The organism is Streptomyces sp. NPDC020489, assembly GCF_044386545.1.
Taxonomy (GTDB): Bacteria; Actinomycetota; Actinomycetes; order Streptomycetales; family Streptomycetaceae; genus Streptomyces.
In genome coordinates this window covers 1-111,055 of the sequence record NZ_JBIRUZ010000020.1, presented here as the reverse complement: position 1 = coordinate 111,055, position 111,055 = coordinate 1, and the positions used below count along the sequence as shown (strand labels likewise).

Annotated in this window: 115 protein-coding genes, 1 tRNA gene and 1 pseudogene (1 of these 117 cut by a window edge); 72 read left to right on the top strand and 45 right to left on the bottom strand. The window is 71.5% G+C overall.

Features of this window, described 5'->3' with window-relative positions:
* A tRNA-Thr gene (locus tag ACH41F_RS38030) sits at positions 1–47 on the top strand (it extends 30 nt beyond the left edge of the window).
* 93 nt (positions 48–140) lie between these two features.
* On the opposite strand, the gene ACH41F_RS38025 is transcribed toward ACH41F_RS38030, so the two are convergent.
* Both ACH41F_RS38025 and ACH41F_RS38020 read right to left on the bottom strand, forming a co-directional pair.
* Entirely contained in the window at positions 141–1,454 is a 1,314-nt protein-coding gene (locus ACH41F_RS38025) for a tyrosine-type recombinase/integrase (RefSeq protein WP_398839575.1), read from the bottom strand.
* Complete coding sequence (locus ACH41F_RS38020) at positions 1,451–2,083, bottom strand: hypothetical protein (protein ID WP_398839574.1); 633 nt, start codon at positions 2,081–2,083, stop codon at positions 1,451–1,453. The genes ACH41F_RS38025 and ACH41F_RS38020 overlap by 4 nt, the downstream gene beginning before the upstream one ends.
* 152 nt (positions 2,084–2,235) lie before the next feature.
* On the opposite strand from ACH41F_RS38020, the gene ACH41F_RS38015 reads away from it, so the two are divergent.
* The 13 genes from ACH41F_RS38015 (at position 2,236) to ACH41F_RS37955 (ending at position 9,677) form a co-directional block, all read left to right on the top strand.
* Positions 2,236–2,472, top strand: coding sequence for a helix-turn-helix domain-containing protein (locus ACH41F_RS38015; protein WP_398839573.1), 237 nt, complete (start codon positions 2,236–2,238; stop codon positions 2,470–2,472).
* Between the two features lie 50 nt (positions 2,473–2,522).
* Positions 2,523–3,128, top strand: coding sequence for a hypothetical protein (locus tag ACH41F_RS38010; protein ID WP_398839572.1), 606 nt, complete (start codon positions 2,523–2,525; stop codon positions 3,126–3,128).
* Positions 3,128–3,361 carry a hypothetical protein gene (locus ACH41F_RS38005; protein ID WP_398839571.1) on the top strand — a complete coding sequence of 78 codons (234 nt, stop codon included), beginning with the start codon at positions 3,128–3,130 and terminating at the stop codon, positions 3,359–3,361. The genes ACH41F_RS38010 and ACH41F_RS38005 overlap by 1 nt, the downstream gene beginning before the upstream one ends.
* Positions 3,358–4,899, top strand: coding sequence for a DnaB-like helicase N-terminal domain-containing protein (locus ACH41F_RS38000; protein ID WP_398839570.1), 1,542 nt, complete (start codon positions 3,358–3,360; stop codon positions 4,897–4,899). The genes ACH41F_RS38005 and ACH41F_RS38000 overlap by 4 nt, the downstream gene beginning before the upstream one ends.
* Before the next feature lie 298 nt (positions 4,900–5,197).
* Entirely contained in the window at positions 5,198–5,611 is a 414-nt protein-coding gene (locus ACH41F_RS37995; RefSeq protein ID WP_398839569.1) for a hypothetical protein, read from the top strand.
* Positions 5,612–5,742: 131 nt separating this feature from the next.
* Positions 5,743–6,114 (top strand): hypothetical protein, encoded by a 372-nt coding sequence (locus ACH41F_RS37990; protein WP_398839568.1) that lies wholly within the window; start codon positions 5,743–5,745, stop codon positions 6,112–6,114.
* Positions 6,101–6,577, top strand: coding sequence for a helix-turn-helix domain-containing protein (locus ACH41F_RS37985; protein WP_398839567.1), 477 nt, complete (start codon positions 6,101–6,103; stop codon positions 6,575–6,577). The genes ACH41F_RS37990 and ACH41F_RS37985 overlap by 14 nt, the downstream gene beginning before the upstream one ends.
* Before the next feature lie 36 nt (positions 6,578–6,613).
* Positions 6,614–6,901 carry a hypothetical protein gene (locus ACH41F_RS37980; protein ID WP_398839566.1) on the top strand — a complete coding sequence of 96 codons (288 nt, stop codon included), beginning with the start codon at positions 6,614–6,616 and terminating at the stop codon, positions 6,899–6,901.
* Positions 6,891–7,658, top strand: coding sequence for a hypothetical protein (locus tag ACH41F_RS37975; RefSeq protein WP_398839565.1), 768 nt, complete (start codon positions 6,891–6,893; stop codon positions 7,656–7,658). Before ACH41F_RS37980 ends, ACH41F_RS37975 begins: the two co-directional genes overlap by 11 nt.
* 150 nt (positions 7,659–7,808) lie before the next feature.
* Positions 7,809–8,018 (top strand): hypothetical protein, encoded by a 210-nt coding sequence (locus ACH41F_RS37970; RefSeq protein WP_398839564.1) that lies wholly within the window; start codon positions 7,809–7,811, stop codon positions 8,016–8,018.
* 4 nt (positions 8,019–8,022) lie between these two features.
* Positions 8,023–8,559, top strand: coding sequence for a DUF6879 family protein (locus tag ACH41F_RS37965; RefSeq protein WP_398839563.1), 537 nt, complete (start codon positions 8,023–8,025; stop codon positions 8,557–8,559).
* Positions 8,556–9,431 (top strand): helix-turn-helix domain-containing protein, encoded by an 876-nt coding sequence (locus tag ACH41F_RS37960; RefSeq protein ID WP_398839562.1) that lies wholly within the window; start codon positions 8,556–8,558, stop codon positions 9,429–9,431. The genes ACH41F_RS37965 and ACH41F_RS37960 overlap by 4 nt, the downstream gene beginning before the upstream one ends.
* A 48-nt stretch (positions 9,432–9,479) precedes the next feature.
* Positions 9,480–9,677 carry a hypothetical protein gene (locus ACH41F_RS37955; protein ID WP_398839561.1) on the top strand — a complete coding sequence of 66 codons (198 nt, stop codon included), beginning with the start codon at positions 9,480–9,482 and terminating at the stop codon, positions 9,675–9,677.
* A gap of 423 nt (positions 9,678–10,100) precedes the next feature.
* Here the strand turns inward: ACH41F_RS37955 and ACH41F_RS37950 are convergent, their stop codons facing one another.
* The 7 genes from ACH41F_RS37950 to ACH41F_RS37920 are packed head-to-tail and all read right to left on the bottom strand — an operon-like array spanning position 10,101 to position 12,311.
* A complete protein-coding gene (locus ACH41F_RS37950) occupies positions 10,101–10,454 on the bottom strand; it encodes a hypothetical protein (protein WP_398839560.1) in 354 nt (117 codons plus the stop codon).
* Positions 10,454–10,966, bottom strand: a complete 513-nt coding sequence (locus ACH41F_RS37945) for a hypothetical protein (RefSeq protein ID WP_398839559.1) — start codon at positions 10,964–10,966, stop codon at positions 10,454–10,456. Before ACH41F_RS37945 ends, ACH41F_RS37950 begins: the two co-directional genes overlap by 1 nt.
* A gap of 11 nt (positions 10,967–10,977) precedes the next feature.
* Positions 10,978–11,124, bottom strand: coding sequence for a hypothetical protein (locus ACH41F_RS37940; RefSeq protein WP_398839558.1), 147 nt, complete (start codon positions 11,122–11,124; stop codon positions 10,978–10,980).
* A 2-nt stretch (positions 11,125–11,126) separates the two neighbouring features.
* Positions 11,127–11,471, bottom strand: a complete 345-nt coding sequence (locus ACH41F_RS37935) for a helix-turn-helix domain-containing protein (RefSeq protein WP_398839594.1) — start codon at positions 11,469–11,471, stop codon at positions 11,127–11,129.
* Positions 11,472–11,476: 5 nt separating this feature from the next.
* Entirely contained in the window at positions 11,477–11,671 is a 195-nt protein-coding gene (locus tag ACH41F_RS37930; protein WP_398839557.1) for a hypothetical protein, read from the bottom strand.
* Complete coding sequence (locus ACH41F_RS37925; RefSeq protein WP_398839556.1) at positions 11,671–12,036, bottom strand: DUF6907 domain-containing protein; 366 nt, start codon at positions 12,034–12,036, stop codon at positions 11,671–11,673. The genes ACH41F_RS37930 and ACH41F_RS37925 overlap by 1 nt, the downstream gene beginning before the upstream one ends.
* The gene (locus ACH41F_RS37920; RefSeq protein WP_398839555.1) at positions 12,033–12,311 is read right to left on the bottom strand and encodes a hypothetical protein; all 279 of its coding nucleotides are present in this window, start codon (positions 12,309–12,311) and stop codon (positions 12,033–12,035) included. Before ACH41F_RS37920 ends, ACH41F_RS37925 begins: the two co-directional genes overlap by 4 nt.
* 401 nt (positions 12,312–12,712) lie before the next feature.
* Here ACH41F_RS37920 and ACH41F_RS37915 point away from each other — a divergent pair, with 401 nt between their 5' ends.
* From ACH41F_RS37915 to ACH41F_RS37905, 3 genes are all read left to right on the top strand, one after another.
* Positions 12,713–13,156, top strand: coding sequence for a hypothetical protein (locus ACH41F_RS37915; protein WP_398839554.1), 444 nt, complete (start codon positions 12,713–12,715; stop codon positions 13,154–13,156).
* 107 nt (positions 13,157–13,263) lie between these two features.
* Positions 13,264–13,560, top strand: a complete 297-nt coding sequence (locus tag ACH41F_RS37910; RefSeq protein WP_391241740.1) for a hypothetical protein — start codon at positions 13,264–13,266, stop codon at positions 13,558–13,560.
* Between the two features lie 50 nt (positions 13,561–13,610).
* Positions 13,611–14,603, top strand: coding sequence for a YihY/virulence factor BrkB family protein (locus ACH41F_RS37905; RefSeq protein ID WP_398839553.1), 993 nt, complete (start codon positions 13,611–13,613; stop codon positions 14,601–14,603).
* 44 nt (positions 14,604–14,647) lie between these two features.
* On the opposite strand, the gene ACH41F_RS37900 is transcribed toward ACH41F_RS37905, so the two are convergent.
* Positions 14,648–15,103 (bottom strand): STAS domain-containing protein, encoded by a 456-nt coding sequence (locus ACH41F_RS37900; protein WP_391241738.1) that lies wholly within the window; start codon positions 15,101–15,103, stop codon positions 14,648–14,650.
* A gap of 525 nt (positions 15,104–15,628) precedes the next feature.
* Between ACH41F_RS37900 and ACH41F_RS37895 the strand changes: the two genes are divergently transcribed.
* On the top strand, positions 15,629–16,525 hold the full coding sequence (locus ACH41F_RS37895) for a glycosyltransferase (RefSeq protein WP_391241735.1): 897 nt from the start codon (positions 15,629–15,631) through the stop codon (positions 16,523–16,525).
* A gap of 676 nt (positions 16,526–17,201) precedes the next feature.
* A complete protein-coding gene (locus ACH41F_RS37890) occupies positions 17,202–20,345 on the top strand; it encodes a BTAD domain-containing putative transcriptional regulator (RefSeq protein ID WP_398839593.1) in 3,144 nt (1,047 codons plus the stop codon).
* Between the two features lie 51 nt (positions 20,346–20,396).
* On the opposite strand, the gene ACH41F_RS37885 is transcribed toward ACH41F_RS37890, so the two are convergent.
* The 3 genes from ACH41F_RS37885 to ACH41F_RS37875 form a co-directional block, all read right to left on the bottom strand.
* A complete protein-coding gene (locus ACH41F_RS37885; protein WP_391241732.1) occupies positions 20,397–22,085 on the bottom strand; it encodes a bifunctional 3'-5' exonuclease/DNA polymerase in 1,689 nt (562 codons plus the stop codon).
* 78 nt (positions 22,086–22,163) lie between these two features.
* A complete protein-coding gene (locus ACH41F_RS37880; RefSeq protein WP_398839552.1) occupies positions 22,164–22,883 on the bottom strand; it encodes a Clp protease N-terminal domain-containing protein in 720 nt (239 codons plus the stop codon).
* A gap of 85 nt (positions 22,884–22,968) precedes the next feature.
* Entirely contained in the window at positions 22,969–23,595 is a 627-nt protein-coding gene (locus tag ACH41F_RS37875) for a LysE family translocator (RefSeq protein ID WP_398839551.1), read from the bottom strand.
* A 65-nt stretch (positions 23,596–23,660) separates the two neighbouring features.
* Between ACH41F_RS37875 and ACH41F_RS37870 the strand changes: the two genes are divergently transcribed.
* Positions 23,661–24,770, top strand: coding sequence for a DUF2786 domain-containing protein (locus ACH41F_RS37870; RefSeq protein ID WP_398839550.1), 1,110 nt, complete (start codon positions 23,661–23,663; stop codon positions 24,768–24,770).
* Between the two features lie 60 nt (positions 24,771–24,830).
* Here the strand turns inward: ACH41F_RS37870 and ACH41F_RS37865 are convergent, their stop codons facing one another.
* From ACH41F_RS37865 to rpmB, 4 genes are all read right to left on the bottom strand, one after another.
* Positions 24,831–25,406: a DUF4232 domain-containing protein gene (locus tag ACH41F_RS37865; protein ID WP_391241720.1), complete on the bottom strand. Its 576-nt coding sequence runs from the start codon at positions 25,404–25,406 to the stop codon at positions 24,831–24,833.
* Between the two features lie 118 nt (positions 25,407–25,524).
* Positions 25,525–26,058, bottom strand: coding sequence for a hypothetical protein (locus tag ACH41F_RS37860; protein WP_398839549.1), 534 nt, complete (start codon positions 26,056–26,058; stop codon positions 25,525–25,527).
* Between the two features lie 44 nt (positions 26,059–26,102).
* Positions 26,103–26,408 carry a 30S ribosomal protein S14 gene (gene rpsN, locus ACH41F_RS37855; RefSeq protein ID WP_391241714.1) on the bottom strand — a complete coding sequence of 102 codons (306 nt, stop codon included), beginning with the start codon at positions 26,406–26,408 and terminating at the stop codon, positions 26,103–26,105.
* Between the two features lie 30 nt (positions 26,409–26,438).
* Positions 26,439–26,675 carry a 50S ribosomal protein L28 gene (gene rpmB, locus ACH41F_RS37850; protein ID WP_398839548.1) on the bottom strand — a complete coding sequence of 79 codons (237 nt, stop codon included), beginning with the start codon at positions 26,673–26,675 and terminating at the stop codon, positions 26,439–26,441.
* A 62-nt stretch (positions 26,676–26,737) separates the two neighbouring features.
* Here rpmB and rpmG point away from each other — a divergent pair, with 62 nt between their 5' ends.
* The 5 genes from rpmG to ACH41F_RS37825 all read left to right on the top strand — a co-directional run bounded on the left by rpmG (position 26,738) and on the right by ACH41F_RS37825 (position 29,161).
* Positions 26,738–26,902 carry a 50S ribosomal protein L33 gene (gene rpmG, locus ACH41F_RS37845; RefSeq protein ID WP_019753828.1) on the top strand — a complete coding sequence of 55 codons (165 nt, stop codon included), beginning with the start codon at positions 26,738–26,740 and terminating at the stop codon, positions 26,900–26,902.
* Between the two features lie 5 nt (positions 26,903–26,907).
* Positions 26,908–27,156 carry a type B 50S ribosomal protein L31 gene (locus ACH41F_RS37840; protein WP_391241709.1) on the top strand — a complete coding sequence of 83 codons (249 nt, stop codon included), beginning with the start codon at positions 26,908–26,910 and terminating at the stop codon, positions 27,154–27,156.
* Between the two features lie 11 nt (positions 27,157–27,167).
* Entirely contained in the window at positions 27,168–28,349 is a 1,182-nt protein-coding gene (locus tag ACH41F_RS37835; protein ID WP_398839592.1) for a CobW family GTP-binding protein, read from the top strand.
* A gap of 5 nt (positions 28,350–28,354) precedes the next feature.
* Positions 28,355–28,588, top strand: a complete 234-nt coding sequence (gene rpsR, locus ACH41F_RS37830) for a 30S ribosomal protein S18 (RefSeq protein ID WP_391241706.1) — start codon at positions 28,355–28,357, stop codon at positions 28,586–28,588.
* Between the two features lie 312 nt (positions 28,589–28,900).
* Entirely contained in the window at positions 28,901–29,161 is a 261-nt protein-coding gene (locus ACH41F_RS37825; protein ID WP_391241703.1) for a DUF397 domain-containing protein, read from the top strand.
* 99 nt (positions 29,162–29,260) lie between these two features.
* Here the strand turns inward: ACH41F_RS37825 and ACH41F_RS37820 are convergent, their stop codons facing one another.
* Positions 29,261–29,758, bottom strand: coding sequence for an ATP-binding protein (locus ACH41F_RS37820; RefSeq protein WP_391241700.1), 498 nt, complete (start codon positions 29,756–29,758; stop codon positions 29,261–29,263).
* Positions 29,759–30,091: 333 nt separating this feature from the next.
* Between ACH41F_RS37820 and ACH41F_RS37815 the strand changes: the two genes are divergently transcribed.
* From ACH41F_RS37815 to ACH41F_RS37790, 6 genes are all read left to right on the top strand, one after another.
* The gene (locus ACH41F_RS37815) at positions 30,092–30,916 is read left to right on the top strand and encodes a Scr1 family TA system antitoxin-like transcriptional regulator (protein WP_391241872.1); all 825 of its coding nucleotides are present in this window, start codon (positions 30,092–30,094) and stop codon (positions 30,914–30,916) included.
* A gap of 177 nt (positions 30,917–31,093) precedes the next feature.
* Positions 31,094–32,554 carry an aldehyde dehydrogenase family protein gene (locus ACH41F_RS37810; RefSeq protein ID WP_391241697.1) on the top strand — a complete coding sequence of 487 codons (1,461 nt, stop codon included), beginning with the start codon at positions 31,094–31,096 and terminating at the stop codon, positions 32,552–32,554.
* Positions 32,555–32,726: 172 nt separating this feature from the next.
* The gene (locus tag ACH41F_RS37805) at positions 32,727–33,275 is read left to right on the top strand and encodes a DinB family protein (RefSeq protein ID WP_391241694.1); all 549 of its coding nucleotides are present in this window, start codon (positions 32,727–32,729) and stop codon (positions 33,273–33,275) included.
* A 25-nt stretch (positions 33,276–33,300) separates the two neighbouring features.
* The gene (locus ACH41F_RS37800) at positions 33,301–33,942 is read left to right on the top strand and encodes a helix-turn-helix transcriptional regulator (protein WP_391241691.1); all 642 of its coding nucleotides are present in this window, start codon (positions 33,301–33,303) and stop codon (positions 33,940–33,942) included.
* Positions 33,943–34,048: 106 nt separating this feature from the next.
* Positions 34,049–35,026, top strand: a complete 978-nt coding sequence (locus tag ACH41F_RS37795; RefSeq protein ID WP_391241688.1) for an ATP-binding cassette domain-containing protein — start codon at positions 34,049–34,051, stop codon at positions 35,024–35,026.
* Positions 35,023–35,784, top strand: coding sequence for an ABC transporter permease (locus tag ACH41F_RS37790; protein ID WP_398839547.1), 762 nt, complete (start codon positions 35,023–35,025; stop codon positions 35,782–35,784). Before ACH41F_RS37795 ends, ACH41F_RS37790 begins: the two co-directional genes overlap by 4 nt.
* Before the next feature lie 49 nt (positions 35,785–35,833).
* Here the strand turns inward: ACH41F_RS37790 and ACH41F_RS37785 are convergent, their stop codons facing one another.
* On the bottom strand, positions 35,834–37,234 hold the full coding sequence (locus ACH41F_RS37785) for a glutamate decarboxylase (RefSeq protein WP_391241682.1): 1,401 nt from the start codon (positions 37,232–37,234) through the stop codon (positions 35,834–35,836).
* Positions 37,235–37,467: 233 nt separating this feature from the next.
* On the opposite strand from ACH41F_RS37785, the gene ACH41F_RS37780 reads away from it, so the two are divergent.
* Both ACH41F_RS37780 and ACH41F_RS37775 read left to right on the top strand, forming a co-directional pair.
* Positions 37,468–38,229, top strand: a complete 762-nt coding sequence (locus ACH41F_RS37780) for a MerR family transcriptional regulator (RefSeq protein WP_398839546.1) — start codon at positions 37,468–37,470, stop codon at positions 38,227–38,229.
* Between the two features lie 220 nt (positions 38,230–38,449).
* Complete coding sequence (locus ACH41F_RS37775; protein ID WP_391241674.1) at positions 38,450–39,424, top strand: VTT domain-containing protein; 975 nt, start codon at positions 38,450–38,452, stop codon at positions 39,422–39,424.
* A 31-nt stretch (positions 39,425–39,455) separates the two neighbouring features.
* On the opposite strand, the gene ACH41F_RS37770 is transcribed toward ACH41F_RS37775, so the two are convergent.
* Both ACH41F_RS37770 and ACH41F_RS37765 read right to left on the bottom strand, forming a co-directional pair.
* Positions 39,456–41,120 (bottom strand): threonine/serine exporter family protein, encoded by a 1,665-nt coding sequence (locus ACH41F_RS37770; protein ID WP_391241672.1) that lies wholly within the window; start codon positions 41,118–41,120, stop codon positions 39,456–39,458.
* Positions 41,121–41,230: 110 nt separating this feature from the next.
* On the bottom strand, positions 41,231–41,722 hold the full coding sequence (locus ACH41F_RS37765; protein WP_030942583.1) for an inorganic diphosphatase: 492 nt from the start codon (positions 41,720–41,722) through the stop codon (positions 41,231–41,233).
* A 211-nt stretch (positions 41,723–41,933) separates the two neighbouring features.
* Here ACH41F_RS37765 and dacB point away from each other — a divergent pair, with 211 nt between their 5' ends.
* The 6 genes from dacB to folE all read left to right on the top strand — a co-directional run bounded on the left by dacB (position 41,934) and on the right by folE (position 49,453).
* Positions 41,934–43,379 carry a D-alanyl-D-alanine carboxypeptidase/D-alanyl-D-alanine-endopeptidase gene (gene dacB / locus ACH41F_RS37760; RefSeq protein ID WP_391241670.1) on the top strand — a complete coding sequence of 482 codons (1,446 nt, stop codon included), beginning with the start codon at positions 41,934–41,936 and terminating at the stop codon, positions 43,377–43,379.
* A gap of 133 nt (positions 43,380–43,512) precedes the next feature.
* Positions 43,513–44,637 carry a zinc-dependent metalloprotease gene (locus tag ACH41F_RS37755; RefSeq protein ID WP_391241668.1) on the top strand — a complete coding sequence of 375 codons (1,125 nt, stop codon included), beginning with the start codon at positions 43,513–43,515 and terminating at the stop codon, positions 44,635–44,637.
* Positions 44,638–44,849: 212 nt separating this feature from the next.
* A complete protein-coding gene (tilS, locus tag ACH41F_RS37750; protein WP_391241666.1) occupies positions 44,850–45,875 on the top strand; it encodes a tRNA lysidine(34) synthetase TilS in 1,026 nt (341 codons plus the stop codon).
* 70 nt (positions 45,876–45,945) lie between these two features.
* On the top strand, positions 45,946–46,506 hold the full coding sequence (hpt, locus tag ACH41F_RS37745; protein WP_391241869.1) for a hypoxanthine phosphoribosyltransferase: 561 nt from the start codon (positions 45,946–45,948) through the stop codon (positions 46,504–46,506).
* Positions 46,507–46,689: 183 nt separating this feature from the next.
* Complete coding sequence (ftsH, locus tag ACH41F_RS37740) at positions 46,690–48,729, top strand: ATP-dependent zinc metalloprotease FtsH (RefSeq protein ID WP_391241663.1); 2,040 nt, start codon at positions 46,690–46,692, stop codon at positions 48,727–48,729.
* A 118-nt stretch (positions 48,730–48,847) separates the two neighbouring features.
* Complete coding sequence (folE, locus tag ACH41F_RS37735; protein ID WP_398839545.1) at positions 48,848–49,453, top strand: GTP cyclohydrolase I FolE; 606 nt, start codon at positions 48,848–48,850, stop codon at positions 49,451–49,453.
* Between the two features lie 28 nt (positions 49,454–49,481).
* Here the strand turns inward: folE and ACH41F_RS37730 are convergent, their stop codons facing one another.
* The 6 genes and pseudogenes from ACH41F_RS37730 to ACH41F_RS37705 form a co-directional block, all read right to left on the bottom strand.
* Positions 49,482–49,967 (bottom strand): DUF3180 family protein, encoded by a 486-nt coding sequence (locus tag ACH41F_RS37730; protein ID WP_391241657.1) that lies wholly within the window; start codon positions 49,965–49,967, stop codon positions 49,482–49,484.
* A 115-nt stretch (positions 49,968–50,082) separates the two neighbouring features.
* Positions 50,083–50,694: a 2-amino-4-hydroxy-6-hydroxymethyldihydropteridine diphosphokinase gene (gene folK / locus ACH41F_RS37725; protein ID WP_391241655.1), complete on the bottom strand. Its 612-nt coding sequence runs from the start codon at positions 50,692–50,694 to the stop codon at positions 50,083–50,085.
* A complete protein-coding gene (gene folB, locus ACH41F_RS37720) occupies positions 50,691–51,050 on the bottom strand; it encodes a dihydroneopterin aldolase (protein WP_391241652.1) in 360 nt (119 codons plus the stop codon). The genes folK and folB overlap by 4 nt, the downstream gene beginning before the upstream one ends.
* Before the next feature lie 287 nt (positions 51,051–51,337).
* Positions 51,338–51,841 (bottom strand): nuclear transport factor 2 family protein, encoded by a 504-nt coding sequence (locus ACH41F_RS37715; RefSeq protein ID WP_391241649.1) that lies wholly within the window; start codon positions 51,839–51,841, stop codon positions 51,338–51,340.
* Between the two features lie 143 nt (positions 51,842–51,984).
* Positions 51,985–52,884: pseudogene (gene folP, locus ACH41F_RS37710) on the bottom strand (dihydropteroate synthase); the annotation flags it as partial.
* 153 nt (positions 52,885–53,037) lie between these two features.
* Positions 53,038–54,849: a phosphatidylglycerol lysyltransferase domain-containing protein gene (locus ACH41F_RS37705; RefSeq protein WP_398839544.1), complete on the bottom strand. Its 1,812-nt coding sequence runs from the start codon at positions 54,847–54,849 to the stop codon at positions 53,038–53,040.
* 233 nt (positions 54,850–55,082) lie between these two features.
* On the opposite strand from ACH41F_RS37705, the gene ACH41F_RS37700 reads away from it, so the two are divergent.
* Together ACH41F_RS37700 and ACH41F_RS37695 are read left to right on the top strand one after the other, a co-directional pair.
* Positions 55,083–56,210, top strand: a complete 1,128-nt coding sequence (locus tag ACH41F_RS37700; protein WP_391241643.1) for an alpha/beta hydrolase-fold protein — start codon at positions 55,083–55,085, stop codon at positions 56,208–56,210.
* 219 nt (positions 56,211–56,429) lie between these two features.
* Complete coding sequence (locus tag ACH41F_RS37695) at positions 56,430–57,911, top strand: hypothetical protein (protein WP_398839543.1); 1,482 nt, start codon at positions 56,430–56,432, stop codon at positions 57,909–57,911.
* A 478-nt stretch (positions 57,912–58,389) separates the two neighbouring features.
* Here ACH41F_RS37695 and ACH41F_RS37690 read toward each other — a convergent pair whose 3' ends face one another.
* Together ACH41F_RS37690 and ACH41F_RS37685 are read right to left on the bottom strand one after the other, a co-directional pair.
* Complete coding sequence (locus ACH41F_RS37690; protein ID WP_398839542.1) at positions 58,390–59,724, bottom strand: PH domain-containing protein; 1,335 nt, start codon at positions 59,722–59,724, stop codon at positions 58,390–58,392.
* Positions 59,721–60,257, bottom strand: coding sequence for a PH domain-containing protein (locus ACH41F_RS37685; RefSeq protein WP_391241633.1), 537 nt, complete (start codon positions 60,255–60,257; stop codon positions 59,721–59,723). The genes ACH41F_RS37690 and ACH41F_RS37685 overlap by 4 nt, the downstream gene beginning before the upstream one ends.
* On the opposite strand from ACH41F_RS37685, the gene ACH41F_RS37680 reads away from it, so the two are divergent.
* On the top strand, positions 60,256–61,407 hold the full coding sequence (locus tag ACH41F_RS37680; protein WP_391241630.1) for an NADH-quinone oxidoreductase subunit D: 1,152 nt from the start codon (positions 60,256–60,258) through the stop codon (positions 61,405–61,407). The genes ACH41F_RS37685 and ACH41F_RS37680 overlap by 2 nt on opposite strands.
* On the opposite strand, the gene ACH41F_RS37675 is transcribed toward ACH41F_RS37680, so the two are convergent.
* Positions 61,372–62,478 (bottom strand): SAM-dependent methyltransferase, encoded by a 1,107-nt coding sequence (locus ACH41F_RS37675; protein ID WP_398839541.1) that lies wholly within the window; start codon positions 62,476–62,478, stop codon positions 61,372–61,374. The two genes, ACH41F_RS37680 and ACH41F_RS37675, sit on opposite strands and share 36 nt — an antisense overlap.
* 118 nt (positions 62,479–62,596) lie before the next feature.
* Here ACH41F_RS37675 and ACH41F_RS37670 point away from each other — a divergent pair, with 118 nt between their 5' ends.
* The 3 genes from ACH41F_RS37670 (at position 62,597) to ACH41F_RS37660 (ending at position 65,308) form a co-directional block, all read left to right on the top strand.
* On the top strand, positions 62,597–63,802 hold the full coding sequence (locus tag ACH41F_RS37670) for a histidine kinase (RefSeq protein WP_391241624.1): 1,206 nt from the start codon (positions 62,597–62,599) through the stop codon (positions 63,800–63,802).
* Between the two features lie 127 nt (positions 63,803–63,929).
* Positions 63,930–64,601, top strand: a complete 672-nt coding sequence (locus tag ACH41F_RS37665; RefSeq protein WP_391241622.1) for a response regulator — start codon at positions 63,930–63,932, stop codon at positions 64,599–64,601.
* Between the two features lie 74 nt (positions 64,602–64,675).
* On the top strand, positions 64,676–65,308 hold the full coding sequence (locus ACH41F_RS37660) for an AAA family ATPase (protein WP_398839540.1): 633 nt from the start codon (positions 64,676–64,678) through the stop codon (positions 65,306–65,308).
* 9 nt (positions 65,309–65,317) lie between these two features.
* On the opposite strand, the gene ACH41F_RS37655 is transcribed toward ACH41F_RS37660, so the two are convergent.
* Together ACH41F_RS37655 and ACH41F_RS37650 are read right to left on the bottom strand one after the other, a co-directional pair.
* Entirely contained in the window at positions 65,318–66,421 is a 1,104-nt protein-coding gene (locus ACH41F_RS37655) for a DUF5937 family protein (protein WP_391241616.1), read from the bottom strand.
* A gap of 274 nt (positions 66,422–66,695) precedes the next feature.
* Positions 66,696–67,934, bottom strand: coding sequence for a threonine aldolase family protein (locus tag ACH41F_RS37650; protein ID WP_398839539.1), 1,239 nt, complete (start codon positions 67,932–67,934; stop codon positions 66,696–66,698).
* Positions 67,935–68,106: 172 nt separating this feature from the next.
* Here ACH41F_RS37650 and ACH41F_RS37645 point away from each other — a divergent pair, with 172 nt between their 5' ends.
* The 10 genes from ACH41F_RS37645 (at position 68,107) to ACH41F_RS37600 (ending at position 76,868) form a co-directional block, all read left to right on the top strand.
* Positions 68,107–69,066, top strand: a complete 960-nt coding sequence (locus ACH41F_RS37645) for a DUF2520 domain-containing protein (protein ID WP_391241610.1) — start codon at positions 68,107–68,109, stop codon at positions 69,064–69,066.
* A complete protein-coding gene (gene panC, locus ACH41F_RS37640) occupies positions 69,063–70,055 on the top strand; it encodes a pantoate--beta-alanine ligase (protein ID WP_391241607.1) in 993 nt (330 codons plus the stop codon). The genes ACH41F_RS37645 and panC overlap by 4 nt, the downstream gene beginning before the upstream one ends.
* Positions 70,052–71,767: an L-aspartate oxidase gene (locus ACH41F_RS37635; RefSeq protein ID WP_391241604.1), complete on the top strand. Its 1,716-nt coding sequence runs from the start codon at positions 70,052–70,054 to the stop codon at positions 71,765–71,767. The genes panC and ACH41F_RS37635 overlap by 4 nt, the downstream gene beginning before the upstream one ends.
* A 5-nt stretch (positions 71,768–71,772) precedes the next feature.
* Positions 71,773–72,759 (top strand): carboxylating nicotinate-nucleotide diphosphorylase, encoded by a 987-nt coding sequence (gene nadC / locus ACH41F_RS37630; RefSeq protein ID WP_391241601.1) that lies wholly within the window; start codon positions 71,773–71,775, stop codon positions 72,757–72,759.
* 5 nt (positions 72,760–72,764) lie between these two features.
* Entirely contained in the window at positions 72,765–73,562 is a 798-nt protein-coding gene (locus ACH41F_RS37625) for a type III pantothenate kinase (protein WP_109497635.1), read from the top strand.
* A gap of 142 nt (positions 73,563–73,704) precedes the next feature.
* Entirely contained in the window at positions 73,705–74,367 is a 663-nt protein-coding gene (locus ACH41F_RS37620) for a hypothetical protein (protein WP_391241867.1), read from the top strand.
* A 624-nt stretch (positions 74,368–74,991) separates the two neighbouring features.
* Positions 74,992–75,171: a hypothetical protein gene (locus tag ACH41F_RS37615; protein WP_391241598.1), complete on the top strand. Its 180-nt coding sequence runs from the start codon at positions 74,992–74,994 to the stop codon at positions 75,169–75,171.
* Between the two features lie 149 nt (positions 75,172–75,320).
* Positions 75,321–75,749 carry a BlaI/MecI/CopY family transcriptional regulator gene (locus ACH41F_RS37610; protein ID WP_391241595.1) on the top strand — a complete coding sequence of 143 codons (429 nt, stop codon included), beginning with the start codon at positions 75,321–75,323 and terminating at the stop codon, positions 75,747–75,749.
* Positions 75,750–75,758: 9 nt separating this feature from the next.
* A complete protein-coding gene (locus ACH41F_RS37605; protein WP_391241592.1) occupies positions 75,759–76,307 on the top strand; it encodes an amino-acid N-acetyltransferase in 549 nt (182 codons plus the stop codon).
* 225 nt (positions 76,308–76,532) lie between these two features.
* Positions 76,533–76,868, top strand: a complete 336-nt coding sequence (locus ACH41F_RS37600; protein ID WP_391241589.1) for a histone-like nucleoid-structuring protein Lsr2 — start codon at positions 76,533–76,535, stop codon at positions 76,866–76,868.
* Positions 76,869–76,877: 9 nt separating this feature from the next.
* Here ACH41F_RS37600 and ACH41F_RS37595 read toward each other — a convergent pair whose 3' ends face one another.
* Positions 76,878–77,567 carry an SCO3374 family protein gene (locus tag ACH41F_RS37595; protein ID WP_391241586.1) on the bottom strand — a complete coding sequence of 230 codons (690 nt, stop codon included), beginning with the start codon at positions 77,565–77,567 and terminating at the stop codon, positions 76,878–76,880.
* A gap of 430 nt (positions 77,568–77,997) precedes the next feature.
* On the opposite strand from ACH41F_RS37595, the gene ACH41F_RS37590 reads away from it, so the two are divergent.
* Positions 77,998–80,523, top strand: coding sequence for an ATP-dependent Clp protease ATP-binding subunit (locus ACH41F_RS37590; RefSeq protein ID WP_398839538.1), 2,526 nt, complete (start codon positions 77,998–78,000; stop codon positions 80,521–80,523).
* 86 nt (positions 80,524–80,609) lie between these two features.
* Here the strand turns inward: ACH41F_RS37590 and ACH41F_RS37585 are convergent, their stop codons facing one another.
* A complete protein-coding gene (locus ACH41F_RS37585) occupies positions 80,610–81,206 on the bottom strand; it encodes an HAD family acid phosphatase (RefSeq protein ID WP_398839537.1) in 597 nt (198 codons plus the stop codon).
* A 449-nt stretch (positions 81,207–81,655) separates the two neighbouring features.
* Between ACH41F_RS37585 and ACH41F_RS37580 the strand changes: the two genes are divergently transcribed.
* Positions 81,656–82,210: a M23 family metallopeptidase gene (locus ACH41F_RS37580; RefSeq protein ID WP_398839536.1), complete on the top strand. Its 555-nt coding sequence runs from the start codon at positions 81,656–81,658 to the stop codon at positions 82,208–82,210.
* Here the strand turns inward: ACH41F_RS37580 and ACH41F_RS37575 are convergent.
* Entirely contained in the window at positions 82,207–82,806 is a 600-nt protein-coding gene (locus ACH41F_RS37575; RefSeq protein ID WP_391241574.1) for a TetR family transcriptional regulator, read from the bottom strand. The two genes, ACH41F_RS37580 and ACH41F_RS37575, sit on opposite strands and share 4 nt — an antisense overlap.
* Positions 82,807–82,925: 119 nt before the next feature.
* On the opposite strand from ACH41F_RS37575, the gene ACH41F_RS37570 reads away from it, so the two are divergent.
* The 3 genes from ACH41F_RS37570 to ACH41F_RS37560 all read left to right on the top strand — a co-directional run bounded on the left by ACH41F_RS37570 (position 82,926) and on the right by ACH41F_RS37560 (position 85,687).
* Complete coding sequence (locus ACH41F_RS37570; RefSeq protein WP_398839535.1) at positions 82,926–84,512, top strand: MDR family MFS transporter; 1,587 nt, start codon at positions 82,926–82,928, stop codon at positions 84,510–84,512.
* Positions 84,513–84,761: 249 nt separating this feature from the next.
* On the top strand, positions 84,762–85,181 hold the full coding sequence (locus ACH41F_RS37565; RefSeq protein ID WP_398839534.1) for a helix-turn-helix transcriptional regulator: 420 nt from the start codon (positions 84,762–84,764) through the stop codon (positions 85,179–85,181).
* A gap of 74 nt (positions 85,182–85,255) precedes the next feature.
* Positions 85,256–85,687, top strand: a complete 432-nt coding sequence (locus ACH41F_RS37560) for a VOC family protein (protein WP_391241564.1) — start codon at positions 85,256–85,258, stop codon at positions 85,685–85,687.
* Between the two features lie 40 nt (positions 85,688–85,727).
* On the opposite strand, the gene cseC is transcribed toward ACH41F_RS37560, so the two are convergent.
* The 5 genes from cseC to ACH41F_RS37535 form a co-directional block, all read right to left on the bottom strand.
* Entirely contained in the window at positions 85,728–87,071 is a 1,344-nt protein-coding gene (cseC, locus tag ACH41F_RS37555) for a two-component system sensor histidine kinase CseC (RefSeq protein WP_391241561.1), read from the bottom strand.
* 11 nt (positions 87,072–87,082) lie between these two features.
* Positions 87,083–87,787, bottom strand: coding sequence for a two-component system response regulator CseB (cseB, locus tag ACH41F_RS37550; protein ID WP_391241558.1), 705 nt, complete (start codon positions 87,785–87,787; stop codon positions 87,083–87,085).
* A gap of 211 nt (positions 87,788–87,998) precedes the next feature.
* Positions 87,999–88,706, bottom strand: a complete 708-nt coding sequence (locus ACH41F_RS37545; protein WP_391241555.1) for a hypothetical protein — start codon at positions 88,704–88,706, stop codon at positions 87,999–88,001.
* Complete coding sequence (locus tag ACH41F_RS37540; protein WP_391241552.1) at positions 88,691–89,233, bottom strand: SigE family RNA polymerase sigma factor; 543 nt, start codon at positions 89,231–89,233, stop codon at positions 88,691–88,693. Before ACH41F_RS37540 ends, ACH41F_RS37545 begins: the two co-directional genes overlap by 16 nt.
* A gap of 235 nt (positions 89,234–89,468) precedes the next feature.
* On the bottom strand, positions 89,469–90,416 hold the full coding sequence (locus ACH41F_RS37535; RefSeq protein ID WP_391241549.1) for an A/G-specific adenine glycosylase: 948 nt from the start codon (positions 90,414–90,416) through the stop codon (positions 89,469–89,471).
* Between the two features lie 343 nt (positions 90,417–90,759).
* Here ACH41F_RS37535 and ACH41F_RS37530 point away from each other — a divergent pair, with 343 nt between their 5' ends.
* Positions 90,760–91,623 carry a hypothetical protein gene (locus ACH41F_RS37530; protein WP_398839533.1) on the top strand — a complete coding sequence of 288 codons (864 nt, stop codon included), beginning with the start codon at positions 90,760–90,762 and terminating at the stop codon, positions 91,621–91,623.
* Positions 91,624–91,930: 307 nt separating this feature from the next.
* Here ACH41F_RS37530 and disA read toward each other — a convergent pair whose 3' ends face one another.
* Together disA and radA are read right to left on the bottom strand one after the other, a co-directional pair.
* Positions 91,931–93,055, bottom strand: a complete 1,125-nt coding sequence (gene disA / locus ACH41F_RS37525) for a DNA integrity scanning diadenylate cyclase DisA (protein WP_391241544.1) — start codon at positions 93,053–93,055, stop codon at positions 91,931–91,933.
* A gap of 81 nt (positions 93,056–93,136) precedes the next feature.
* Positions 93,137–94,546: a DNA repair protein RadA gene (gene radA / locus ACH41F_RS37520; protein WP_391241541.1), complete on the bottom strand. Its 1,410-nt coding sequence runs from the start codon at positions 94,544–94,546 to the stop codon at positions 93,137–93,139.
* 195 nt (positions 94,547–94,741) lie between these two features.
* On the opposite strand from radA, the gene ACH41F_RS37515 reads away from it, so the two are divergent.
* Complete coding sequence (locus tag ACH41F_RS37515; protein ID WP_391241538.1) at positions 94,742–96,427, top strand: hypothetical protein; 1,686 nt, start codon at positions 94,742–94,744, stop codon at positions 96,425–96,427.
* Between the two features lie 12 nt (positions 96,428–96,439).
* Here ACH41F_RS37515 and ACH41F_RS37510 read toward each other — a convergent pair whose 3' ends face one another.
* On the bottom strand, positions 96,440–97,330 hold the full coding sequence (locus tag ACH41F_RS37510) for a hypothetical protein (RefSeq protein ID WP_391241535.1): 891 nt from the start codon (positions 97,328–97,330) through the stop codon (positions 96,440–96,442).
* Positions 97,331–97,401: 71 nt separating this feature from the next.
* Between ACH41F_RS37510 and ACH41F_RS37505 the strand changes: the two genes are divergently transcribed.
* The 4 genes from ACH41F_RS37505 (at position 97,402) to ilvD (ending at position 102,168) form a co-directional block, all read left to right on the top strand.
* Complete coding sequence (locus ACH41F_RS37505; protein ID WP_391241532.1) at positions 97,402–98,334, top strand: Ppx/GppA family phosphatase; 933 nt, start codon at positions 97,402–97,404, stop codon at positions 98,332–98,334.
* A gap of 440 nt (positions 98,335–98,774) precedes the next feature.
* Complete coding sequence (locus ACH41F_RS37500; protein ID WP_391241529.1) at positions 98,775–99,599, top strand: TIM barrel protein; 825 nt, start codon at positions 98,775–98,777, stop codon at positions 99,597–99,599.
* Positions 99,596–100,204: a TetR family transcriptional regulator gene (locus ACH41F_RS37495; protein WP_391241526.1), complete on the top strand. Its 609-nt coding sequence runs from the start codon at positions 99,596–99,598 to the stop codon at positions 100,202–100,204. The genes ACH41F_RS37500 and ACH41F_RS37495 overlap by 4 nt, the downstream gene beginning before the upstream one ends.
* A gap of 110 nt (positions 100,205–100,314) precedes the next feature.
* Positions 100,315–102,168 (top strand): dihydroxy-acid dehydratase, encoded by a 1,854-nt coding sequence (gene ilvD / locus ACH41F_RS37490; RefSeq protein ID WP_391241523.1) that lies wholly within the window; start codon positions 100,315–100,317, stop codon positions 102,166–102,168.
* Positions 102,169–102,218: 50 nt separating this feature from the next.
* Here ilvD and ACH41F_RS37485 read toward each other — a convergent pair whose 3' ends face one another.
* Positions 102,219–104,315: a PQQ-binding-like beta-propeller repeat protein gene (locus ACH41F_RS37485; RefSeq protein WP_391241520.1), complete on the bottom strand. Its 2,097-nt coding sequence runs from the start codon at positions 104,313–104,315 to the stop codon at positions 102,219–102,221.
* Positions 104,316–104,496: 181 nt separating this feature from the next.
* Between ACH41F_RS37485 and ACH41F_RS37480 the strand changes: the two genes are divergently transcribed.
* The 6 genes from ACH41F_RS37480 to proC all read left to right on the top strand — a co-directional run bounded on the left by ACH41F_RS37480 (position 104,497) and on the right by proC (position 109,433).
* A complete protein-coding gene (locus ACH41F_RS37480; protein ID WP_391241518.1) occupies positions 104,497–104,817 on the top strand; it encodes an SH3 domain-containing protein in 321 nt (106 codons plus the stop codon).
* A 482-nt stretch (positions 104,818–105,299) separates the two neighbouring features.
* Positions 105,300–105,803 carry an EamA/RhaT family transporter gene (locus ACH41F_RS37475; RefSeq protein WP_391241515.1) on the top strand — a complete coding sequence of 168 codons (504 nt, stop codon included), beginning with the start codon at positions 105,300–105,302 and terminating at the stop codon, positions 105,801–105,803.
* A gap of 61 nt (positions 105,804–105,864) precedes the next feature.
* Positions 105,865–106,626 carry a class I SAM-dependent methyltransferase gene (locus ACH41F_RS37470; protein WP_398839532.1) on the top strand — a complete coding sequence of 254 codons (762 nt, stop codon included), beginning with the start codon at positions 105,865–105,867 and terminating at the stop codon, positions 106,624–106,626.
* A gap of 277 nt (positions 106,627–106,903) precedes the next feature.
* On the top strand, positions 106,904–107,719 hold the full coding sequence (locus tag ACH41F_RS37465) for an ATP-binding cassette domain-containing protein (RefSeq protein WP_391241510.1): 816 nt from the start codon (positions 106,904–106,906) through the stop codon (positions 107,717–107,719).
* Positions 107,716–108,516 carry an ABC transporter permease gene (locus tag ACH41F_RS37460; RefSeq protein ID WP_398839531.1) on the top strand — a complete coding sequence of 267 codons (801 nt, stop codon included), beginning with the start codon at positions 107,716–107,718 and terminating at the stop codon, positions 108,514–108,516. Before ACH41F_RS37465 ends, ACH41F_RS37460 begins: the two co-directional genes overlap by 4 nt.
* Before the next feature lie 107 nt (positions 108,517–108,623).
* Positions 108,624–109,433 carry a pyrroline-5-carboxylate reductase gene (gene proC / locus ACH41F_RS37455; RefSeq protein WP_391241506.1) on the top strand — a complete coding sequence of 270 codons (810 nt, stop codon included), beginning with the start codon at positions 108,624–108,626 and terminating at the stop codon, positions 109,431–109,433.
* 45 nt (positions 109,434–109,478) lie between these two features.
* Here proC and trpS read toward each other — a convergent pair whose 3' ends face one another.
* On the bottom strand, positions 109,479–110,498 hold the full coding sequence (gene trpS, locus ACH41F_RS37450) for a tryptophan--tRNA ligase (protein WP_398839530.1): 1,020 nt from the start codon (positions 110,496–110,498) through the stop codon (positions 109,479–109,481).
* Positions 110,499–111,055 lie beyond the last annotated feature (557 nt).

The following is a 111,055-nucleotide window of genomic DNA, read 5'->3' as shown; positions in this document are numbered from 1 at the left end:
CACTCGTAATGCGTAGGTCTCGGGTTCGAATCCCGAAGGCGGCTCCATGCTTGACCAGCGGTTTCCTTCCGGGAGCCGCTGTTCTGCATTTGGCCTAGTTGCAGCGCTAGTTGCCATTGCCACAAACGGCGGTACAACGCTCAGCCCCACAGCGCGTCCCCCATCCGCTTCGCCGCATCGTTCGCGAGGACCGAAGCGACGTGCGTGTAGCGCGTCATCATCCGCATCGAGCTATGACCGAGGATCTCCATCACGACGCGAGGACTCACCCCTGCCTCAATCAGGAGAGTGCCGGCCGTGTGCCGGTTGTCGTGCACCCGGGCATCGCGCAGGCCCGCCGCGGTGAGGATGTCCTTGAACTCCTCCCAGTCCATCCGCGGGTCGATCGGCTTGCCGTTCGGCTGGCAGAAGACGAGGTCGTTCTCCTCCCACAGCTCCCCGGCCGCCAGGCGCTCGCGCAGCTGCTCCGCGCGGTGCGCCTTCAGCAGCGGCACCAGCGGGGGCGGGATCGGGGCCAGCCTCTTGTTCTTGCCCTTCGGCTCCCGGAACACCAGGCCGCCGCCCGTACGCTTCGGGCATGCCTTGGCGTGGTCGGTGCAGTCCTTCGGGCACGGCTTAGGGCACCCGCGCTTGTACTTCTGGTGGATGGTGCAGTTCCTCCGGCACGCCTTGCGATGGTGCTTCTCCCCGCAGGCGTGCGCGTCCTCGCACCCGTGCTGCCACGTCAGCCGCTGGAGCTGCCACCAGACCTTCGCAACACCGTTGTCCAGGTCGACGTACTTCCAGCGCAGACCGATCGCCTCGCCCTGCCTCAGCCCGAGCGCCAATGCCACCGACCAGCGGGCGCCGTTGCGGCGCTCTGCGGCCTCGGCGAGCAGGGCGCGTGCCTCCGCCTGGTTGAACGGCTCGATTTCCTCCTCGGCAGCCTGCGGCGGCTCGACGAGGGTGGCGACGTTCCGCGTCACGATGTCCCGCTGCATCGCCACCTTCAGCGCGCGGGCGATGATCCGGTGGGTCTTCAGCACGGTGCCGGACGCGAGGCCTCGCTTGATCATGCTGAGGTACAGGGCGTCCAGGTGCTCGGCGGCGAGCTTGTCGACGCGGTGCTTCCCGATCCCCGGGAACAGGTACAGGCGGCACTTCGAGCGGTAGTCGTCCAGGGTCCGCGGGCTCATCGTCCCGTCGGCCACCTTCCGCGCGCAGGCCGTGTCCATCCATGTCGTCAGCCACTGCTGGACGGTGGGCGGGCGGCCGGCCTTCTTCGTCTTGCCTGCGTCGCGCTCGCGCTCCAGCTGGCGCACCTTGGCGCGCACGACGTTCTCGTCGGCCCCCATACGGTGGCGCCGATCCGGGGCGCCGTTCGGCTTCGTGCCGACGGTCACCCAGCCGTGCCACTTCCCGTCAGACTCGGAGAAGTAGACCGAGCTGTCGCCGTTCGCCCGCCGGCCACTCATCCCGCGCGCCCCGGCCGAGCGGGAGGCAGAATCTCCCGCTTCCTGGCTTCGTAGATCCAGCGATGGACGGTGCGCACAGGCACGCCAGACGTCTCGGAGATCGAGGGCGCAGGCGAACGGCCAGCCGCATTGAACCAGCGGTAGGCGTCGGCCACGGTTTGTAGGAACTCGTCTGTAAGGCGCCCCTCGGGCGGGCGGACGATCGGGAACTTGCCGGTCGGATCGCCGTCTGTGCCGTCGCCCACCATCGAGTCGGACTCGAACTTGATCGTCGTGTGGGGCACGTAATGGGGAGGGCTGTTCCGCGTCTCGAAGTACTCGTGCAGTGCGTCCAAGGTTGGGGCCGCCAGCGTGCTTTGAGAGGTGAAGATGTCATGCACGTCCGCAGCGATGTCGCTGCCCGTCAGGATCTGCTCCACCGTGGCCAGCGGGATTCGCCGCCACGTACGGCCAGTCAAGGGTTCGTCGGCGCCAGGCTCCATCACGACAGCGAGCATGTCCAGGCGCCCGCCCGGAGCCTCAGGGACCGCGAATTGGATGTACACCACGGGCCCCCCGTCCTCGTCTTTGAGTCGAGTCCACCCCTTCGGGCGGATGTCGATCTCCCACGTTCCGATGCGCAGCGCCATGTCCCGAGCATGGCAGGGCGCCACGCAATGAGCAAGTGACGCCACGCGCGTGAGTAAGTGTCTCCATGTACTTGCGCGACCGTCGCCGACCCTCTACCTTCGTGAGTAAGCGGCGCCGCGTTCGCGGAGTCACCTACTCACTGGAGATCGTCTTGACCCCGATCCTGTACCGGGCCGACGAGGTAGCGCAGATGCTTGGCGTCGGTCTCACGACGGCCAAGGCCAAGATCGCGTCGGGTGAGCTGCGCAGCATCAAGATCGGCCGTTCCCGCCGGGTGCCGGCCGACGCGCTGGAGCAGTTCGTGCAGCGACTCGACGCCGAGCAGAACGGCAACGACGCCGCGGGGGCAACCGCGGCGCCGTCCGAGAACCCCGTGTCCATCGCCTGAACAAAGCACAACGGCCGGGGGGCAACCCGGCCGCTGATTGGAGTCTCACCATGAAGCGTAGCGCGACCATCCCGACGCCCGCCATCCCGCCCACGAACGGTCACCTCCCGTTTGCCGTCCAGGCCGCCGAGCAGACCCGCGAGCGTGCCGACCAGCTCGCCGAGACGGCCCGCGAGCACACCACCAGCCACAGCGCGCGAGCCGTCGCCCAGCTCGACGCCAACCAGGCCGCGATGAACGCCGCCGGCCTCGGCAGCACCACCCTCGACGAGTTCTTCAACGTGGTCCGCAAGCAGGTCGCCGAGTCCACCGACCCGGACGGCACCCTCGGCGCCATCGCCCAGCTCATCATCAGCCACTGCGCCAAGACGGACGCATGCCCGATCTACCGCGACTGCGACCAGACCGGCCCGCACTACGACCACAGCGGGTTCGGCCTGCTGAAGGTCGCAGACGAGACCGGGCAGGGGACGCTCATCGACGCCGGGATGGTCGCTCTGTCCGGGCGCAAGTCGCACGCGACGGTCTGCCTGGGGAACGCCGAGTTCGACAACGCGGCTTCGGTCCGTCAGAAGACGGCGGAGCTGCGGGTGTTCCTCAATCACGTTGACCAGCTGGCTGACCGCGTGTTCACCGACCACCAGGCCCACAGCTGATGACCGGATGCCCGGCGCAGGACAGCCCCGCCGCCACCGCGGCGGGGCCTTCCCGCATTGACGACCGCGCCGTCTGGGACCAGTTCCGCGACGTCGTCCGCGAGCTCCTTGCACAGCAGCCCAGTCCGAATACCGTGCGCGCCGCCGCGCGCCGGATCACGCACCACGTGCTCGCACAGGCCGAGGCAGAGATCACGGCCCGTGACGAGTCCCCGGAGGACGAGCACCGTTGACCACGCCTGAGGCGCCTCAGTGGGGCGCCAGAGAAGAGGCCCGCCTCGACCTGGAGAAGGCCGTGGTGGGTACGGCCCTGCTCAACTCGGGCCAGTTCTCCGCGCTCGCCGAGGTCGTTACGCCCGACATGCTGCGACACGCGCCAGCGCGCGCAGTGTGGGACCTCCTTGCGCAGCGCATCTCCGCCGACCTTCCGGTCGACTACGGCGCTCTCCACCAGGCGATGCCCAAGGACTTGCTGAAGAAGATCGGCGGCCCCGCCGTCTTCAGCCTCCTGGGGAGCTGCAACGTCGGAGATGCGCTCTGGCACGCGGAAGAGCTTCGAAGGATCACCATCCGGGACCGGATCGCGGCGAAACTCCGCGGAGCGCTCACCCGCATCGAGCACGACGACGACCTTGAGGCCGCGATCGAGGTTGCCCTCACCGCAGTCACGGACCTGGACACCTTCGCGGCCGGGGCGAAGACGTCGGGCTCGGACTGGGATGACGTCGACCTGTCGCCTGTACTGAGCGGCTCGTACAAGCCCAGCCTGCCCACGGTCGGCTCCAGGGACGACGGCATCGGCCTCTTCTACCCGGGCCGCGTCAACGGCATCCAGGGCGAATCCGAGGCCGGCAAGTCATGGGTGGCCCTGATCTCTTGCCTCGTCGAGATCAACCGCGGCAACCACGTCTTCTACCTCGACTTCGAGGACTCCGAAGAGGGCGTGATCGGCCGTCTCTTGCTGATCGGCGGCACTCCCGACGTGATCGCCGAGCGATTCCACTACGTCCGGCCCGGGGGTGCCCCGTCGCCGATGCTGCTCAAGGCGTTCGTGAAACGCGTCCGCGAGTTCGAGGCGACCCTCGCCGTCGTCGACGGCGTCACCGAGGCCATGACGATGATGGGCTTGGAGCTCAAGGAGAACACCGACATCGCCAAGTTCGGCCGGATGCTGCTGCGCCCCCTGGCCGACACCGGGGCCGCCGTCGTTCCCCTCGACCACGTGGTGAAGAACAACGAGAGCCGCGGCCGGTACAGCCTCGGTGGCGTCCACAAGCTCAACGCCGTCGACGGTGTCCAGTACATGCTCGAAGCCGTCCGTCCCTTCGGCATCAACACCGAGGGCCGCTCACGGCTCCGCGTCGCCAAGGACCGGCCGGCGCAGGTTCGTAAGCACGCGCTGCCGGGCGGGAAGAACCCGATGCACTGGTTCGCGGACCTGGTGATCCGTTCCGAGGGTGACGAGTTCGCCGAAGCGCACCTGTACCCGCCAATTCAGCGATCCGATGAGTCGGACGAGGCGACCGCCGAGCGGGACCAGCTCGCGAAGGAGAACGCAGAGATCGAGGAGCGGGCCCAAGAAGTGCTCCGCGTTCTGGCCAAGGCAGAGGCACCGCTGAGCAAGACCAGCATCGAGGAGCGGGTGTTGGGGCGAGGCAGCGTCACGCGGAAGGCGGTCGAGCGGCTCGTCTCCGATGGCCGGATCATCCGTACGACCGGTCCGCGGCGCGCGACCCTGCACACGATTCCCCCTCAGCAGGGGGCGAAGTGATGCGCGACTCCGTCCCACTCCGTCCCGTGGCGCCCCGCCAGGTCAGGCAGGTGCGGGGCAAAAGAGCAGGTCACTGGACTAGCGACTCCGTCCCGGCGACTCCGTCCCGCAAGCAGCAACCTGACAGGCCGTCACGGGACGGAGTCGCGAACGACCCTACCTGCGGAAACCAGCAACGAACCGACTCCGTCCCACTCCGTCCCGACTCCGTCCGGGACGCGGTCAGACGACTCCGTCCCCCGTCCCGTCTCTTAGGGACGGGGACGTTGTCGACGCCACACCCACCCCGGAGGACCACATGCAGACCACCCACACCGACTTTGAGCGCGCCCTCGCCGCTGAACCCCGACTCCGCGCCATCACCAACATCGTCACCGCCCTCACGACCCTCGTACGCCCCGACGACACCATGTGCGGCAGCTGCGTATGGGAAGACATCGTCAAACCCCTTGCCATCCCCCTCATCGGCTGGGAACGCGGCTACCCGCTCAAGGCCGCCCACGACCCCGGAACCCTCGGCTGGCAGCTCATCAGCGGCTCTGACTGGGCCCGCCAGTTCGAGGAGGTCGAGAAGACCCGCACGCCCGCCTCAACAGCCACCGAGGAATGGCTCCGCACCTGCGAGGCCTGGGACGCCTTCTGTGGCGAACTCATCCGCCGACTGAACGACGCCGACCCCGCCAACGGACACGGCGTCTGCAAGGCCCGCTGAACGTCGCACCACGGCGGCACACGTCTCGCGCGCGCACGCGAGGACCACCCCCACCGCCGCGCGCGTACCCGGTTACAGCGCCCCTTCGCATAGCGCGCCCGCGCGTCACGTCACGAGAAAGACCCCCGTACATGTCCACACAAACCCCCGCGCAACACCCCACCTATCCCGGCCGGGACGACCTGAACAAGGCCAGCGCCCGAGCCCGCCGCGCGTTCGCCGCTGTCTTCAAGGAGGGACGCCGGCACGATCCCAAGCTGCTGCCCGACCTCGCCCAGCTCGTCGCCGAGGCCGCCGAGACGCTCAACCGGATCGCCTCGGACGCCGAGGCCCTGGAGCAGGCCAGCGCACGCCACCAGCGGGCGCTGAAGGCACAGCAGGACAAGACGCGGGCCCTGCTGCGGAAGGCTCAACGTTCGGGCTCTACGCGGGGCGTGGCGACGCTGGAGCGCATCGACGCGTACCTGACCGAGCAGCGGGTCCCAGGCCGTGACGACGGCTGACGAGCTGCTCGCCGAGGACGGCGCGGTCGTCGTACCGCGCTCCCTCGCGTCGACCACGTTCGCCGCCCTGGTGCTCTACCTCACCGACCGCGTACGAGCCGACGGCGGCGCCCTGAGCCCCGACGCCCGCGCCCTACTTCACGCCCTCAACCACGCTGCCCAGCAGCCCAGTAGCGCATCCGACACCCCAACTCCCGCACCAGCCACCGTGGTCACGTCACGGGTACTCGGCGTGGCAGAGGCCGCGGACGTCCTCGGCTGCAACCGGTCGTACGTCCGCCGTCTCTGCCTCGCCGGCCGAATCCCCGCGACACGGAACCGGGGCGGCTGGGTCATCGAGGCCGCCGCCCTCGACGACTACCGGCACGGGAGACGCCATGGCGAAGGGGAAGGCGCGGGTGAAGTCCGAGAGGGCCGCGACCGCGCAGCAGAGCAGCAAGAGCGGGGCGAAGTCGGGGCGTGACCGGCGCCCGGCCGGGCAGCGCCCGGGGTGGCCGGCATGACCGAGCGCACCGCGAACCTGTACACCGCGATCGAGGCGGACCGACAGGCCAGAGAGAAGGCCCGCGAAGAAGCCGCGGCGCCCGAGCGCGAGCGGCAGGAGAAGCAGGCCGCCGCCGACGCCAAGCTGATGGGCACGCCCGCCTGGGACACCATCGGCATGTACCGCCGCCACCGTGCCACCCAGCACGCCACCCGGCCCGTCCAGGGCGACGACACGACCGCACAGACGGTCGTGGCCCTCGCGCAGGGCCAGGCGCAGGGAGGTGGCGACGATGCCGCATGACCTCGCCACCGCACAGGCCGAGCTGGTTGAGGCCAAGGCCGCGCTGGAGACGCTCACCGAACGTGTCGCAAACGGCGACGAGGACGTCACGCCCGCGCAGCTCCAGGCGCAGAAGGAACTCATCTCCTTCGCTGAGCTGCGGGTAGAGGCCGCACAGCGCACCGCCGCCCGTATGCGCGAGGACGAGCGTGTCTCCCTCGCCAACGCGGCGAAGACCGCAGCCACAGGGCTGATCAACGGCACCGGCATGGACGACATCGCCGACGCCCTCGGCACCGCCGTCACCGCACTCAGTGCCCTCGCCGGCCTGGTCGAAGCCCGTAACGCCGAGCTGGACGAGGTGGCCGTGTCGCTGGCCGACCTCGACGACGACCTGAAGGTGAGCCAGGCCGCCGACGTCTGGGCATCGAGGCGCTACGGCATCTGGGGTGACCGCACCAGGGTGAACGTCGACGGCGTCGGGAAAGCCGACCGACTCGACCTCGGCGACCTGACCGTGGCCGTGGTCCTGGCCGCCCTCACCGGCACAGCGAACGGGCGGGAAGCCATCACCCGGCATCGGCAACGAGTCGCCGGCCTGCCGAACCTGGCGGTGCGCAAGCTGGTGGACGACATCCCGGAATTCGCCGCAGAGCTGCGGGTGTCCTCGCAGCAGTTCGCAGCAGCTGACGCACGCGGTAAGGCCGACATCAGCGAGCAGGGCCGCCGCCCGCTGCCCGAGGCGGCCGGGGTGGAGCCGGAGCGCCGAGACGGGTAGCTCAAGGTACGGGGCGAACGCGAGAGGGGCGGACCGATGGCCGCCCCTCTCTGCTGATCGGCGACGCAAGCAAATCCGAGCAATCTTGCCCCGCTGTCGGCGCATTCCTCGCATCCTGGGAACCCACCGACGGCAAGAAGGAGACAGACCATGGCCCTTCAGCTCCGCATGCTCGGCACCACCAGCGACGACGGGAAATGCCCCACGCTGTACGAGGACGTCGCAACCGGGGACATCGTCGTGCAGGGCTACACCGTGACCGACCCCGAGGATGTCGCCCAGTTGCAGAACGTCCTCGACGGCGAGTCGTTCGTGCGGGTGCCGCGTGAGCTGCTCACCCGCTTCGCCCCCACGGAGTAGGCGCGTGCCGGAGTTCATCGACGACGACACGTTCGGCTCGTACTTCGAGGAGTTTGCCCACACCGCGTGGAGGCTGGAGTCCCGCCGCGGCTACGGCTCCGACCGGACCAGCGAGAAGTATCAGCGCTGGCTGACGACCGGCCAGGCGACCGACGAAGGCGAACGACCCTGGTGCGTCAACGTCCGCGCCCAGACAGGCGAGGGCAAGCGCTTCGAGCGCGTCCGCGTGGCCGACGATCCACCGACCGAGGAGCAGCGCTACCTGCTCGCCGCGGCCGCCACGAACAACGCGGCCGGGGAGGACATCCGGTACCTGTGGCGAGCGGACGCCGACAAGCTCGCGCTACCCGCGCTGGACTTCTGGCTGTTCGACTCCCACCACGCCCTGGTCCTGCACTTCGACGACGCGGACGACTACCTCGGCGCCGAGCTGGTCGACGAGGCCGCGCGCATCGTGGAGTTCTGCCAGATCCGGGATGCTGCCTGGCACCACGCAGTCAGGCGCGACGAGTTCGCCGGACGGGTAGCTTCGTTGACGTGAGCGACTTCCAGACCGCCCGGAGGGTCCTCGGTGCGCGGCTGCGCGAGCTGCGTACCGAGGCCGGCCTGTCCGGCAAGGAGCTTGCTGCCCTGGTGGACTGGCAGGCGTCCAAGGTGAGCAAGCTGGAGAACGGCAAGCAGACCGCGAGCGAGGCGGACATCCATGCGTGGACGCAGGCTGTAGGCCGGCCGGACGTCGCGGCCGAGCTGCGGGGGACACTGCGGGCTCTTGAGACTGCGTACCGCACGTGGCGGCGGCAGCTGGCGGGTGGGCACCGCAGCGTGCAGGAAGGGCACTTACTTCAGGAGGAGGACGCGACCGAGATCCTCATCTTCGAGTCCGGCGTCATCCCTGGCATCTTCCAAACCCCGGAGTACGCCCGTGGCGTGCTCACGGACGTGTCCAACCGGGTCGGCTCGCCGCGGGACGTCGAGGCCGGTGTGCAGGCTCGCATGCGCCGCCAGGCGATCCTGTACCAGCCGGGCCGCCACATTCACGCCTTGGTGTGGGAGGCGGCGCTGTACGTCAACCGGTGCGAGACGCAGGCCATGGCAGCGCAGATCGAGAGGCTGTCGGCGCTGGTCGGTTCCAGCACGGTGACGCTGGGGCTGATTCCGTTCACGGCTCGTCTGCCGTTCTCCCCGAAGCACGGTTTCTGGATCATGGATCAGAGCGTGGTCGTGGCCGACACCTGGAACGCTGAGCTGTGGCTCGACTCGGATGAGGACGTGGCGTACTACGCCAAGGTGTGGACGCTGATCAGTGAGTCTGCCGTGTACGGGCACCTTGCGCACCGGCTGCTCATGCGGGCCCGTGCTTCCTGCGACCTCGCGAGCAATTACCCGCATTCCGGAATGATGTTGCAGCAATAGCGAGCAACCGGCAGGTATTGCTGCAATTTGCTCACCTACCGTTCCGGCATGTCCGAGACTACGCAGGCCGCGAGCCCGGCAAACTCCCCCACTGCCTACGGCTGGTGCGCCTGGCACCAGAACCACGCCCGAGGCGTCCGGCTCATCCGGGCGATCGAGCAGGGCTCCGGCACAGGCGGCAACCTCTTCGCGTGCCTCCCCTGCCGCCAGGCCTACGACCTCACGCCGTACGCCGACCAGCCGTGACCTGGAACCCCGAGCCGCCCCCCACCCGCGGCCTGAGCAAAGCCCAGTACGACGGTTGGGCCTGCTGCTGGTGCGGGGAGAGCCTCCTCGACGTGAAGGGGACGGTGTCGGCCGGCATCGCGCGCGGCAGCGTCGGCGCTGTCGTCCTCGACGTCGAAGTGTGGGCGTGCGGGCCGCGGTGCCCGCAGCGTCCGCGTAAGCCCCGGCTCAGTCGCCAGCCCCCCAAGGCCTAAAGGCGGCTGAGCCGGTCTGTCCGGCGCGTCCCTGTGTCCGCGCCGGACGAAGCAGCGGCCCCCGAGAGCACCGTCTCGGGGGCCGTTCTCATGGGGCATTCACTACGCCTGTAGTGACGCCGCGATGGGCAAGGAGCGGCCTCGGGGAATCTCTCCCCAGAGACCCCGAGGCCGCCGTCTCAGAGGTCCGCTACGGCTCGCGCGCGGGCCAGATCGGGTCGACTACGGTGCGCCGATTCTCCTTGGTGTAGATGACACGGAACCCCTCCCCCGGCCCCTCTTGGACGCGGTCGATTTCGCCGCTATGAGCTGCGGGTTCATCCTCCACGGGAGGGGGTGGGGGAGTGGCGGACGAATCGGACATCCGCCGCGCCGAGCGCCACAGCGCGACCACCCCGACGACGACCACCAGGAGCACCCCGACGGCCTCGTCGACGGCGAACGCCACGGCCACCAGGACCCCTCCGAGGACGACCAGGACGCACGCCCCGGCCACCCTCGACGGCTCCTCCGGCTCCTCGACCGGCGTAGGCTTCCGGCCCATCACACGGACCGGTACACGCTGTCGCCGAGCCAGTTCGCGGCCTGCGCGAGGGGCACCGCGGCGAACCCCGCCACCCCGGCCGAGGTGCCGAGGCAGATGCCGCACCAGGCGCCCCGCTTGAGGACGCCGCTCGTCTCGCCGCCGGCCTTCTTCACGGACGCCAGGAAAACGGCGGTGAGGATCAGGACCAGGCACGCCCCGGGGGTGGACAGGGGGACGAACGTCTTCGCCGCGGAGAGCTGGCCGGGCTGCTCGCCGACGCCCCAGACGAGGGCCGCGTCGCCGAGCCAGTTGGACAGCCCGAGGACGGCCGAGGAAGCGGTGCCGATGAGTCCGGCGATGCCGAGGGTGGTCAGGGCGCCGTAGCACCAGGACAACAGGAAGGGCAGCAGCTTGGACGCGTGCCTGAGGGGATCCTTCAGCAGCTGCTTGCGGCCGGGCCACCACTTGGTGGCGTCCCAGCCGAGGATGCAGAGTCCGACGGTCACGCCGCCGAGCGTTACGTAGTTCACGAGGTGGTCCTTCAGCGGAGGACGGCCGCGCCGAGCGCGGCGATGGTGAGGATGAGAGCGACGGTCCCGGTGATGCGCGGGACGTCGTGGAGCGCGATGGCGCACAGCCCGTAGAGGGCGACCAGCGCGGAGCCTGCAAAGAACGCGGCGAGCAGCACGACTAGGCCTGCTGCTTCGCGCGAGCGTCGATACGGGCCTGCCATCGAGCGCGCACGGCTCGCGCAGCCTGGTGGATCGCGAACTGCGCGACGTCTTCCGGCTGCGCCTTGTATGCGGCGGCGAGCAGGCTGAGGTTCTGCCGTAGCTGCGTGCTCTCCGGGAGCAGCAGGCCAGCCGCAATGGGTGCCGCAGGCTCAGGTTCCGGGGCGGGTGCCGGCGGAGGCTCCTCGCGCAGGTCTCTGCGTACGGTGTCGTCGGAAACGCCCAGCTCATCGGCAATCTCGGTCGGAGTCATGCCGCGGCTCGTGAGGTGCGCGACGACAATGCGCCGAGTCGCACGGGACATCGCAGTCATCGCCGACCACCGAACCTTCGGCGGTCCTGCTGCTCCCACCGTTCTGCCTCGGCGGCCGCCTTGGCGATGCTGCGCTGGTGCCCCTCGCGGCGCTTGCGCGAGGCGCGGTCGGAGGCGGACTCACGGCCGCTGTACGTGGTGTCGGCGAGGCCGCGGTCGTTGCTGCCGCTGAGCCAGGACAGGAAGCCCATCAGCGCTCACCGCCGAGGATGGTGGCGAGCTGGTCGGCGAGGTAGCGCAGTCGGTCAGCGGCGGTGTCGAGCGAGGCCGCGAAGTCGTACAGACCGGCGGGAGTGAAGCCGCCGCGCGGCTCGTAGGAGAGAACGACGGACACCCCGATGTCGCGCGGGCTGCGCTCGGCGAAGACGTCCTGGAACAGGTAGGCGTACCCGAGCAGCTGGCCGTCGTGGGTGAGGCGGTGCTGCACCCCGGCGTGCTCGAGGTCCACACGGTGGACGGGGACGTAGTCGGCGTGGCCAGCGCACCAGTCGGGTTCGGGGATCGTGACGTCCCCGTGGTCGAGGGTGGACAGAGTGACGGTGCGGGGTTCGGTCATCGTCCGGCCTCCGCCCGCGCAGCGCTGTGGTGCTGGTAGCCCGTGGGCGGGTGCTCGGTGAGCCGCTCGCGCAGGTACGCGGTCGTCCAGGCGATGCCGAGCGGGTGTTCCTCAAGGGCGCTGCGCAGCGCGATCGCGGCGTGCATGGCACGGTCGTTGAGGATCCGGTCGTGCGTCTCGGTGTCACCGACGGTGGCGGGGTGCGGGATGTCGAGGGCTTCGAGGACGGCCGCGAGCAGCTCGCGGACGGTGTCGTCGGGGATAAGGTCGCGCATGGGTCTGGACTCCTTGATCAGGAAGGGTCTGGATCAAGGCGCCGTTCGGTGGTGACACACCGGGCGGCGCCGCTCTGTCTGCGCGGAGCAGACGAGCGGGAATCGGGGGCCCACGGCTAGTTGCAGTCCTAGTTGCGGTTCGCCCACGGTCGGGGGCGGTCACAGAGGCTCGATAAGCACTCTGACCAGCAACTATGACCGAGGATGACCTACGCCGACCATTCGTCAGGGAAACTCGTAATGCGTAGGTCTCGGGTTCGAATCCCGAAGGCGGCTCTGTAGAAGCCTCAGGACTCACTCGCCGTGACCTGGGGCTTTTGCTTTTCTCGGCCCGGGCGTCGACCGACACAGCCTCCCCCGTTCGTGCCACCCGATCCAAGGGGTGCGCGCGAGGGGAGCGCATGTGCGGAGAGAGCCGGCAAGCGCTCCGCCGTGTCACTGGTTGGTACGGCCGTAGTGCGGGGCTCAGGCAGGCCGAGGCGGCACGTCACGCGGGTGACCGGCAGGCCGACGCGCTGCTCGAGTCCGTCCGACTCACGATCCAGTCCGAGCAGGTGCAGCGCTCGCTCGCCCAACGGCGCCAGATCTACGTGGAGTTCCTCGGGGCCGCGGAAGCGCGAGCCCTGACCGAGCGCACGGGGAAGGGCGGTTCCGACGACGAGGCCCTTCTCCAGCGGACGCTGAGCGCGGTGGTCCTGGAAGGTCCCCCGGGGGTCGCCGCCGCGGCCCGGCATCTCGTCGACTGCTTGCGCCGCCATGAACTGCCGGACGATGTCGACCGGGCGAAGTCGGCCTTCGTGGCGGTGGTCCAGGAAAAGAGGTCCGGACCCGGCGAACCAGCCTGACGTGGGCCTCTGTCCGCAACCCCCGGCGAGGGCTACGCTGTCCGTACAGGCCCCAGCCCCCGGCAGCGATGCGTTGTTCCGCTCCGCTCCGGTCCGGGAGGCCCGCGGTGTTCGTCCTGTTTCTCGTCCTGGTCGTGGTCTTGTTCGGTCTCGGCTTCCTGAACCCCCTCTGGTGGGTGGCCGCAGCCGTGTTGGTCTTCGGCGTCACCCGGCACGCCCGCGATGGCGGCGCAGGCCGGAGCCGTGGGGGCGGTTCGGCTCTCGGGGGCTACCGGGACTACGAGGACTACCGGGAGTACCGGGACCACCGGGCTCGTCAGGACCGCTGGGAACGCCGCTACAGCCGCCAGAACCGGGGTCGCTGGGGGCGGGAGGACGGTCGGGGCCATGAACACCGGGGGTGACCGATGAGCCCCTTCGGTCGGCACCGGCAGCGTAGGAGTGGGTGCCGCTCATGGAATGGCTGCGAAGACTGCCGGTGATCGGAAAGCTGCTGCGCACGCACGCTGGGCGGGCGTTCCTGCGGCTGGACGCGGTCCACTGGGCCCGGCTCGCCGCGGCCATCACCTTCACCAGCTTCGTCGCGCTCTTCCCGCTGATCACCGTGGGCGTGGCGATCAGCGCCAAGCTGCTGAGCGACGACCAACTCGGGGACCTCAAGGACGAGATCGCCGACCAGGCGCCCGGCCTCTCCGATCTGCTGGACCTGGACAGTCTCGTCGCGCACGCCGGATCGGTCGGACTGATCGCGGGCGCCCTGCTGCTCGTGATCGGCGTCAACTGGGTCAGCGCCCTGCGCGGGTCTCTGCGCGCGGTGTGGGAGAAGGAGCAGGACCCGGGCAATCCGTTCCTGCTCAAGCTCAAGGACTCCATGGTGCTGGTCGGCCTCGGCGCGGTCGGGCTGGTCGCGATCGGCAGTTCGGTGTTCGCCAACATCGCCGTCGGCCGGGCCGCCGACCAGACCGGCATCGAGGGCGGGGTGGGGCGGGCCCTGCTGTTCCTCGTCGGCCTGGCCATCGCCGTGGTCGTCGACTTCATCCTGCTGGTCTACGTGCTCACCCGGCTGCCGCAGGTGCATCCCGGTCGGCGCGCGGTCCTGGTCGCCGCGCTGATCGGTGCGGTGGGCTTCGAACTGCTCAAGTGGTTGCTCACCGGCTATCTCCAGGGCGTTGCGGGCAGGAGCATGTACGGCGCCTTCGCCGTGCCGGTCGCCGTCGTGCTGTGGATCAACCTCATGGCCAGGCTGCTGCTGTACTGCACCGCCTGGACAGCGACCCAGACGGGAACGGACGCTCGGTCCGGCGAGACCGCCGGGGATGACGGCCCGCAGCGCGAGCTCGGCCCCGCAACCGCGACCGCAACCGGAACCGCCGCCGCCCCACAGCGGGCGCCGGCCGACACCGACGCACCAGCGGCGGCACCGCGCCCTCGGAAGCACGGCCCCTGATCCGAACGCGGTTCCTCATGCACGGCCACCCCGGACAGGCGCCCCTACGGCCCCGTCCCCGCCTGGGCAGGACCGCCCCTGTCCCTCGCCCGAGACGACCGGCGGAAACGGGACCGGTCACTGCGGAGCGGCGGCCCGGTCCCGGCGGGGACGTCCCGAGCGGAGGCGGCAGATGCCTGAGCGGGCACGCCGAGGAGCAGGGCCCCCGAACCGGTGAGGTCGAGTATCAAACCCAGGGTCGGTGGCGGGTGGTGCAGTCGCAGGGCGCCGCCGGCCACGGCGGCCCGCTGGGACGCGTCCAGGAACGCGTTGAGGCCGCTGCAGTCGCAGAAGGTGACGGGGGTGAGGTCGACGTCGATGGTGCGGATACCGTCGCCCAGGCACCGTGCCAGTGCCGTGCGCACCAGCGGCGCCGATTCCAGGTCGATCTCACCGGCCAGGGTGATGAGGGCCCGGTGCCTTCGGTCATGGCGGTGGACGGTGAGCTGTGGGAGGGGCATGACGCCTCGGTTCGGGAGACCGTCCGGCAGCGCACGCGGTGAGGCGGGGATTCCCGGCCCCCGTCACGCGCTCCCGGCAGGGACGTACGTGCGGTGGAGGCGGAACGACGGCCGGTCCGAGGGCCTGCGCGACAGGACCGAGGATCCGCACGGTTCCCTCCAGGGCTGCACCGGGTGACGGACCGAAGGCCCGTTCCTCACAGCCATCTGTGTCGAGTGACGACAGGCCGCCGGGATCTGGGGCGTCCGTACAGCAGCATAGTCCTCGACCCGGTCGGACGGGCGGCCGTACGTCGGCCATTCCCGGTGCCCCGGCGCTGCTTCCGCCGACCGCGGCCACTTCGGGCGTACGGCACGCCGGACCCCCGTGACCTTCCCTGGCCCGTCGCCTGGTGGGAGCCGCCCGCGCGGGGCTGACGGTGCCGGCAGGCGAACCGGCGTCGGTGCCGGGGCGTACGTGAGAAGTCCTTACCGTGAACGGCTAGCATCGCGGCGGTACTTCGCGAGCCGGGATGAGGTGAGGGCATGGGGGAGGCGCCGCGCGTCGCCGTCGCCGTGGTGACCATGGGGAACCGGCCTGAGGAGGTCGACGCCCTGCTGGAGTCCGTGGCCAAGCAGGACCTGCCGCCCACCCGGATCGTGATCGTCGGCAACGGCTGCCGGCTCCCGGAGTTCGCCCAGCGGCTGTCGCTGCCGGGCGAGGTCACCGTCGTGGAGCTGGCGGAGAACCTCGGCTGCCCCGGCGGGCGCAACGTCGGGATCGCGCGGCTGCGGGAGTTCGGCGACGTCGACGTCGTCGTCGAGCTGGACGACGACGGGCTGCTGGTCGACGCCGACGTACTGCGCCGCGTACAGGAGTTGTTCGCGGCCGACGAGCGGCTCGGCATCGTCGGGTTCCGGATCGCCGACGAGCACGGGGAGACCCAGCGGCGGCACGTCCCCCGCGTCGGCGCCTCCGATCCGCTGCGCGGCGGGTACGTCACCGGCTTCCTCGGCGGCGGGCACGGCTTCCGCATGACGATGCTCGACGAGATCGGGGACTGGCCGGCCCGGTTCTTCTTCGCGCACGAGGAGACGGACCTGGCCTGGCGGGCCGCCGACGCGGGCTGGAAGATCCTCTACGCGCCGGAGCTGCTGCTCCAGCACCCGAAGACCTCACCGGCCCGGCACGCCGTCTACTACCGCGTCAACGCCCGCAACCGCGTCTGGCTGGCCCGGCGTCGGCTGCCGCTCCCGCTCGTCCCGGTCCACCTCGGCGTCTGGGTGCTGCTCACGCTCGTACGGAACCGCTCGGTGCCGGGGCTGCGCGCCTGGTTCGGCGGGTTCGCGGAAGGTGTGCGGAAGTCGGCGGGCGAGCGACGGCCCATGCGCTGGCGTACGGTGTGGCGGCTCACCCGCCTGGGACGACCACCGGTCATCTGACCAGGCAGCTCTTGTGAACACGCCGGTCGGACGACCGCCGGCCATCTGACCAGCCAGCACCTGTGAACACGCGGGTCGCCCGGCCGGGCCCGTCCCGTGAAGACGCCGGTCGCCTGCCCAGGCCGGTCTCGTGAACACGCCGGTCGCCCGCCCAGGCCGGTCTCGTGAACACGCCGGTCGCCCGCCCAGGCCGGTCCCGTGAACACGCCGGTCGCCCGCCCAGGGATGCACGACGAGAGCCCCGGTCGTTCACCTCCGCCGACCGGGGCTCTCTCGCGTCCCCGGATCCGGCCGCGGCGGCAACACTCCCCCGAGTATCGCGTCGTACGCGCGCACCGACGGGCCAGATCCGATGGACTGATCACATCAGGTGCCACCAACAGATCGCTAACATGGGGAACATGTGGCCACCGGTCATGCCGGCGGTCCTCACCGGCATCGTCACCCGACTGGCGTGAAAACGCCGGTCAGGGGCATCGGACGGCCGCTGTGACAGCGGGTTCCGGCCGGACCGCCGGTCGGCGCAGGCGGCGGGAAACCACCGGGCGCGGAGCGGGATCCAGCCAGAGGCGGCGGGCTTGAGGTCCCGCCGGAAGCGGTGGGCCTCGGCCCGCCGGAGGCGACGGTGTGCACGTGCGCCTTTCGGGTTCGGCGCGTGGGAAGGCAGTGGTTCGGCGTGGAGCGGTACGAGCTGCGGTTCGGACTGCTGGGGCCGCCCGTCCTCTACGACGCCGGCACACCCCAGGTGGTGGGCAGCCCCAAGGCGCGCACCCTGCTGGCGGCACTGCTGCTGGAGTCCGGCCGTACCGTCTCGGTCGACTCGCTCAAGGACGCGCTGTGGGGCGGGGAGCCGCCCGCCTCCGCACAGGCCTCGCTGCACAACCACGTCACCCGGCTGCGGCGGCTCCTCGACGACCCCGAGCGGCTGCGGGCCGTACCGCCCGGTTATGTGCTGCGTGTCGAGCGGGGTGAGCTGGACGTCCATGTCTTCGACGCCCGTGCCGCCGAGGCACGCGCCGCGCACGCGGCCGGGGACTGGGCCGGGACGGTGCGCGCGTGCGGCGACGCCCTCGCGCTGTGGCGCGGCTCGCCGCTGTCCGGGCTCCCCGCCGAACTCGGTGGATACGCCTTCGCGCAACGGCTGCGGGAGGCGCGGCTGCTGCTTCTGGAACTTCGCTACGACGCCGAGCTCGCCGTCGGCGACCGGCTCGACGGTCTCGTCCTGGAGCTGACGTCCCTGACCGCCGAGCATCCGCTGCGCGAGGCCTTCCACCGTCAGCTGATGCTCGCCCTGCACCGCACGGGACGGCAGGCGGAGGCACTGGCCGTCCACCGCGATCTGCGCACCCGGCTCGTCGAGGAACTCGGGGTGGAGCCGGGCGCCGGGGTAAGAGAGGCCCACGTCGAGGTCCTGCGCGAAGCCGCGGGGGCACCCACCGGACCCACGGGGGCGCACACCGGTACGGCCGGGACATCCACCGGACCCGCCGGGGCGCTCCCCGGCCCCGCGGGGGCACCCGCACCCGCGCCAGCCCCCGCAGACGCCACGGACACGCCCGCCGGTGACCTCACGGATACGCGAACCCAAGCCGAGGCCGAGCCCGCGCCCGCCGCCTACCCCGAAGGCGCCGCCGCCGAGACCCGAGCCGAATCCACCCCGCTGCCCCGCCCCGCCCAACTCCCGCCGCCCCCGCCCCACTTCACCGGCCGCGCGGCCGTCCTCGACGACGTACGCCGGACCCTGACGGGCGACACGCCCGCCGTCGCCGTCATCAGCGGCATGGCCGGGGTCGGCAAGAGCGCCCTCGCCCTCCACGTGGCCCATGGGCTGCGGGACCGCTTCCCCGACGGCCAGTTGTACGTCAACCTGCACGGCGCCACCCCGGGCATGACGCCCCTCACCCCGTCCCAGGCGCTCGCCGCGCTCCTGCGCGACCTGGGCGCCGACCCGCGGTCCATCCCCGAACACCCGGACGCGGCAACGGCGTTGCTGCGCTCCCTGCTCGCGCCTACCCGCACCCTGATGGTGCTGGACGACGCCGGGACCGCCGCGCAGGTACGGCCGTTGCTGCCGGCCGGGCCCGGCTGCGCGGTGATCGTCACCAGCCGCTCCCCGCTGACCACCCTCGACGGGGCCCGCCGTTTCGCGCTCGCCCCGCTCTCGGCGGAGGACAGCGCGGCGCTGCTGCGGGCGGTGTCCGGTCGCGAGGCCGGCGAGGCGGCGGACGCGAACCGCATCGACGCCACCCACCCGCTGGTCGAACTCACCGGCCGTCTGCCGCTCGCCCTGCGTATCGTCGCCGCCCGGCTGGCCGCGCGCCGCGCCCTCACCCCTGACGTGCTGGCCGACCAACTGGCCGCCACGGAGGGCAGGTTGCGGCATCTGGAGTACGACGACCTGTCCGTGCGCCGCTCCCTGGCCGTCGCCCATGACGCGCTCGCCGCCTCCGGCCGCCGCACCGACCGGGACGCCGCCCTCGCGCTGCGCAGGCTGGGCGCCCTCGACCTGCCCACGTACGGCGCCCCCCTGATCGCCCGGCTCCTGGGCACCGAGACAAGCCGTGCCGAGGCCGCGCTCGACCGCCTCGTCGACGTGGCGCTCCTGGACGAGACGGCGTACGGCCGCTACACCCCGCACGACCTGGTGCGCGACTTCGCCCGCGAACTGGTCACACCCGCCGGGGCGCCCGACATCGCCCGCACCGCCGTGCGCTGGTACGCCGGTGTCGCCGAACGCGCCCTCACCGCGATCGTGGAGCCCGGTCTCGACCAGGACGAGCGCCGCCGCCCGACCGCCGCGCAGCCGCCCGAGCACGCGGCGCACGTGCTGTCCGTACCGGCGTTCGCCTCCGCCGAGGAGGCCTTCGCCTGGGGGACCTCGGAGCTGGAGAACGTCATCGCCCTGGTCGAGCGGTACGCGGACGCCCCCGACGACCGTACGGCCGCCCATGTCTCCACCCTGCTGCGGCTGTTCTTCCCCTACCTCCAACGCGGCGGCCGGGTCTCGGAGATGGAGGTGCTCGGGCGAGCCGCGCTCCGGCTGGCACGGCGGTTCGAGGACGAGGCCGCCGAGGCGTACGCCCTGCTCGACCTCGCCGGCCTGCACTTCCTCACCGGCCGCCCCGGCGAGGCCCTCGACCTCATCGACGACTCCCTGGTGCTCTGGCGGCGGCTCGGCATGGTCTCCCGGGTCCGGCGCGCCCTCGGCAACCGGGGTCTGCTGCTGGAGAGCCTCGGCCGGTACGAGGAGTCCGCGCAGGCGCTGCGGCAGAGCCTGGAGCTGTCACGGCAGCTGGACGACCCCTGGGGCGAGGCCGTCACCTACGGCCACCTGGGCAATCTGTACGAGCACACCGACCCGCGGGCCGCCATCGAACAGCACCGGCGCTCGCTCGCCCTCGGCGTCGAGATCGGCAACGTCATCGTGCAGCACTCCGCGCACTGCAACATCGGCTACGCCCATCTCACCCTCGGTGAACCGGAGGCCGCCCTGCCGCACTTCGAGGAGAGCCGGCGCATCCTCGGCGGCCACGGTGACTGGCACGGCGAGTCGCAGTCCCGGCTCGGGCTGGTGCGGGCGCTGCGGCTGCTCGGGCGTACGGAACGGGCCGAGAGCGAGTGCGCCGAGCTGCTGAGCCGCGCGGACGCCCGCGCCGACGGCTACGCGGGCGGTCTCGCCCGTCATGAGTACGGACTGCTGCTCCAGCAGCTGGGGCGGATCGAGGAGGCCCGCGCCCAGTGGCGAACCGCCCTGGCGGCGCTGCGCGACACCGACCGCGAGGAGATCGTGGCGGAACTGCGGAGCCTGCTCGACGACTGAGTATCCGGACGGCCACCGCCGAGCACCTCTACGCCACCGGCCCGACCCCGCTCACTTGGCGTCCGCATAGCACTCCACCACCGACGACGTGAACGGGAACCGCACCGGTGTCTCCCCGAACGTCAGCCGCGCGGCCAGCTGTGCCGCCTCCCGGATCGCCGCGACGACCCGCTCCGCCTCCTCCTGGGGGCAGTGCACGATCACCTCGTCGTGCTGGAAGAAGACCAGCTCGGCGGCCATGTCCGCACAGCTCTGGCGCAGCGCGGCGAGCAGCAGCAGGGTCCAGTCGGCGGCGCTGCCCTGGACGACGAAGTTGCGGGCGAAGCGGCCCCGGGCGCGGGCGTCGCGGGAGGCGTAGCCCGGTACCCAGCCGTCCTCGGCGGGTGTCCCGGGCGTGTCCTCCTGGGGGATGCCGGCCTCCTCGGCGGCGTCGCCCGCACCCGCCGGTGGCGGGCAGGTCCGCCCGAGCCAGGTCCGTACGAGCCGCCCCTCCTCGCCCGCGCGGGCGGCCTCGTCGACGTACGCCACCGCCTTGGGGAAGCGGCGTCTGAGCGCGGCGAGGTTCTTGAGGCCGTCTCCGGAGGTCTGCCCGTACACGGCGCCCAGGACGGCGAGCTTGGCCTGGTCGCGGTCGCCGGAGAAGGCGCGGTCGGAGACGGACTGGTACAGGTCGCTCTCCCGGCCGGCCACCTCCATCAGCCCGGGGTCGCGGGAGATCGCGGCGAGCACGCGCGGCTCCATCTGGTCGGCGTCGGCGACCACGAGCCGCCAGCCGGGGTCCGCGACGACGGCCCGCCGGATCACCTTCGGGATCTGCAACGCGCCCCCGCCGTTGGTGACCCAGCGTCCGGTGACGGTCCCGTGGCACAGGAACTCGGGCCGGAACCGGCCCTCTCGCACCCAGTCCTGGAGCCAGGACCAGCCATGGGCGACCCAGATCCGGTACAGCTTCTTGTACTCGATCAGGGGCTTCACGGCCGGGTGGTCCACGTTCTGGAGCTCCCAGCGGCGGGTCGAGCTCACCTTGACGCCGGCCTGCGCGAACGCCTTGACGACATCGGCGGGCAGGTCGGGCCGGACCCGGCGCCCGAACGCGGCGGACACCTCGTCGGCGAGTTCGGCGAGGCGGCGGGGCTCACCGCCGCCGGCGTAGCGCTCGCCGAGCAGGTCGTGTAGCACCTGGCGGTGGACGTCGGCGCTCCACGGCAGCCCCGCGCGGTTCATCTCGGCGGCCACCAGCATCCCGGCCGACTCGGCGGTGATCAGCAGCCGCATCCGGTCCGGGTGCGCGGTGGCGTCCTGGCGGCGCTGCTGGTCGGCGTAGACCTCCAGGAGGTCGGTCAGCGGCAGCCGGACGGCCTGCGGCTCGAAGAGGGAGGACTGCGAGCCCGGTCGGGCCGAGCGCTGCGGCGGATCCGGTGGTACGGGGCCGCCGCGCAGCCGGGCCAGGGCGGCGGCGGCCGACCGGGGCTCGCCGTACCGCCCCGCGTGGCCGAGCAGCAGGGTCTCGGCGTCCTCGACGTCGTAGCACCGCTCCACTCGGACCCCCGCGGCCAGCAGGCGGGGATAGACCTCGGCCGTGGACCGCCACACCCAGCGCGTCACCTCCGGCCGTCCCCGTACGGCCGCCGCGAGATCCCCCTCGCGCCGCACCGGCCCGGCGGGCAGCCCGTCCGGGCCGAGGGCGGCGATCTCCACACCACCGTCCTCGGCCGGGGCGAGAGCCCAGCGGTCGGTCATGGTGGCGAGTGTCGCAGGAGGGTCTGACAACGGCCTCCGGTCACGGCGTCACGGGGGCCGGTGGGGCCCTCCGCCCGGCTACTGCTCGTGGAGGGCCCGCAAGGCCTCGGTGATGTGCGCCTCCGTCGCGTCCTTGGTGATCCCGAGGTCCGACAGCACGCCCGTGCCGTGCTCGAACTCCAGGAGGGCCAGCAGGATGTGCTCGGTGCCGACGTAGTTGTGGCCGATGCGCAGGGCCTCGCGGAAGGTGAGTTCGAGGACCTTCTTGGCGTCGGAGCCGTAGGGCACGAGCTCGGGGGCCTCCTCGACGGCCGGCGGCAGCGCGGCGGTGGCCGCCTGGCGCACGGTGTCCAAAAGGACGCCCTGTGCGGTGATCGCCTGGGCGGCCAGGCCCTGCGGTTCGGCGAGCAGGCCGAGGAGGAGGTGCTCGGGGCGGCCCTCGGCGTTGCGGGCGGCGACGGCCTCGTTGTGGGCGGCCATCACCGTGTTGCGGGCCCGCGGGGTGAAGCGGCTGAAGTCCTGGGCGGCACCGGAGTCGGCGCCCTCCTTGGGCACGAACCGCTTCTGCGCGGCCTGCCGGGTGACGCCCATGCTCTTGCCGATGTCGGTCCAGGAGGCTCCCGAGCGCCGGGCCTGGTCCACGAAGTGGCCGATCAGGTGGTCGGCCACGTCACCGAGGTGGTCGGCGGCGATCACCGCGTCCTGGAGCTGGTCGAGCGGCTCGTGGTGGACCTTCTTGATGGCCGCGATGAGGTCGTCGAGGCGTACGGATGACGTGATGCTGGGGTTCGTCGACATGTGTCAACCTTAGGTTGACAGGGTCGCCATGTCAACCGATGGTTGACAGTGAAGAGCGTCCACGCGCGCGTGCTCGCCCCGCCCACTACTTCGGCGAGGAGGCCACCAGCCGCACCGCCAGCCCCGTGAACACCGTCCCGCTGAAGACGTTCAGTCCGCGCGCCACCCGCCGGCTGCGGCGCAGCAGGGCCGACAGCTTCCCGGAGACCAGCCCGATCGAGCCGTCCACCAGGAACCCCATGACCGTGATCGACAGCCCGAGGACCAGGAACTGCTCCCAGACGTGCCCCCTGTCCGGCGCCACGAACTGCGGCAGGAAGGCCACGTTGAAGAGGATCACCTTGGGGTTGAGGAGGTTGGTGACGGCGCCCTGCCAGAACGCCCGCCGCATGCCCGGCCCGGCCGCCGTCCCCTCGCCCATCGCCGAGCGGTCCCGGAACGCCTTCACCGCGAGGTAGAGCAGATAGGCCGCCCCCGCCCAGCGCAGCACGTGGTACAGCGTCGGCAGGGCCAGGAACAGCGCCGACAGTCCGAGCGCCGCGGCGACCGTGTGCACGAACATCGCGCAGGCCACCCCGAACGCCGCCATCACCCCGGCCGCGGGTCCGCCCCGGCCGCCCATCGCCACGATGAACATCATGTCGGGGCCGGGAGTCACACAGAGCGCGAGAGCGGCCACGAGGAAGGCCGCGTAGAGAGACATGTCCACCATGCGGCCATGCTCGAACGGACCCGGGGGAGCGGCGAGGGATTTCCGGGGAGTGAGACGATCGCCCCGTGACCAGCAGCAGTACCCCCAGCACCGTCGACCGCGCCTTCGAGGCTGCCCTCTACGCGGACTCCGACGCCGCCCTCGACACGGCGGCCTCCCTGCTCGCCGCCGACCCGACGGCGGACGCCGAACTGGACCGGAGGGGCCGGGAGTTCGTCGCACAGGCCTGGCGCCGCGGCTGGCAGCCCGCCGACCTCGTACGGATCGTCCGGCGCGAACTGGACGACGTACACCTGCGCCTGGCCGAGGCGCTGATCCGCGCGCAGGCGGCCGACGACCGCGCGCGTGGCCCTCGTTGGCGGGCGCAACTGGCGGAGCTGACCGCCGAGCCTGTGCAGATGGACCGATTCTCCCGGGCCACCGCGGTCCTGGAGCTGTACCGCCTGCTGCTCCGCCTCCCCGCGCTGGAGCCGCTGGAGGAGCCGGCCGGCCGGAAGGCGGCTCCCGAGTCGCGCATGCTCACCCGTATCCGCGCGCTGCTCGCCAAGGCGGAGGCGACCGGATACCCCCAGGAGGCGGAGGCGCTCAGCGCCAAGGCGCAGGAGCTGATGGCCCGGCACAGCGTCGACGAGGCGCTGCTGGACGCGCAGGCGCCCACCCATGACACGCCCGGAGCCTGCCGGATCGGTGTCGAGCCGCCGTACGAGCAGGCCAAGGCGGTGCTGCTGGACGCGGTGGCGACCGCGAACCACTGCCGCGCGGTGTGGAACGAGCCCTTCGCCTTCTCCACGGTCGTCGGCTTCGAGACGGACCTGGAGGTCGTGGAGCTGCTCTACACCTCGCTCCTCGTCCAGGCCACCACCGCGATGACCAAGGCGGAGGCGGCGCAGCGGGCCGGCGGCCGCAGGCGGACCAAGACCTTCCGGCAGTCCTTCCTCGCCGCCTACGCCCACCGCGTCGGCACCCGGCTGCGCGCCGCCGCCGAGACCCAGGTCGGCGCCGACCTGCTCCCGGTCCTCGCCACCCGCGAGGTCGCCGTCACCGACCGCCTCGACCGCATGTTCCCGCGGACCACCACGACCCGCCTGCGCGGCGTCAGCGACGAGGCGGGCTGGGTCGAGGGCGCCGAGGCGGCGGACCGGGCCCAGGTGAAGTCCCGCAGGCCGCTGGACTAGGGCAGGCGGGTCGGCCCGCGTCGCCGGAGCCGTCGCCCCGCGAGCCCTTCAGCGTCGCCGTCAGTCGCCGGTCCGCTGGAAGCCGGTCACCGAGGCGTCCGGCGTCCGCCCGTCGCCCTTCAGCGCCACCTCGCCGTAGGACCACGTGAAGTCGTACGTCTTGGTCGACCCGGGCAGCGAGAACGTCACGGAGTCCACGGCGAGGCTCTTGGCGCCGCCGTCCTCGCCGCGGAGGTAGGTGAGGGTGAAGGACGTCTCGGCGCCCTTGGCGAGGGTCGTCTTCTCCGAGGCGGCAGCCGAGTCGGCGGGCACGTCGGCGGAGGTGCCGCCCGCGTGGAGGGCGACGCCCGGCAGACCGTCCAGCGTGCAGGGCGCGCCGCTCTTGTTGGTGAGGGTGACCGGCACGTTGCCGGAGTCCCCGGCGGCCGGGGCGGGGTTGGCGGGCCCGACCCGCACCCCCATCTCGCCGATCACGCAGGCGGAACCGGCGTTCTTGCCTCCGGAGCCGGAGCCGGAGCCGGAACCGGAACCGGAGCCGGCACCGCTGTCCGTACCGCCGCCGTCTCCGCCGTCCGAGCAGGCGGTCAGCAGGAGGGCGGCGGCGAGGGCGCCGGCGGCGAGAGGGAGTGCGCGCATGTGGGGTCCTTGAGTGCTCGGGGTGCTGCGTGAACGCGTGCATGGATCATCACGCACGAGGCCCGACCTCGGTCGCCCGCCCCACCCCGCCCGCCGCGTGCCGGGCGCCCGTCAGGGGCTACGACCCCAGGCTCGCCGTCGGCAGGCCGGAGGGCAACGCGCCGCCCTCCGCCTTGGTGTACGTCTCCGCGCCGAGACCGCCCTCCCACGTCACCTTCAGGCGGGTCTTGCTGACGGAGTCGACCATGCCGGTGCGGCGGTCCTTGCTGCCGTCCGTGCACGTGAGGTGGATCATCCGCATGCCGTCCTCCTCGCCCGCGGTCCCGCTGCACACGGTGCCGCCGGTCGCGAAGAGGCCCGCCTCGGTGCCGTTGACCATCAGCACCACGGCCTTGCCCTTGGTGGTGGCCAGCCAGCTGCCCGCGAGCTCGGCGGAGGCGCCGGACGCGGAGGCGGACCCCGAGCCGCCGGTCCCGCCGCCCGTGTCCGCGGTCGCCGTCGTCGAGGCGCCGCCGCTCGGGGACGCGGAGTCCTCGGAGTCGCCGCCCCCGCCGCACGCGGTCAGCGTGAGCGCGCCAGCCAGGGACACGGCCGCCGCCGCGAGCCGCATCCGCCGGCGTGACGTGGTGCGCGAGAAGATCGCCGAAGTCACTGGGGGCTCCTAGCTGTAGCGGTCGACGCAAGGACCGCAGCAAGCTACCAGGACGACTTGCGGACCCCCGGCAGGTATCCGGCGTGCGCCTGTTCGCGCAGGCCGATCCGGGACAGGCCGAAGGCGCGGAAGTAGCCGCGCGGCCGCCCGTCCACCTGGTCACGGTTGCGCACGCGCGTGGCGCTCGCGTCCCGCGGCTGCCGGCTCAGCTCCCGCTGGGCGGCGGCCCGTTCGGCGTCGGTGGACGACGGCCGCCGGATGATCTCCTTCAGCTCGGCGCGCCGCTCGGCGTACCGGGCGACGACCTCCTGCCGCTTGTCGTTCTTCGCGATCTTGCTCTTCTTCGCCATACCGGTTCCTCCTCCGTTTCCTCGGGCCCGTCAGACCCGCACCCCGCGCGCCCGGATGCGGGCGACGGCGGCCTCGACGCCGATCGTGTCGACGGTCTTGATCCCCTTCGTGCTCAGCCGCAGCCGGACGTGGCGGCCCTCGCTGGGCAGCCAGTAGCGCTTGGACTGGATGTTGGGGTCGAAGCGGCGCGAGGTGCGCCGGTGGGAGTGCGAGATGCGGTTGCCGAAGCCGGGCCGGGCGCCGGTCAGCATGCAGTGGGCGGACACGGGTGATGCACCTCTCTCGAAGCAGTTGTGTAAATGGAATTCATTTTCAGTAAGATAGCAGCATGGCACGCAACGAACTCCGCCCGGTCATCAAGCTGCGGTCCACCGCGGGGACCGGCTTCACCTATGTGACCCGCAAGAACCGCCGCAACGACCCGGACCGTATGACCCTGCGCAAGTACGACCCGGTCGTCGGCCGCCACGTCGACTTCCGAGAGGAGCGCTGACCGCCATGCGCAAGGCGATCCACCCCGCCTACGGCCCCGTGGTCTTCCGCGACCGCGCCGCCAATTACGCCTTCCTCACCCGCTCGACCATGACGAGCGAGAAGACGATCGAGTGGGAGGACGGCAACACCTACCCGGTCGTCGACGTGGAGATCTCCGACGTCAGCCACCCCTTCTACACCGGCACGGCCCGTGTCCTGGACACCGCCGGACGCGTGGAGCGCTTCGAGCGCCGGTACGGGAAGAAGGGCTGATGTCAGGGCCGATGCTCTCCGTCGTGATCGTCGGCGGGCTGCACGTCGACGCCCGCAAGGCGACCGTCGCACAGCTGCTCGCCGAGGTGCCCGCCAGCGTCGCCCTCCACCACGACCTGGCGACGGCCGCGGTGGGCACGGTCGTACGGACCGTGCGGGACGCCTCCGGCCTGCTCTCCGCGGGGGAGGCGCCCCTGGTCAACGACTGCGCGTGCTGCGCGCTGCGCGAGGACCTGGTGCCGGAGCTGCTCCGGCTGGCCGACGACGGGCACACCCGGCTCGCGGTCGTCGAGCTGTGGGACTCGGTCGAGCCCAAGGCCATGGCGGAGGTCGTCACGGCCGGCGGGCTCACCGTCACCGGCGTGATCACCGCCGTCGACCCGGCGCTGGTCCTGCCCTGTCTGGGCAACGGCGACGACCTCGCCGAGCGCGGCCTCGCCGCGGCCGCCACCGACCAGCGCACGGTCGCCGACACCTTCGCCCGCCAGCTGGAGTACGCCCCGGTCCTCGCCGTCGTCGACTCGGAGGCGGCCGACGACGAGGACCGCGAGCTGCTCGCCCAGCTCCACCCGACGGCCCGGCAGGTCCCGGTCGGCCACACGGACCCGGTGGACGAGCCGTTCGACGCGCGCCCGGCCGCACCGGCGTCCGCGCGGTCGCCGCTGGCCGAGGCCGCCCTCGCCGGGTTCGACGTGGAGGCCGCGGCCGCCGCCCAGCACCCCGCCTGCGCCCTGCTGCCCACCGAGGCGGACGCCCACGGCGTCTCCACCCTGGTCTGGCACCGGTGCCGTCCCTTCCACCCGGAGCGGCTGTACGAGGCGCTGGAGGACATCACCTGCGCCGCCGCCCGCAGCCGGGGCAGGTTCTGGCTGGCCGACCGGCCGGACGTGCTGTTGCACTGGGACGCCGCCGGCGGGGCGCTGTGCGTGGAGAGCGCGGGCCCCTGGCTCGCCTCCCTGCCGGACGCGGCCTGGGAGATGGTCCCGCCGGTGCGCCGCGCCGCCGCAGCGATGGACTGGCACCCCGAGCACGGCGACTGCTGCCAGCACCTGGTGTTCACCTCGCCCGCCCTCGACCGCGACGGCCTCGAACGGCTGCTGGAGTCCTGCCTGTTGACGGACGCCGAGTACGCCGCGGGCCGCGACGCGTGGAAGCAGTTGCCGCCCGCCTTCGACACCCTCCTGGAGGTCTGACCCCGATGCCCCGCAAGCCCGAGCGCAAGCCCGCGAAGAACCGGCCCAACCCGCTGGACCAGGCCAAGATCACGTACATCGACTACAAGGACACCGAGCTGCTGCGGAGGTTCATCTCCGACCGCGGCAAGATCCGCAGTCGTCGGGTCACCCGGGTCACCGCCCAGCAGCAGCGGCAGCTGGCCCGCGCGATCAAGAACGCCCGGGAGATGGCGCTGCTGCCGTACAGCACTCGCTGAACCCCCTCCGCCAGGCCCCGGCGCGCAGCCCCCCGCGCGCCGGGGCCGAACTTTGCCTCCGTACAAGGGGGCGCGGGGTGGAACACAACCGGCGTCATACGCGTCTGTTCCTTTGCACGAGGGAGTCCGGCCCGGATGCCAGAGCGCCGGGGAAGGGATCCGACGCCCCGTACGTCACATCTGTAACCACAGGGGCACCGCGCGTGCACGTGCATCTGCTCATGCATCTGCACGTGAACAGAGCTATGATCCGGACCAGTTGACCATTGCATCAATGGCCCCCAAGGCCACCGCAGCACCGGGGAGCGACCTGTGGACCACGACGTGTACAACGGCATCGACGTGTACAACGGGATGGCGGCCGCGGACCTGGACGGGGTGGCCTGGCAGAAGAGCCGGCACAGCAACTCCCAGGGATCCTGCGTGGAGTTCGCGCGGCTGCCCGACGGGGGCGTCGCGATGCGCAACTCCCGCTTCCCGGACGGCCCGGCGCTCGTCTACACGCGCGCCGAGATCGAGGCGATGCTGCTCGGCGTCAAGGACGGCGAGTTCGACCACCTGGTCGTCGGCTGACGTCCGGGATCCCCTCCGATGGCGCCGGACTCGCGGCGTTCGTCCTCGCTTGCCCGATGACGCGCGTAGAACCGGGGCGCCGAAAAACGCCCCGGCGCCCTACTCGCCGGACGGCAGACGGAACAGCGCCCAGACGACCTTGCCGTTGAGCGAGCCCGCGAGCGGGTGCCAGCCCCAGCCGTCGGCGAAGGAGTCGACGAGGAACAGGCCGCGCCCGGACTCCGCCGAGCAGTCGTCCGAGTCGCGCGCGACGGGACTGTCGTGGCTGGGATCGCGCACCGCGCACACCAGCCGCTCGGTCCAGCGCATCAGATGCAGCCGCACTGGCGGGATCTGGTCGGGGGCGTGTCCGTTGCCCGTCGACAGACCGTGCCGCAGCGCGTTGGTGACCAGTTCGGAGACCACCAGGCAGACGTCGTCGAAACGGTCGCCTATGGTCCACTGGTCGAGCGTTCTGCGGGTGAACTGCCGTGCCTCGCGCACCGCTTCGTAGCGGGCGGGCAGAGCGCAGGAGGCGGCGTTGGACACGGCCGCGGGATCCAGCGGCGGAAGGCCCTGCCGTAACGGCTCGAGCATGGTCGATCCATTCGTCCCCATGCGAGGCACTCCCGGAGGTTCGCGGTCGTTGCGATGCAGCGGTTGCGCGGGACCATGGTTTCGGATGAGGAGTGCAGATGCAAGGTGCAGATGCACGTGCACGTGACCGAATTGGACGTTCCCGTACCGCTTGTTGGGCATTTTTTCCGCCAACTTCCTTACCTCTCTTGCCTTCTCCTCTCCTTGTGATGTGTGGAATCTTTGGCTTCTTTCCATCTCTGTAATCGGGCGAGTACAGCTCGAAGTGTTTTAGTGGCAGACTTCGGCTCCTGAAGACGGCTGGGGAGGCTGGCGAACGTGAGCGCGGGAGAGCCCGGATCGGTGGTGCGGCGCATGCTGCTCGGCTCGCAACTCAGGCGACTGCGTGAGGCGCGCGGAATCACCCGCGAGGCCGCGGGCTACTCGATCCGCGCCTCGGAGTCGAAGATCAGCCGGATGGAGCTGGGCCGGGTGAGCTTCAAGACCAGAGACGTCGAGGACCTCCTGACCCTGTACGGCATCACGGACGAGCAGGAGCGCGCCTCGCTGCTCGCCCTCGCCCGCGAGGCCAACGTCGCGGGCTGGTGGCACAGTTACTCCGACGTCCTGCCGAGCTGGTTCCCGACCTACGTCGGCCTGGAGGGCGCGGCCACCCTGATCCGGGTGTACGAGGTGCAGTTCGTGCACGGCCTGCTCCAGACCGAGGCGTACGCCCGCGCGGTGGTGCGGCGCGGCATGAAGGGCGCGAGCGAGGCCGACGTCGAGAAGCGGGTCGCGCTGCGGCTCGAACGGCAGAGGTACCTCGCCGACGCCGACGGTCCCGAGTTCCACATCGTCCTCGACGAGGCCGCGCTGCGCCGGCCCTACGGGGACCGCGAGGTGATGCGCGGCCAGCTCCAGCACCTGATCGAGGTCTCCGAGCGCCCCAACGTACGGCTTCAGGTCATGCCGTTCAGCTTCGGCGGGCACTCCGGCGAGTCCGGCGCCTTCACCATCCTGAGCTTCCCGGAGTCCGACCTGTCCGACGTGGTCTACCTGGAGCAGCTCACCAGTGCGCTGTATCTGGACAAGCAGGAGGACGTCGCCCAGTACGAGAAGGCGCTCAAGGAGCTCCAGCAGGACAGCCCGGGGCCGAGCGAGAGCCGGGACCTGCTGAGGGGCCTGCTCCAGCTCTCCTGAAGGGCTGCTCCAGCTCTCCTGAGGGGCCCGCTCCGGCTCCCCTGGGGCCTCGCGACGTCTCGCAGGGTTTTCCCCAGAACCTTGCTCTGCGTCCCCAACTCGCGTGCGGCACAAGTACGATGACGCGTGATCAGACCGTGACGTTGATCGTGCGTCTGCTAGCGATTTGGGGATCACATGTCGTCGTACTTCACTGACCTGGCCCAGCAGTACATCGACGGTGAGTGGCGCCCGGGTACCGGTTCCTGGGACATCATCGACTTCAACCCGTACGACGGGGAGAAGCTGGCGTCGATCACCATAGCCACGGTCGACGAGGTCGACGAGGCGTACCGGGCGGCCGCGCGGGCGCAGAAGGAGTGGGCCGAGACCAACCCCTACGCCCGCCGCGCGGTGTTCGAGAAGGCCCTGCGTCTGATCGACGAGCGCCAGCAGGAGATCACCGAGGTGATCATCGCCGAGCTCGGCGGCACGCTGGTCAAGGCCGGATTCGAACTGCACCTCGCCAAGGAGTTCCTGCGCGAGGCGATCCACCTCGCGCTGCGCCCCGAGGGCCGGATCATCCCCTCGCCGGTCGACGGCAAGGAGAACCGCGTCTACCGGGTGCCGGTGGGCGTGGTGGGCGTCATCAGCCCCTTCAACTTCCCCTTCCTACTGTCGATCAAGTCGGTGGCCCCGGCGCTGGCGCTCGGCAACGGCGTCGTGCTGAAGCCGCACCAGAACACCCCGATCACCGGCGGCACGCTGGTCGCGAAGCTCTTCGAGGACGCGGGCCTGCCCAAGGGCCTGCTCAACGTCGTCGTCACCGACATCGCGGAGATCGGTGACGCCTTCATCGAGCACCCGATCCCGAAGGTCATCTCCTTCACCGGCTCCGACAAGGTCGGCCGCCACGTCGCCACGGTCACCGCCTCGCACTTCAAGCGCTCCGTCCTCGAACTCGGCGGCAACAGCGCGATCGTGGTCCTCGACGACGCCGACATCGACTACGCCGTCGACGCCGCGGTCTTCAGCCGCTACGTCCACCAGGGCCAGGTCTGCATGGCCGCCAACCGGATCGTCGTGGACCGTTCGATCGCGGACGAGTTCACCGAGAAGTTCGTGGCCAAGGTGAGGTCCCTGAAGGTGGGCGACCCCAGCGACCCGCAGACGGTCATCGGCCCGGTCATCAACTCCTCGCAGGCGGACGCCCTTTCGGCCGTCGTCGAGCAGGCGGTCGCCGAGGGCGCCACGGCCCTGGTGCGCGGCGAGGCGAACGAGAACCTCGTCTCGCCGTCCGTGCTCACGGACCTCCCGGCCGACTCCGCCCTCCTGCGCCAGGAGGTCTTCGGCCCGGTCGCCTTCCTGATCCCGGTCGACGGCGAGGAGGAGGCGGTCCGTGTCGTCAACGACACCCCGTACGGCCTCAGCGGTGCCGTCCACACCGCGAACATCGAGCGCGGCGTCAACTTCGCCAAGCGCATCGACACCGGCATGTTCCACGTCAACGACGGCACCGTCCACGACGAGCCGATCGTCCCCTTCGGCGGCGAGAAGAGCTCCGGCGTCGGCCGCCTCAACGGCGACACCATGCTGGACTCCTTCACCACCCTGAAGTGGATCTCCGTCCAGCACGGCCGCAGCGGCTTCCCGTTCTGACCCGCCCGCCCACGAGGCCGGCGCCCGCCCCCAGGGGCCGCGGCGCCGGCCTCGCCGCTTCTCCGCACGCCTTCGGGTCCTCGGCCCGTTGCGGACAGAAGCTGACCGCAAGCCCCTCTACCTTCGTAGATGTCAGGCAAAGCCAGCTGATCCCGACGAAAGGCGGCCGGTCATGGTCACTCACGTGCGACCCGAGGCACACGGCGACGAGCGCGGCGCTCTGCTCTCCTTCCTGGAGGAGCAGCGCGGCGGCATCCGGCGGTCCCTGCTGGGGCTGACCGACGAACAGGCCGCCACCAGGCCCAGCGCGAGCGAGCTGTCCCTGTCGGGCCTGCTCAAGCACGTCGCCGAGACCGAGCAGGGCTGGATCGCGCGGGCCAGGGGCGAGGCCCCCGCGGTGAAGCGCGACGAGTCGAACTGGCACGAGTGCTTCACGCTGGTCGAGGGCGAGACCGTGGCGCAGCAGCTCGCGTACTGGGAGGAGGTCGCCGCCGAGACGGAGGCGTTCATCCGCGCGGTGCCGAGCCTCGACGACACCTTCCCGCTGCCGAACGACCCCTGGTTCCCGCCGGACGAGCGGGTCTCGATGCGCTGGCTGGTCCTCCACCTGATCCGCGAGACGGCCCGGCACGCAGGGCACGCCGACATCGTCCGTGAGTCCCTGGACGGGGCGACCGCCTTCGCGCTGGTCGCGCAGGAGCAGGGCGGCGACTGGGGGTGAGGCCGCGAGGCCTACCCTGGACGGCATGTCAGCGATCCGTCTCCTCGTGCTGGGCGCGGTGCGCCAGCACGGGCGGGCCCACGGCTACCAGGTGCGCAACGACCTGGAGTACTGGGGCGCGCACGAGTGGTCCAACGCCAAGCCCGGTTCGATCTACCACGCCCTGAAGCAGATGGCGAAGCAAGGGCTGCTGCTGGCGCACGAGATCGCGCCGTCCACCGCGGGCGGGCCGCCGCGCACGGAGTACGAGATCACCGAGGCCGGCACCGAGGAGTTCCTGCGGCTGCTGCGTGAGGCGCTGACCTCGTACGACCAGAAGACGGACATGAAGTCCGCGGCCATCGGCTTCATCGTCGACCTGCCGCGGGCCGAGGCGGTCGCCCTGCTCAAGGAGCGGATCCGGCGGATCCAGGAGTGGCGCTCGGCGGTCCTGGAGCACTACGTCCCCGAGCAGGGCCCGGAGCAGCTCGGCCACATCGGCGAGATCATGAACCTCTGGATCCACACGGCCGACGCGGAGGCCGAGTGGACCGAGGGGACGATCGCCCGGATCGAGGGCGGCGCCTACACCTTCGCGGGCGAGGGCGAGCCGTTCGTCGGCGTGCTCACCGACGACCAGGAGAACCCGTACGCGACGGGGGAGCGGCATCCGGAGGACGCCCGCTGACCCAGGGCCCCGGCTCACCGGGAACGGCACTATTCAAGTTTGACCAATTGAGGCTCGGGTATTAGCCTTCAGGTGGTAGTCAAGTTTGACTAGCAAGGGAGGGCAAGTGGCCGACGCGGCGATCATCGTCGAAAGGGCACGCAAGAGGTACGGCGGTACGGGAGGGAAGAACGCCCTGGACGGTCTCGACCTCCTGGTGGGGCGTGGGACGGTGCACGCGGTCCTGGGACCGAACGGCGCGGGCAAGACGACCCTGGTGCGCATCCTGGCCACCCTGCTGCGGCCGGACGCGGGCCGCATCGAGGTGGCGGGGTGCGACGTCGTACGGCAGGCCCGCGAGGTGCGCTTCCGCATCGGCCTGCTGGGCCAGCACGCGGCACTCGACGAGGAACTCGACGGCCGGCAGAACCTGGAGATGTTCGGTCGGCTCCACCACCTGGGCGCGCGCCGGGCACGCGCGCGTGCCGACGAACTCCTCGCGCGCTTCGACCTCACGGACACCGGCCGCAAGCAGGTCCGCTCCTACAGCGGAGGCATGCGCCGCCGCCTGGACCTCGCGGCCTCGCTGATCACCGAGCCGCAAGTGCTCTTCCTGGACGAACCGACCACGGGACTCGACCCGCGCGGCCGCGCCGAGGTGTGGTCCGCGGTCCGCTCCCTCGTCGGCGGCGGCACGACGGTGCTGCTCACCACGCAGTACCTGGAGGAGGCCGACCAGCTCGCCGACCGCATCTCGATCGTCGATGGCGGCCGGGTGATCGCCGACGGCACGGCGGACGAGCTGAAGGCCCTGACGGGCGGCGACCGGATCGACGTCGTCCTGCGGGACGCGGGCCAACTGGGCGCGGCGGTCGCCCTGTTGCCGCTCGGCGGGACGGGCGTCACGGTCGACACCGACCGGCGGCTGCTCAGCGCGCCGGTCACCGACCGGATGGCGGCGCTCTCCGGGGTCGTACGGGCCCTCGAAGAAGCCGGTGTCGAGGCGGAGGACGTGGCGCTGCGCCGGCCGACGCTGGACGAGGTGTTCCTGCACCTCACGGACGGGGACACGGGCGGGCACCGAGGCCTGAGGGAGGCCGTGTGAGTACGTACGCGCTGACCGATTCCTGGACCATGACCCGGCGCGAACTCGCCCACTGGGCGCGGCAGCCGGTGCGGATCGTGGTCGGTCTGGTCTTCCCCGTGATGTTGCTGGTGATGTTCGCCTATCTGGTCGGCGGCGGCCGGGGCGTGCGCGGTGACTACGTCGACTACCTGGTCCCCGGCATGCTCGCGCTCACCATGGCCTTCGGTCTGGAGGGCACGATGGTCGCGGTCACCCAGGACCTCGACAAGGGCGTGATCGACCGGTTCCGCTCGATGCCGATGGCCAGCGGGGCGGTGCTGGTGGGGCGTTCGGTGGCCGACATGCTCCAGTCGGCGCTGGGCCTCGCGGTGATGCTCGGCGCGGCCTCGGCGCTCGGCTGGCGCGCGCAGGGCGGGGTGGCGGGCTTCCTCGGTGCCGTCGGTCTGCTGCTGCTGTTCCGCTTCGCCATGCTCTGGATCGGCATCCACCTGGCGATGGTCGCCGGGAGGACCGAGATGGTGCAGGCCGTGCAGATCCTGGTCTGGCCGGTGGGCTTCCTCTCCAACGCCTTCGCGACGCCGGACTCCATGCCGGGCTGGCTGGGCGCGGTCGTGGAGTGGAACCCGATGTCCCAGACGGCCACGGCCGTACGGGACCTGTTCGCAAGTCCCGGCGGCGAACCCGGACACGTGTGGGCCGCGGTGGCGTGGCCGGTGGCGCTGGTGGCGGTCTTCTTCCCCCTGGCCGTGCGGAGGTTCGGGGCGTTGAGCAAGTAGGGGGATGGGGGCGGGGGGCTCGCGTCGGCCGACGGTTCACGGTGCTCGCTCAGTGATGGAAGCCCGTCGCCGCCCCCTTGTCCCGCGTCAGCGGATGCGGCTGGCGGCGCAGTTCCGGCAGGAGACGGCGCAGGTCCTCCAGGAACAGCTCGGCGAGGTCGGCCGTGAAGCCGTTGCGGCACACCACCCGCAGCACGGACAGGTCCTCGCGGTTCGGCGGGAAGGTGTACGCCGGCACCAGCCAGCCGCTCTCCCGCAGTCGCCGGGACACGTCGAAGACGTCGTACGCCTCGACGTCCGGACCGGTCGTGAAGGCGAAGACCGGCAGCTGGTCGCCGCGGGTCAGCAGCCGGAAGTCGCCGAGCGCCTCCACCTGTCCGGCGAGCCGCGTGGCCACGTCCCGGGTGGACTGCTGCACCGCCCGATAGCCCTCCCGGCCCAGCCGCAGGAAGGTGTAGTACTGCGCGACGACCTGGGCCCCGGGCCGGGAGAAGTTGAGGGCGAAGGTGGGCATGTCGCCGCCGAGGTAGTTCACCCGGAAGACGAGGTCCTCGGGCAGCGCCTCCTTGTCGCGCCACAGGGCCCAGCCGACGCCCGGGTAGACGAGCCCGTACTTGTGCCCGGAGGTGTTGATGGAGGCGACCCTCGGCAGCCGGAAGTCCCAGGACACGTCCTCGTCGAGGAAGGGGGCGACCATGCCCCCGGACGCGCCGTCGACGTGCACGGGGACGTCGAGGCCGGTGCGCTCGTGGAGGTCGTCGAGCGCGGCGCAGAGGTCGGCGATGGGCTCGTAGGAGCCGTCGAAGGTGGAGCCGAGGATGCCGACGACCCCGATGGTGTTCTCGTCGCACAGCGCGGCGGCGGCCTGCGGGTCGAGATGGAAGCGGTCACCCTCCATCGGGACCAGCCGGGGCTCCACCTCCCAGAAGTTGCAGAACTTGTCCCAGCACACCTGGACGTTGACGCCCATCACGAGGTTCGGCCGGGCCCCGGGCTTCGGGTCCCGCCTGCTCCACCGCCGTTTGAGGGCCATCCCGGCGAGCATGCAGGCCTCACTCGACCCGGTCGTCGAACAGCCCACGGCGGCCGACGGGTCGGGCGCGTGCCACAGGTCCGCGAGCATCGCCACACAGCGCCGCTCCAACTCGGCGGTGCGCGGGTACTCGTCCTTGTCGATCATGTTCTTGTCCCGGCACTCGCCCATCAGGACCCCGGCCTGCGGCTCCATCCAGGTGGTGACGAAGGTGGCGAGGTTGAGCCGGGAGTTGCCGTCCAGCATCAGTTCGTCGTGGACGACCTGGTAGGCCGTGGCGGGCGGCAGGGGCGCGTCCGGAAGCCGGTGCTTGGGCGGGGCCTCGGACATGCCGGCGACCGGGTCGGCCTCCCCGTAGAAGGGATTGACGGACAGCGGACGCTCGTCGGGCCTCTCGGGGCCTTGATGGAGCGGCATCGATCGACTCCTTGGGGGTGGGATTCGGCGGACCGGGCTGCCGTGGGGAGAGGCTGGGGCGGTGGGCGCCCGCTGTGCGGTGTCCTGGACCACGGGGTCACGATAAGCGGACAAAACGGGCGGGACATCCGGAGGGAGCGGCCACCCCCTGGCCCCGGGGACGGAAACCGGCTTGCACCTCACGTGGCGTGAGGGAGCAGCGTGGAGGGCGTACCGAGAAGGGAGCGGACGAAGTGAGCTACACCGTGGGACAGGTCGCCGGTTTCGCCGGAGTGACGGTGCGCACGCTGCACCACTACGACGACATCGGACTGCTCGTACCCGGCGAGCGCAGCCACGCGGGCCACCGGCGTTACAACGACGCCGACCTCGACCGGCTCCAGCAGATCCTGTTCTACCGCGAGCTCGGCTTCCCGCTCGAGGAGGTCGCCGCCCTGCTCGACGACCCGGAGACGGACCCGCGCGCGCACCTGCGCCGCCAGCACGAGTTGCTGACCGCCCGGATCGAGAAGCTGCGGAAGATGGCGGCGGCCGTGGAGCAGGCCATGGAGGCACGGAAGATGGGCATCAACCTCACCCCCGAGGAGCGGTTCGAGGTCTTCGGCGACAAGGACCCCGAGCAGTACGCCGAGGAGGCGGAGCAGCGCTGGGGCGGCACGGAGGCGTACGCCGAGTCGCAGCGCCGCGCGGCGCGCTACACCAAGGACGACTGGAAACGCATGCAGGCCGAGGTGGCCGCCTGGAGCGAGCGCTACGGCGCGCTGATGGCGGCCGGCGAACCGCCGACCTCCGAGGCGGCCATGGACATGGCCGAGGAGCACCGGCAGCACATCTGCGGCTGGTTCTACGAGTGCCCGTACGACATGCACCGGTGCCTCGGTGAGATGTACGTGTCCGACGAGCGCTTCAAGGCGTTCTACGACTCCATGCGCCCCGGTCTGGCCCAGCACCTGCGGGCCGCGATCGACGCGAACGCGGCCCGGCACACCTCCTGAGATCCCGGCCCGGGAGCAGCCCCGGGGGAGGGCCCGCTCCCGGGCCGGGTCACGGCCGTCCGGTAGGCGCACACCCGATCACCGACCGCCTCACAGCTTTGCCCCCGCGAGGGCACAGGGCATCCTGGGAGACCGCATGGAACCTGGGCCATGACGGCTGCGTTGATACGTTGGGGCAGCCCGTCCCAGCCCGTCCCCCACAACCAGGAGCCACAGACCCGTGACCACGCTCGCGCTCGCCCCCGAGTGGCTCAGTCCGAACTATCTGATCGAGACGTTCAGCCTGCCCGGCATCCTGCTGATCGTCTTCGCGGAATCGGGTCTGTTCGCGTTCCTGCCCGGCGACTCCCTGCTGTTCACGGCGGGTCTCTTCGTGGCGCAGGGCGAGTTCATCAGCCAGCCCCTGTGGCTGGTCTGCTTCCTGATCGTGCTGGCGGCCGTCCTCGGTGACCAGGTCGGCTACATGATCGGCAAGTTCCTCGGCCCCAGGCTCTTCAACCGGCCCAACTCCAGGCTGTTCAAGCAGGAGAACCTGGACAAGGCCCATGAGTTCATGGAGAAGTTCGGCCCCAAGGCGATCGTCCTGGCCCGCTTCGTGCCGATCGTGCGCACCTTCGCCCCCATCGTGGCGGGCGCCGGCCGTATGAAGTACCGCACGTTCCTCACGTACAACGTCATCGGTGGCGTCGCCTGGGGCACCGGCGTCACCCTGGCGGGGTACTGGCTCGGTCAGATCGACGTCATCCACCAGAACGTCGAGGCGATCCTCGTCCTCATCGTCCTCGTCTCGGTCGTCCCGATCATCATCGAGTACCTCCGCGAGCGCTCCAAGAAGAAGAAGGCGCAAGCCGAGACCCCGGCCGCCCCCCAGGCCTACCAGCCCCCGCCCATGGACGACGCGACGACCCAGCTCCGCCGCATCCCCTCGAACGACCAGCCGCCGTACCAGCAGCAGTACGGCAACCAGAACAACCAGGGCCAGGGACACGGCCAGGGACACGGCCAGGGGCACGGGCAGGGGCAGGGGCAGGGCGAGGATCAGCAGCAGTACGGCTACGACCAGTACTACGCCCCCCAGCCCCAGCCGCAGCAGCAACAGCCGTACGCCCAGCAGTACCCGCAGGGCTACGCCGAGCAGTACCCCCAGGGCTACGGCCGGCAGAACCAGCAGTACCCGCCTGACCAGGGCTACTGACAGCCGCTCGGCTTGCGGGCGCCCGGCGTCCTCAGAAGCCCCGCGTCCGCTTCGCCGCCCGGCGCCCGGCGGCGGAGCCACCCGGGATCCTCAGGAACAGCCGGGAGATCTCCGACCCCAGGTTCACCCCGATCGCGATGGCCATGGCCAGGGACGCCGCCGTGGCCAACGACACCAGCCCCTTGTCCACGTCGTTCTGCGCGATGGACAACAGCCCGAAGTACGTGGCCGAACCCGGCAGCAGGGGCCCGATCGCGGCGGTCGTGTACGGCAGCGCGGAGGCGAACCGGTACCGGGACAGCAGCTGCCCGAACAGCCCCACCAGCCCGGCCGCCACCGCGGTGGAGGCGACCGGTGAGATGTCGCCGACGTAGTACATCGCGCCGTACACCGACCACGCGACGCCGCCGTTCAGGGTGACCGCCAGCACCGTCGACCGCTCCTGCTGCAACAGCACCGCGAAGGTCAGCGACAGCAGCATCGACGCGCCGATCTGCCACAGCGGCCGCTCCTCGATGGTCAGCACGACGTCGGGGTTCAGCTCGGCGCCGAGGCTCACGCCGAAGTACAGGACGATCAGCACGCCCGTGACGATGCCGACGAAGAAGTACATGACCTCCAGCAGCCGTGCCGAGGCGGTGATGTAGAAGCCGGTCAGGCCGTCCTGCACACCCGCCACCAGCGCCCGTCCGGGCAGCAGCGCGAACAGCCCACCGGTGATGACCGCCGAGGCCTTCACGTCGACCCCGGCCACCGTCAGCGCGACGCCTATCGCGGCCGGCGGCATCGCGGCGACCGTGAACTGGTAGAACTCCGGCAGCCCGCGGCCCGCGCACAGCCAGGCCAGCCGGTCGCCGAGCATCGCGCCCAGCGCGGCCGCGACGAACACGATCAGATCACCGCCGACCAGCACCGAGGCCGCGCCGGCGAGCAGCCCGCTCGCCCCGGTCAGCACCCAGCCGGGATACGGATGCCGGTTGCGGCGGATCTCGGCGAGCCGCCGGTAGGCCTCCTCCAGCGAGATCGCCGTCTCCGGGTCGCTGAGGTCGTCCACCAGCTGGAACACGGCCGCGAGCCGCGTGTAGTCGGTGCCGCGCCGCCGTACCGTGCGGGAGGCCGTCACCGGGTCGTCCACCAGCGACGGCTGGTAGGAGATCGACAGCAGCGTGAAGGTGACGTTCGGCTCGCAGCGGTCCAGGCCGTAGGAGCGGCACACGGCGAACATCGCCGCCTCCACGTCCTCGGCGCCCTCGCCGCCCGCGAGCAGCAGCTCACCGATACGCAGCGTCAGGTCGAGCACGCGCGGGACGGCGGGCCCCTCGCCCTCCGCCTTGTGCGACAGCTCCGGCGCGGGCCGCTCGGTCACCGGCATCCGCAGCATCGTGCGCATCCGGTCCTGCCAGGGCACGTCCTTGGTCAGGCTGAGCACGGGTACGCCGGTCGCCGGGGTGAACGCGGGCGCCTGCTTGGCGCTGTAGGTGCGCGGCGGACTGAACGCGGACCCCTCGGTCTCCGCCGAGGCCACCGGCGGGACGTCCAGCCCGTCCGGGAGGGCGAACTCGCTCGTCGTCTCCGGTTCCGCGCCCGCTCTGGGCACGGCGAGCCCCTGCGGGATCGCGAACTCGGACGTGATCTCGGGGTCGTAGACACTCCTCGCCTCGTCCGATTGCGGTTTGCGGTCCTCCGCTTCCGTCACGCACAGCTCCCGTTGACGCACCTCCGGTTCGCACCAGTATGCGCACAGACGCACCACGGGCCGCACGCGTGTGCGTGCGGCCCGTGGTCCCTCAGCAGTCGGCAGCTACCTCAGTGGCCGCCGGACTCCTTGAAGCGCTTGTACGAACGCTCGATCTCGATCTCGGCGTCCACGCGCCCGACCCAGTTCGCGCCCTCGACCGACTTGCCGGGCTCCAGGTCCTTGTAGACCTCGAAGAAGTGCTGGATCTCCAGGCGGTCGAACTCCGAGACGTGGTGAATGTCACGGAGGTGCTCCACCCGCGGGTCCGTCGCCGGGACGCACAGCAGCTTGTCGTCGCCGCCCGCCTCGTCCGTCATCCGGAACATGCCGATCGCGCGGCACTTGATGAGACAGCCCGGGAACGTCGGCTCGTCAAGAATGACCAGCGCGTCCAGCGGGTCGCCGTCCTCGCCGAGGGTGTTCTCGACGAATCCGTAGTCGGTCGGGTAGGCGGTCGAGGTGAAGAGTCGACGGTCCAGGCGGATCCGACCGGTCTCGTGGTCCACCTCGTACTTGTTCCGCGAACCCTTCGGGATCTCGATCGTGACGTCGAACTCCACCGGTGGCTCCTCCATGATCAGCACATAGTTCTGGTGGTTAAGTGTCCCTCACGCCGGTGTGTGATCGCGAAAGGGGCTGGTGGTCGTGCCTGAACTGAGGCCTTGGCGGGCCGCGAGACCGCATGTGGCGCGGGTCGCGAACGCCGTACGCCCCCGTCTCGCACGGGTCGCGACGGCCGCGAAGCCACGGGTCGGGCAACTCGGCCGAGCCATGTCAGCGCAGGTCACGAGGCCGAGGACCTGGCAGTACACGGCCGGAGCCGCCACCGCCGGACTGGCACTGACCGCCGTCGCGGTGACCGTCGCCGGGCCCTGGGACTCCTCGGGTCAGCGTACGGCCGAGCGGGACCGGGCCGCCGCGCTCGGACTCACGGGTGGCGCAGATCACGGTCGCGGTTCCGGGACGGCACAGGCGGGGCCCGAGCCCGCGCCGAGCGCCGCCTCCGTCCTCGCCGGCCTCGGCGGCGTCGGCAGCACCGTGAAGTCGGCACCGAACGGACCGGCCTTCGCCGACGTCCTCGGCCCGCTCCTGAAGGACGCCGCGCTCGGCGGCAGCCGCTCGGGCGCGGTCGTCGACGTCGCCACCGGCAAGAGCCTCTACGGCTCCCACGCCGACCGCGCCCTCACCCCCGCCTCGACGACGAAGATCGCCACCGCGGTCGCCGCCCTGCACGCGATGGGCGCCGACCACCGCCTCACCACCCGCACGGCCCTGGAACCCGGCACCAAGGAGCTCGTCCTCGTCGGCGGCGGCGACCCCACGCTCACCGCCCGCAAGGACGCCGACGGCCTGGCGAGCCTGCGCGACCTCGCCGCCCGGACCGCCACCGCCCTGAAGAAGGACGGCGTACGGCAGGTCACGCTCTCGTACGACACGACCCTGTACGCCGGCTCCGCGCTGCACCCGATCGGCAAGGACGCCAACCTCGCCCCGGTGAGCGCCCTCATGGCCGACGAGGGCCGCACCGACGACTCCACCAGCGGCACCGCCGTCCGCGTGGACGACCCGGCCCTGGACGCGACCCGCAAGTTCGCCGGGTTCCTCGAGGACAAGGGTGTCAAAACCACCTCCCCCGGACCCTCCAAGGCGACCGACCGGGCCGAGACGCTGGCCGAGGTCTCCTCGCCGCCCCTGTCCGCTCTGGTCGAGCGCATGCTGACCAACAGCGACAACGACCTCGCGGAGGCCCTCGCCCGCCAGACGGCCGTCGCGACGAAGGTGCGCGCCGACTTCGCGGGCGGCGGCCAGGCGATCCGCGCGCAGCTGGAGAAGCTCCGACTCCCGGTCGACGGCGTCACGTTCAAGGACGGCAGCGGCCTGAACCGCGAGGACCGGCTGACCGCGCACCTCCTGACGGCCCTGCTGGTGAAGGCCGGTGACCCGGCCCACCCCGAACTGCGTCCCGTCCTCACCGGCCTGCCCGTCGCGGGCTTCACCGGCACCCTGGCCACCCGCTACGCCGACGGCGCGGCCGGCGTCGTACGGGCGAAGACGGGCACGCTGACCGGCGTGAACGCCCTGGCGGGCACGGTCGTCGACCAGGAGGGCCGGCTGCTGGCGTTCGCGTTCCTCGCGTCGGACACCACGAGCAAGGAAGCGGCCCAGTCGGCGCTCGACCGCACGGCCACCGCTCTGGCGGCATGCGGCTGCGGTTGACCGGCGGGGGCGCGTGACCGGGGCGCCGACACCGCCGCGAGCGCGGGGGTCCCGGGGGACCCCACGGCCGGTGGCGGCCGCAACCGCCCGCCGCGGCCTGCCCCAAGCGGGGACGCTCACGTACGGTTGACGCATGACGAGCATCGGTGGTGCCGAGATGGTCGACTGGAATCTCGCGGTGGCGACCGCGACCCGGCTCGTGCGGCCGGGGCCGGAGGTGAGCCGCGACGAGGCCCGGGCTGTCGTCGCCGAGCTGCGCCGGCACGCCAAGGCCTCGGAGGAACACGTCCGCGGATTCACCCGAATGGGTACCGAGGAGACCCACGACACCCCGCTCCTCGTCGTGGACCGCGCGGGCTGGATCAAGGCGAACGTCGCCGGCTTCCGGGAGCTGCTGAAGCCGCTGCTGGAGAAGATGCAGGAACGTCGCGGCGGCTCGCCGGGCGGCGCGGTCCTCGGCGCCGTAGGCGGCAAGGTGACCGGCGTCGAACTCGGCATGCTGCTGTCCTTCCTGTCCTCCCGCGTCCTCGGCCAGTACGAGACCTTCGCCCCGGCCACCCGGGAGCTGCCCGCCGGCGCCAACGGCGGCGGCCGACTGCTGCTGGTCGCGCCGAACATCGTGCACGTGGAGCGCGAACTCGACGTCCAGCCCCACGACTTCCGCCTGTGGGTGACCCTGCACGAGGAGACCCACCGCACGCAGTTCACCGCCGTGCCCTGGCTGCGCGACCACCTCGAGGGCGAGATCCAGTCGTTCCTGGGAGAGACCGAGGTCGACCCCATGACCGTCCTGGAACGCATCCGGGAGGCGGCCCAGTCCCTCGCCGGCGGACGTCCCGAGGGCGAGGAGGACGACGGCGGCCGCTCGTTCGTGGAGATCGTGCAGACGCCCGCCCAGCGGGAGATCCTCGGCCGGCTCACCGCCGTGATGTCCCTCCTGGAGGGCCATGCCGACTTCGTGATGGACGGCGTGGGCCCGGAGGTCGTGCCGACCGTCCAGGAGATCCGCGAGAAGTTCCAGCAGCGCCGCGCCAAGGGCGCCTCCCGGCTCGACATGGCCCTGCGCAAGCTGCTGGGCCTGGACGCCAAGCTCCGGCAGTACCGCGACGGCGAGCGCTTCGTGCGGGCCGTCGTCAACGAGGTCGGCATGGACGGCTTCAACCGCGTGTGGACCTCCCCCAACACCCTCCCGACCAAGTCGGAGATCGCCAAACCGGCGGACTGGATCACCCGCGTGCACCGCAAGGCGGAGTCGTGAACCCGGGAGCCGGGGCGTGAACCCCGCACGAAGGTCGTGAAGGAAATCCGGTCGACGGCAGGCGAACGCCCCTTCAATCACCCGTCCGAGGGACCGTGAGCCCTGGGTAGGCGTGCAATGCTCGGGGAACGGCCCGGTTCTGTCACCATCTACACACTCTGAGTGACCGAACCTCGGGCTCACCCCCGAAAACTTCATGAAGGGAACCGGACATGGGTCCCCATCCTGCGGTCGCGGCGATACGCCTGGCGGTCCGCCGCGTCCTCCACGACATCCTCAACGACCACAGCCGTACCCCCGGCGACACCCCGCACGAGCGCCCGCCGTCCCCGCTCGTGCTCGTGGCGTGCTCCGGCGGCGCCGACTCCATGGCACTCGCCTCCGCCCTCGCCTTCGAGGCCCCCAAGCTCGGCATCCGCGCCGGCGGCGTCACCGTCGACCACGGCCTCCAGCCCGGCTCCGACCTGCGCGCCGACGAGGTCGCCCTGCGCCTGCGCGAACTGGGCCTCGACCCGGTCGAGTCCGTCGCCGTCACCGTCGGCCGCGAGGGCGGGCCCGAAGCCGCCGCCCGCGACGCCCGCTACGCCGCCCTGGACGCCGCCGCCGCCCGCCACGGCGCCGCCGCCGTCCTCCTCGGCCACACCCGCGACGACCAGGCCGAAACCGTCCTGCTCGGCCTCGCCCGCGGCTCCGGCATCCGCTCCCTGTCCGGGATGGCCGCGGTCTCGGGGGCCGACGGCCGTTACCGACGTCCCTTCCTCCAGCTCGACCGGCAGACCGCCCGCAAGGCCTGCATGGTCCAGTCGCTCCCGGTGTGGGACGACCCGCACAACGCCGACCCGGCGTACACGCGCTCCCGGCTGCGCCACGAAGGCCTGCCCGCCCTGGAGAAGGCCCTCGGCAAGGGCGTCGTCGAGGCACTCGCCCGTACGGCCCAGCTCTCCCGCGACGACGCCGACGCCCTCGACGCCTGGGCCGGCCAGGCCGAGGCCGCCGTACGGGACGCCACCGGCCTGCTGGAGTGCGCCAAGCTCTACGCCCTGCCGCCCGCCGTACGCCGCCGTGTCCTGCGTCGCGCCGCCATCGAGGCAGGCGCCCCCGCCGGTTCGCTCTTCGCCCGGCACATCGAGGAGATCGACCGGCTGATCACCGGCTGGCGCGGCCAGGGGGCCATCAATCTCCCGGGCAAGGTCGTCGCCCAGCGTCAGGGTGGCAGACTGGTGATTCGGCAAGGCTGAATCCTTACGCCCCGCTCGGGGCGGAACGCCTCCTCGCGGGGGCGGACAGCCGGTGGGACGACCGAAAGTGATGCGGGTGGACGCGAAAGACATGGGTGCCGACCTCAAAGAGGTACTCATCACCAAGGAAGAGATCGACGCGAAGCTCGTGGAGCTCGCCGCGAAGATCGACGCGGAGTACGCGGGCAAGGACCTGCTCATCGTCGGTGTCCTCAAGGGCGCGGTGATGGTCATGGCCGACCTCGCGCGGGCGCTGTCCACCCCCGTCACCATGGACTGGATGGCCGTGTCGTCGTACGGCGCGGGCACCCAGTCCTCCGGTGTCGTCCGGATCCTCAAGGATCTCGACACCGACATCAAGGGCAAGCACGTCCTGATCGTCGAGGACATCATCGACTCCGGGCTGACCCTGTCGTGGCTGCTGTCGAACCTCGGCTCGCGCGAGCCGGAGACCCTCAAGGTGTGCACCCTGCTGCGCAAGCCGGACGCCGCCAAGGTCGCCATCGACGTCGAGTGGGTCGGCTTCGACATCCCCAACGAGTTCGTCGTGGGCTACGGCCTCGACTTCGCCGAGAAGTACCGCAACCTCCCGTTCGTCGGTACGCTCGCGCCCCACGTCTACGGCGGCTGACCCGAAGGGCCCAGCCTCCTCGGAAGATCGGGAACCCCGGCGGGCCCCACGCCGTTGGAGCATGCAGACGGGTTCGTCAGCCGTCCCGTGCGGCTTCGGGCGACAAAGCTGGGGTACCGTCAGAAGAACTGTCTTATCAAACTCACTATGGCAGGAGGGACGGGGCGACACCGCTCCGTGTGGATGGACGTGAAGCGATACTTCCGTGGGCCGGTCATGTGGATCGTGCTGGCCGTCCTTGCCGTGGTCGTGTTGATGCAGGTCGTCGGCTCGTCCGGCGGCTACAAGACGGTGGACACCGGCCAGGTCGTCCAGGCGATCAATGAGAACAAGGTCGAACAGGCCAAGCTGACCACCGGCGACGAGCAGACCATCAAGGTCCAGCTCAAGGACGGCGAAAAGGTCGAGGGCAGCTCCAAGATCCAGGCGAGCTACATCGGCGACCAGGGCGTCGACATCGCCAACACCCTGCAGGGCAAGTACCAGCAGAAGCAGATCCCCGACGGCTACACCGTCTCGCCGACGAAGCAGAACGCCTTCGTCGGGATCCTGCTCTCCCTGCTCCCCTTCGTCCTCATCGTGGTTGTCTTCCTGTTCCTGATGAACCAGATGCAGGGCGGCGGCTCCCGAGTCATGAACTTCGGGAAGTCCAAGGCCAAGCTCATCACCAAGGACACCCCCAAGACGACGTTCGCCGACGTCGCGGGGTCCGACGAGGCCGTCGAGGAGCTCCACGAGATCAAGGAGTTCCTCCAGGAGCCGGCGAAGTTCCAGGCCGTCGGTGCCAAGATTCCCAAGGGCGTACTGCTGTACGGCCCTCCCGGTACCGGCAAGACCCTGCTCGCGCGTGCCGTCGCGGGCGAGGCCGGGGTGCCGTTCTACTCGATCTCCGGTTCCGACTTCGTCGAGATGTTCGTCGGTGTCGGTGCCTCCCGAGTCCGTGACCTGTTCGAGCAGGCCAAGGCGAACGCCCCGGCGATCGTCTTCGTCGACGAGATCGACGCGGTCGGCCGCCATCGCGGCGCCGGCCTCGGCGGTGGTCACGACGAGCGCGAGCAGACCCTGAACCAGCTGCTCGTCGAGATGGACGGCTTCGACGTGAAGGGCGGCGTCATCCTGATCGCCGCCACGAACCGGCCCGACATCCTCGACCCGGCACTGCTGCGCCCCGGCCGCTTCGACCGCCAGATCGCGGTCGACCGCCCGGACATGCAGGGCCGTCTGGAGATCCTCAAGGTTCACCAGAAGGGCAAGCCGGTCGCGCCGGACGTCGACCTCTCGGCGGTCGCCCGCCGGACGCCGGGCTTCACCGGCGCGGACCTGAGCAACGTCCTCAACGAGGCCGCGCTGCTCACCGCCCGCTCCAACAAGAAGCTCATCGACAACCACATGCTCGACGAGGCCATCGACCGCGTCGTGGCGGGCCCGCAGAAGCGGACCCGGATCATGTCGGACAAGGAGAAGAAGATCACCGCGTACCACGAGGGCGGACACGCCCTGGTCGCGGCGGCCTCCCCCAACTCCGACCCCGTCCACAAGATCACCATCCTGTCCCGCGGCCGTGCCCTGGGCTACACGATGGTGCTCCCGGACGAGGACAAGTACTCGACCACGCGTAACGAGATGCTCGACCAGCTCGCCTACATGCTGGGCGGCCGGGCGGCCGAGGAACTGGTCTTCCACGACCCGACCACGGGCGCCGCGAACGACATCGAGAAGGCCACGGCGACGGCCCGCGCGATGGTCACGCAGTACGGCATGACCGAGCGACTCGGCGCCATCAAGTTCGGCGGCGACAACACCGAGCCGTTCCTCGGACGTGAGATGGCTCACCAGCGCGACTACTCGGAAGAGGTCGCCGCGCTGGTGGACGAGGAAGTCAAGAAGCTCATCGAGAACGCGCACAACGAGGCCTGGGAGATCCTGGTCGAGAACCGCGACGTCCTCGACAACCTCGTCCTTCAGCTGCTGGAGAAGGAGACGCTGGGCAAGGAGGAGATCGCCGAGATCTTCGCCCCCATCGTCCGGCGCCCCCCGCGCCCGGCCTGGACCGGCTCCTCCCGCCGTACGCCGTCCACCCGTCCGCCGGTGCTCTCCCCCAAGGAGCTCGCACTGACGAACGGCGCCAACGGCGCGACGCCGGCGATCACGACGGCGAAGTCCACGGTGACGGACGCGGCCCCCGTGGCCGAGCCCGCCCCCGAGGACCGTCCGGAGAGCTGACACTCCGACCCCGGTGACCTCACCGGCCCGGAATGGATGCCGCGCCCCCCAGGATCTAGCCTGGGGGGCGCGGTGCTTTTCGGCCGTATCGGCAGGTACACCCAGGAACGAGGCAGAGATGACCGACCCCGTGACGCTGGCCGGCGAGGGCTCGATCGGAGAGTTCGACGAGAAACGCGCCGAGAACGCCGTGCGTGAGCTGCTGATAGCCGTGGGGGAGGACCCTGACCGGGAGGGGCTGCGGGAGACGCCGGCGCGGGTGGCCCGGGCGTACCGGGAACTCCTGGCGGGGCTGCGGCAGGAGCCCGAGGACGTCCTGACGACGACGTTCGACCTGGGGCACGACGAGATGGTCCTGGTGAAGGACATCGCGATCGTCAGCCTGTGCGAGCACCATCTTCTGCCGTTCCACGGTGTCGCTCACGTCGGGTACATCCCGGCGGAGACCGGCAAGATCACGGGCCTGTCGAAGCTGGCGCGCCTGGTGGAGGTGTTCGCTCGGCGGCCGCAGGTGCAGGAACGACTCACCACGCAGATCGCCGACTCGCTCATGCGGATCCTCGAGGCGCGTGGCGCGATCGTCGTGATCGAGGCCGAGCACATGTGCATGTCGGTGCGCGGCATTCGCAAGCCCGGCGCCAAGACCACCACCTCGGCGGTGCGGGGGCAGCTTCGGGACGCCACGACGCGATCCGAGGCGATGAGCCTCATACTGGCGCGCTGACCCGAGGGCCAGGGGGCCCCGGTGGGCCTCAGGCCGCCGAGGCCGCCCCCGTGTTCCGGTCGTCGTCCTCCGGGAGCTTGCAGACGCGCTCCAGGAAGAGGGCGGCCGCTATCACGGCGAGGCCCGCCAGCACGGAGAACCCGGCGTAGATGGCCTGGTCGCGGCGGGCGGGGATGTCGAGAAACTCCAGCAGGAAGACGCCCGTGCCGCCGTACATGCCGGCGACAAGGGCGGCGACCAGGGCGCTGGCCTGGCCGAAGACGACCGCGCGCGCCGCCATCAGGGGGTCGACGCCCTTGGCCTCGGGGCGCCGTTCCCGCTGGGCCTTGAGGCGGGAGCGGATCGAGAGCGCCGTGGCGGCCAGGACCACCGCGATCAGCGCGAGGACGATCGGGGCGGCCAGGGGGACGCTGGGCAGTGTCCCGATCGAGTTCCACAGGCGGGCGCCCGCCCAGGACAGGACCCCGGCGACGACGAATACGCCGGCCAGCAGCCTGATGCGCAGCTCTCTCACGGTGTCCCTTCAGCTCCCCCGGATGCCCACGGACCGTGGTCGTCCTGACGGCGGTCTCGACGGCTGCCTCGACGGCCGGCTTGACGATGGATGACGGTTGTCTTGACCTTAACGACTACTCGGGCAGCCGGAGTTCCAGGTCCGCGCGGGGTTCCACACCGTTTCGGGTGACGTCGGCCAGCAGGCCGGACACCGGGCCCACGCCGGGGAGCTGCGCCTGCGGCTCCACGTCGTGCCACGGCGCCAGGACGAAGGCGCGTTCGTGGGCGCGGGGGTGGGGGAGGGTGAGCGTCGGGTCGTCGGAGACGACGTCGGCGTAGGCCACGATGTCGACGTCGAGCGTGCGCGGGCCCCAGCGCTCGTCCCGGACGCGGTGGAAGGCCTCCTCGACCGCGTGCGCCCGCTCCAGGAGCGAGGACGGCGGAAGGGTGGTCTTCACCAGGACGACCGCGTTGAAGTACGAGGGCTGGCTGCCGGGCTCGACGCCCCAGGGCGCCGTCTCGTACACGGGGGAGACGGCCTTCACCCGTACGCCCGGGGTGTCCTCCAGGGCGTCGATGGCGCCCTGGAGGGTCTCCAGGCGGTTGCCCAGGTTGGAGCCGAGGGAGATCACGGCCCGCTGCGGGTTGTGGAGGGTGGTGTCGGCGGCGTCGACCTGCTGCACGACGGAGGCCGGCACCGGCTGTACGGTCGGGTCGCTGTGACCCTTGGTGAACGAGGCGGTCATACTCGGCTCCGGGTGATGGTGATCGTCACGTCGTCGAAGGGGACCGTGATCGGTGCGTCGGGTTTGTGGACGCAGACCTCGACCTCCTGGACCCCCTCGTGCTTCAGACAGACCTGGGCGATGCGCTCGGCGAGCGTTTCGATGAGGTTGACGGCCTCGCCCTCGACGACGGCCACGACCTCCTCCGCCACGATCCCGTAGTGCGCGGTCTTCGACAGGTCGTCGTCGGCGGCGGCCGGCCGGGTGTCCAGCCCCAGGACGAGGTCCACGATGAAGGTCTGGCCCTCCTCGCGCTCCTTGGGGAACACACCGTGGTGCCCGCGGGCCTTCAGGCCGCGCAGCGCGACACGATCCACGCGAATCACTCCTGCAATCGTCGGTAATGGCCGGTTCGTACCGGGTGCGGACGGCACACCGGCCTCGAACGAATCTACCTGCGAGCACCGACAGGGCCGGGCCACGGGGGCGCGGCCCGGGCCGGGGCCCACGGGTTGGTAGCCGCCCCTACCCCGCGCTCCGTGATTCCAACCACTCCTTGGTTCGTGTGGGCGTTGTGGCGGGGCGCCGGTGGGCGCCGGTGGGAGGCCCTTCCGGGCGCCCGGGCTTCGGGTGTTCCTGGGCGCCCTGTGGTGCGTCTACCCGCTCAGGAGGGGGTCTCGTCCGGTTCGTCCTCGTCGTTCTCGGCCAGAACGGGGGAGGCGTGATGGGACCAGAGCTTCCAGCCGGACGGGGTGCGGCGGAACACGTTGCTGGCGACGACCAGCTGTCCGACGAGCGGGCCGAGCTCCTCGCCTCCCTCGGGGGCGGGGCCGCCGCTGAGGATGTTCTCCGTGCAGGTCACGAGCGCGGTGTCGCCGGTGACGGAGACGTGCACGTCGGTGAGGAAGAACTGGATGTAGTCGGTGTTCGCCATGATCAGCGCGTACGACCTCAGAACCTCGCCGCGTCCGGTCAGCACCGGCCAGCCGGGGTGCACGCAGGAGACCACGCCGGTGTCCGCGGGGTCGTGGTACTCCTCGTCGACGCCCAGGTCGGCCGGGGTGAGCCAGAGCGAGGAGAGCTCCTCGAAGTCGCCGCGCTCCATGGCCTCGTAGTAGGTGGTGTTGGCGGCTTCCACCTGCTCGACATCGGTATGGGGGGCGCTCACCGGGGGCCTTCGGGGGAGTCGGGGGCGGAGGTCGGGGCGGGGGCGGGCGTCTGTGTCGGTGTCTGCGTCTGCGTCTGCGGGGAGGCCTGCGCGCCGTGCGTGGTGTGCGTGGTGGGGGCGCCCGGCGCGTGGTCGGTCATGTGCGCCCCGCTCGTCCCGTTCGCCATCGGCGCGCGGGACGAGACGCGCGCCCCCTCCACGGCGCGTGCGACCCGTACCGCGTCCGCCGTCGCGCGCACCTCGTGCACGCGTACCGCCCACGCGCCGGCCTGGGCCGCGAGGGCGGAGACGGCCGCCGTCGCGGCGTCACGCTCGCGTGCGGGGGGCGGGGCGCCTTCGGGGCCGGCGAGGACGCGGCCGAGGAAGCGTTTGCGGGAGGCCGCCACGAGGAGGGGGTGGCCGAGGGCGAGCAGGCGGTCGAGGTGGGCGAGGAGCACCAGGTCGTGCTCGGCGTCCTTGGAGAAGCCGAGGCCCGGGTCGACGACCACGCGGTCGGGGGCGATCCCGCCCGCGAGGACGGCCTCCACGCGCGCGTGCAGCTCGTCGACGACCTCCGCGACGACGTCGGCGTAGACGCCCTTGACGTTGCCGCCCTCCAGGAAGCCGCGCCAGTGCATGACGACGAAGGGGGCACCGGAGTCGGCGACGACCGGGATCATCGCGGGATCGGCGAGGCCGCCGCTGACGTCGTTGACGAGGGCGGCGCCGGCGGCGAGGGCCTGTTCGGCGACCGAGGCGCGCATGGTGTCGACGGAGATGGCGACGCCCTCGGAGGCGAGGCCCCGGACGACGGGGATGACGCGCCTGAGCTCCTCGGCCTCGTCGACGCGGCTGGCGCCGGGGCGGGTCGACTCGCCGCCCACGTCGACCAGGTCGGCGCCCTCCTCGACCAGGGCGAGGCCGTGCTTGACGGCGGCCGTCGTGTCGAACCATCGGCCACCGTCGGAGAAGGAGTCGGGGGTGACGTTGACGACTCCCATGACCGCGCAGCGGTCCCATCGGGGAAGGCCGGCGACGCGCCCGCGTCCGCTCTGCTTGCTCATACGTTCAGCCTAGGCCCAGAAAGGGGCGCCACGGCCGTCAGCCCGGAGTGCGAGGCCCGAGCGGAAGCCCCTCGGGCTGGAGGAGGGGGCGGGGCCTCCGCTCGGGCCGGTCTCGTGGCGCGCCGGCCGGTACACGGCCGGGGTCGTGCGGGGTCATGCCGCGCGGACGTCTCTCTCGCCGACGACGTGGGCACACGCGCGTGCGCTGGTCCGGCGGCGGCGCAGGAAGCGGGGCAGGGGGAGGGCCAGGTTGACGAAGCCCTCGGCCTGCATGGCGGCGAACCCGATGCGGGGCAGGTCGCCGGAGGCCCGGTAGACGACGAAGCGGGGCTCCCAGCGGGGCTGGAACTTGGCGTTGAACTTGTACAGGGACTCGATCTGGAACCAGCGGGAGAGGAAGACCAGCAGCCCGCGCCAGGCGCGCAGGACCGGGCCGGCGCCGATCTTCTCGCCGCGCGCGAGGGCGGCGCGGAACATGGCGAAGTTCAGCGACACGCGCGTGATGTCGAACTTCGGGGCCGCCTGGAGGGCCGCCACGATGAGCAGTTCGTTCATGCCGGGGTCGGCGGAGCGGTCGCGGCGCATCAGGTCGAGGGAGACGCCGTCGGTGCCCCAGGGCACGAAGTGCAGGATCGCCTTCAGGTCGCCGTACTCACCCGGCTCGGCGTCGGCCTTGTGGGCGGTGGCGATCAGGCAGTCGCCGTCGGTGGGGTCACCGATGCGGCCCAGGGCCATGGAGAAGCCGCGTTCGGTGTCGGTGCCGCGCCAGTCGTCGGCGGCGCGGCGGATGCGCTCCAGCTCGGCGTCACCGAGGTCACGGACGCGTCGTACGCGGGTCTCGTAACCGGCGCGCTCGATGCGCTTGACCATCTGGCGCACGTTGCGCATCGCGCGCCCGGCGAGGGAGAAATCCGCGACGTCCACCACCGCCTCGTCGCCCAGTTCGAGGGCGTCCAGGCCGGTCTCGCGGGTCCAGACCTCGCCGCCGGTCTCCGAGCAGCCCATGACGGCGGGCGTCCAGGAGTGGGCCTTGGCCTCGTCCATGAACCGCTCGATGGCGCCCGGCCAGGCCTCGACGTCACCGATGGGGTCGCCGCTGGCCAGCATCACGCCGGAGACGACGCGGTAGGTCACCGCGGCCTTGCCGCTGGGCGAGAAGACGACGGCCTTGTCGCGGCGCAGCGCGAAGTGGCCGAGGGAGTCGCGGCCGCCGTGCTTGTCCAGCAGGGCCCTCAGACGGGCCTCGTCGTCCTCGGTGAGGCGCGCGGCGGGGTGTTCGGGGCGGAAGGCCAGGTAGATCGTGGTGACGGCCGTGAGCAGGCCCAGGGCGCCGAGGGAGAAGGCGACCGTCCAGGAGGTGTTGCCCCGGTAGTCGACGGGGCCCTCGAAGCCGAACAGGCCGTACAGGACGTGGGTGATGCGGTCGGCCAGGCTCGGGTCGCCGACCAGTGTCTTCGGGTGGGCGCTGACGATGACCAGGCCGAGGAAGAGCGAACCGGCGCCCATGAGGACGAAGTTGGCGAGCGCGCGCCACCGGCTGCGCGGGTCCGGCAGGGCCGCGAACTGGTCGCGGTGGATCAGCAGCGGCGCGAGCAGGGCGAGCGAGATGAGCACGCCCACCGGGGAGTGGCGGTACGTCAGCTGCGCCGCGGCGCCGACCGGCAGCAGGACCACGGCGGCCCGCCAGGCCCGCCGCTTGTGGCGTCGCAGGCCGTGCGCGAGCAGGAGCAGCAGGACGCCCGCGCTCATCGAGAGCGCCGCGGCGAACGGGCCGAGCGCACCGGGCAGCACCTCGGCCAGCGTGTGCATACGGCTGTGCCGGAAGCGCGGGAAGACGCCGGCGGCGATGTCCAGCAGGCCCACGACCGCGCAGGCTCTGGCGACCAGGACGGGGACGGCCTCGGGGCGCGGGCCACGCAGCGCGTGCCGTGCCCACCGGGGTCGGTTCGGAACCCCGCCCGACATTTCGTCATCTGTCCTGACAGACATCGCATCCCATTGTTCCGCGAGAGACCTTGGATCCGGGCCCGCATCGGGCATCCGGCGACATTGCGCCCTCTAGGACGGTGTCTCCGGGGGAGAGGTTCACTCGCTTCCCCAAAGCCGGTTCAAAGGCCGGGAAAAGGGCCGGACAAGCCTTCGCGAAGATCCGCGGGACATGCCCGGCAGGAGGAGAAAGCGCAGGCGGGAAACCAACCATGGGTCTCACGAGCAACAACGTCCTGGTGCTGGCGGTCGGCTCGGCGGTGCTGCTGTTCGTCGGCACGGTGTGGCTGTGGCCACGGCTGTCACGGCGCAGCTGGCGTGCCGTCGGCGGGCGCGTCGGGCTGCTCCTGGCGACCCAGCTGGCGCTCTTCGCGGCGGTCGGGCTCGCCGCCAACCAGGCCTTCGGGTTCTACGCCAGCTGGGCCGACCTGTTCGGGCAGGAGGACGAGCAGGGGGTGGTCGTCGACCACACGGCGAACGGCGGCTCGGGCGGCCCGCTCCAGGTGACGGACATCCGGAAGGTCAGGGAGGCGGGGAGCGCGCGGCCGGAGCGCGGCGGCCAGATCCAGAAGGTGGCCATAGTCGGCCGTACGACCCACCTCGCCACGTCCGCCTTCGTCTACCTGCCACCGGAGTACTTCCAGTCGCGGTACCGCGCGCGGACCTTTCCCGCGGCCGTCGTCCTCACCGGATATCCGGGCACCGCCCAGTCGCTGGTCGACAAACTCCACTACCCGAGCACGGCGCTGGACCTCGCCAAGGAGGGCCGTATGCAGCCGATGATCCTGGTGATGCTGCGCCCCACCGTGGCGCCGCCGCGCGACACGGAGTGCGTCGACATTCCGAACGGACCCCAGGCGGAGTCGTTCTTCGCCAAGGACCTGCCCGACGCCGTTCTCGCCCACTACCGGGTGGGAAAGAAACCGGGCAGCTGGGGAATCATCGGTGACTCCACGGGCGGCTACTGCGCGCTGAAGCTCGCCATGCACCATCCCGGCGTGTATGCCGCGGGCGCGGGTCTCTCGCCGTACTACAACGCCCCGTTGGACCCCACCACCGGCGATCTGTTCCACGGCGACAAGGAACTGCGCGACCGTGCGAACCTGTTCTGGTTTCTCAAGCACCGTCCCGCGCCAGACACTTCACTGCTCGTCAGCAGCAGCAAGATCGGCGAGACGAACTACCAGGACACGCTGCGGTTCATCGACCGGGTCAAGGCGACGCACCTGACCCGTATCTCGTCGATCATCCTCGAAAGCGGCGGGCACAACTTCAACACCTGGCGGCGTGAGATTCCGGCGACACTTCAGTGGATGAGCGGGCGGTTGAGCGACCGTTGAGATCGTCGCGAGGGGCGGGAGGGTCGAGAGGGTTGAGTTCGTCGAGCTCGTCGAGAAGGCGCGCGACGGGACGCGACGGGAAATGATCTTGTGAGCCGTGCTGCTCTTCTCGAATCGGGTGGCCGGTCTGATTCCTGATGTCGTGTGAAGGCTGCGGGATGGCAGTGTTTTTACGGGCCGGGGCACCACGATTCGCTTACGCGCGGTAAGTTTCTGGCCATGCCACGTGGACGTCATCGCCATTCCCCGCCCTTGCACAGGCTGCTTCCCCCGTCGGCGATCGCAGGCGTCTCCGTCGTCTGCGCCTTCGGCCCCTGGGTGTTCTCGCAGCCGGCCGTATTGCGTGTCGTCGCCGCGGTGGCCGCGGCGACGGCGGTCGTCGGCGCGGCCGTCATGCGCCGCTGGGACACCCTCGCGGGCAAGCAGGTCGCCGACCTCATACGCGCGCGTGCGAGCGACGAGTGGCGGTTCGAGGAGCGGGTCGCCGAACTGGAGTCCGACCTTGAGGAGTCCCGCGAGCTGCGCGCCAAGCTGGAGCAGCGGCTGCGGGCCAAGCGCACCGAACTGGCGGGCCTGCGCAACGAGCACGCCGCCCTGCTGCGTCGGTACGCCACCGCGGAGACCGAGCGGGCGAGCGCGCTGGAGGGCCGCCGACTGCTCGAGATAGGCGCCACGGCACCGGCGCGCGCGTTGCCGCCTGTGCCGGTCGCCGTCGCGCAGGGGGCCGGGGCTGTGGCTGTCCCGGTCGAGGGCGACGTCGATGCCGACGCGGCGGAGGCCGCCGAGACGGTCCAGACTGCGGGGACTGGTGAGGCCGGTGAGACCGGCGAGGCCCGTCACTCGGGCGTTTCAGGTGCCTCAGGCGACTCAGGTGACGACGAGTCGGAGGCGCCCGCGATCTTCTCGCCGGAGGGCTCGAAGCTGTTCCTGCGGGCGAAGGTGGCGCTGTCGCGGTTCGGTGACGGGGAAGGCGCTGCGGCGCAGAAGGGCGCCGGCGAGGCTTCGGCCGGGGACAGCTCGGGCCAGGACGACGCGCCTGAGGGTGCCGTCGAGGACGACTCGGCGCTGGACGGCGTGACCAGGAGCAGCTCGGCCAAGGAAGGTTCGGTCAAGGACGGTTCGGCCAAGGGCGGCTCCCCCAAGGGTGACGGCACCCCGGACGGCGACGGTGGCCCCAAGGGCGACGGTCCCGCGAAGGACGTCCCGGCGCGGGTCGGTCCCCTCGGCGCCGAGGTGGGCGCCTCCCGGGCCTCCCGCGACTCCGGTGACTCCCGGGTGGAGGCCGCGCAGGAGGACGAGGCGCAGGGGAAGCCCGCGGCGGTCGACGGGCATGAGCGCGCGGCCGCCGTCACCCCGCAGACCAAGCCGGGCCCGTCGGAGACCGCGCAGCCCTCCGGGCACTTCGTCGCGCCGACCGCGGTGGCCGTCGCGCCGACCGCGCCCGCACGGCGTGCCGCAGGCGAGGGGGGCTTCGACTTCTTCGGCACGCAGAAGACGTCCGCCGCGCTGGAGTCCGTGCAGAACGAGGACCTCGCCGACGTGGTCGGCCAGGAGGCGCTCGCTCTCCACAAGGCCGAGTCCGAGGCGGAGTTCAAGCCGGCGGGCGAGGAGTCCCGGGGCATCGGCCAGGTCATCGACCTGACGGCCCACGACGAGACCGAGCAGATCGACGTACAGGGGCTGCGGAGCGCGGTGTCCTGAACGAGGCGTGGACGAGACCGCGCGGTCCCCTGGGGGCCGCGCGGTTCTCGTTTTTCGGGGACGGCGGGGCTGGGTTGCCCGCGGGACGGGCGACAGTCGGGCGGGCGGCCGGCGCGAGTGCCGAGGATGGCTGGGCGGGCCGGGAGGTGCGGGTACCGCGGGCGGCTGGGGTCAGGCGGCCTGGTCTGGTCGGGTGAGCCCTCTCGGGCCGTCCGCCGGTCCGGCCAGGCCCGCGCAGCCGTCTGCTGTTCCGATCAGCCCGGCTCCCTCGGGCCATCTGCCGTTCCGATCAGCCAGCCCTCTCTGGCCGTCCGCCGGTCTGGTCTGGCGAGCCCTGCCGGGCCGTCCGCCGGTCAGATCAGCCCAGCTCCCTCTGGCCGTCCGCCGGTCTGGTCTGGCGAGCCCTGCCGGGCCGTCCGCCGGTCCGATCGGCCCAGCCCTCTCAGGCCATCCGCCGGTGGCCATCAACCCAGCCCCCTCAAGCCATCCACCGATCCGGTCGGGCGTCTCGTCGGCCTGTTCGGGATCTTTCCGCCTGGGCGTGGAGCAGTTGTGCGGCCTCCTCGGCGTCCCGTAGGCGGGCCGTGACGGTCTTGTTGGCTCCCGTGTCCACGTGGACGTCGGCGAGGCGGCAGACGCGCTTCCAGGGGCCTTGCGAGAGCCGCACGCTCTGGACCTTGGCGTGGGGGACCAGGGCGAGGCTGCGGCGCAGCAGGCCCACCCGTGCCGCGAACACGGCGTCGGTAACGGCGAGTCCATGGCCCCGCCACCACAGCGGCACGCAGCGCCCGGCGCGCCGCGGGGGCCGGGACAGCGCGGACAGGGGCGGCACGGTCACGCCGGGCAGTACGCGCGCGATGATCGCCTCGGCGACCGCGCGGGCGGCGACCGGCACCAGCACGGAGTTGGACGACCCGGCCACGTCCAGCTCGACCCGCACCCAGCCGCGCCGCCGCCACAGCAGCGGCTCCACGATCCGCACGGTCTGCACCCGCCCCGGCGGCACCGTCTCGTGGGTGCGGTCCAGGAGCCCGTGGTCGATCCGCAGCCCGTCGGGCGACTCGCCCACGGTCCAGTCGTACTCGCCGACGAACCGCCCCACGCTGCTCGCGCCCGCCGCGCCGAGCAGCGGGACGCCGGTCGCGAGGATCGTCCACAGGCTGTGGGTGGCGAACCACAGCAGGGACGGCACGACGAGGGCCGCCGCCAGCGTGCCCCAGGTGGCGCCGGTCAGGACGAGGGCGATGGCGAGGTCGCGCGGAGGCGTGCGCAGCAGCTCGCGCGCCGGCGCCTCGCCGACTTCGTGCGCCGTCTCGGGCGCGAACCCGGCGGCGCGCGCGAGGAGTTCCGCGCGGAGCGCACGCGCCTCACGCTCCCCCAGGAAGGCCAGTTCGTCCTTCTTGTCCGCGCCTATGACGTCGAGCTTCAGCTTGGCGACGCCCGCCACGCGCGCGAGGAGCGGCTGCGTGACGTCGATCGCCTGGATGCGTTCCAGCCGGATGTGCGCGGCGCGCCGGAACACCAGGCCGGTACGGATGCGCAGTTCGGACTCGGTGACCGCGAAGTGGGTGGCCCACCAGGTGAGGAAGCCGTAGAGGGCGGCGGCCGGGACGAGCACGGCGAGGCCGATCAGGAGCGCCGTGGGCGTCAGCCGCGTCAGCTGCCGTTGCGCCTGGTCGGGGTCGTGCACCGCCCATCCGATGAGCACGGCGACCGGCGCCCACGCCCGCCGGAGCGGCGTCACGGGATGCAGCCGCCGCTCGGTCACCGGCAGCTTCCGCGCGACGTCGTCGTCGACTCCCGGCGCCGTCACAGGCCCGCCGATCGTGCCTCGCCGAGTTCGGTGAGCCGGTCGCGCAGGCGTTCCGCCTCGGCCGGCTCCAGTCCCGGGATGGTGGCGTCGGTCGCCGCGGCGGCGGTGTGCAACTGCACGCTGGCCAGCCCGAAGTGCCGTTCGACGGGCCCCGAGGTGACCTCGACCAGCTGCATCCGCCCGTACGGCACGACCGTCTCCTCGCGCCACAGCACGCCCCGGCTGATCAGCAGGTCGTCGGCGCGCTCGGCGTACCGCCAGGAGGCCCAGTTGCGGCCCAGCAGCACCCAGCCCCACGCCATGAGGGCGAGCGGCAGCAGCGCGAGCGCGGCCCACGCGGGGCCGGCGAGCAGATACGGCAGCGCACCGCACGCGATGCTCAGCAACCCCAGCCACACCACCAGCAGCAGTCGTCGCATCCGCAGCAGTCCCGGGGGCAGGCCGATCCACACCGGCTCGCCGTCGGCCACCTCCGCGCCCCGCCCGTTCCCCGTCTCCATGGGGCCAGCGTACGTAGGGGAGACTGTGTCCATGACTCCTACGACGGAGACCACGGTCGGTATCGGCGGCGCCGCGGAGAGCACCGACATGGTGCTCAACATCGGGCCCCAGCACCCGTCCACGCACGGTGTGCTGCGCCTCAGGCTCGTCCTGGACGGCGAGCGGATCCAGCACGCGGAGCCGGTGATCGGCTATATGCACCGGGGTGCGGAGAAGCTCTTCGAGGCGCGTGACTACCGCCAGATCATCATGCTCGCCAACCGCCACGACTGGCTGTCGGCCTTCTCCAACGAGCTGGGCGTGGTCCTCGCGGTGGAGCGCATGCTCGGCATGGAGGTCCCTCCGCGCGCGGTGTGGACGCGCACCCTGCTCGCGGAGCTGAACCGGGTGCTCAACCACCTGATGTTCCTCGGCTCGTACCCCCTGGAGCTCGGTGGCATCACGCCGGTCTTCTACGCGTTCCGGGAGCGCGAGGTGCTCCAGAACGTCATGGAGGAGGTCTCCGGCGGCCGTATGCACTACATGTTCAACCGCGTGGGCGGCCTCAAGGAGGACCTGCCGGCCGGCTGGGCGACACGCGCGCGTGCCGCCGTCGCCGCCGTGCGCTCGCGGATGGACGTGTACGACGACCTGGTGCTCGGCAACGAGATCTTCCGGGGGCGCACCCGGGGCGTGGGCGCCCTCGCGCCGGAGACCGTGCACGCGTACGGCGTGAGCGGGCCGATCGCGCGCGCCTCCGGCGTCGACTTCGACCTGCGCCGCGACGAGCCCTACCTCGCCTACGAGGAGCTGACGGGCACCCTGAAGGTCGTCACCCGCCAGGAGGGCGACTGCCTCGCCCGCTTCGAGGTCCTCCTGGAGCAGACCCACAACGCGCTCGACCTCGCCGACGCCTGCCTCGACCGGCTCGCCGAGCTGCCGCCCGGCCCGATCAACCAGCGGCTCCCCAAGGTCCTGAAGGCGCCCGAGGGGCACACGTACGCGTGGACCGAGAACCCGCTGGGCATCAACGGCTACTACCTCGTCAGCAAGGGCGAGAAGACCCCGTACCGGCTCAAGCTCCGCTCGGCCTCGTACAACAACATCCAGGCGCTCGTGGAGCTGCTGCCGGGCACGCTGGTGGCGGACATGGTGGCGATCCTGGGGTCACTGTTCTTCGTGGTCGGGGACATCGACAAGTAGGTCCCCGAGGGGTGTTCCCGGTGTGTCCGGGATGCCGACCGGCTGGAGCAGCCAGCCGAAGTCGCCGAGGCCTCCGGGCGCGGTGAGTTCGGCGGCCTCGCCGGCGCTCGCGAGGGCGCGTACGTAGGCCGCCGGGTCGGTGGAGGCCAGCGTGAGTGGGGGGCGTGCGCCGGTGAGGCCGAGGGCGTGCAGGGCGGCGCGCTGTGTCAGGACGCGCCCCTCGCGCAGGGCGCGCGCGGGCTCGGGGTGGGTGCGCTCGGCGCCTGCTCGCGGGGCGTGGGCACGGGAGGCGTGCGCGGCGCACGCGTCCAGCGCGACATGCGCCGTGATGTCGCACGAGCCGTCCGGGACAGGCGCCGTCTCGCGCCCGGCGCGGAACCCGGTGAGCGTCCCGAAGAGGGGGCGCGTGTCGACGGTGTGCGCGTAGTCGACCGCCACCGCGAGCCCCCGCCCGACCGTCGCGACCGCGGCGGCCCACGCCTCGTCCCGGGGCAGCCCCACCTCCGCCCGCAGCCCCTCCTCGGCCGCCGGCGGCCACCACCGGGCGAGCCACTCCGCCTCGGCGCCGGAGAACGGCTCCCCGAGCCGCTCGGCCCCGTCCCGCCGTACGAGAACCCTGCGGGCCACCCCCGCGGAGTCCACCTCGGCGATCTCGACGGGCACGTTGTCCAGCCACTCGTTGGCGAAGAGCAGGCCGGTGATCCCGCGCGGGGGCTCCGACAGCCACTCGACCCGGTGGTCGAGGGCGGGCGGCCGGTCGGCGAGGTCGACGGCGTACACGCGCGTGCGGGCGGCCAGGTCGGCGGGGAGGGCGGCGAGCACGCCGGCCGCAAGTTCGCCCCGCCCCGCGGCCATGTCGACGAAGTCGAGCGTCACGGGCCGGCCCAGGGCCTCGTCGACCCGGCCGAGCAGCCGGACCACGGCCCCGGCGAACAAGGGCGACGCGTGCACCGACGTACGGAAGTGCCCGGCCGGGCCCTCGGGCCTGCGGTAGAAGCCGTCAGGGCCGTAGAGAGCGGCCTCCGTGGCCGCCCGCCAGCCGCGCCACTCGCCCGCTGTCTCGTCCGTCACGGCGCCAGACTAGGCGCACAGAGGAACGGGGCCTCCACCTTGGGGAGTACGCGGGCCGCGCATGGATCGGTCCTCCGGTTGACCCATGCACGCTTCACGCTTCCCTACGCTGGGTTACGTGCAACGCCTCTATGACTTCCTCCGCAGGCACCCGACATGGGTCGACGGCTTCTGGGCCGTGTTCCTGTTCGGGCTCTCGGTGGTTTTCGTCGGCTCCGCCACGGGCGACGCCCCAGGAACCAGCTCCGAGACGCTCATCGTCCCGGTCGCGCTCCTGCTGTGCCTGGTGGTGGCGTTGCGACGGCGTATGCCGGAGAAGATGCTGCTGCTGGGTGTCGCCCTCGGCGTCGGGCAACTGGTGCTGGACGTGGCGACGCTGCCCGCCGACTTCGCCCTGCTGGTGATCACGTACACCGTCGCGGCGACCGGCGCCCGCTGGGCGTCGAGACTGGCACTGATCATCGGCCTCGGCGCGGCGCCACTGGCGCAGCTGCGCTGGCCGGAGGAGCAGGCGGGCGTCCTCGGCACGGTGGCGCTCATGATCTTCATGACCGTGCCGTTCGCCCTGGCCTGGGTGCTCGGCGACTCGATGCGCACCCGCCGCGCCTACTTCGCGCAACTGGAGGAGCGCGCGAGCCGGCTCGAGAAGGAGCGCGAGGCGCAGGCGAAGGTCGCGGTGGCCGCCGAGCGCGCCCGAATCGCGCGTGAGCTGCACGACGTCGTCGCGCACAACGTCTCGGTGATGGTGGTGCAGGCCGACGGCGCCGCCTACGTCCTCGACGCCGCGCCCGACCAGGCGAAGAAGGCCCTGGAGACGATCTCCTCCACCGGCCGCCAGGCCCTCGCCGAGATGCGCCGCCTGCTGGGCGTGCTGCGCACCGGCGAGCACCAGGAGGTCGGCGAGTACGTCCCGCAGCCCGACGTCGACCAGATCGACGACCTCGTCGAGCAGTGCCGTACCTCCGGTCTGCCCGTCGACTTCAAGGTGGAGGGCACGCCGCGCCCGCTGCCCAGCGGCGTCGAGCTCACGGCGTACCGCATCGTGCAGGAGGCGCTCACCAACACCCGCAAGCACGGCGGGCCGAACGCGGGCGCCAGCGTGCGCCTGGTGTACTTCGACGACGGCCTCGGCCTGCTCGTCGAGGACGACGGCAAGGGCGCCCCGCACGAGCTGTACGAGGAGGGCGGCACCGACGGACAGGGCCACGGCCTGATCGGCATGCGCGAGCGGGTCGGTATGGTCGGCGGCACTCTGGACGCGGGACCCCGTCCCGGCGGAGGGTTCCGTATCAGTGCGCTGCTCCCGCTCAAACCAGCGCATTGACGCCGACGCACGCCCCTCGTTGACACCTGTCACACCCCCCGGGTCGGCACCTGCCGAGGCGACCGGACGCAGTCAGACCCAGCCAGACGCAAGCTACAGAGCCGGAAGAAACGGAAGAGGCCACTCGATGACGATCCGCGTGATGCTCGTCGACGACCAGGTGCTGCTGCGCACCGGGTTCCGGATGGTGCTCGCCGCCCAGCCGGACATGGAGGTCGTCGCCGAGGCGGGCGACGGCGTCGAGGCCCTCCAGGTGCTGCGCGCGACCGCCGTCGACGTGGTGCTGATGGACGTGCGCATGCCGAAGCTGGACGGCGTGGAGACCACCCGCCGCATCTGCCAGGAGGACGACCCGCCGAAGGTGCTGATCCTGACCACCTTCGACCTGGACGAGTACGCCTTCTCCGGTCTCAAGGCGGGCGCCTCCGGCTTCATGCTCAAGGACGTGCCGCCCGGCGAGCTGCTGACCGCCATCCGCTCGGTGCACAGCGGCGACGCGGTGGTGGCCCCCTCGACCACGCGCCGCCTCCTGGACCGGTTCGCGCCCATGCTGCCGAGCATGGGCAAGGAGCCCCGGCACAAGGAGCTGGAGCGGCTCACGGACCGCGAGCGCGAGGTCATGATGCTCGTCGCCCAGGGCCTGTCCAACGGAGAGATCGCCGCCCGGCTGGTGTTGTCCGAGGCGACCGTCAAGACCCATGTGGGCCGCATCCTGACCAAGCTCGGACTCCGTGACCGGGTCCAGGTGGTGGTGCTGGCGTACGAGACGGGGCTGGTGCGGGCCGGCGGGCACGGCTGAGGCCCGGGGAAGGCTCACCCGGCAGGGGCCGCGAACGGGACTCCTCCGCGAGCGGCGCCCACTAGGGTCTGCGCATGCTCCTGTGGATCAACGGCCCCTTCGGGGGCGGCAAGACGCAGACGGCGTACGAGATCCAACGGCGTCTGCCCGGCAGTGTCGTCTGCGACCCCGAGCACGCCGGATTCGGCCTGCGCCGCATGCTGCCGCCCGAACTGCGCGGCGACTTCCAGGACTTGAGGTCCTGGCGGCAGGGCGTCGTCGAGGTGCTCGACCTCGCCCTGACCAGGCGCGACGGCGTGGTCGTCGTCCCGATGACGGTCACCGACTCCGGCTATTTCGCCGAGACCGTCGGGCGCCTGGGCGAACTCGGCCACGACGTACGGCACTTCACCCTCCTCGCCGAGCGGGAGACCGTCGTTCGACGGCTGCGGGAGCGCGGCTTCGGTCACCTCCTGTCGTACGTCGGCGGCAAGAACGCCGGTTTGGGCCGCGAGACCTGGGCGCTGCGGCAGCTCGACCACTGTCTGGAGCGGCTGCGCGAGCCCGAGTTCGCCGAGCATCTGTGGACGGACCACTCGACCGTGCCGAGGACGGCCGACCGTATCGCCGCCCTGGCCGGCCTGACGCTGAGGCCGAACCGGGAGGGCGCGCTGCGGACACGGCTGCGGCAGGTGGGCGTCGGGGTGCGGCACATCCGGTTCGACTGAGCCGGTTGCTCAGCGCAGGATGCCCTCCAGGAAGTCGCTGCCCAGCCGGGCCACGACCGCGAGGTCCAACTGGTGCTGGACGTACCGGCCGCGCCGCCGCGTGCTGACCAGGCCCGCCTTCTTCAGCACGCCCAGGTGCCGGGATATCTCGGGGGCCGTCATGCCGTGCGCCTGCGCCAGTTCGCTCGTGGTCCAGGCGCTGCGGGCCAGGTGTCGGCAGATCCGCATCCGTACCGGGTGGGACAGGGCGGTCATCCGCAGGGCGAGCTGCTCGACGGTGGGCGGGGCCGCGAGTTCGGGGGAGCCGACCGGGTAGTGCACCACCGGCTGCCAACCGGGCCGGTACAGCACGGCCAGATGCGGTCGGCCGAGGCTGGTCGGTACGAGGAGGAGGGTGCCGTCCCCTGTGGTCGTACGGCCCACGCTCAGCTTGTCGACCGTGATCCGGGTGCCCGTCTCGTCGAGCGTGACCGCCGGGGACACCGCGGCCAGCATCTCGCCCAGGCCCTTGCGGCGCAGGAGGTCGGTCTTGTGCCGGGCGTCCGCCGCGAGCTGGTGGCGCAGCCGGGACCAGGCCTCCGCGAAGAACGCCTCGTCGCAGTCCTGGAGGAACTGGCGCAGCCAGGCCCGGATCGTGGGCGGGTCGGTCAGCAGCAGCTCGGTGAACCGCTCCTGGCGCGGCCCGCGCGCGGCGGCCAACTCCAGGGCGCGCCGCCCCTGCGCGGCGTCGACGAGCCAGTCCGCCCCGACGTCGTAGCAGGTCGCGCAGCTGAACTCCAGGGCGGCGTTGACGAACTGCTCGTCCGTGAGCTTGTCCAGCAGGTCCAGTTCCTCGGCGAGCGTGGCCCCAGGCAGGGTGGTGCCACCCGGGATGCCCGCGTACGGCAGGAAGAGGTCCGCGAACGTCGTCGTCCACAGGAAGTCCGCGTCGCACATCCGGTCGGCGAGATGCGGGTCGAGGCCGGCCGTCACGCCCGTCACCCAGCCCTGGAGCCCTGGATGGTGGGCCGGCTCGGCCAGCGCGTGCAGCGCCATGCCGAGCTCGGCCAGGGGGGACGGCACGACGGCGACCCTCTCCGGCCGCAGCCCCGCGATGTCGATGCGCACGCTCATGACCTCATGGTGCACCCCGCCACTGACAACACCGCCCTCGATTGACAGCGGCCGTCAATCGACGCGACCTCGCCCCCGCACCGACGCGAGCTGCCCTACCGGTGCCTGGGACGCATGGCGGGCGGGTCCGGCGCACGGCGGGTGGGCGTGCGCCGCCTACTGGGCCACTGGTCGGGCCCCGGTCACCGAGGGGCCTGCCGCCGGTCCCGCCCGGATGCTGTGGCAGCCGGTTCCGCCGAGCCGGGCCACGGCTCACCCTCGACTCCCGCCCGCCCTACCGCAGCCGACCGGCGAAGTCCGCCACCGCCGCCTTCACGTCGGCGGCCGTCCACTCCAGCCCCGCCGAGCCCACGGTGACCTCGACGAAGCCCAGGCCGGGCCCGCCGCGGTCCCAGTAGCCGGTGAACAGGTACGTCCCGGTCTCCTCCGCCTGCCGCACCGCGGCCTCCGTCAGCACCTCGGGGTCGTACGGCAGCCAGACCTGGAACTGGTGCGTGTGCGGCTCCTCCGGGTGCACGCGCGCCCATGCCACCCCGGCGTCGGCGAACCCCTCCCGCAGCGCGACCGCGACCACGCGCGCGTGGCGGACGTACTGCGGCAGCCGGGGCAGCTCCCGCTCCAGGCCGACGAGCGCGGACAGGGCCGTGGGGAACTGCTGGAAGGCCGTCCCGCCGTACCGGTGGCGCCAGGTCCTCGCCTCGTCCACCAGCGCTCTCGGGCCGGCGAGCGCCGCGCCCGCGAAACCGTCGAGGGACTTGTAGAACGAGACGTACACGCTGTCCGCGAGGTCCGCGATCTCGTCCAGGGGACGGTCGAAGTGGACGGTGGTCTCCCACAGACGCGCGCCGTCGAAGTGCACCACCGCATCCCGCTCGCGCGCCGCTTGGACGGTCTCGGTGAGCTCCTCCCAGGTCGGCAGGACGAATCCGGCGTCCCTGAGGGGCAGCTCCAGCATCAGCGTGCCGTACGGCTCCTCGAAGTCCCGCACCTCCTCGGCGGTCGGCAGCCGGGGCTCGCCGGTCAGGCGTACCGGGCGCAACCCGCTCACCTGGGCGAAGGCCTGCCGTTCATGGACCTCGGGGTGGGCCAGGGCGTGCAGGGCGACCGTCGGGTTGCCGGTGCGGGCCGCCCAGCAGCGCAGGGCGACCTGCTGGGCCATCGTGCCGGTGGGGAAGAACGCGGCGGCCTCCTTGCCCAACAGGCTCGCGACGCGCTCCTCCAGGGCCGTGACGACCCCGTTGCCGTAGATGTCGGCGGCCTCGTCCACGTCGTACACCTCGGGCGCCGCCTCGACCAGCGCGGCGAGCCGCTCCCGGATGCTTCCGGCGAGCCCGCCGCGCCACAGGACGCGCCGCGCGCCACGCGCGGCGTTCCGTCGCCGCTCCCGCAGACGCTCCTCGGCCGATCGCCCCTCGTCCGAATGCCCTTGACCCGACTTTTCCCCAGCCGACTGTTCCCCAGCCGACGGTTCCTCCGTCGACTGCTCCTCCACCTGCTCCGCCGCATCGCTCATGCCCTGGATCATCCCGTGCGCCCCGTCCACGGACACCCGGATTTCACTCCCGCGGGGCTCGCGGCGGACCCACAGGCTGTGGATGACCGAACACCCCTCGAACCAATCGCGTTAACATGACGAGAAATCGTCCGGTACCCGGAGCGGACTGGAACGGGAAGGCCGCCGTCGAGTGAGTACAAGCCAACTGCCAGACCCCAAGGACCGCCCCGCGCGGCTCACCGTCGGCGTCGTCGGCGCCGGGCGGGTGGGCCCCGCGCTCGCCGCTTCCCTCCAGCTCGCCGGGCACCGCCCGGTGGCCGTCTCCGGGGTCTCCGAGGCCTCCCGCAGGCGGGCCGCGCTGATGCTCCCGGACGTGCCGCTCGTGCCGCCCGCCGAGGTGCTCCAGCGCGCCGACCTGGTGCTCCTGACCGTCCCGGACGACACCCTGCCCGGCCTTGTGGAGGGCCTCGCCGAGACGGGGGCGGTACGGCCGGGGCAGCTGCTGGCGCACACCTCCGGGCGGTACGGCGCCAAGGTCCTCGACCCGGCCCTGCGCGCGGGCGCGCTGCCGTTGGCCCTGCATCCCGCGATGACCTTCACCGGCACCCAGGTGGACGTCCAGCGGCTCGCGGGGTGTTCCTTCGGCGTCACCGCGCCCGTGGAGCTGCGGCTGGCCGCCGAGGCCCTCGTCATCGAGATGGGCGGCGAACCCGAGTGGATCGCCGAGGAGCGCCGCCCGCTCTACCACGCGGCGCTCGCCCTCGGCGCGAACCACCTGGTCACCCTGGTCAACCAGGCCATGGATTTGCTGCGCGCGGCAGGCGTCGAGGCCCCCGACCGGATGCTCGGCCCGCTGCTCGGCGCCGCCCTCGACAACGCCCTGCGCTCCGGGGACGCGGCCCTGACCGGCCCCGTCGCGCGCGGGGACGCGGGCACCGTCGCCGCGCACGTCACCGAGTTGCGCAAGCACGCCCCGCAGACCGTCGCCGGATACCTGGCGATGGCGCGCGCGACCGCCGACCGGGCGCTCGCCCACGGGCTGCTCAAGCCCGAGCTCGCCGAGGACCTCCTCGGGGTCCTCGCGGGCGGCGCCGACGCCCACGGGACCGATGCCGACGGCACCGACGGCACCAAGGGAGACGCCGGATGACCACCACCCTGCTGCGCACCGCCGACGAGCTCCACGCGCGCGTACGCCACGGCCGCCGTGCCGTCGTGATGACCATGGGCGCCCTGCACGAGGGCCACGCCACCCTGATCCGCACCGCGCGGGAGATCGCCGGCCCCGAGGGGGAGGTCGTCGTCACCGTCTTCGTCAACCCCCTCCAGTTCGGCGAGGGCGAGGACCTCGACCGCTACCCGCGCACCCTCGACGCCGACATCAAGATCGCCGAACTGGCGGGCGCCGACGCCGTGTTCGCCCCGTCCGTCGACGAGGTCTACCCCGGCGGCGAACCCCAGGTCCGCATCAGCGCCGGCCCGATGGGGGAGCGCCTGGAGGGCTCCTCGCGCCCCGGGCACTTCGACGGCATGCTCACGGTCGTCGCCAAGCTGCTGCACCTCACCCGCCCCGACGTCGCCCTGTACGGCCAGAAGGACGCCCAGCAGCTGGCCCTCATCCGGCGCATGGTGCGGGACCTGAACTTCCCGGTCGAGATCGTCGGCGTGCCGACCGTCCGCGAGGACGACGGCCTGGCCCTGTCCAGCCGCAACCGGTACCTGTCGCCCAAGGAGCGGCGCACGGCACTGGCGCTGTCCCAGGCGCTGTTCGCGGGCCGCGACCGGCACGCGGCGCAGGAGGCGCTGCGGGCCCGGGCACGCGAGGTGCCCGCCACGCACGCGCGTGCCGAGGCGCTCAGCGCCCTGGGGGAGTCCCGCGCGGCCGCCGACGCCCACGCCGTCGCCAAGGCACGCCCGGGCGCCCCCTCGGCCGTCCGGGCCGCCGCCCGCCTGGTCCTCGACGACGCGGCCCGCCTCGACCCGCCGATCGCCCTGGACTACCTCGCGCTCGTCGACCCGTCCGACTTCTCGGAGATCGACGACGACTTCACCGGCGAGGCCGTCCTCGCCGTCGCCGCCCGGGTCGGGACGACCAGGCTGATCGACAACCTCCCCCTGACCTTCGGAGCCGCCTCGTGACCAGCACAGGCATACGACTGCACGCACCCGCGCCCGGGTGGTCCATCGACGCGGACGTCGTGGTCGTCGGCTCCGGCGTCGCCGGTCTCACCGCGGCCCTGCGCTGCGAGGCCGAGGGCCTGCGGACCGTCGTCGTCACCAAGGCCCGCCTCGACGACGGCTCCACCCGCTGGGCGCAGGGCGGCATCGCCGCGGCCCTCGGCGAGGGCGACACCCCCGAACAGCACCTGCACGACACCCTGGTCGCGGGCGTGGGCCTGTGCGACGAGGAGGCCGTGCGGATCCTCGTCACCGAGGGACCCGACGCCGTACGCCGCCTGATCGCGACCGGCGCCCACTTCGACGAGTCCGAGGCGGGCGACCTGCAACTCACCCGTGAGGGCGGCCACCACCGGCGCCGCATCGCCCACGCGGGCGGTGACGCGACCGGCGCGGAGATCTCCCGGGCGCTCGTCGAGGCCGTACGCGCGCGGGGACTGCGCACGATCGAGAACGCGCTCGTGCTCGACCTGCTCACCGACGCCGACGGCCGGACGGCGGGCGTCACCCTGCACGTCATGGGCGAGGGCCAGCACGACGGCGTGGGCGCCGTGCACGCCCCCGCGGTGGTCCTGGCGACCGGCGGCATGGGCCAGGTCTTCTCCGCGACCACCAACCCGTCCGTGTCGACCGGCGACGGCGTGGCGCTCGCCCTGCGCGCGGGGGCCGAGGTCAGCGACCTGGAGTTCGTCCAGTTCCACCCGACCGTGCTGTTCCTCGGGCCGGACGCCGAGGGCCAGCAGCCCCTGGTCTCCGAGGCGGTCCGCGGCGAGGGCGCCCACCTCGTCGACGGCGACGGCGTGCGCTTCATGGTCGGGCAGCACGAACTGGCCGAGCTCGCGCCCCGGGACATCGTCGCCAAGGGCATCACGCGCCGCATGCAGGAGCAGGACGCCGAGCACATGTTCCTCGACGCCCGGCACTTCGGCGCCGAGATGTGGGAGCACCGCTTCCCGACGATCCTCGCCGCCTGCCGCGCCCACGGCATCGACCCGGTCACCGAGCCCATCCCGATCGCCCCGGCCGCCCACTACGCCTCCGGCGGCGTGCGCACCGACCCCCAGGGCCGCACGACCGTCCCCGGCCTGTACGCGTGCGGCGAGGTCGCCTGCACCGGCGTGCACGGCGCGAACCGGCTCGCCTCCAACTCCCTGCTGGAGGGACTGGTCTACGCCGAGCGCATCGTGGCCGACATCGCGGCGGTCCAGAAGGCGAACGGCCTCCACGCGCGCGTGCCCGCACCCGTCGCGCACCCCGAGCGGCCCGCGCACCCCCTGCTCGCCCCCGAGGCCCGGTTCGCGATCCAGCGGATCATGACCGAGGGTGCGGGCGTCCTGCGCTCGGCCGAGTCCCTGGCCAAGGCCGCCGACCAGCTCCAGCGGCTGCACAGCGACGCGCGTGACGCCCTCGACGAGAACGGCAAGACGGCCGAGCCCGGCGTCGACACCTGGGAGGCCACCAACCTGATGTGCGTGGCCCGCGTCCTGGTCGCCGCCGCCCGGCAGCGCGAGGAGACGCGTGGCTGCCACTGGCGCGAGGACCGGCCCGAGCGCGACGACGCGACCTGGCGCCGCCACATCGTCGTACGGCTGAATCCGGACCGGACCCTCGCCGTACACACCACCGATACCGCAGACTTCCCCCCGACCCGGCAGCACCCTCAGGAGCAGTGACAGACGTGAGCACCCCCGACCTTCCCCTTGCCGAGACCGGTGGCTGCGGCGACGGCTGTGCCTGTGGCGCCGCCACGGACGGCCTCGACGAGGAGTACCTGGAGTGCGGGCTCGACCCCGCGCTCGCCCAGCTCCTGGCCGACGCCGGGCTCGACCCCGTGGAGGTCGAGGACATCGCCAACGTGGCCATCCAGGAGGACCTCGACCACGGCGTGGACGTGACGACGGTCGCGACCATCTCCGAGGACGCCGTCGCCACCGCCGACTTCGTCGCGCGCGAGGCGGGCGTCGTGGCCGGCCTCAGGGTCGCCGAGGCGGTCGTCTCGGTGGTCTGCGAGGACGAGTTCGAGGTCGAGCGGCACGTGGAGGACGGCGACCGGGTGGAGGCCGGACAGAAGCTCCTGTCGGTCACCACCCGCACCCGCGACCTGCTCACCGCCGAGCGCAGCGCGCTCAACCTGCTGTGCCGGCTCTCCGGCATCGCCACCGCCACGCGCGCGTGGGCCGACGCCCTGGAGGGCACCAAGGCGCGCGTGCGGGACACGCGCAAGACCACGCCCGGCCTGAGGTCGCTGGAGAAGTTCGCGGTGCGCTGCGGCGGCGGCGTCAACCACCGCATGTCGCTCTCGGACGCGGCGCTGGTGAAGGACAACCACGTGGTCGCCGCCGGTGGCGTCGCCCAGGCCTTCAAGGCCGTACGGGAGGCCTTCCCGGACGTGCCGATCGAGGTCGAGGTCGACACCCTGCACCAGCTGCGCGAGGTCGTGGACGCGGGCGCCGACCTGATCCTGCTGGACAACTTCACGCCCGGCGAGTGCGAGGAGGCGGTGGCGCTCGTGCGGGGGCGCGCCGCGCTGGAGGCCTCGGGCCGGCTGACGCTGGACAACGCGCGCGTGTACGCCGACACCGGCGTCGACTACCTCGCGGTCGGGGCGCTCACCCACTCCTCGCCGATCCTGGACATCGGCCTCGACCTGCGTGCGGCGGAGTAGTCGCGATGCTCCTCACCATCGACGTGGGCAACACGCACACCGTCCTCGGCCTGTTCGACGGCGAGGAGATCGTCGAGCACTGGCGCATCTCCACGGACGCCCGCCGCACGGCCGACGAGCTGGCGGTCCTGCTCCAGGGCCTCATGGGCATGCACCCGCTGCTCGGTGACGAGCTGGGCGACGGCATCGACGGCATCGCGATCTGCGCGACGGTCCCCTCGGTGCTGCACGAACTGCGCGAGGTGACGCGGCGGTACTACGGCGACGTGCCCGCGGTGCTGGTGGAGCCGGGTGTGAAGACGGGGGTGCCGATCCTGACCGACAACCCCAAGGAGGTCGGCGCGGACCGCATCATCAACGCGGTCGCGGCGGTCGAGCTGTACGGCGGCCCGGCGATCGTCGTCGACTTCGGCACGGCGACGACCTTCGACGCGGTGTCCGCGCGCGGGGAGTACGTCGGCGGGGTGATCGCGCCGGGCATCGAGATCTCCGTGGAGGCCCTCGGGGTGCGCGGCGCGCAGCTGCGCAAGATCGAGGTGGCCCGGCCGCGGAGCGTGATCGGCAAGAACACCGTCGAGGCGATGCAGTCGGGCATCATCTACGGCTTCGCCGGCCAGGTCGACGGGGTCGTGAACCGGATGGCCCGGGAGCTCGCGGAGGACCCGGACGACGTGACGGTCATCGCCACGGGCGGGCTGGCGCCGATGGTGCTGGGCGAGTCCTCGGTGATCGACGAGCACGAGCCGTGGCTGACGCTGGTGGGTCTGCGCCTGGTCTACGAGCGGAACGTGTCGCGGATGTGACGTGCGCTGCGGTGCGCGGTGGGCGGAGGGGGCACCTCCGCCCGGGTGGCTCCGCCCGCGCCACACCCATCCGCTATGCCGGATTTGTCTGATTAGCGCGTACTGTCGCCGCATGCCCACGCCATACGGATCCCGCGGCGGCATGGCGTTCGGTGTGGAGGAGCTGCGTGTGCTCCGCCGCGCTCTCGCTCTTGCCCTTCACCCCCGAACCGCCTCGGCCGAGGATGTACAGGACTGTCTACGCCTAGCCGACTCCCTCGACGAGGCGATGCGCGAGGGCGTCCGGCTGCGTGCCTTTCTGGTGGCCGACCTCGCCCGGTACCGCGCCGCCCTGCCCGGCACCGCCGCCGGTTACCTCACCCTCCTGGAGGAGGCGCTGAGGGCCGGATACCGGCCCGAGGCCGACGACCTCGCCGGTCTGAGGGCGCTGCGCGGCAATCCCGTCGCGGCCACCCTGCTGGACCGCTGCCTCACCCTCGCCGAGCAGGACGTACGGGCCCGGCTGGCCCGCGGGACGGCCCGGAGGTCCACCCCGGCCGTCCCGGCGTCCCGTGCCCGCCTCCTGGCCCTTCCCGGGGGTCTTTCCGAGAGCGCCCCGGGAGCCGTCGGGGAACTCGCGGCGGAGGACGCCGAGGACAAGCCCCGAACCCCGGCGAAGAAGCCCGCGGAGAAACCGGCCGCCCCCCAGCCGGCCCCCGAGTCCCCGCGGCCCGCGCGCCCCATCCCGACCCCCGGCGAGGTCTTCCCGCGCCGCAAGCCGACCCCGCCGCCCCCGAACCCACCGCAACAACTCGCCGCGGGCTGACCGGCCCGGCCCTGACCGGGCGACCACTGCCCCCGCCCTGACCGGGCGACCACTGCCCCCGCCCTGGCCGGGCGACCACCACCCCCCCCGCCCGGCCGGGCTGACCGCCCCCGCCTGGCCGGGCCACCCGCGCCCCGGCCGGGCTGACCGCCCCCGCCGTGGCCGGGCTGACCGCCCTTGCCTGGCCGGACTGATCAACCCCGAGCCGGCCGGGCGCCCACCCGCGCCCGGGCTGGGCGTCAACCCCGCCCCGGTCGGGCGTCAACCCTGCCCCGGCCGGGCGCGCCACCCCCCTTCCCGTCAGCCGCCCTGTCCCGGCCGGGCGGCCACCCGCACCCCGGCTGGGCGCCAACCCCGTCCCCGCCGGGCGCGCCAATCCGCCCCGGCCGGGCGCGCCAACCCCGTCCCCGTCGACACCGACCCCTCCCCGGCCGGGCGGCCACCCCCGTCCCGGCCGACCCGCAGGCCCGCCCCGCCCGAACCGCGGACCCGCCCCACCCGACCCGCAGGCCCGCCCCGCCCGAACCGCGGACCCGCCCCGCCCGACCCGCAGGTCCGACCCCCGTCGGGTCGCGACCCCCGCCCCCGTCCCCGCCCCGTCCAGCCCGTGGCTACCCTTGTCGTATGGACTACGTCTCCGCGCTCGTGCCCCCGGTCGTCATGGCCGTGTTCTTCATCGGCGTGATCAGGGTGATCGTGAAGACCCAGGGCGGGGCCAACAAGGCCAAGGAGGACGCCGTCGTCGACGCGGCCCTCGCGCGCGCGGAGGGCGCCAAGCAGGCCTCCGCGCACGGCGACGCCTGACCCTGACCTCGGGCCCCGGCCCACCCCGGCGTACGACTCCCTCGTTTTCCGAGTCGTACGCCCTTTTTGTTCTTGTTTGCGGGTCAAGCGCACGTCCGGCACGCGAATGCCGTGTTCTCCCACTATTGTGCTGAGCTGTGCCTCGCCCATTGGGAGAACTCGAAGACGCGGTCATGACGCGGGTATGGAAGTGGAACCGCCCGGTGACCGTTCGAGAAGTCCTGGAAGACCTTCAGCAGGAACGGTCCATCGCCTACACCACGGTGATGACCGTTTTGGACAATCTCCATCAGAAGGGCTGGGTGCGACGCGAGGCCGAAGGGCGGGCCTATCGATATGAGGCCGTCTCCACCCGCGCCGCCTACGCCGCGGCCCTGATGAACGACGCCTGGTCGCAGAGCGACAACCCCGCCGCCGCCCTCGTCGCGTTCTTCGGCATGATGAGCGAGGAACAGCGCCACGCGCTGCGGGACGCCATGCGCGTCGTCCAAGGGCCGGAAACCGCCGAAGCCGCCCGGGATACCGCTCGTGAAACCGGCGAGAACCCCGGCTCGGCCGCGGAGGGCGACGGGCGATAGCGTCCGCACATGTCAGCAGAGAGCTCGCCCGCTCGGCGTCCCGAAGTCACCGCAAAAGCCATCACGGTCCGACGGGCCCGCACCAGCGATGTCCCGGCCGTGCGCAGTCTCCTCGACGAGTACGTCCGCGCCCGCATCCTGCTCGACAAAGCCACCGTGACGCTTTACGAGGACATCCAGGAGTTCTGGGTCGCCGAACGCGACGACAACGGCGAGGTCGTCGGCTGCGGCGCACTCCACGTGATGTGGGAAGACCTCGCCGAAGTGCGCACTCTCGCCGTGAAGCAGGGCCTGAAGGGCGCCGGCGTCGGTCATCAGTTGCTGGAGAAGTTGCTGCACACGGCCCGTTGGCTCGGTGTTCGCCGGGTTTTCTGCCTGACCTTCGAAGTCGACTTCTTCGGCAAGCACGGCTTCGTCGAGATCGGTGAGACTCCGGTTGACACCGATGTCTACGCGGAGCTGCTGCGTTCCTATGACGAGGGTGTCGCGGAGTTCCTCGGTCTCGAACGAGTGAAACCGAACACCTTGGGCAACAGCCGGATGCTTCTGCATCTGTGATCGTCACGCCCTATTCCAGGGGGCGACCCTGCCCAGGTTCCCTATGTCCGAAACGCGCATGTTTCCGGACCGGAGTCGACCGGTCTGTCTCTCCCAGGGGTTTGTGTTTTCTCAGCAAAAGCGGTTTGCTTTCCGACGTAACGCAGTACTGCATATAACAGGGGGCGGCGAAACGGCGGACGCCGCAGACCCCAGTCCCTCAAGTTATCGATGAAAGGAAATCCGGTGGCACAGAAGGTTCAGGTCCTTCTTGTCGACGACCTCGACGGTGGCGAGGCGGACGAGACCGTGACGTTCGCGTTGGACGGCAAGACGTACGAGATCGATCTCACGACCGCCAATGCGGACAAGCTCCGCGACCTTCTCGATCCTTACGTGAAGGGTGGTCGTCGTACCGGAGGCCGCGCTGCGGGCGGTCGCGGAAAGACGCGCGCCGCCGCCGGCGGCAGCCAGGACACCGCGCAGATCCGCGCGTGGGCGAAGGAGAACGGCTACGAGGTCAACGACCGCGGCCGCGTTCCTGCGTCCATTCGCGAGGCCTATGAGAAGGCCAACGGCTGAGCCCCGCTCCTAGGGACAGGCAGGCGGCTGAGCGCACGCGCGCAGCCGCAGGCGGTGGCACCACACCGCCACCGTGTCCAGCAGCCGTACGAGATCGGGGGCGTCCCCACCGCCCCCCAGGGCCGACAGCGTCGGCAGCGAGGCCTCGGCCTCACGCCCCGGCACGGGGGGCCGCAGCCACACGGCGGCCCCCCGGAGCGCACCGGAACCCCCCGCGGACAACGGTCGCGGTCCGGTAGAAGCAGGCTCGGCGGAACGTCCCGGGCCGGTCGCACCGGGCAGGAGAGCAGGGCGTACGACGTCGGTGGGCGCCCCCGGGCCGGGGGGCGGCGGCGCGTCCATGAGCCCGCCCTCGCCGATCGCGGTCAGATCGAGCGCCAGCGCGCCCCACTCCAGCCAGTCCAGCACCCCGGGCACCTCTTCCGCGCTGCCCGCGGCCAGCAGCAGCCGCATCCGGTCGCCCTGCACGGCCACCGGGGAGCCCGGCGCCAGATGCCGCAGCCCGGCCCGGCCCGCCTGGAGCGGCACGTCCAGGACGTCGAAGACCGGCCCCACCCGAAGTCGTAGCGGGGATTCCGGTGTCCCGGGCACGGTCGGCCACCCCAGTTCGTTCTCGTACCACCGGCGGACCTGATCGCTCGATTCGAGCGGCCGGCGGGGGGAGGGGACCGTGGTGACCGGAGGGACTGTGCCAACCATGCCAAGTGCAACCGCCGGAAGAGCGCCGGAGTTACGCTGGGTGCCCCTGCTGTGGCGCAGGGTGTCGGAGGAGGGGGCGTCCGGGGGTGCGGGGAGGCGCAAGGTTGTTCGCCCGTAGCGGAGGGAACCGGTGCGCGCGGCATGGACTGTCGGTGCCGGCGGGTAAGACATCCCTAGTGGGAGGGGGCGACACGCAGGACAGGACGTCTCACGTTCGCCAACGGCGTACTGGCGATGGGGGTAACTGCCTGGCCTGCGGGAACATCGTCTCGCACCATCGGGTTGGAGCAGATGTCGGCGTTCGGGGTCAGGAGGCCATCGACGGTGTCGGCAGTTGGAATGAGCGGTCCCCGCTTGCGGGACTAAGCTGCGGAAGGACAGGGAGGGGAAGTTCCCCCCACTGCCTGACCGCTCTGAGGAGCGATTAACGATGTTCGAGAGGTTCACCGACCGCGCGCGGCGGGTTGTCGTCCTGGCTCAGGAAGAAGCCCGGATGCTCAACCACAACTACATCGGCACCGAGCACATCCTCCTGGGCCTGATCCACGAGGGTGAGGGTGTCGCCGCCAAGGCCCTTGAGAGCCTCGGGATTTCGCTCGAGGCGGTCCGCCAGCAGGTGGAGGAGATCATCGGCCAGGGCCAGCAGGCCCCGTCCGGGCACATCCCCTTCACCCCCCGTGCCAAGAAGGTCCTGGAGCTGTCGCTCCGCGAGGCCCTTCAGCTGGGCCACAACTACATCGGCACGGAGCACATCCTGCTCGGCCTGATCCGCGAGGGCGAGGGCGTCGCCGCCCAGGTCCTCGTCAAGCTGGGCGCAGATCTCAACCGGGTGCGGCAGCAGGTCATCCAGCTGCTCTCCGGTTACCAGGGCAAGGAGACCGCCACCGCCGGCGGGCCTGCCGAGGGCACCCCCTCGACGTCCCTGGTCCTCGACCAGTTCGGCCGGAACCTCACCCAGGCCGCTCGTGAGTCCAAGCTCGACCCGGTCATCGGGCGCGAGAAGGAGATCGAGCGGGTCATGCAGGTGCTGTCCCGCCGTACCAAGAACAACCCGGTCCTGATCGGTGAGCCCGGCGTCGGCAAGACCGCCGTCGTCGAGGGCCTCGCCCAGGCCATCGTCAAGGGCGAGGTGCCCGAGACCCTCAAGGACAAGCACCTCTACACCCTCGACCTCGGTGCGCTGGTCGCCGGCTCCCGCTACCGCGGTGACTTCGAGGAGCGCCTGAAGAAGGTGCTCAAGGAGATCCGCACCCGCGGCGACATCATCCTGTTCATCGACGAGCTCCACACGCTGGTCGGTGCGGGTGCCGCCGAGGGCGCCATCGACGCGGCCTCCATCCTCAAGCCGATGCTGGCCCGCGGTGAGCTCCAGACCATCGGTGCCACCACGCTGGACGAGTACCGCAAGCACCTGGAGAAGGACGCCGCTCTCGAGCGCCGCTTCCAGCCCATCCAGGTCGCCGAGCCGTCCCTGCCGCACACGATCGAGATCCTCAAGGGTCTGCGTGACCGGTACGAGGCCCACCACCGTGTCTCCATCACGGACGAGGCGCTGGTCCAGGCCGCGACCCTGGCCGACCGGTACATCTCGGACCGCTTCCTGCCCGACAAGGCGATCGACCTGATCGACGAGGCGGGCTCCCGGATGCGCATCCGCCGGATGACCGCTCCGCCGGACCTCCGCGAGTTCGACGAGAAGATCGCCGACGTCCGCCGGGACAAGGAGTCCGCGATCGACTCGCAGGACTTCGAGAAGGCCGCGTCCCTGCGCGACAAGGAGAAGCAGCTCCTCGCCGCGAAGGCCAAGCGCGAGAAGGAGTGGAAGGCCGGCGACATGGACGTCGTCGCGGAGGTCGACGGCGAGCTGATCGCCGAGGTCCTCGCGACCGCCACCGGCATCCCGGTCTTCAAGCTGACCGAGGAGGAGTCCTCGCGTCTGCTGCGCATGGAGGACGAGCTCCACAAGCGGGTCATCGGCCAGGTCGACGCCGTCAAGGCGCTGTCGAAGGCGATCCGTCGTACGCGCGCGGGTCTGAAGGACCCGAAGCGTCCCGGTGGTTCGTTCATCTTCGCCGGCCCGTCCGGTGTCGGTAAGACGGAGCTGTCGAAGGCTCTGGCGGAGTTCCTCTTCGGTGACGAGGACGCGCTGATCTCCCTCGACATGTCGGAGTTCAGCGAGAAGCACACGGTCTCGCGGCTCTTCGGTTCGCCCCCCGGCTACGTGGGCTACGAAGAGGGCGGCCAGCTGACGGAGAAGGTGCGGCGCAAGCCGTTCTCGGTGGTCCTCTTCGACGAGGTCGAGAAGGCCCACCCGGACATCTTCAACTCGCTGCTGCAGATCCTGGAGGACGGTCGTCTGACCGACTCCCAGGGCCGGGTCGTGGACTTCAAGAACACGGTCATCATCATGACGACCAACCTCGGCACCCGGGACATCTCCAAGGGCTTCAACCTGGGCTTCGCGGCCTCGGGTGACAAGAAGACCAACTACGAGCGCATGAAGAACAAGGTCTCGGACGAGCTCAAGCAGCACTTCCGCCCCGAGTTCCTCAACCGCGTCGACGACGTGGTCGTCTTCCCGCAGCTGACCCAGGAGGACATCCTCGCGATCGTCGACCTGATGATCGGCAAGGTGGACGAGCGCCTCAAGGACCGGGACATGGGCCTGGAGCTCTCCCAGTCCGCCAAGGAGCTGCTCTCCAAGAAGGGTTACGACCCCGTCCTGGGCGCGCGGCCGCTGCGTCGCACGATCCAGCGCGAGATCGAGGACACCCTCTCGGAGAAGATCCTCTTCGGCGAGCTGCGCCCCGGTCACATCGTCGTCGTGGACACGGAGGGCGAGGGCGAGACCCAGACCTTCACCTTCCGCGGCGAGGAGAAGTCGGCGCTGCCGGACGTCCCGCCGATCGAGCAGGCGGCCGGTGGAGCCGGTCCGAATCTGAGCAAGGAAGCGTAGCCCTTCGGGGAGCGCGTGAAGAAGGGGCCGCCCCGGAACTTCGGTTCCGGGGCGGCCCCTTCTCGGCTTTCAGGGCGCGTCGACGCTCAGGAGAGCTGGCCGTCGTAGTCCGGCAGCTTGTACGTCTTCTCGGCGTGACCGCCGGACAGGTCGGTGGGGCTGTTGCCGATGTTCGCGATGATCGTGTAGCCCTTGTTCTCGATGTCGACGCGCTTGGCCGTCTTGTAGGCGGCGACGTCCTTGAAGAGATCGACGAAGCTGCGGACGTAGAGGCCGGAGACGTCGTAGCCGACGTGTTCGAGGTTGTGGTCGGTGAACGAGTAGACGATGCCCGGGCGGGCCGTGACGAAGAACAGGGCGACGCCGTGGTCCTGGACGTACTCGGCCACGTCCAGGACGGGCTCGTTGGCCGGCTGGGGGTAGCTGAAGCCGAAGTCGGTCTCCAGGCTGGTGTTGTCGATGTCGAGGACGATGGCCTGCTTCTCGCCGGGCTTCGCCGCGGCGATCCGCTGCTTCAGGTACGGCAGCGCCTGGTCCATGACCGCCTGGCAGTCCCGCTGCCAGGTGGTGTAGTCGACGTCTTCGGTGGTCGCGGCCTCGGCCGGGGCGGCGAGGGACACGAGGGCCGCCGTGGAGACGGCGGTGACGGCCATGCGGCGCACCAAGGGGCGTCGGTTCGTCATCGGGGGAGGGTCCTCTCACGTCGTTAACGCTGCCGTTGTCGGGTGCATGCTCGTCGGCGTGGGTGGCGCGAGGGGAACCGTAGGGTTACCGAGGGGTAAGTGCCAAGAGGTGTGCGTCACATGAACGGGAAATCCGTGACGCTGAGAGCTGGCTGGCCGGTGACATGACGCACAGGCGATTTGTCCGTTACTACGCGGAATAGTGGAAAGCGTGGGGCGAGGAAAAGAGGCTTTCCTTCCGGAATGCCGAGGCCATTACGCCGTCCTGTGCCGATTCGTCCTGGATGCGGTCTCTGTCAAGAACCGGGAAGTTTTGGGGTGAAGTACTAGTTTCCGTCGTAGATCGGCGGTTTGAGGCTCGTGGGCCTTCGGGGTTACCAAGGGATGCCCCATCCGGCAGCCGTCCGTGCGCCGGGTGGTTTTCATGTCCCCGTCCCCATGAGGTTTCGATGTCCCCGCGCTTCTCTGCCCGTTCTTCCCGTACGTCCCTGCTCCGCTCCCGCGTGGCCGTGGTGGCCGCCGGCCTGGGGGTCTCGGCCGTGCTGGGGACCGGAGTCGCGGCCGCCGCCGGCACGAGCGGCGCCGCCTCCTGGGTCGACCCGGTGAAGAAGTACAAGCTCAGCGCGAGCTTCGCGCAGGCCGGCGGCATGTGGCAGTCCACCCACAGCGGTCAGGACTTCGCCGTCTCCAGCGGCACCAAGGTCTTCGCCGCGCACGGCGGCACGGTCGTCAAGGCCGGCGGCAACGGCGCCGGCGACGGCCCGGCGTACGGCAACGCCATCGTCATCAAGCACGGCGGCAAGACCTACTCGCAGTACGCCCACCTCTCGCGCATCGAGGTGAAGGTCGGCCAGGTCGTCAAGACCGGTCAGCGCATCGCCCTGTCCGGCAACACCGGCAACTCCAGCGGCCCGCATCTGCACTTCGAGGTCCGTACGACCGCGAACTACGGGTCGGCCATCGACCCGGTCGCCTTCCTCCGCTCGAAGGGCGTGACCGTCTAGGACGCGCCGTCCGCTCCGCGGTGGGCCTGGGTCACCAGGTCCAGCGCCACGTCCAGGGCCGCCGTCCGCTTGTCCTCGTAGCTGCCGGGGAGGTCCTGGAGGAGGAACATCCCGACGTGCAGGGTGAAGATCGCGCTGGTGTAGCGGACCTGGTCGACCAGTCGGGCCGCCGGGTCGATCATGATGTCGCGCAGGCCCTGCATGCGCTCCTTGAAGGTCTCGCCGACGCGCAGTTCCCGTACGGTCGCCTGGTTCTCCTGCATGAAGCGGAACAGGGGGGAGGCGTCGGCGAGGACGTCGCTGTAACGCCGGATGATCTCCTGCTTCGTCTCCAGGGTGTGCGGCTGCTCCCGGCCCCACTCGATCAGGTCGAGGATCGGCTGGGTCAGATCGTCGAAGATGCTGACCAGGATCTCTTCCTTGGTCTTGAAGTGGTAGTAGAGCGCCGCCTTCGTGACGTCCAGGGCCTCGGCGATCTCGCGCAGGGAGGTCTTCTCGTAGCCCTGCTCGGCGAAGAGGTCGAGGGCCACGTCCTGGATGCGCTGGCGGGTGTCCCCGCGGCGCCGCTGCTTGGTGCCGTCCATGGTGCCGCCCATTCTCCGTGAAGCCCTTGCCCTTGAGCAAAACTTACTTGACGACCGGCTAGTTGCGGGTCTACCTTCCCAGTGTAGTCAACTTGCCGGGCAGCAAGTAAGTAGCTGGGGGAGTGGGAGTCATGGCGGACACAGACACGGCGGCCGCACCGGAGGCCGCAGAGAAACCCAGGAGCGTGCGGGTCGTTCTGCTCGCCCTGATGATCACGATGATGCTGGCGATGCTCGACAACATGATCATCGGCACCGCGATGCCGACGATCGTGGGCGAACTCGGCGGCTTGGAGCACCTGTCCTGGGTCGTGACCGCGTACACGCTGGCGACCGCGGCCTCCACCCCGCTGTGGGGCAAGCTCGGTGACATGTACGGGCGCAAGGGCGTCTTCATGTCGTCGATCGTGCTCTTCCTGGTCGGCTCGGCGCTCAGCGGCATGGCCCAGGACATGGGGCAGCTCATCGGGTTCCGGGCCGTCCAGGGTCTCGGCGCCGGTGGTCTGATGGTCGGGGTCATGGCGATCATCGGTGACCTCATCCCGCCGCGCGAGCGCGGCAAGTACCAGGGCATGATGGCCGGCGTCATGGCGCTGGCGATGATCGGCGGACCGCTGGTCGGCGGCACCATCACCGACCACTGGGGCTGGCGCTGGGCCTTCTACATCAACCTGCCGCTCGGTGTCGTCGCGCTCGCCGCGATCAGCGCCGTGCTGCACCTGCCGAAGAAGCGGGCCAAGGCGCGCATCGACTACCTCGGCGCCGGGCTGCTGACCGTCGGCATCACCGCGATCGTCCTGGTCACCACGTGGGGCGGCACCGAGTACGCCTGGACCTCCGCGCGGATCATGGAGCTCATCGGCATCGGCGTGGCCGCGCTGATCGGGTTCGTGTTCTGGCAGACCAAGGCCGCGGAGCCGGTGCTGCCGCTGCACATCTTCCGCAGCCGCAACTTCACGCTGATGTCCCTCATCGGGTTCATCACCGGGTTCGTGATGTTCGGCGCGACGCTGTTCCTGCCGCTGTACCAGCAGGCCGTCCAGGGTGCCTCCGCGACCAACTCCGGGCTGCTGCTCCTGCCGATGCTCGGCGCGATGCTCGTGACGTCGATGGTGGCCGGACGGGTGACCACGAACACCGGGCGGTACTACGTCTTCCCCGTCCTCGGCAGCGCCCTCATGATCGTCGGGCTCTACCTGCTGTCGACGATGGACACCGGCACCTCGCGGTTCACCTCCGGCGTCTTCATGGCCGTCGTCGGGCTCGGCATGGGCTGCCTGATGCAGATCACCATGCTGGTCGCGCAGAACAGCGTCGAGATGAAGGACATGGGCGTCGCGTCCTCGTCCACGACCCTCTTCCGCACCCTCGGCTCCTCCTTCGGCGTCGCGATCATGGGCGCGCTGTTCAACAACCGGGTCCAGGACGTCATGGCCCAGCGGGGCGGCACGGCCGGGGCCAAGATGACCGAGCAGTCCGCGCAGGTGAACGCGGAGGGCCTGGCGAAGCTGCCGGCGGCCCTGCGCGAGGCCTACCAGCACGCTGTGTCGGCCGGCACGCACTCGGCGTTCCTGCTGGGATCCGCGGTGGCGATCCTGGCGCTGATCGCCGCGGTGTTCGTGAAGGAGGTTCCGCTCAAGGGGGCGGGACCGAAGACGGACGAGGAGAAGGCGGCACAGGAGGCCCCGGCCCCGATGCAGGTCGCCGAGCCGGTCTGACCCCCACTCGCCCCGCAGCAACCGAAGGCCCTCCGGCGGTGTCCGCCCCGGGGGGCCTTCGTCGCGCCCGAGGGTGCTCGCCGCCCCCGAGCGGTCCCGTATCCGAGGGTTCCCTCGGCACCCCTGCCACGGCTCCCGCGGGTCCCGCCCCGGACCGTCGGCGGTGGGTGGCGGTCTCTCCGGTCGGCGCCCCGGGCCCGTGAGGCGCTGTCCCGCGCCCCTGTCAGTTCTCCGTGTCACCATCGGCCCATGGACAGGACTCGGCGGCTGCGGCTGGCCAAGGACGTCATGGACCGGGACTGGGCAGACCCGGAGCTCGATCTGGAGGCGGTGGCCGGTGAGGCCGGGTACTCGCGGTATCACTTCATCCGTGCCTTCAGGGAGACCTACGGCGAGACGCCCGGGCAGTATCTGACCCATCGGCGTATCGAGCGGGCCGAGGAGTATCTGCGCGGTGCCGATCTGTCCGTCACCGAGATCTGCCATCTCGTCGGCTTCAGCAGCCTCGGCACCTTCTCCGCCCGCTTCAAGACACGCACCGGGCTCACGCCGAGCGAGTACCGGGCGCGGCACGTGGGGCGCGGGGCCTCGCTGATCCCCGGCTGCTACGCCCTCTTCTGGGCCGGCGGCTTTCCCCGCAAGGACCGCAACTCTGGAGAAGCGTCCTGAGGCCCGCCCTGCCTACCGTGGCCTCGCGAGCCGTCGCGGACCGTCGCGGCCCCGGACGACAGGAGAGCAGAGCCATGATCAAGCGCCTGGGCATCACCACCGTGTGGACCTTCGACCAGCAGCGCACCAAGGCGTTCTTCACCGAGAAACTCGACTTCGAGGTGCGCAACGACCTCTCCATGGGCGACATGCGCTGGGTCACCGTCGGGGCCAAGGACCAGCCGGACGTGGAGCTGGCGCTGATGAGCCTGGACGGACCCGGACTGGACCCTGAGTCGTCCGAGGCGCTGAAGAAGCTCGTGGGCAAGGGCGTCATCGGGGCGGGCGCCTTCCACACCGACGACTGCCGGGGCGACTACGAGACCTTCCGTGCGCGCGGGGTGGAGTTCGTCCAGGAACCGCAGGAGCGGCCGTACGGTGTCGAGGCGATCTTCCGTGACGACAACGGCAACTGGTACTCGCTGACCGAGCGCAGCGAGGAGCTCGACTTCTCGAAGCCGTTCTGACCCGCGCCCCGGTCCCTCCGCCGAGGGCCCGCAGGGCACCTCACGGCATCATCGGATAGCTCCCCGTGTTCGTCGGCGCGTGCTCCGGCAGCCACAGCACGGCCACCGCGCCCTCCGCCGGTATGCCCTCGCGCGCGCCCGGCGGTCGGATGTTGCGGAAGGTGAGCCGCGCGCCCAGCACCCGGGCCTGACCGGCCGCGATGGTCAGCCCGAGCCCGTGTCCGTGCCCCGCCCGGTCGCTGCTGCCGGTGCGGAAGCGGCTCGGCCCGTCGGCGAGCAGATCCTCGGGGAACCCGGGGCCGTGGTCGCGGACCCGGATGACCCGGCCCTCGACGGTGACCTCGATGGGCGGCTTGCCGTGCCGGCCGGCGTTGGCGAGCAGGTTGAACAGGACCCGCTCCAGGCGCCGGGGGTCGGTCGTGACCATCGACTCGTGGACCACCCGGACCGTGATCTCGGGGTCCTTGGCGGCCACCCGCCGGGAGATGAACTCGCCGAGCAGGATGTCCTGGAGCTCCGCCCGCTCGGACGCGCTGTCGAGACGGGCCACCTCCAGGACGTCCTCGACGAGCGTGCGCATGGCCTTGGCCCGGTCCAGGACCAGCTCGGTCGGCCGGCCCGGTGGCAGGAGCTCCGCGGCGGTCAGCAGGCCCGTGACCGGGGTCCGCAGTTCGTGCGCGATGTCCGCGGTGACCCTCCGCTCCGCCTCCAGCCGCTGCTCCAGCGCGTCCCGCATGGCGTCCACGGCGCTCGCGAGGTCGTCGGTCTCGTCGCGGACGACCCCGCCGATCGCGTCCCGCACCCGCACGTCGGTCTCGCCGCCGGCGACCTCGTTGGCGGCGGCCGCGGCCTTGCGCAGCCGGCTCGACAGCCGGCCCCCGATGAGCACACCGAGCGCGCTGCCGCCGAGGACGACCGCGATGGAGCCGATGACGAGCGCCTGGTCGAGGTCGTTGAGGATGTCGGTGCTGCGGTCGGTGAACCCGGTGTGCAGGGAGAGCACGGTGCCGTCGGACACCGGCACGGCGGCCCAGATGTCCGGTACGCCGCCGGGCCCCTCCGTCACGTACGTGGCCCGGCGCCCCTTCTCGACCATGTCCCGCAGGGGAGGGGGCAGGGCCGAGTCGCCTTGGCTGACGCCGGGGAAGTTGGCCCGCCCGGTCTTCTCGAAGTTGTTCTGGGCGATCTGGATGCGCTCGTCCGCGAGATCGCGGGCGTTGTCCAGCATCGAGACCCGGGCCGCGTTGTGCACGACCAGGCTCAGGGCGATCGCGACCAGCGCGCCGACCAGCGCGATGGCCGCGCTCAGCTTCCACCTGAGTCCCGTACGGATGCCCGTACGCTCCAGCCGCGCCGGGACCAGGCGCCGAAGTGTCCCCCGCATGTCCGCCCCGCTCAGGCCTTCAACTTGTAGCCGAAACCACGGACCGTCTCGATCCGGTCCTGGCCGATCTTCGTGCGCAGTCGCTGCACATGGACGTCGACGACGCGGGTGTCACCGCCCCAGCCGTAGTCCCACACCCGCTCCAGGAGCTTGTCGCGGGACAGGACCGTGCCCGGCGCGGAGGAGAACTCCAGCAGCAGCCGCATCTCCGTCGGGGTGAGCGCCACCGGCTCCCCGGCGCGGCGCACCTCCATGCCCTCGGTGTCGATCTCCAGCTCGCCGAAGGTCAGGGTGCCGCCTTCGGGCGCCGCGGCGGACTCGTCGGCCCGGTCGCCGCCGCCCGCGTGCCCGAAGCGGCGCAGCACCGCGCGGATGCGGGCGACCAGCACGGCACCGTCGAACGGCTTGGTGACGTAGTCGTCGGCGCCCGCCTCCAGGCCCAGGACCACGTCGATGGAGTCCGCGCGCGCCGACAGCATGATCACCGGCACGGTCGACTCGTCCCGGATGCGCCGGCACAGGCTGACGCCGTCCAGACCCGGGACCATGACGTCCAGCAGGGCGATGTCCGGGCGGTCGGCGCGGAACGCCTCCAGGCCCGACAGTCCGTCGGGCATGGCGGTGACCGCGAAGCCGTCCCGCTCCAGGGCGAGCTGGGTGGCCTCGCGGATGACGTCGTCGTCCTCGACGAACAGAACGTGGGTCTGATCTGCCATCCCGCTGCTCTCTGTCCTCGTGTCGCTGTCGGTCGGTCGGCTGTCGGTCGGGTCGCTGTGGGCCGGGCCGCTGTCGGTCGGTTCGCTGTCGGTCGTGTCGCTGTCGGTCAGGTGTCTGTCTCGGCCGGGGGCCGAGGGGGGTGCCGGGTCGCTCGCCGGGTGTGCCGGAGAGCGCCGTCGATGAGTGATCGGATCGCAGGACCCGATCGGTTCACCGCGGCGAGGGCACCGGCGAGGGCTCGGGGCCGAGGTCGCCGAGCTCGTTGTGCGTGTACCGCCGCTTGACGAAGCGGCCCGCCGACCACCGGTAGGTGATCACGTCCTCGCCGGACGGGCTCGACACCGAGTCCCCCTTCTCGTACACCTGTTTGCTCACCACGAGGTTGCCGCCACTGTCTATCTCCGCGTAGACCGGGGACTCCTCGGCGCTGAACACATTCTCGTACGCACCACCCGTGTCGCGATACACATAGGCGCCCACCCCGACGCCGTCGCCGCAGGTCAGCACGTTGACCACGATGTCGTCCGACATGCCTCGGGTGAGGTCGCCGTGGGCCACGTCGACCGGGTACTCGTCCGCGACGCAGGGCCTGAGGTCGTCCTTGACCTCCGCCGAGACCCTCGGGTCGTCCTTGACCAGCTCGGCCGCCTCCGCGTGGCTCAGCGAGGCGGAGGCGGCTCGGGTGGGCAGGTCGGAGGGGGTGACGGCGGTGGCCTCGGAGGGTGCGGTGCCGGAGGCCGTGTCGCTGCCCGCCGAGGAGTCGGTGAAGGCCGGCCCCTCGTCACGGGCACCGGTGCCGCCGGTGGCGCAGGCGGAGACGAAAAGGGCGAGGGCGGCGAGTACGGCCACTGCCGTCATCGCCGCCTGCAAGGTGCCCCGGCCCGGTGAGGGGTCCGCGTCGGTCAGGCCGCCGTGCAACGCTCCCGCTCCTCACGCTCCAGCGCGCGTGCGTCCAGATCGCGGCTCTCCAGCTCCTCGCGGAGCCGGGCGAGGGCCCGGTGCAGCGTGCTCTTGACCGTTCCGGCCGACATGCCGAGCGCGGCGGCCGTCTCCTCCGTGGACATCTGCTCCCAGTGTCGCAGCACGACCACACTGCGCTGCTTCGGGGCGAGCACCTTCAGGACGTCCATCAGCAGGGCGCGGTCCGCGTGCTGGTCGGTGGCGTCGTCGACCGAGGCGTCGGGCAGCTGCTCGGTCGGCACCTCCTCCAGCTTGCGGGCCCGCCACCACTCGGTCCGCGTGTTGATCATGACCCGGCGCAGGTACGCGTCCGCCAGCCGCTTGTCGGCGATGCCGTCCCAGCGGTGGTACGTCCGCGCGAGCGCCGTCTGGAGGAGGTCCTGGGCGTCCACCGGGTCCGGGACCAGGCGACGGGCGCTGCGCAGCAACGCGTCCTGTCGGGTGCGGACGTACTCCTCGAACTCGAGCACCTCGCCCTGCGCCATGATCGACCGCCTCCATCCCCGTCCGGCCCGCTCGCTGCCGGTTCTCCCATGCCTTGTGTGCCGCTGTACCGCGGTACGCCAATGAAGCTACGGAGCTGTTGTCACGGAGCTGTGCGGAGCAGCGCGCGGCCAGCGCTCGGCTGTCCGTCGGTTGTGTAACGGAAGGAGGAAAGGGGCAAACCGGCGCACCGATTGGCGCTGGTTTGGGGGGATATCGCGGTGAGGTGCGGTGCTGTTACGTCAACGGCAGCCGATACAAACCACCGGGAAGAGGTTCGACGAGTCCGTCCGCGACCAGTCCGTCGAGCGCGCGGGCCCGCTGCACCGGCTCGTGCCACACCCGGTCGAGCACGGCCCGCGGCACGGGCGCGTGGGCTTCGCGCAGCACGGCGAGCAGCTTGCCGCGCACCTGCCGGTCCGTCCCGGCGTACGTCTGGCCGCGCCGCGGCGGGCCGTCGTGCTCCGGCTTGCCCGCGAGCCGCCAGGCGCACTGGGCGGCGATCGGGCAGCGGTGGCAGGCCTCGTTCTTGGCGGTGCACACCAGCGCGCCGAGCTCCATGGAGGCGGCGGCCCAGCGGGCGGCCGTGTGCTCCTCCTCGGGCAACAGCGCCCGGGCCAGCCTGCGTTCGGCGGCGGTGGTGGCGTTCGGCGGGTACCGCACACCGGCGACGGCCCGCGCGAAGACGCGACGGACGTTGGTGTCGAGGACGGCGTGCCGCTGCCCGTACGCGAAGGAGGCGACCGCCGCGGCCGTGTACTCCCCGATGCCGGGCAGCGCCAGCAGCTGGGCGTGGTCGGTCGGTACGTCGCCGCCGTGCCGTTCGGTTATCGCCACCGCCGCCCCGTGCAGCCGCAGCGCACGGCGCGGGTAGCCGAGCCGGCCCCACGCGCGCACGGCCTCGCCGGGGGCCTCCGCGGCGAGGTCGGCGGGGCGTGGCCAGCGGGCCAGCCACTGCTCGTACACCGGCAGGACCCGGCTGACCGGCGTCTGCTGGAGCATGAACTCACTGACCATCACCCCCCAGGGACCGGCCTCCGGGCGTCGCCACGGCAGATCGCGGGCGTGCTCGTCGAACCAGTCGATGACGGGGGCGTGCAGGTGCTCTCCGCCGAGGGACCCGTCGCGGGAACCGGAGGGGGCGGTGGCAGGGCTGCTGTGCGGGGGCTTCGTGGGCGCAGTCATGGCCTTCCGATCCTGCCATGCGGGAGGGGGGCCGCGGGGATCGCGCCACCCCTCAGGGGTACGGCGGGCAGGGCGCGCGGGGGTGCGGGGACCGCCCGCGTCCATGTCGTGATCATGTGGCGTACCCACGTAGGGGTGTCGTGGGCGATCGTGTCGCCCCAAACATACGGTCACCGAGGGTAGTTGAGCGGAGCGAATAATCACGTTCCGCGACCGTCCGATGCTCGCTCCGACGGACGGCGGGGCCGCGCGGGTCGGCTCCGGAATGATGATCCGGAAAAGTTGTCGTCCCCGGCGGCGGGTGGGGGCAGCGAAGACGCCGATCTCTCGTACAGTTTGCGCCGTGGGATCTCTGCGCAATCCGGTCGGGCCGCTTCCCTCCTCCATCTACTGGCGACGGAGGGCCGTACTGCTGTCCGTGCTGGCCCTGTTGGCGTTGCTGATCGCGTGGATCGTCTCCACGGGCGGCGGCGGCAGGAACGGTGCCGACGGGACGAACGACAAGAATCCCTCGCCCTCGACCATCACGCCGGGGCCGACCGGTTCCGGTCCCGCGATCAGTCAAGCGCCGGGCGGGCGCGACGAGTCGACGGCGGGCGGGGACTCCAGCGGCTCCGGATCCGGCTCCGGCTCCGACGACGGTTCCGGGTCGTCGTCCGGCTCCGGTTCCGGTTCCGGTTCCGGTTCCGGTTCCGGCGGCGGGTCGGGCTCGGGTTCCGGCGCGGGCGGCTCGGACGGTGCGGCCAGTGGCGGTACCGGCAGCGGGGTCGGCCAGGGCGACACGGTCCCCGCCGGATCCACGCTGCCCAACTGCACGGCCGGAGCGGTGAAGTTGACGGTGCGCAGCCTCCACAACGGGTACGGGCCCGGCGAGACGCCGACGCTCCTGGTGACCGCCGAGAACTCCTCCAAGAGCGACTGCAAGGTCGACCTCGGGCCCAAGAGCGCGGTTTTGACGATCACTCAGGCCGCGGAGGACGACGAGTACTGGTCCTCCGCCGACTGCCCCAAGTCCGCGGGGAGCCTTGTGTTCCGGGCGCCGGCGGGGAGCGACATCACGTACACCGTGAAGTGGGACCGCAAGCCGAGCGCGCCCAAGTGTGCGACGCCGCCCGCGGGGTCGGCCGGGGCCGGGACGTATCTGGTGGAGCTGAAGGCACCGGGATACGCGAAGGTGCAGACGTCGTTCGTGCTGGAGAGCGACTGATTTGAGGCCCGTTCAGGCTCGACCCCGCTTCGGTGGGGGCCCGTTGCCGCTTGACCTTGCTCGCGCGGGTGTGGGCCGGTTGCGCGTGACGTCGTTCGGGTGGAGGCCCGTTCAGGCTCGACCCCGCTCCGGTGTGGGCCCGTCTCCCTCGGGCGTGAGCCGGTTGCGCCCGACCTCGCGCGGGTGCGGGCCCGTTCGGGCCTGACCTCCCTCGGGCGCGGGCCGGTTGCGGCCCGGCCCCCCTCCGGCGCGGGCCCGTCGCACCGGTCCCGCAGGACCCCGCGCCTTTGCGAGGCCCTAGGCGTTCCTACACGTACCGTTCCAGGATCGAGCTCTCCGCCAGCCTCGACAGGCCCTCGCGTACGCTCCGTGCGCGTGCCTCGCCGACGCCGTCCACCGTCTGGAGGTCGTCCACGCTCGCGGCCAGCAGCTTCTGCAAACCGCCGAAGTGGTCCACCAGGCGGTCGATGATCGCTCCGGGCAGCCTGGGCACCTTCGCCAGCAGGCGGAAGCCCCGGGGCGACACCGCCGAGTCCAGGGCCTCCGGAGAGCCCGTGTAGCCCAACGCCTTCGCCACCGTGGAGAGTTCCAGCAGCTCCGCGTGGGTCAGCGCGTCCAGCTCGTACAGCGCCTCGTCCACCGTGCGGGAGCGCTTGGCGGTCGGCTCGGGGACGTAGTCCCGCACCACCAGCTCGCGTTCGGGCTCGACGCCGGCGATCAGCTCGTCCAGCTGGAGTGACAGAAGGCGGCCGTCCGTGCCGAGTTCGACCACGTACTCCGCGATCTCCGTCGCGATACGGCGGACCATCTCCAGGCGCTGCGCCACGGCCGAGACGTCCCGGACCGTCACCAGGTCCTCGATCTCCAGCGCGGACAGCGTGCCCGCGACCTCGTCGAGGCGGAGCTTGTAGCGCTCCAGGGTCGCGAGGGCCTGGTTCGCGCGGGACAGGATCGCCGCCGAGTCCTCCAGGACGCGGCGCTGGCCGTCGACGTACAGGGCGATCAGGCGCATCGACTGGGAGACCGAGACGACCGGGAAGCCGACCTGTTTCGAGACGCGGTCCGCGGTGCGGTGGCGGGTGCCCGTCTCCTCGGTCGGGATCATCGGGTCGGGCACCAGCTGGACGCCGGCCCGCAGGATCTTCGACAGGTCCGAGGACAGGACGATGCCGCCGTCGAGCTTGCACAGCTCACGCAGGCGGGTGGCCGTGAACTCGACGTCCAGGACGAAACCGCCCGTGCACATCGGCTCCACGGTCTTGTCGAATCCGAGCACGATGAGTCCGCCCGTGTTGCCGCGGAGAATCCGCTCGAGGCCGTCGCGCAGGGCCGTGCCGGGTGCCACGGCGCTCAGTGAGGCGCGCATCAGGCCATCGGCACCGGAGCTCCCACCGGACTTTCCGGGAGCTGCTGCCCGGTCGTTGGCTGCCACTGCACTCCTCCGGTCGCAGGTTCTTGGGGGCTCCCCTTTCGCACCTTCGGTTCGTACGGACGGGCGAGACCAGGGCAAAGTCTACCGGCGCTCCTCCTCGTCCCGTGGGGCCTCTCTCCGACGAGAGCGCGGAAGGACCCTCAGAGCGTCCCCTATGTCCGCGACTTCCAGGACCTTCATGCCGGTGGGGATCTTGCCCGGGTCGCCCGGCACGAGCGCGTGCGTGAAGCCCAGACGGTGTGCCTCGGCCAGTCGGCGCTGAACCCCCGTGACCCGTCTGACCTCGCCCGCAAGGCCCACTTCGCCGATCGCGACGAGGTTCTTGGGCAGCGGGGTGTCGCTCGCCGCCGACGCCAGCGCGAGGGCGATGGCGAGGTCCGCCGCGGGTTCCGACAGCTTCACCCCGCCGACCGTCGCGGAATAGATGTCCCGTTTGCCGAGGGCGCTGATTCTGCCCCGCTGCTCCAGGACGGCGAGCATCATCGAGACGCGGGAGGTCTCCAGACCGGACGTGGTGCGCCGGGGGGAGGGGATCTGGGAGTCGACGGTGAGTGCCTGGACCTCGGCCACGAGAGGGCGGCGGCCCTCCAGGGTGACCGTCAGACAGGTGCCCGGGACCGGTTCGTCACGACGGGTCAGGAAAAGTCCGCTCGGGTCGGTAAGGCCCGTAATGCCCTCGTCGTGCAGTTCGAAGCAGCCGACCTCGTCCGTCGCGCCGTAGCGGTTCTTGACGCCCCGGACGAGGCGCAGGCGCGCGTGCCGGTCGCCCTCGAAGGAGAGCACGACGTCCACCAGGTGCTCCAGCAGGCGCGGGCCCGCGATGGCGCCGTCCTTGGTGACATGGCCCACCAGGAGCGTGGACATGCCGCGCTCCTTGGAGACCCGGATCAGCGCGCCCGCCACCTCGCGGACCTGGGCCATGCCGCCGGGGGCGCCGTCGATCTCCGGGGAGGCCACCGTCTGCACCGAGTCCAGGATGAGCAGGGACGGCTTCACCGCGTCCAAGTGGCCGAGGACGGCGGCCAGGTCGGTCTCGGCGGCGAGGTAGAGATGGTCGTCGATGGCCTTGATGCGGTCGGCCCGCATCCGGACCTGGCTGGCGGACTCCTCGCCCGTGACGTACAGCGTGCGGTGCTCCTCGCTCGCCGACTTGGCCGCGACGTCCAGCAGGAGCGTGGACTTGCCGACGCCGGGCTCGCCCGCGAGCAGGACGACCGCGCCGGGGACGAGGCCGCCGCCGAGGACCCGGTCCAGCTCGGGCACGCCGGTGGGGCGGGCGGTGGCCTGGCGGCTGTCGACCTGGCCGATGGGCAGGGCGGAGGTGGTGACGCGGCCCGGGGCCGTCGTGCGCACCGCGGGCGCGCCGTACTCCTCGACCGTGCCCCAGGCCTGGCATTCGGGGCAGCGGCCGAGCCACTTCGCCGTCTGCCAGCCGCACTCGGTGCAGCGGTAGGCGGGGCGGTCCTTGGCGGTCTTCGTACGGGCAGCCATGCACGAACCGTAACGGGCGACACTGACAATGCCCGGCGCCGACCGGGAGCGCCCGGTGCTTACCGGCCACCGCCGTCAAGAACCGGCCACGGAATGCGGGGTTCCTGTCCCCTTATGAGGGATCGTTTCACCCGTACGGAGTAAAAGTGCTCAAGGGGCAGGAAGGGGCGATCGCAGGCGTCCTACGGTCCACGGATGATGAGCAGCAGTCCGGAGACCTCGACCCGCACCACCGGCGCGCACCGGGCGCAACGGGAGGCGCGTGACCGCGGTGCGGCGCGCACGCTGGCGCAGCGCACGCCGGCGCGCTACGAGCCGTACCTGGACGGCCTGTTCACCTACTGCCTGTCCGTGCTCTGCGACCACGACGCGGCCACCGCCGCCCTCGGCGACGCCCTCGCGCTCGCCGAGCGGCGCCGCGACCCCGAGGCGGCCGGGGACCGCCGGGCCTGGCTGTACGCGCTGGCCCGCTGGGCCTGTCTGCGCAAGCTGACCGAGGCCAAGCAGAAACGTCAGGCCACCCACGCCGCAGGGCGTCACAGCCCCGCGAAGCAGCCGTCCGCGCCAGTCTCCGAGGAGGTCCAGGAGGAGCGCCGACGCGAACTGGCCCTGCTCGCCTGGCCGGAGGCGGCCGGCACCACCCCGGAGCAGCGCGAGGCGCTGGAACTCGCCGTGCGCCACCACCTCGCCGCCCACGAGGTCGCCGCCGTCCTCGGCATGGAACTGGCCGCCGCGCGGGAGCTGCTCGCCTCCGCCGCCTGCGAGGTGGAGCGCACGCGCGCGGCGCTCGCCGTCGTGGAGACCGGCACCTGCCCGGGCGTCGCCCGGCTCACCGGCGAGAACCAGCTGGTGCTCAGCACCGCCGTGCGCCGCGAGCTCGTGCGGCACGTCGACGACTGCCCGCAGTGCCGCCGCACCGCCGAACGCGCGGTCGCCGGCCGCTGGCCCGGCACCGTCGTCACCCCCTCCGAGCTGCCCGTCCTCCAGGCCCCGCGCGCGACACTGCACGTCGCCATGGCGCACTTCCCCCGCGCGGCCGCGCCCCGCTTCGACCGCCGCGGCTTCCCGATGGACCCCAAGGACCACGCGGCCCGCCGCGACCGTCTGCGCGCGCGTGCCGTCACCACGACCGTCGTCGCCACCGTCGTCGCGGCCCCGGTGCTCGCCCTCTGGGCCGCCTACCGGGGCACCCCCACCGCCGAGGGCACCGACGGCCGCTCCGCCACCGCCAGCGAGGCGCACGGCCCGGACAGCCTGGACGGCGACGCCGCGGGCGGCTACGAGAACGCGGGCAACGCCAGCGACCAGCCCGCCGGCCGCTTCACCAAGGGCGGCGGCCCCGACGTCTCGGTGAAGGTCATCAGCGTCGCCGGCGCCGGCAAGAAGGGCGCCGGACACCTCCAGGTCGAGGCCGGCAACAGCGGCGACACCACGCTGATCACCCTCACCGCCACCGGCGACGCCTCCGTCCGCTGGTCCGCGAGCACCAGCGCCTCCTGGCTCTACCTCAGCGAGTCCTCGGGAACCCTGGAACCCGGTGAATCGTTGACGATCAAGGTGTACGTCGACCATCTGCGCGAGCCGTCCGGCTACTGGAGCGCACGGGTGGCCGTCGCACCCGCCGGCGCCGTCGTCTCCATCGAGGGCTACGGCACCGCGCCCTCCCCGACCGACCCCGGCACCCCCGTCGACCCGCCCCCGTCCACCCAGGACCCGGACCCGACCCCCACGACCTCGGCCCCCACGGACCCGAGCCCCAGCGACCCGCCGCCCTCGACGTCCGGGCCCGACCCGACGCCCACGCAACCCATGCCGTCGGACCCGGCGAGCTCGGCGCCACCGCCCAGCGACAGCGGCGACCCGAGCCCGTCGACGTCGTAGCGCGCGCCGGTGCTAGCCGACCGGGTCCGCGGGGTGCGGGGCCACCAGGGGCAGCTGCGCGGCCAGCCGCTGCTCGCACAGCTCCACCAGCCGGTCGTAGCCCGCCTTGCCCATCAGCTCGGTCAGCTCCGGCCGGTAGGAGACGTACACCGGGTCGCCCGCGCCGTGCGCCGAGGTCGCCGAGGTGCACCACCAGTGCAGGTCGTGGCCGCCCGGACCCCAGCCGCGGCGGTCGTACTCACCGATCGACACCTGGAGCACCCGGGTGTCGTCGGGCCGGTCGATCCACTCGTACGTCCGTCGCACCGGAAGCTGCCAGCAGACGTCCGGCTTGGTCTCCAGCGGCTCCCGGCCCTCCCGCAGCGCCAGGATGTGCAGCGAGCAGCCCGCGCCGCCGGCGAACCCGGGACGGTTCTGGAAGATGCACGAACCGTTGAAGGGGCGGGTCTGGCGGTCGCCGTCCTCGTCCTCCGAGATCCAGCCGTGCTCGGTGCCCTCGTCGTGGAACTGCCAGATCTCCGGAGTGAGTCTGGCCACATGTCCGGCGACCCGCTTCTCGTCGTCCTCGTCGGAGAAGTGGGCGCCCAGCGTGCAGCACCCGTCGGCCGCGCGGCCCGCCTGGATGCCCTGGCAGCCGCTGCCGAAGATGCAGTTCCAGCGCGAGGTCAGCCAGGTCAGATCGCAGCGGAAGACCTGCTCGTCGTCCGCCGGATCAGGGAACTCCACCCACGCGCGCGCGAAGTCGAGCCCCTTCTCGTCGCCCGCCAGGGCCCGCTTCGCCTTCTTCGATGACTTCGGTGAGGCCGGTGACGCCGGTGATCCCGGCTCCGACCTCACCGGCGACTTCGCCTGCGAAGGACTGCCGGAAGATTTGTCGGCCTTCGCCTTTTTCGTCTTTGGCACGTGTCCAGGGTAAGTGGCTTGGCAAGACTCCGAGCACTGCCGACCACGCAGGTGGCAGTAGCGTTCCGTACATGAGACTCGGTGTCCTCGACGTGGGATCGAACACGGTGCATCTGCTGGTGGTGGACGCGCACCCGGGCGCCCGCCCGCTGCCCGCGCACTCGCACAAGGCGGAGCTGCGCCTTGCCCAACTCCTCGACGAGGACGGGGCGATCGGCCCCGAGGGGATCGACAAACTGATCCGTGTCGTCAAGGAGGCCCTCCAGGCAGCCGAGGACAAGGGCGCCGAGGACGTGCTGCCGTTCGCCACCTCCGCGGTGCGCGAGGCCAGCAACGCCGACGACGTCCTCGCGCGCGTGCAGGCCGAGACCGGCGTCCGGCTCCAGGTCCTCACCGGCGCCGAGGAGGCCCGGCTCACCTTCCTCGCTGCCCGCCGCTGGTTCGGCTGGTCGGCGGGGAAGCTGCTGGTCCTCGACATCGGCGGCGGCTCCCTGGAGATCGCCTACGGCCTCGACGAGGAGCCCGACGCGGCGGTCTCGCTGCCGCTGGGCGCCGGTCGGCTCACCGCGGGCTGGCTGCCGGGCGACCCCCCGGACCCGGAGGACGTAAGGGCGCTGCGACGCCATGTCCGCGCCCAGATAGCCCGGACCGTCGGCGAGTTCACCCGCTTCGGCGCCCCGGACCACGTGGTCGGCACCTCCAAGACCTTCAAGCAGCTGGCCCGTCTCGCCGGTGCCGCCCGCTCCGCCGAGGGCCTGTACGTCCAGCGCGAGCTGAAGCGGGAGTCCCTGGAGGCATGGGTGCCGCAGCTGGCGGGCATGACGACCGTGGAGCGCGGGGAGCTGCCCGGGGTGTCCGAGGGCCGCGCGGGCCAGCTGCTCGCGGGTGCCCTGGTGGCCGAGGGGGCGATGGACCTGTTCGGCGTGGAGACCCTGGAGATCTGTCCGTGGGCGCTGCGCGAGGGCGTCATCCTGCGACGGCTCGATCACATGGGCTCCGCGTGACGCACGCGGGGGAGTACGGCACCGCCCGAGCGACCCCGCACGCATCCGCACGCGCGCGTGGCGTGCACTACGACGGCGAGCAGGCGAACGGCACGCGCGCGTGGCGAGCACCACAGCGATGAACAGCCGCCCCGCACGCGTGGGGCGAGCGGCGCCCGGCACGCGCGCGTGGCCGGCACCGCAACGGCGAACAGGCGCCCTGCACGCGGGCGTGGTGAGCACGACGACAGCGAACAGACGCCTCACACACGTACGGGCGCCCCGCGTGCGTGGCGAGCACCACAACAGCGAACAAGCGCCCCGCACCCGTACAGGCGCCCCGCGCGTGCGTGGCGCGCACCCCAGCAGCCAACAAGCGTCCCGCACGCGCGCGTGGCGAGCACCACAACAGCGAACAGGGACCCCGCACCCACCCGACCCGACCCTTTAGGCTGGCCCCCGTGGCAGAACCAGTCGTACGGATCCCGGATGCGAAGGTGGCGCTCTCCACGGCCTCCGTCTACCCGGAGTCCACGGCGACGGCCTTCGAGATCGCCGCACGCCTGGGCTACGACGGCGTCGAGGTCATGGTGTGGACCGACCCGGTGAGCCAGGACATCGAAGCGCTGCGCCGCCTCTCCGACTACCACCGGATCCCCGTCCTCGCCGTCCACGCCCCGTGTCTGCTCATCACGCAGCGCGTGTGGTCCACCGACCCCTGGGTCAAGCTCCAGCGTGCCCGGGCGGCCGCCGAGAAGCTCGGGGCGTCCACGGTCGTCGTGCACCCGCCGTTCCGCTGGCAGCGCCAGTACGCCCGTGACTTCGTCAGCGGCATCTGGCGGATGGCGAACGAGACCGACGTCCGCTTCGCCGTCGAGAACATGTACCCCTGGCGCTACCGCGACCGCGAGATGCTCGCGTACGCCCCCGACTGGGACGTGACGAAAGAGGACTACCGCCACTTCACGATCGACCTCAGCCATTCGGCGACGGCCCGTTCCGACGCGCTGGAGATGGCCGACCGGATGGGGGACCGCCTCGGCCACGTCCACCTCGCCGACGGGCGGGGCTCGGCCAAGGACGAGCACCTCGTCCCGGGGCGCGGCACCCAGCCGTGCGCCGAGCTGCTGGAACGTCTCGCCCTGACCGGGTTCGACGGCCATGTCGTCATCGAGGTCAACACCCGGCGGGCGATGTCCAGCGCCGAACGTGAGGCCGACCTGGCGGAGGCGCTGGCGTTCACCCGCCTCCACCTGGCGTCGCCGGTGAAGGTGCCGAGGCCGTGACCGGCCCGGTCGCCGCGCGCGGACGGGGCCGCCCCCCTCGTACGGAGTCGGCCGACACCCGCGACCGCATCCTGACCGCGGCCCGCGAGGAGTTCTCCGAGCGGGGCTACGAGAAGACGTCGGTGCGCGCGATCGCGAAGGCGGCGGGCGTCGACCCGGCGCTGGTGCACCACTACTTCGGCACCAAGGAGCAGGTCTTCGAGGCGGCGATCGAGTTGGCCGCGGCGCCCGCGTTCGGCGCGGGGGAGGCGGTCGCCGACGGCCCGCTGGAGGGCGTCGGCGAGCGTCTGACCCGCTTCGTGTTCGGCGTCTGGGAGAACCCGGCCACCCGTACGCCCCTGCTGGCGATCGTCCGCTCCGCGGTCAACAACGAGACCGCGGCCGCCGTCTTCCGCCGCATCGTCGCCTCCCAGCTGATGCGCCGTATCGCCGCCCAGGTCGATCTGCCGGACGCCGAACTGCGCGCCGAGCTGGCGGCCGCGCAGTTGGTGGGGACGGCCATGCTCCGGTACGTGATCAAGGTGGAGCCGCTGGCGTCGGCGGACGTGGAGCAGATCATCGCGCGGCTGGCGCCGGTGGTGCAGGGTCACCTGACGGACCCGTGAACGCCGCGTGAGGTGAGACGGTCGTCCCGTATGACGGACATGGTGTCCGCACCCTGGATGACCGGCGTACGCTCGATATCAGCCCTATCTGTCTGAAGGAGCGAGCGACGATGCCCGAGCTGAGGTCCCGCACAGTCACCCACGGCCGCAACATGGCGGGCGCCCGCGCCCTTATGCGTGCCTCCGGTGTACCCGGCGCGGACATCGGACGGAAGCCGATCATCGCCGTGGCCAACTCCTTCACCGAGTTCGTGCCCGGCCACACCCACCTCCAGCCGGTCGGCCGGATCGTCAGCGAGGCGATCGTCGCGGCCGGCGGCATCCCGCGCGAGTTCAACACCATCGCGGTGGACGACGGCATCGCCATGGGCCACGGCGGCATGCTGTACTCCCTGCCCTCCCGCGACCTGATCGCGGACTCGGTCGAGTACATGGTCGAGGCCCACTGCGCCGACGCCCTGATCTGCATCTCCAACTGCGACAAGATCACCCCGGGCATGCTCAACGCCGCCCTGCGGCTGAACATCCCCACGGTCTTCGTCTCCGGCGGCCCGATGGAGTCCGGCCGCGCCACGCTGGTCGACGGCTCGGTCCGCACGCTCGACCTGGTCGACGCGATGTCCGACGCCGTGAACGACAAGATCTCCGATGAGGACATGCTCCGCATCGAGGAGAACGCCTGTCCGACCTGCGGCTCCTGTTCCGGCATGTTCACGGCCAACTCGATGAACTGCCTGACCGAGGCCATCGGCCTCTCCCTGCCGGGCAACGGCTCCACCCTGGCCACCCACACCGCCCGCCGCCGCCTCTACGAGGACGCGGCGCGCACGGTGATGGACATCACCCGCCGCTACTACGAGCAGGACGACGAGACGGTCCTGCCGCGCGCGATCGCCTCCTTCGCGGCCTTCGAGAACGCCATGGCCCTCGACATCGCCATGGGCGGCTCGACCAACACGATCCTGCACCTGCTGGCGGCGGCCCAGGAGGCGGGCGTCCCCTTCGGTCTGGAGGAGATCGACGCCGTCTCCCGCCGGGTCCCGTGCCTGGCGAAGGTGGCCCCGAACGTCGCCAAGAACCGCACGTACTACATGGAGGACGTGCACCGCGCCGGCGGCATCCCCGCCCTGCTCGGCGAACTGCACCGCGCGGGTCTGCTGCGGGAGGACGTCCACTCGGTCCACAGCCCGTCCCTGGCTGACTGGCTGAAGACCTGGGACGTGCGCGGCGGCTCCCCGTCGCCCGAGGCGGTCGACCTGTGGCACGCGGCCCCGGGCTGCGTCCGCTCGGCGGAGGCCTTCTCCCAGTCGGAGCGCTGGGACACGCTCGACGAGGACGCCGAGGGCGGCTGCATCCGCAGCGCCGAGCACGCGTACTCCAAGGACGGCGGCCTGGCGGTTCTCAAGGGCAACCTCGCGGTCGACGGCTGCGTGGTGAAGACGGCCGGCGTCGACGAGTCCATCTGGACCTTCGAGGGCCCCGCGGTCGTCTGCGAGTCCCAGGAGGAAGCCGTCCAGAAGATCCTCACCCAGCAGGTCAAGGAGGGCGACGTCGTCGTCATCCGCTACGAGGGCCCCAAGGGCGGCCCCGGCATGCAGGAGATGCTCTACCCGACCTCGTACCTCAAGGGCCGCGGCCTCGGGAAGGCCTGCGCCTTGGTCACCGACGGCCGCTTCTCCGGCGGCACGTCGGGTCTGTCCATCGGCCACGCGTCCCCCGAGGCCGCGGCCGGCGGCACGATCGCCCTCGTCGAGGACGGCGACCGCATCCGCATCGACATCCCGGGCCGCACCATCGAGCTCCTCGTCGACGACGCCGAGCTCGCCCGCCGCGACGCCGCGCTGGGCGGGGTGTACGCCCCGAAGAACCGCGAGCGCAAGGTCTCGGCCGCGCTGAAGGCGTACGCCGCGATGGCGACGAGCGCGGACAAGGGCGCGGTGCGGGACGTCTCGAAGCTGGGCTGAACCGGGTCGCGTTCAGCGGGGCCGTCCCTTCCGGGGCGGCCCTTCCCGTGTCACCAGGCGGTGGGGGAGCGGGGGTCGACCGCGAAGACGGTGCCGTCGGGGGCGGCTGCGTAGAGGTGACCGGCGGCGAGGACGGGGACCGGCAGGGACGAGGTGACCTGGTCGGTCTCCCGGCCGAGCCGCAGCGGCGTCTGCCCGACCAGCTCTCCGTCGTCGGCGGAGACGGCGAGCAGCCGCCCGTCGGGGGCGGTGACGTAGACGTGGCGGCCGTCGGTCACGGGCGCCGAACTCTGGCTCACCGACGTCTCCAGCGCCCACAACCGCTTCTTCGCGGCCATGTCGACGGCCACCATGGAACCGCCGGCCCCCACGAGATAGACGATGTCGCCGTGCACGGTGGCCTGCGCCTGGTCGGCGGGCGCGGCCAACGCCACCCGCCGGGAGGCCTTGGACGTGGTGTCGTAGCGGACCACGGCGCTCGCCGCGTCGTAGTAGCCACCGCCGGCCAGGAAGAAGACGCTGTCGGCCGAGGCGCCGACAGGACTGAGCCTGCCGTCGAGCCGCTCGTCCCACCGCACCTCGCCGGTGGCCGGATCCACCGCCGTGACACGGGTGCGTGCTCCGCCGGCCGCACTCGTCGTGGCGTACGCCCAGGGGCTGCCGGGGAACACGTCGAGGTACTGGGCGTTCAACCCGGGTATCCGTCGGCTCCACCGGGTCTCGCCCGACGCGCTGTCGACGCCGGTGACCTTGCCGTCCTTGCCCGTCAGCAGCAGCATGCCGCGCGCGTGCACGAAGCTGCGATAGGCGGAGACGTCCAGCTCCCAGCGCGTGCCGCCCGACGCCGGATCGAGCGCGAGGATCCGCTTCCCCGCGTGCGTCAGCACATGGACCAGGCCCCCGGACAGAACCGGCGCCCCACCGGCGGCCTCTCCCTTGCCGAGCGCGTGCCGCCACAGCACCCGGCCGTCGGCCGGATCGAGCGCGGTGACCAACCCGGTCTGCGTGCACAGCAGTTGTCGTGGCCCGTTCGCACACCGGGGGAGGCCGCCGTCCTCGCCCGCCGGCTTCTCGGCCCACGGGCTGAAACGAGCGACCGTGGTGGAGGCCGGGCCGCTCTTCGCCGAGGTGCCGTCCTCGTTCAGGAACGGGAGCGAGACCAGGGTCACGAGGACGGCGAGGACCAGTGCCCCGGCCCCGAACACGACCGCCTTCCACGAACGCCGCCTGGGGGAGGGCTCGTTGTCCTCGGTGCGCCGCTCCGGCCCGGGTCTGTCGACGGTCCGCTGCGCGGGTATGAACGTCTGCGTGTCGTACGAGGCCGCGACCGACCGCAGCTCCCGCATCAACTCGTCGGGCGTGGGCCGGTCCTCGGGCTCCTTGGCCAGACACCGCTCGACGAGCGGCGCGAGGTTCTCCGGTACGCCGGTCAGGTCCGGCTCGTCGTGCACGACCTGGTAGGCGACGACATACGGGCTGTCGGAGTCGAACGGCCCACGCCCCGTGGCCGCGTGCACGATCACCGAACCCAGCGCGAAGATGTCGGCGGCCGGCCCCACCTCCCGGGGGCGCCGGAACTGCTCGGGCGCCATGAACGGCGGCGTGCCGATCAACTTCCCGGTCTCGGTGCGTAGTTCGCTGTCCTTCGGCCGGGAGATACCGAAGTCGATGACCTTCGGACCGTCCTCGGCGAGCAGGACGTTGCTCGGCTTGAGATCACGGTGGACGACACCGACCCGGTGGATGTCGCGCAGCGCCTCGGCGAGCCCGGCCATCAGCCGCCGCAACTGCGCTGCGGTCATGGGGCCGTTCCGCTTCACCTCGTCGGAGAGCGTCGGCCCCGGAATGAACAGGGTGGCCATCCACGGCCGGTCGGCCTCGGGGTCGGCGTCGACGACCGGCGCGGTGAACGCCCCGCTGACCTTCCGCGCGGCCGCCACCTCCTGCCGGAAACGGCCCCTGAACTCCGGGTCCTTGGCGAACTCGGCATGCACGATCTTCACCGCGAGCGTCATCCCCGAGGCACTGCGGGCGCGGTGCACGACACCCATGCCACCGGACCCCAGACGGGACTCCAGACGGTAGTGACCGGCGTAATCGGGAAGTTCCGCTTCCGCGCCCGCTCCGGCGTTGTGATGTGGCGCCATGGGACCACCCCCGTGCTGTTCGTCCGCGCGCGCGACGCACGGAGCCTAGTCGATGACTCGTACGAGTCAGAGGCGGCTTGCTAGCGTTCGTGTTCGAGTCGCGCACGTCTGTTCAGTGACGTGACGCAGGGGAATCAACGGGGCCCACGGCATGCGTGGGGCTCAACGGGGGAGGACTTTCATGTCTGTTGACAGCATCGAAGAGGCCGAGGGCAACGAGCGGGAGACCGCCGTGGCCACGGCCACGACCGTGCGCTACTACTCGATCGCCCCGGGCGTGCGGCTCAACGTCCGCAGCGGTCCCGGCACCGGCTACCCGATCGTGGACGTCCTCCCCGAGGGCTCCAAGGTCGCGATCATCTGCCAGACCCCTGGCACGAACGTCACCGGTCCCTACGGCACGACCAACATCTGGGACTCGATCGCCAACGGCAAGTACGTCTCGGACGCCTACGTGAACACCGGCAGCGACGGCTACGTCCGACCCCGCTGCTCCGTGTGACCCACGCGACCAGTACGTGAGGGACCGGATCGCCGACGCCTGCCCGAAGGGGCCGACCCGGCGATCCGCCTCCGGAACGCCACAGCCGGACGCCGGACACCGAGCACCACGATCACGGGCCCGTACGGGTCGGCTGCTCCGTGTGACCCACCCGACCAGTACGTGAGGGACCGGATCGCCGACGCCTGCCCGAAGCGGCCGACCCGGCGATCCGCCTCCCGGACGCCACAGCCGGACGCCGCACACCGAGCACCACGATCACCAGCCCGTACGGGTCGGCAGCGTCGAGTTCGTCTCGGACACCCACGTCCGGACCGGTGGCGACGGTCACGTCGCCCCCCGATGCGCCTGACGCACTCCCCGTACGGAGGCCTCGGTGGCGGTGCCGAGACCGGCGACTAGGCTCTGGCGGCGACGGCCACGCGACCGCCCGCAGCCGAGCCCCCGCGGAGCCCGCGCCCATCCGCAGCCATAATCGACGCGTGAGCGACGAACACGGCACCCAGGCAAGCGCGGGCCCCCCGACCGGCCCCCGCCCGGAACCCATCCGCTTCTTCGGCACCACATGGGTCGACCACACCGACGGCTACACCCTCCGCCGAATCGGCGCGGCCGTCGGCTCCCTCGCCGTCGCGGTCCTCTCCTGCCTGGTCCTGCGCTTCGCCTTCCAGGGGCTCCAGATCGCGGACATCGGCAGCTTCGTGACCCTGCTCATGGTCGTCATGTTCGCGATCTGCAGCGCCCTCGCCTTCCGCCACACCTGGAGCGGCTTCACCCGGCGCGCCGACCCCGACCGCCAGGCGTCCCTGCGCGGCCTGCTCGCCATCGGCTTCGTCGGCTCCCTCCTCGCCTACTTCCTCCGCTCCCTCACCGAGGCCCCGGGCGAGAAGCTCCACCGCGCGGAGTACGAGGACGCCGTCCAGCAGTACGAGAAGCGCACCTCCCGCCGTACCGGCAACCCCTCCAAGAAGCGCCGCCGCTCCTGACCGGCCCCGCCGGACACCGAAAACCACCACCGCGCACCCCGGGCCCGGTCACCATGGCCGTATGACGGCTCCCTCGCACACCGACCGCGCCCACTGCTTCAACGCGGCCGCAGCCCAGTACGCGGCGAGCCGCCCCTCCTACCCGCCCGCCCTCTTCGACGCGATCGGGGACCTCGCCGGCCGCCCGCTCACCGGCTCCCGCGTCGTGGACATCGGCGCCGGCACCGGCATAGCGACCGCCCTGCTGCACGCCCGCGGCGCCGACGTGATCGCCGTCGAACCCGGCGCCGGCATGGCCGCCGAGTTCCGCCGCGGCCACCCCGACATCCCGGTCGTCCGCGGCGACGGCAACACCCTGCCCCTCGCCGACGACTCCGCCGACCTCCTCACCTACGCCCAGGCCTGGCACTGGACCGACCCGAGCCGTGCGCTCCCGGAAGCCGTCCGTGTCCTGCGCCCGGGCGGCGCGCTCGCCCTGTGGTGGAACACCGAGGCCCTCGACGTGCCTTGGATCGCCCAGGCCGCCCGCCGCGTCGAACGCCACCTCGGCCTGAACATCGCCGAGGAGAAACTGAACATCAACGCCCACGTGGCCGACCCCGCCGAGCGCCTCGCCTTCACCCGCCGCGAGGTCCGCTGGAGCCGCCGCGTCACCGTCGACACCCACCTCGCCAACCTCGGCAGCCACTCCACCTTCCTGGTCCAGAACGAGGAGACCACCGCCGCCTTCCTCACCGAGGAGCGCGCTCACCTCCTTCGCACCTTCCCGGACGGTGTCCTGGAGGAGGTCTACGACGTCATCCTGCTGCTCACCAAACCCTGAGCCCGACACGCGGGGCGGGAGGAGCGCGGCCCCCACGGACCCCTGGGTCGCCGGGCCCCTGGGCCCTGAGCAGGGCGGGGCGGCAGGACTGCCGGGCCGCCTGCCCGCCGGGACCGGGGCCCCGCGCAGAGCAGGCCGCCAGACCACGCACACGAACCGGATCACCCCACTCCGATCACCCCACCCCGATCACCCCGCTCCGATCCCCCTCCGCACGCCCGCCCCGCCGAACGCACCCCGCTTGACGCTGTCCACCCCCGGGAGCATTATTCATCACATGATGAATTACCCTTCCGAGCCACCCGACACCGGCACGGCGACCCTCCAGACCCCCGCCGTCCGAGCCGAGGGCCTCACCGTGACTCGCGGCCCCCGTACCGTCCTGCGCGGCCTCGACTTCACCGTCCCGCGCGGCCAGATCACCGGACTGCTGGGCCCCTCCGGATGCGGCAAGTCCACCCTCATGCGCTCCATCGTCGGCACCCAGGCCAAGGTCACCGGCACCCTCGACGTCCTCGGCCGCCCCGCCGGCCACGCCACCCTGCGCACCCGCATCGGCTACGTCACCCAAGCCCCCTCCGTCTACGACGACCTGACCGTCCGCCAGAACCTCGACTACTTCGCCGCGATCCTCGCCCCCGGCCACGCGGCCGCCGACCGACGGCACGCCGACGTCACCCGCGTCATCGAGGACGTCGACCTCACCAGCCACACCGACGCCCTCGCCGGCAACCTCTCCGGCGGCCAGCGCAGCCGCGTCTCCCTGGCCGTCGCCCTCCTCGGCACCCCCGAGCTGCTGGTCCTCGACGAGCCGACCGTCGGCCTCGACCCCGTCCTCCGCCGCGACCTGTGGGCCCTCTTCCACGACATCGCCACCCAGCGCGGAGCGACCCTCCTCATCTCCTCCCACGTCATGGACGAGGCCGAGCGCTGCCACCGCCTCCTCCTCATGCGCGAGGGCCGGATCCTCGCCGACGACACCCCCGACGCCCTGCGCACCCGCACCGGCACCGAGACCGTCGAAGCGGCCTTCCTGCACCTCGTCGACGAGGCCGTCGCGGCCGGACGCAAGAAGGAAGAGACCCCCCGATGAGCACCACGCCCACCACCACGCCCGCCACCACGCCGGTCACCCCCGCCCCGACGAGCGCCCTCAACCTCTCCCGCACCACCGCCACCGCGGCCCGCGTCCTGCGCCAGCTACGCCACGACCCCCGCACCATCGCGCTGATGATCCTCATCCCCTGCGTGATGCTGCTCCTGCTCCGCTACGTCTTCGACGGCAGCCCCCGCACCTTCGACAGCATCGGCGCCTCCCTCCTCGGGATCTTCCCGCTGATCACGATGTTCCTGGTCACCTCCATCGCCACCCTGCGCGAACGCACCTCCGGCACCCTCGAACGCCTCCTCGCCCTACCGCTCGGCAAAGGTGACCTCATCGCCGGCTACGCCCTCGCCTTCGGCACCCTCGCGATCATCCAGTCCGCCCTGGCCACCGGCCTCGCCGTCTGGTTCCTCGGCCTGGACGTCACCGGCAGCCCCTGGCTGCTCCTCCTGGTCGCCCTGCTCGACGCCCTCCTCGGCACCGCCCTCGGCCTCTTCGTCTCGGCCTTCGCCGCCTCCGAGTTCCAGGCCGTCCAGTTCATGCCGGCCGTGATCTTCCCCCAGCTCCTCCTCTGCGGACTGTTCACCCCGCGCGACAACATGCACCCCGTCCTGGAGGCCATCTCCGACGTCCTGCCCATGTCCTACGCCGTCGACGGCATGAACGAAGTCCTCAGGCACACCGACATGACCGCCGCCTTCGTCCGCGACGCGCTGATCGTCGCCGGTTGCGCCCTGCTCGTCCTGGCCCTGGGAGCGGCGACGCTGCGCCGACGCACGGCATAGCCGACCCCCACCGCCCACATCCCGCCAGCCGGACAGCCGAGCCGCACACCCACCCCCGGTGCGAGGATGAACCCCGGACGACGAGAACCCGGAGGGCACCCGCAGCCATGACCCAGAAAGTCGCAGTCCTCGGCACCGGCAAGATCGGCGAAGCCCTGCTCAGCGGAATGATCCGAGGCGGCTGGGCCCCCGCCGACCTCCTGGTCACCGCCCGCCGCCAGGAACGGGCCGAAGAACTCCGCACGCGCTACGGAGTCAGCCCGGTCACCAACGCCGAGGCCGCCAAGACCGCCGACACCCTGATCCTCACGGTCAAGCCGCAGGACATGGGCACCCTCCTGGACGAACTCGCCCCGCACGTCCCCACCGACCGCCTGATCATCAGCGGTGCGGCAGGCATCCCCACCTCCTTCTTCGAGGAGCGCCTCGCCACGGGCACCCCGGTCGTCCGCGTCATGACGAACACCCCCGCCCTCGTCGACGAGGCCATGTCCGTCATCTCCGCCGGCAGCCACGCCACCGCCGAGCACCTCGCCCACGCCGAGGAGATCTTCGGCGCCGTCGGCAAGACGCTCCGCGTCCCCGAGTCCCAGCAGGACGCCTGCACCGCCCTCTCCGGCTCCGGCCCGGCGTACTTCTTCTACCTGGTCGAAGCCATGACGGACGCCGGCATCCTGCTCGGCCTGCCCCGCGACAAGGCCCACGACCTCATCGTCCAGTCCGCGATCGGCGCCGCCACGATGCTCCGCGACAGCGGCGAGCACCCGGTCAAGCTCCGCGAGAACGTCACGTCCCCCGCGGGCACCACGATCAGCGCCATCCGCGAACTCGAGAACCACGGCGTACGAGCAGCCCTCATCGCCGCCCTCGAAGCGGCCCGCGACCGCAGTCGCGAACTGGCCTCCGGCAACAGCTGACCCCGCCCGGCCGCCCTCACCCCGGAGAGCGGCCCGGCGCACGCCCTACACGGTCACCGCGATATCCGCGGCCGCCGGCAGCAACCCGATCGCCCGGTACGCCGCATCGACGGTCGGCCGCGCCATCGCCCGAGCCTTCCGCGCACCATCCCGCAGCACCCCTTCCACATAGCCAGGATCCGCGCACAACGCCTTGTGCCTCTCCTGCACGGGCCTGAGGACCCCGACCACGGCCTCCGCGGTGTCCTTCTTCAAGGCGCCGTACGTCTCATATACACCGCTCAGCTCCTCCGGGTTCCCACCCGTGCACGCAGCGAGGATCTCCAGCAGGTTCGCGAGTCCCGGCCGCGCCTCCCGGTCGTACACGACCTCACGCCCGCTGTCGGTCACGGCCCGCATGACCTTCTTCCGCACCACGTCCGGCTCGTCGAGCAGATAGACGATCCCTGGCCCGGTGTCATCGCTCTTCCCCATCTTCGAGAGGGGGTCCTGAAGGTTCATGACCCGCGCCCCCACCGCGGGCGGCGTCGCCCGGGGCACCACGAAGGTGTGCCCGTAGCGCTGGTTGAACCGCACCGCGAGGTCTCGCGTCAGCTCCACATGCTGCGTCTGGTCGTCCCCGACCGGCACCTCGTCGGCCCCGTACGCCAGGATGTCCGCCGCCATCAGCACGGGATACGTCAGCAGCGACAGCCGCACGCTCCCGCCCCGCTCCCGTTCCCGCGCGGCCTTCTCCTTGTACTGGATCATCCGCCGCATCTCGCCGTCCGTGGCCACGCACTCCAGCACGTACGACAGCCGCGCGTGCTCGTCGACATGACTCTGTACGAACACGGTGCACAGCTCCGGATCCAGCCCCGAGGCCAGCAGCAGCGTCGCCGCCTGCCTGCTGAGCCGCTGCACCCGCGCCGGATCGTGGTCCACGGTCAGCGCGTGCAGGTCGACCACACAGAACAGGGCGTCGGCCTGGTGCTGATCGACGGCCGCCCACCGCCGCATGGCCCCGAGGTAGTTCCCCAGCGTCAGATGCCCGGTCGGCTTGATCCCACTGAAGACCCGTGTCATCTCTACTCCACTTCCTGGTCGAGACCGCCGCCCCTGGCGGCCGACCCTCAGGAGCTCTGGAGGGAGATACGAGAACGGCCGCCGAGGCGGCGGCCGTTGGATGCATACGTACGTCCGGCCGCCGTCAGGCGGCCCACCACTGCTGGGTGTACGTACGCGTCGTCATGGGGGCCAGGTTACGCCTCCAGGGACCGGTCCGGAGGTGAGTTGACACGCCTGGCCCGCCTACGTACTGTTCTCCGAGTTGTCCGACGTGAGCGCCGACCCCGGTCGGTCCCCGGACAGCCATTCCGCAAGTACCAACCACCAGTCGACTGCCGTCGATCCGGCTGCCGTCGTTGAATTGGTGTGCGTATTTGCGAAATGAGGAATCCGCGTTCGAAAGAACGCAGCCCCGATTAGCGCGGGGCAACGGAATCCGCTAAAGTCTCACTCGTCGGAACGGCCCAACAGCCGCGAAGGCAAGCCCCTCTGACTGGGAGTCAGGCCCGAAAGGATCTGATAGAGTCGGAACCGCCGGAAAGGGAAACGCGAGAGCGGGAACCTGGAAAGCACCG

Bases quoted from the DNA above. Each gene is read 5' to 3' on its own strand.
- ACH41F_RS37485 (WP_391241520.1), bottom strand. From the start codon at position 104,315: ATGGCGCCACATCACAACGCCGGAGCGGGCGCGGAAGCGGAACTTCCC.
- ACH41F_RS37800 (WP_391241691.1), top strand. From the start codon at position 33,301: ATGTCAGCGATCCGTCTCCTCGTGCTGGGCGCGGTGCGCCAGCACGGG.
- ACH41F_RS37840 (WP_391241709.1), top strand. From the start codon at position 26,908: ATGCGCAAGGCGATCCACCCCGCCTACGGCCCCGTGGTCTTCCGCGAC.
- ACH41F_RS37905 (WP_398839553.1), top strand. From the start codon at position 13,611: ATGGAATGGCTGCGAAGACTGCCGGTGATCGGAAAGCTGCTGCGCACG.
- ilvD (WP_391241523.1), top strand. From the start codon at position 100,315: ATGCCCGAGCTGAGGTCCCGCACAGTCACCCACGGCCGCAACATGGCG.
- ACH41F_RS37695 (WP_398839543.1), top strand. From the start codon at position 56,430: ATGCCACGTGGACGTCATCGCCATTCCCCGCCCTTGCACAGGCTGCTT.
- rpsN (WP_391241714.1), bottom strand. From the start codon at position 26,408: ATGGCGAAGAAGAGCAAGATCGCGAAGAACGACAAGCGGCAGGAGGTC.
- rpmG (WP_019753828.1), top strand. From the start codon at position 26,738: ATGGCACGCAACGAACTCCGCCCGGTCATCAAGCTGCGGTCCACCGCG.
- ACH41F_RS37505 (WP_391241532.1), top strand. From the start codon at position 97,402: ATGAGACTCGGTGTCCTCGACGTGGGATCGAACACGGTGCATCTGCTG.
- ACH41F_RS38010 (WP_398839572.1), top strand. From the start codon at position 2,523: ATGAAGCGTAGCGCGACCATCCCGACGCCCGCCATCCCGCCCACGAAC.
- ACH41F_RS37665 (WP_391241622.1), top strand. From the start codon at position 63,930: ATGACGATCCGCGTGATGCTCGTCGACGACCAGGTGCTGCTGCGCACC.
- ACH41F_RS37590 (WP_398839538.1), top strand. From the start codon at position 77,998: ATGTTCGAGAGGTTCACCGACCGCGCGCGGCGGGTTGTCGTCCTGGCT.
- ACH41F_RS37820 (WP_391241700.1), bottom strand. From the start codon at position 29,758: ATGGGGACGAATGGATCGACCATGCTCGAGCCGTTACGGCAGGGCCTT.
- ACH41F_RS37560 (WP_391241564.1), top strand. From the start codon at position 85,256: ATGATCAAGCGCCTGGGCATCACCACCGTGTGGACCTTCGACCAGCAG.
- ACH41F_RS37660 (WP_398839540.1), top strand. From the start codon at position 64,676: ATGCTCCTGTGGATCAACGGCCCCTTCGGGGGCGGCAAGACGCAGACG.
- ACH41F_RS37975 (WP_398839565.1), top strand. From the start codon at position 6,891: ATGCCGCATGACCTCGCCACCGCACAGGCCGAGCTGGTTGAGGCCAAG.
- ACH41F_RS37885 (WP_391241732.1), bottom strand. From the start codon at position 22,085: ATGACCGACCGCTGGGCTCTCGCCCCGGCCGAGGACGGTGGTGTGGAG.
- ACH41F_RS37920 (WP_398839555.1), bottom strand. From the start codon at position 12,311: ATGCGCGACCTTATCCCCGACGACACCGTCCGCGAGCTGCTCGCGGCC.
- ACH41F_RS37705 (WP_398839544.1), bottom strand. From the start codon at position 54,849: ATGTCGGGCGGGGTTCCGAACCGACCCCGGTGGGCACGGCACGCGCTG.
- trpS (WP_398839530.1), bottom strand. From the start codon at position 110,498: ATGACACGGGTCTTCAGTGGGATCAAGCCGACCGGGCATCTGACGCTG.
- ACH41F_RS37835 (WP_398839592.1), top strand. From the start codon at position 27,168: ATGCTCTCCGTCGTGATCGTCGGCGGGCTGCACGTCGACGCCCGCAAG.
- ACH41F_RS37815 (WP_391241872.1), top strand. From the start codon at position 30,092: ATGCTGCTCGGCTCGCAACTCAGGCGACTGCGTGAGGCGCGCGGAATC.
- ACH41F_RS37935 (WP_398839594.1), bottom strand. From the start codon at position 11,471: ATGTCCCGTGCGACTCGGCGCATTGTCGTCGCGCACCTCACGAGCCGC.
- ACH41F_RS37685 (WP_391241633.1), bottom strand. From the start codon at position 60,257: ATGGACACAGTCTCCCCTACGTACGCTGGCCCCATGGAGACGGGGAAC.
- ACH41F_RS37570 (WP_398839535.1), top strand. From the start codon at position 82,926: ATGGCGGACACAGACACGGCGGCCGCACCGGAGGCCGCAGAGAAACCC.
- ACH41F_RS37700 (WP_391241643.1), top strand. From the start codon at position 55,083: ATGGGTCTCACGAGCAACAACGTCCTGGTGCTGGCGGTCGGCTCGGCG.
- ACH41F_RS37615 (WP_391241598.1), top strand. From the start codon at position 74,992: ATGGACTACGTCTCCGCGCTCGTGCCCCCGGTCGTCATGGCCGTGTTC.
- ACH41F_RS37785 (WP_391241682.1), bottom strand. From the start codon at position 37,234: ATGCCGCTCCATCAAGGCCCCGAGAGGCCCGACGAGCGTCCGCTGTCC.
- ACH41F_RS37650 (WP_398839539.1), bottom strand. From the start codon at position 67,934: ATGAGCGATGCGGCGGAGCAGGTGGAGGAGCAGTCGACGGAGGAACCG.
- ACH41F_RS37925 (WP_398839556.1), bottom strand. From the start codon at position 12,036: ATGACCGAACCCCGCACCGTCACTCTGTCCACCCTCGACCACGGGGAC.
- ACH41F_RS37580 (WP_398839536.1), top strand. From the start codon at position 81,656: ATGTCCCCGCGCTTCTCTGCCCGTTCTTCCCGTACGTCCCTGCTCCGC.
- ACH41F_RS37755 (WP_391241668.1), top strand. From the start codon at position 43,513: ATGACGAGCATCGGTGGTGCCGAGATGGTCGACTGGAATCTCGCGGTG.
- ACH41F_RS37805 (WP_391241694.1), top strand. From the start codon at position 32,727: ATGGTCACTCACGTGCGACCCGAGGCACACGGCGACGAGCGCGGCGCT.
- cseB (WP_391241558.1), bottom strand. From the start codon at position 87,787: ATGGCAGATCAGACCCACGTTCTGTTCGTCGAGGACGACGACGTCATC.
- ACH41F_RS37680 (WP_391241630.1), top strand. From the start codon at position 60,256: ATGACTCCTACGACGGAGACCACGGTCGGTATCGGCGGCGCCGCGGAG.
- tilS (WP_391241666.1), top strand. From the start codon at position 44,850: ATGGGTCCCCATCCTGCGGTCGCGGCGATACGCCTGGCGGTCCGCCGC.
- ACH41F_RS37605 (WP_391241592.1), top strand. From the start codon at position 75,759: ATGTCAGCAGAGAGCTCGCCCGCTCGGCGTCCCGAAGTCACCGCAAAA.
- ACH41F_RS37950 (WP_398839560.1), bottom strand. From the start codon at position 10,454: ATGGGCCGGAAGCCTACGCCGGTCGAGGAGCCGGAGGAGCCGTCGAGG.
- ACH41F_RS37625 (WP_109497635.1), top strand. From the start codon at position 72,765: ATGCTCCTCACCATCGACGTGGGCAACACGCACACCGTCCTCGGCCTG.
- ACH41F_RS37565 (WP_398839534.1), top strand. From the start codon at position 84,762: ATGGACAGGACTCGGCGGCTGCGGCTGGCCAAGGACGTCATGGACCGG.
- ACH41F_RS37515 (WP_391241538.1), top strand. From the start codon at position 94,742: ATGATGAGCAGCAGTCCGGAGACCTCGACCCGCACCACCGGCGCGCAC.
- ACH41F_RS37980 (WP_398839566.1), top strand. From the start codon at position 6,614: ATGACCGAGCGCACCGCGAACCTGTACACCGCGATCGAGGCGGACCGA.
- ACH41F_RS37880 (WP_398839552.1), bottom strand. From the start codon at position 22,883: ATGTCGACGAACCCCAGCATCACGTCATCCGTACGCCTCGACGACCTC.
- dacB (WP_391241670.1), top strand. From the start codon at position 41,934: ATGTCAGCGCAGGTCACGAGGCCGAGGACCTGGCAGTACACGGCCGGA.
- ACH41F_RS37585 (WP_398839537.1), bottom strand. From the start codon at position 81,206: ATGACGAACCGACGCCCCTTGGTGCGCCGCATGGCCGTCACCGCCGTC.
- ACH41F_RS37865 (WP_391241720.1), bottom strand. From the start codon at position 25,406: ATGCGCGCACTCCCTCTCGCCGCCGGCGCCCTCGCCGCCGCCCTCCTG.
- ACH41F_RS37535 (WP_391241549.1), bottom strand. From the start codon at position 90,416: ATGACTGCGCCCACGAAGCCCCCGCACAGCAGCCCTGCCACCGCCCCC.
- ACH41F_RS37995 (WP_398839569.1), top strand. From the start codon at position 5,198: ATGCAGACCACCCACACCGACTTTGAGCGCGCCCTCGCCGCTGAACCC.
- ACH41F_RS37895 (WP_391241735.1), top strand. From the start codon at position 15,629: ATGGGGGAGGCGCCGCGCGTCGCCGTCGCCGTGGTGACCATGGGGAAC.
- ACH41F_RS37930 (WP_398839557.1), bottom strand. From the start codon at position 11,671: ATGGGCTTCCTGTCCTGGCTCAGCGGCAGCAACGACCGCGGCCTCGCC.
- ACH41F_RS37900 (WP_391241738.1), bottom strand. From the start codon at position 15,103: ATGCCCCTCCCACAGCTCACCGTCCACCGCCATGACCGAAGGCACCGG.
- ACH41F_RS37990 (WP_398839568.1), top strand. From the start codon at position 5,743: ATGTCCACACAAACCCCCGCGCAACACCCCACCTATCCCGGCCGGGAC.
- ACH41F_RS37915 (WP_398839554.1), top strand. From the start codon at position 12,713: ATGTGCGGAGAGAGCCGGCAAGCGCTCCGCCGTGTCACTGGTTGGTAC.
- cseC (WP_391241561.1), bottom strand. From the start codon at position 87,071: ATGCGGGGGACACTTCGGCGCCTGGTCCCGGCGCGGCTGGAGCGTACG.
- ACH41F_RS37465 (WP_391241510.1), top strand. From the start codon at position 106,904: ATGATGAATTACCCTTCCGAGCCACCCGACACCGGCACGGCGACCCTC.
- ACH41F_RS38020 (WP_398839574.1), bottom strand. From the start codon at position 2,083: ATGGCGCTGCGCATCGGAACGTGGGAGATCGACATCCGCCCGAAGGGG.
- ACH41F_RS37480 (WP_391241518.1), top strand. From the start codon at position 104,497: ATGTCTGTTGACAGCATCGAAGAGGCCGAGGGCAACGAGCGGGAGACC.
- ACH41F_RS38005 (WP_398839571.1), top strand. From the start codon at position 3,128: ATGACCGGATGCCCGGCGCAGGACAGCCCCGCCGCCACCGCGGCGGGG.
- rpsR (WP_391241706.1), top strand. From the start codon at position 28,355: ATGCCCCGCAAGCCCGAGCGCAAGCCCGCGAAGAACCGGCCCAACCCG.
- ACH41F_RS37540 (WP_391241552.1), bottom strand. From the start codon at position 89,233: ATGGCGCAGGGCGAGGTGCTCGAGTTCGAGGAGTACGTCCGCACCCGA.
- ACH41F_RS37620 (WP_391241867.1), top strand. From the start codon at position 73,705: ATGGCGTTCGGTGTGGAGGAGCTGCGTGTGCTCCGCCGCGCTCTCGCT.
- panC (WP_391241607.1), top strand. From the start codon at position 69,063: ATGACCACCACCCTGCTGCGCACCGCCGACGAGCTCCACGCGCGCGTA.
- ACH41F_RS38025 (WP_398839575.1), bottom strand. From the start codon at position 1,454: ATGAGTGGCCGGCGGGCGAACGGCGACAGCTCGGTCTACTTCTCCGAG.
- ftsH (WP_391241663.1), top strand. From the start codon at position 46,690: ATGGACGTGAAGCGATACTTCCGTGGGCCGGTCATGTGGATCGTGCTG.
- folE (WP_398839545.1), top strand. From the start codon at position 48,848: ATGACCGACCCCGTGACGCTGGCCGGCGAGGGCTCGATCGGAGAGTTC.
- proC (WP_391241506.1), top strand. From the start codon at position 108,624: ATGACCCAGAAAGTCGCAGTCCTCGGCACCGGCAAGATCGGCGAAGCC.
- ACH41F_RS37655 (WP_391241616.1), bottom strand. From the start codon at position 66,421: ATGAGCGTGCGCATCGACATCGCGGGGCTGCGGCCGGAGAGGGTCGCC.
- ACH41F_RS37595 (WP_391241586.1), bottom strand. From the start codon at position 77,567: ATGGTTGGCACAGTCCCTCCGGTCACCACGGTCCCCTCCCCCCGCCGG.
- ACH41F_RS37970 (WP_398839564.1), top strand. From the start codon at position 7,809: ATGGCCCTTCAGCTCCGCATGCTCGGCACCACCAGCGACGACGGGAAA.
- radA (WP_391241541.1), bottom strand. From the start codon at position 94,546: ATGGCTGCCCGTACGAAGACCGCCAAGGACCGCCCCGCCTACCGCTGC.
- folK (WP_391241655.1), bottom strand. From the start codon at position 50,694: ATGACCGCCTCGTTCACCAAGGGTCACAGCGACCCGACCGTACAGCCG.
- ACH41F_RS37470 (WP_398839532.1), top strand. From the start codon at position 105,865: ATGACGGCTCCCTCGCACACCGACCGCGCCCACTGCTTCAACGCGGCC.
- ACH41F_RS37575 (WP_391241574.1), bottom strand. From the start codon at position 82,806: ATGGGCGGCACCATGGACGGCACCAAGCAGCGGCGCCGCGGGGACACC.
- ACH41F_RS37460 (WP_398839531.1), top strand. From the start codon at position 107,716: ATGAGCACCACGCCCACCACCACGCCCGCCACCACGCCGGTCACCCCC.
- hpt (WP_391241869.1), top strand. From the start codon at position 45,946: ATGCGGGTGGACGCGAAAGACATGGGTGCCGACCTCAAAGAGGTACTC.
- ACH41F_RS37875 (WP_398839551.1), bottom strand. From the start codon at position 23,595: ATGGTGGACATGTCTCTCTACGCGGCCTTCCTCGTGGCCGCTCTCGCG.
- ACH41F_RS37810 (WP_391241697.1), top strand. From the start codon at position 31,094: ATGTCGTCGTACTTCACTGACCTGGCCCAGCAGTACATCGACGGTGAG.
- ACH41F_RS37955 (WP_398839561.1), top strand. From the start codon at position 9,480: ATGTCCGAGACTACGCAGGCCGCGAGCCCGGCAAACTCCCCCACTGCC.